Here is a 113,477-nt window from a genome sequence, read left to right as displayed (position 1 = left end):
CGGCGCAGGAACTGGAAAAGGTGTTCCGCAAGGGCGCGCTGGTGACGGCGCGCGAACGGGGCTTGCTGGCCGTGGCCGTGGCCGAAGCCAAGTGCCTGGCGCACAAGGCTGGGCTGGAAATCAGCAGCCAGATGTTCGAACTGACGGGCGCCCGTTCCACCTCGGCCCAGTATGGCTACGACCGTTTCTGGCGCAACGTGCGCGTGCATACCCTGCACGACCCCATCGACTACAAGCTGCGCGACCTGGGACGCTTTGCCTTGACCGGCACGGTGCCCGAACCAACCGCGTATTCATAATTCACCCACCAAGGAGCCACCATGACCATCGCCCGCCGCAGCATCCTCCTCAGCGCCCTGACCCTGGCCTTGACGGCCACCTTCGCCCACGCCAAGGACCCGAAGGACATCACCATCGGCACCAGCGCCGGGCCGTACGCGGACCAGATCAAGCTGGGCATCAAGCCCATCCTGGAAAAGCAGGGCTACAAGGTCAAGCTGGTGGAATTCAACGACTACATCCAGCCGAACTTCGCGCTGGCCGAGGGTTCGCTGGACGCCAACGTCTTCCAGCACATCGTCTACCTGAAGAAATTCGCGCTGGAGCACAAGCTGGCCCTGACGGACCTGATCACGATCCCCACGGCGCCGATTGCCATCTACAGCAAGAAGCACAAGACCCTGGACGACGTGAAGGAAGGCACGACGGTGGGCTTGCCGAACGATCCGACCAACCAGGCACGCGCGCTGGTGCTGCTCGACCAGCTGGGCTGGATCAAGCTGCGCGCCAGCTTCGACCCCGTGCGCGCGTCGGAAAAGGATATCGCCGTCAACACCAGGAAAATCAAGCTGCTGCCGCTGGAAGCGGCACAGCTGCCACGCTCGCTGGGCGACACCGACTACTCCTTCATCAACGGCAATTACGCGCTGGCGTCGGGGCTGAAACTGACGGACGCGCTGGTGGCCGAGAAAATCTCGCCCAACTACATCAACCTGGTAGCCGTGCGCACGGCGGACAAGGACAAGCAGTTCGCAAAAGACCTGGCGGCCGCCTACCGCTCGCGCGAATTCCTCGACATCACGAATAAACACTTTGCCGGCTATTCGAAACCCGACTACCAGCAAGCCTTGCAGACGGCGGCCAAGTAAGCCATGGCAAAGACGATACGCTTCAACGCCTTCCAGATGAATACCGTCGGCCACCAGTCGCCGGGCCTGTGGACGCATGCGCGCGACCGCAGCCACCGCTATACCGATCCGCAGCACTGGACGGAACTGGCGCGGCTGCTAGAAGCGGGTCTGTTCGACGCGGTGTTCCTGGCCGACGTGCTGGGCGTGTATGACGTGTACCGGGGCAGCCTCGATGCGGCCCTGGAACACGGCGTGCAGGTGCCGCTGAACGACCCGCTGGCCCTCGTGCCCATCATGGCGCAGGCGACCACGCACCTGGGTTTCGGCGTCACCTGCGCCCTCACCTATGAACATCCGTACACGTTCGCGCGGCGCATGTCCACCCTCGACCACCTGACTGGCGGGCGCATCGGCTGGAATATCGTCACCGGCTATCTCGATAGCGCGGCGCGCAACCTGGGCCTGGGCCAGCAACTGGGCCACGACGAGCGCTACGACCTGGCCGACGAATACCTCGACGTCGTCTACAAGCTGTGGGAAAAAAGCTGGGACGACGACGCCGTCGTCAACGACAAGACACGCGGCATCTATGCCGATCCGGCCAGAGTCCATCCAATCAACCATGCCGGGCGCCACTACCAGGTGCCCGGCATCCATTTGTGCGAGCCGTCGCCGCAGCGCACGCCCCTGCTGTACCAGGCGGGTACCTCGCCGCGCGGCACGCGCTTCGCGGCGCGCCATGCGGAAGCCACCTTTGTCAGTGGCCCCAGCAAGACGGTTGTGAAACGCTACGCCGACGACCTGCGCGCCGCCGTGCGGCAGGCCGGCCGCGATGGCGACGCGCTGCTGATCTACGCGCAGGCGCTGGTCATCACGGGCGCCACAGAGGAAGAAGCGCGCGCCAAGCATGCCGACTACCTGCGCCACGTGAATATCGAGGCGGCCCTCGTGCTGCTGTCCGGCTGGACGGGCGTCGATTTCAGCCGCTACCCGCTCGACGCCACCATCGACTACATCGATTCCCCGGCCGGCCGCTCGGCGCTGGCCTCGTTCAGCCAGGCCGACCCGAGTCGCACATGGACGGTACGCGAAGCGGCCGAATACATCGGCCTGGGCGGACGCGGCCCGGTGCTGGTGGGCGATGCGCGCCAGGTGGCCGACCAGCTGGAAAACTGGCTCGACGAGACGGGCATCGACGGCTTCAACCTCGCCTTCGCCGTGGCCCACGACAGCATGGCCGACGTGGTGGAACACATCGTGCCGGAACTGCAGCGGCGCGGCCGCTACCGCACCCAATACGAGGAAGGCAGCTTGCGCCACAAGGTCTTCGGCCAGGGCCCCCGCCTGCCCGCCGATCACGCGGGCCGGCAGGTCAGCATCGCACCGGACAGCGCCACCCTGGCCGCCGCATGAATGCCAGGCGGGGCAGTGACAAGCCCTGCCATTCATGTTAGCTTGCCGTGTTAATAATACATGGGCAAGTGCGTGCATTCCTTTTCGTCTCCAGACAAACCAGCTACCCTCCTCGCCTGCGGCGTCCTGGCCGCCAGCCTGCTGTGCGGTGGCCAGGCCGCCGCGCAAAACGACGAGCGGGCCGCGCCGGCCGACACCAGCCAGTCCGTCCACGTCAGCAGCATCCGCAACCCGGAACTCAAGTCCTACCGCGTGATGGCCGCCGGCCTCGATGCCTTTGACGATCACCATGCACTGGCGCCCAGGGCACGCGAAGTGCGCTTCCAGCTGATTCCCGCCCCCGGTGTCGCGGCCGATGCCCTGCGGGACGCAACCTTGCGCATCGTCGGCAACGAGACGGCGATCAGCGTGCCCCTGTCTGCCGATGGCAGCTTTGTGCTGCCCCGCAGCGCGCAAGCCGACAGCGACGACGCGGACCTGGTCACCAACCAGAAAAAAGACCGGTTCCGCTGGCAAGCCAGCGTCCGCAGCGACGACGTACCGCCCGGCATGCGCCGCCTGGGCGACCTGCGCCTGCAGTGCCAGGTCGGCATCGCCATTGCCAAGAAAGAGACGCCCTTCTTGCTACGCACCCTGGTCGCCACCAAGCTGCGCACCACCGACTGGTGCTCCGCCATTGAACTCAAGATGAGCACGTACAGCGATCCGGCCATCGCCAGCGCCACCCTGCTCGATGGCGAGCGCCGCGTCGCGCTGCAGGTGAAAAATGGCGGCACGTCCTTCCTGGCCCCCTTGGGCGACACCCGCTATGCGGACGATACCCTGATAGAACTGGTGTACCTTGATGCCGCCGGTACACCGCCCGCATCCTTGTGACCATTTGCGTCGCGCCCCGTTCCATGTCAGCATATGCCACCCTGGCACCACGGATAAGGATCGCAATGCCCCCCACTCTTACGCGCGCGCTGGCACTGGCGCTGCTGGCAGGCCATGGCTCCCTGGCATTGGCGCAAGCGCCAGTCACGCCGCCGACGCCTGGCTGCGATGTCTGCGCCACCTGGAATGCGGACCAGGCCCCCTTTCGCATCTTCGGCAATACCTATTATGTGGGCGTCAAAGGCCTCAGTTCCGTGCTGGTGACGTCGCCGCAGGGCCACGTGCTGATCGACGGCGGCTTGCCGGAATCGGCGCCCAAGATCAGCGCCAATATCGGCACGCTGGGTTTTCGCATCGAGGACGTCAAGCTGATCCTCAATTCGCACGGCCATATCGACCATGCGGGTGGCCTGGCCGAACTGCAGCAGCGCAGCAATGCGCTGGTGGCCGCCAGCCCGTCGGCGGCGCTGGACCTGGCGTCGGGCGAAGTGGGGCCGGACGACCCGCAATACCACGCGCTGCCCAAGTACCCGCCCGTCAAGGACATGCGCCTGGCGCGCGACGGCGGCCGGTTCAACGTCGGTCCCGTCAACCTGACGGCGCACGCCACGCCGGGCCACACGCCCGGAGGCTTGAGCTGGACGTGGCAATCGTGCGACGGCCCCCGCTGCCTGAACATGGTCTACGCGGACAGCCTCAACGCCGTCTCGCGTCCCGGTTTCAAGTTCAGCGCCAGCAGCGAATATCCGAACGCGGTGGCGGACTTGCGCCGCAGCTTCGAGACCCTGGAAAAACTGCCTTGCGACGTGCTGATCTCCGCCCACCCGGAGGCGTCGCAGCTGTGGGAGCGGCTGGAAGCGAGTGCCACGGCCGGCAGCGAGGCGTTCATCGACCCGCAGGCCTGCCGCGCCTACGTGGCGACGGCGCGCACCGTGCTCGAGGCGCGCCTGGAGCAGGAACGGTAGGCTTGTCAACCGTGCACGCTGGCGTGGCGCCGATCTGCTACGCTGGCGCCATTCATTTAAAGAAGGAACCGCCATGTTCAAACTCGCCAGCCTAATTCCCCTCGCCGCCATCGTCGCCATCACTGCCGGCTGCGCGCAAACGCCGGTGCGCAGCGACGCTGCCGCCGCTGCGCCAGGCGCCACCTCGCCCGCCAAGCCGGCACCGAAGCTGACGGGCACGCAGTGGAAGCTGATGGAATTGAAGGGCAAGCCAGTGGTGCGCAAGGCGCCCGAACAGCGCGAAGTGACCCTGCTGCTGGCTGAAGGCCGCGCCAGCGGCAACAGCGGCTGCAACCAGATGATGGGCGGCTACACCAGCGATGGCGTCAGCACCCTGAACTTTGGACAGATGGCCGGCACCATGATGATGTGCCAGCCGCAGGACATGGACCTGGAACGCCTGCTGCTGACCACCCTGGGCGAAGTCAATGGCTACCGCTACGCCGACCAGGAATTGCTGCTGCTGAAGGATGGCGTGCCCGTGGCGCGCTATGAAGCGCTGACGGTGAAGTAAAACCCGCACTCCCGCATGTGAAGAGTGCCCGAAAAACGTTCAGGGCAAGGCGCAGCGCCGCAGGCAGTACGCTAGTACGCCAAGGCGCTGCAACGCCGTCATGGACGTTTTCTCGGCCACTATTCAGTCGTTGCGCATCTGCGCCTGCGATACATTACTGTTCGCTGGCACGCTCTGCGTCAGCCACACATTCCCCCCGATAGTCGATCCCGCGCCGATGGTGATGCGCCCCAGCACGGTCGCGCCCGCGTATATCACCACGTCGTCCTCGACGATGGGGTGGCGCGGCGTGCCCTTGATCAGCGCGCCGGAAGCATCGGCGGGAAAACGCTTGGCGCCCAGGGTGACGGCCTGATACAGGCGCACGCGCTGGCCGATGATGGCCGTCTCGCCGATCACCACGCCCGTGCCGTGGTCGATGAAGAAGGAGGCGCCGATGTGCGCGCCCGGGTGGATGTCGATGCCCGTCAGGGTGTGCGCGATGTCGGCGATCAGGCGCGCCAGGAACGGTGCGCCGAGCGCGTGCAGGCGGTGCGCCAGGCGGTGGTACAGGATGGCGATGGTGCCCGGGTAGCACAGCATGATCTCGGCCACCGAGGTGGCGGCCGGGTCGCCCGCATACGCGGCCTGCACGTCCGACACCAGCAGGGCGCGGATATCGGGCAGGCTGGCGGCGAATGCGCGGGTGATGTCGCGCGCCTGCTGCGCCAAGGCCGCGTCGTCGCTGGCGGCATCCCCCTCATCGCCGGCCGGCACTGAGAACAGCAAGCCGCGCCGCACCTGTTCGCTGAGGCGGTTCAGGGTGGTGTTAAGGGTGTCGCCGACAAAATAATCGATGCTTTCGTCCGTCAGGTTGGGCCGCCCGTAATGCGTGGGGAACAGGGCCGCCGACAGGCCGTTGACGATGGTGGTGAGGGCTTCGCGCGACGGCAGTTCGCGCACCCTGCCGTTATGGCGGATCTTGTGCTTGTCTTCGCGCGAGCTGCGCAAGGCCTGGATCACGGGCCCCAGATTCCACTGGGCCGTGTCGTCGGCGGGCGCCGCGGGATAAATACTGTGCATGGCGTATCACTTCCAGAAAATGGCAAACAAGCCGGGTCGCCCAAGCATAGCGGTGGCGACAAGCGATGCAAACGAAGAATTTCAAGATTCCATATGCGAAAAACACATATGAATGACAAACAAGGCCGGCGCCAAACCCGATTGCGTCCACTAGCGTAAAATGACGGGCTAACAAAAACACTCTTCAACATGACTAAATTATTAACATGGATTTTGGCGGGCCTGGCGATGGTCGGACCGCTTGCAATTGACACCTATCTGCCGTCGTTCCCCGCCATCGTGCAAGATTTCAATGCCAGCCCCCTGCTGGTGCAGCAAACCCTGAGCTTTTTCCTGTTCACGTTCGCCTTCATGATGCTGTTTTACGGCACGCTGTCCGACTCGTTCGGCCGCCGTCCCGTGATTCTCGTCTCGCTGGTGCTGTATGTGATCGCCTCCGTGGGCGCCGCGCTGGCGCCGTCGCTGGGCTGGCTGCTGGCCTGGCGCGTGCTGCAGGGACTTTCGGCGGGCGCCGGTTCCGTGATCGGGCGCGCCATCGTGCAAGACCGCTATTCGGGCGCCGCCGCGCAAAAAATCCTCTCGCACATCATGATGGTGTTCGCGCTGGCGCCGGCCATCGCCCCCGTGCTGGGCGGCTGGCTGCAAGTGGGCCTGGGCTGGCGCTGGATCTTCTGGTTCCTGACGGCGTTTGGCGTGCTGATGTTCGTCGTCGTCTGGCGCGCGCTGCCGGAAAGCTTGCCGAAGGAGCAGCGCCACGCCTTCCACCTGGGCGATATCGCCGTCAATTACTGGAAAGTGCTGTGCCACCGCCAGTTCCTGCTGCTGTCGACAGCCATCGGCGCCGCCTTTGGCGGCTTCGCCTTGTACATCGGTTCGGCCGCCTACTTCATCATCAACATCCTGCACCTGCCGGAAACGGCATTTGCCTGGCTGTTCATTCCCCTGATCAGCGGCATGGTGTTCGGTTCGGCCCTGTCGGCGAAGATCGCCCACCGCTACAGCCAGCGCCAGATGATCTGGGCCGGCTTTATCCTGATGCTGGTGGCGGCTGCAGCCAACATCGGCTACAACTATGTCTTCGCCGCCGAAGTGCCGTGGGCCGTGCTGCCGCTGTTCTTCTACTCGTTCGCCCTGTCGATCGCCATGCCGCCGATGACCCTGATGGCCCTGAACCACTTCCCCAACAACAGCGGCCTGGCATCGTCGATGCAGTCGTTCATCCAGATGCTGCTGTTCGCGCTGGTCTCGGGCCTGGTGGCGCCGCTGCTGTTCGACAGCGCCTTGAATCTGGCGTATGGCGTGATGGCGGGATTGCTGGTGAGTTTGGTTTGCTGGGTGTTTGCGCAGGGTAAGGCAGAAACGTAGGTCGGATTAGCGCGCAAGCGCGTAATCCGACAACATTGTTGGCGGGTGACGTCGGATTACGCGCAAGCGCTAATCCGACCTACGGCCACGGTGCCGGCGTCACATCCTGGTATTGCGCCCCGCCCTGCTCCGGTTCCGCTTCATTCCGCTGCACAGGCTGGTTCAAGGAACCGGCCGGCGAACGCAGACTCAAGATTTCCTTGCGCGCCTCGACGAAGTCGGCGGAACTCAAGGGGTTGTGCTGGTCAGGCCAGTGGCTGACGGCCCACTCCTGCAAGGCTTCAAAGCGCCGCCACAGTTCGGCGACGAATTCGCGGCGCGTCTCTTCCAGCTGTTCCGGAGTCTTTTCAATTGCTTCGCTAATATTGACTTCCATGGCCGTTCCCTCGCTGACAAGTTATTTTGCCAGCCTACCCAGGGACCAGCCAGGCGTCTGTTCGCGAACGAACACAGGATTTATTCGGGCATCTTGCGAAAGCCCACGGCCAGGCGGTTCCAGGTATTGATGGAGCCGATGGCCAGGGTCACGTTGACCATTTCCGCCGGCGTCAATTGTTCCGCCAGCGCCGCATAGTCTGCGTCGGGAGCATGGTTCTGCGGCAGCAGGGTCAGCGCCTCCGTCCAGGCCAGAACGGCCCGCTCGCGCGGAGTGAAGAACGGCGTTTCGCGCCAGACGGACACGGCATACAGGCGACGTTCCGTTTCGCCGGCCTTGCGCGCGTCGCTCGTGTGCATGTCCACGCAATAGGCGCAGCCGTTGATTTGCGAGGCGCGCAGGCGGATCAGCTCGAGCAGCGAGTGTTCCACGCCCAGCTTGGCGATCGCCGCTTCCAGCGCGTACATGGCCTTGACGGCGTCCGGCGAAGCTTGTGTGAAGTCGAGTCGTTGCTGTGTCATGATGCATTCCTTGATAGAGTAAAGATGCACTATTGTAGAAGCGCAAGCAGTACGCGCGGCAGGCCAATCCCCCCGAAAAACAGCAGACCACCAGCAGACACACCATGGAATTACATATCCTGATCGACGGCACGCGCGACCTGGGCGGCCAGCTGTACCGCCAGCTCAGCGAAGCCATCCGCTCGGGCCGGCTGACGGACGGCCAGCAATTGCCGCCCTCACGCCTGCTGGCCAGCCAGCTGGGGCTGTCGCGCAAGACGGTCTCCGACGTGTATGACAAGCTCGGTTATGAAAAGCTGCTGGTCGGCAAAGTGGGCGTGGGCAGCTTCGTGCAGACGCCGCACGCCTCGCCGCAGCGCCGCCACGCCAGCACGCCGCTGGCCAGCGCGCAGCGCATCGCCCGCTGGGAAGCGACACCCACGCCCCTGCGCCGTGCCAGCCAGGAAGAGCCCGCGCGCTATGCCTTCATCGGCGGCCGCGCCACGCCCGCGCACTTCCCGCAGGATGAATGGCGCGCCTGCATGCTGCACGCGCTGCGCCAGGGTGGACAGGCGCGCGGCCGCTATGCGCCTGTCGCCGGCTTGCCATCCTTGCGCGCGGCGATTGCCGGCCATGCCGCCTTCAGCCGCGGTATCCATTGCACCGAGGAACAAGTGCTCGTCACCAGCGGCGCGCAGCAAGCCTTGCACCTGCTGGCGCTGACCTTGCTGGAGCCCGGTGACACGGTTGCCGTGGAAGAACCCGGCTACCCGGTGGCGCGCGCCGTGTTCGCCAGCCAGGGCGCCCGCGTGGTGGGCATCGAAGTGGACGAGGATGGCCTCATCGTCGGGCAGATTCCCGACGGTACGCGCTTGATCTATGTCACGCCCGCGCATCAATTTCCGCTGGGCATGCCGATGAGCATGGCGCGACGCCATGCCTTGCTGGAGCGGGCCCAGCAACTGGGTGCCATCATCATCGAGGACGACTACGACAGCGCCTTCCGCTACGAAGGCCGGCCCGAGGATTCCCTGCAAAGCATGGACCGCTATGGCGTCGTGGCCCATGTGGGCAGCTTTTCCAAGATCATGCTGCCGGAATTGCGGCTCGGCTATGCAGTGCTGCCGCAAGCCATCGTGGCCGCCGTGGAAACGGTGAAATACCTGAGCGATTGCCATACGGCCAGCCTGGGCCAGCATGCGCTGGCCAAGTTCATCGGCGACGGCCATTTGCTGCGCCACATACGCCGCTGCCACGACATTTATGCGGGCCGCCGCGAGCGGCTGCAGCACTGGTTCAACGGCCCGTTGGCGCCGTGGTTCCGCCTCGTGCCGGCCAGCGCCGGCTTCCACGTGGCGGCCCTGGCCCAGGCGCCGCTCGACATCGCCGAATTGCTGCGCCGCGCGCGCCTGGCGGACATCAGCCTGTATGCGCTATCGGGCTTTTACCATGGCGTGGCGCGTCACGAAGGCCTGTTCCTCGGCTATGGCGCCATCGACAAGCTCGATATCGATACGGCGCTGGCCCAGGTGCTGGCGATCCTGCAGGAAATAGCACCGCTGGCCGTCAACGGGGCTGCCAGCGATAATGTCCCGTGATGGGATAGCTGAACAAAATATTTTCCTCGCGCGCACCCTCGCCGATGTTGTGGATGATGAGCGGCACGCCGCTCCATGACTGCTTGTCGCTGACGATGCCGATGTGCGTGAGGTTGCGCGGCAGGCGCCAGGTGACGATGTCGCCCGCGCGGTAAGCGTTCGCTTCCTTGCTTGGCGACAGGCTGGTGCCGTGGCGGGCAAAGTACGTGCCCAGGTTCGGCACGCGGCGGTGGTCAATATTGCGGTCCGGCCCCTTCATTTGCCAGCGTCCCTGCTGCTGGTACACCTGCCACGCCTTGCGCATGTCTTCGTGCACCAGCACCTGCAAATCCTGCCCCAGCTGGCGGTAGGCGCGCACGACCACGTCCGTGCACACGCCCCGCTCTATCGGCACGTCGCCGCCCGGATAGGCGAGCCGTTCGTAGCGCGGGTCGTACTGCAGGGTCACGCCCACCTGCTTGCGGGCGGCGACGACGAGGGCTTGCGGGGTGGCAGGGATGGCCGACGCCAGCATGGGCGCCAGGGCAAGCATCAGGATGGGGAGCAGTTTGGTCGGCATCAACGTCAATGGTCGGATGAAAATGCCAACTTTACCGCAGCGGCAAGGAAAACGCCGTACGCTTAGACGCCGGCCAGCTGCGCCAGGTGGCCAGGAAAATCCACGGCCGGGCCGGCCGCATTGATGGTATCGAAATAATCATGCCAGCCCGTAGCGGCGATGCCGGCCAGCAAGGCGTTCAGTGCCGCCTCGTCCGGGAAGCGCCAGACGGCATAGAATTGCTGGGCAGCCGCATGCAGCTTGCCGCCATCGATGGCGCCCATGGCCAGCGCTTCGGCGCCCGTGCCGGACAAGACCGCCATGCCGGCGCCCACCGTATCGAAATACGCCTGGCGCGCGGCGCCATCGAGGGCCAGCCAGGCCGGTTTCGGACTGTACAGTTCTAACAGGTAATGCATGTTTTCTCCTTCAGTGATCCATCGTCAGGCCAGCGAGCGCTGGGCGCGCTTGCAGATGCGTTGCGTGGCGGCATTGGCACTTTCCAGCAGCCATTGCGCACACAGGCTGCGTACCCAGTCGGGCCGGCTCTTGGCCGCATCGTTGAGCCAATTGGCCACGGAATCCTGCACGTAGACGGCCGGGTCAGCGCGCAAGGCGTGCAACACGGGCAAGGCCAGCTGTGGCTGTTCTTTTAGCTGGGCGATATGCGCGCACCAGACGCCGCGCGGGCGCAGCGCTTCGCAGGCGAAACGGCGGACTCTTTCCGACGGGTCCGACGTCCACGGCGCCAGCAAGCGAATGGCGTCGTCAAGATGCGCCGCCAGATGGGGCCGCAGGGCCAGCCATGCCCATTCGCGCACGCCGAAGTGGCCATCGTCGGCCAGCGGCCGCATGGCGGCCAGCTGTTGCGGCAAGGTCCAGCCAGCCTGGGCGGCGATGGCAAAGCAGACCCAGCCTCGTACCGTGTCGGAAACATGCGCTAGCAATGGCGCCAAGTCAACTTGTGCGTCGAGCAGCAATTGCGCCGCCAGCGCCATGCGTTTGGTGATGCCGGCTGCGGCCTGCGCGCGCATCTGCTCCAGCCGGGCCGCGCCGATAGCGGGCACAGCCGCCGCCAGCAGCTGGGCGAAATCGATGGCCAGCCCTTCCGTCAGGGTGGTGCTGGCCACGCTTCCCCCGTTCAGCAGCGCCAGGCGCGCGGGAGCGATGTCGGCGACGCCACGACTCATGCGGCACCTCGGTCCGTCTTGCGCCAGGCTTTTTCCAGCAGCGCGCTCAACAACTGCATTTCTTCCGGCGTGAAATCGGCAAACAGGCTGGCGATCCATTGCGCGTGCTCATCGACCAGGGTGGCTGCGGCCATTTCTCCCTTGGCACTCAGGCGCACCAGCAGCTTGCGCCGGTCGACCTGGTCCGCGTGGCGCGCCAGGAACCCATCGCGTTCCAGGCCGTCGAGCAAGCCCGTGATGGTGCCGCGCGTCACGCCGGCCCGCTCGGCCAGTTCGTGCGGCGACAGTCCGCCGGGCACGTCGCGCAGCAGGGCCAGCAAGACAAACTTGCCTTCCGACAAACCATGCCGGCCCAGGCGCACGGCGCAATCGCCATCGATGGCGGAGGCCAGGCCCAGCACTTCAAAGCACAGGCGCAACTGACCGATGGAGCGCGTCATGTCGAGACCGCTGGCGCGCCGCTGCACGTCGCCCAGCAGGGCCGTATATTTCTGTTCGAGTTTTATCATATGGCGCAATATAATATGGCACCATATAAAATGTCAAATGGAAAACCTGCGATGGTTTTCCTGCCGGCTCAAAGGCGGGCTTTGTCCCGCGCCCAGGCGATGATAGCATTCGCATCGATGGCACCGGGCTGGCGCGCCACTTCCACGCCACGCATAAACAGGGCCAGGGTGGGAATGCTGCGGATATTGAAACGGCTGCCCAGGTCCGGCGACGCTTCCGTATTCACCTTGACGATGCGAAATGCGGGTTCCAGGGTCTTGGCGGCCTGCACATAGAATGGCGCCATGCTGCGGCAGGGACCGCACCACGGCGCCCAGAAGTCGACCAGCACGGGAATGTCGCTGCGTTCGATATGCTTGAGGAAACGGGCACTGGCCAGGTCCACGGGCTGGCCCGTAAATAAATCCTTCTGGCACTTGCCGCACGTGGGCTGCTCAATCAGGCGGGCTGCCGGCAGGCGGTTGACGGCGTCGCAATGGGGGCACACGATGTGCAGGGAGTCTGGCGGGGTCGAGGTCATGGCATTCCAGGAAAGCGTAGTGTCAAGTTGATGGACATTTTACGGTGTATCGTACAACGCCGCCGGCACGCTGGCGGCACTTATCCGCAGAGTCCACTATAGTGTGCTGGAACGGCGCGCACATTGCCGGGCCGGCCAAGGAAAACAATGCCTGATGTCGCAGAAAACATGGAATTGAAGAACACCAAGCTGGCTACCGCCCTGCGCTTGCAGCGCGCGGCCTGCCTGGCCCACCCCGTGCCGACCCTGCCCGAGCGCCAACGCGACCTGCAGACTCTGCAGCGCTTTATCCGCGAGCATAAAGATGCGCTATGCGAAGCGATCAGTGCCGATTATGGCAACCGCTCCCGGCACGAAACCTTGCTGGCTGAGATTTTTCCCACCATCGACGGCATAGCCCATGTATTAAAACACTTGAAAAAATGGATGCGGCCGCAGCGCCGCGGCGTGGACTGGCGCAGCTTTCCTGGCGCCCGCAACCGCGTGATGCCCCAGCCGCTGGGCGTGGTGGGCGTCATCGTGCCGTGGAATTTTCCCGTGAACCTGAGCCTGGTGCCCTTGACCTATATTTTCGCCGCCGGCAACCGCGCCATGGTCAAGATGAGCGAAAACTCGCGCCACCTGGCGCGGCTGCTGATCGACACCATGCCCGCCTACTTTCCGCCAGAAAAGCTGCAGTTTTTTGACGAGACGGGCGGCGTGGGTATGGAATTTTCACAATTGCCGTTCGACCACCTGCTGTTTACGGGTTCCGGCCAGACGGGCCGCGCCGTCATGGCGGCGGCCGCGCGCAATCTATGCCCCGTCACCCTGGAGCTGGGCGGCAAGGCGCCGGCCATCGTCTGCGCCGATTTCGACGTGCGCACGGCAGCCGAGCGCATCCTGTTCGTCAAGTACCTGAACGCGGGGCAAATCTGCACCAGCGTCGACCACGCCTGGCTGCCCGAAGCCAGCATCGCCGCCTTCGTCGCGCATGCGCGCGACATCGTGCCCACGCGCTACCCGCGGCTGGACACGCCCGACTACACCTCCATCATCGACGAGGCCGCCTTTGAGCGCCTGCTGCTGGCGCTCGACGAGGCGCGGGAACGGGGCGCGCAAGTGATTTCGCTGTTGCCGGGCCCAGCGTACGACCGGGTCACGCGCAAGATCGCGCCGCACATCGTGCTCGACGCGCCCGAAGATTGCCTGTTGCTGACGCGGGAAATCTTCGGTCCCATCCTGCCGCTGCGCGGCTATGCGAACCTTGACACCGTGATCGACAGCATCAACGCGGGTCCGCGCCCGTTGGCCATCTATCCGTTCAGCAAGCAGGCAGACACGGTGCAGCTGCTGATCGACCGCGTGATGTCGGGCGGCGTGTCCGTCAACGACGCCCTCTTCCACGTGGGCCAGCACGATCTGCCCTTCGGGGGCGTGGGAGAATCGGGCATGGGCCACTACCATGGCGTGGAAGGTTTCCACACCTTCAGCAAGCTGCGGCCCGTGTTTTACCAGGCCCGCTACAGTGTGCTGAAACTGCTGTGGCCACCGTATGGCAAGCTGGCCAGCCGCGTGCTGGCCTTCCTGACGCGTTGAGGCTTTACAGGAACAGCGAGGCGGCGATGGCCCACATGACGAGAGCGATGATGCCGTCGAGCACGCGCCAGGCCATGGGCTTGGCAAACACGGGCGCCAGGTAGCGGGCGCCAAAGCCCAGCAGGAAGAACCACAGGGCCGAAGCCATGATGGCGCCGCCGGCGAAGTAGAAGCGTCCCACGCCTTCATGCTGGCCGCCGATCGAGCCGAGCAGGATGACCGTATCGAGGAAGGCGTGCGGGTTCAGCAGGCTGAACGCCAGTGCCGCGCCGATCACGGCCCAGTAGCCTTCGGGCGACTTGGCGGCCGACACCGTCAGGGCCGTTGGGCGCCAGGCCGACTTGGCGGCACGCAAGCCATACGCGATCAGGAAGGTGGCGCCGCCGGCCTTGGCCCACAGCAGGAAATTGGGATTGTCGGCAATGAATGTGCCCATGCCGGCCACGCCGGCCGTGATCAGGATGGCGTCGCACACCAGGCAGACCAGAATGCAGGTGAGCACGTAATGGCGCTTCAAGCCCTGCTTGAGCAAGAAAGCGTTTTGCGTGCCGATGGCCACGATCAGGCTCGCTCCGAGCCCCATGCCTTTCAAGAAGATTGCGCTGTCCATATCGATTCCTTTATTGCTTTCCATCACGCGCACGGCCGCCCACGCTCTGCCGGCAACGGCAAAGTCATCAAAGGTAGGTGGAGGGTGTAGCGGTACCAGCAGGACCGCGCGGGAGAGTGGAGTTGTTACCCTATTTCAACAGTGTAAAGAAAAAGTAAATATAAGTATAATGAATGATTCTAACCATATATAAGAGAAACTTATGCGCGTCGTCGATTACCGTGGATTGGCCGCCCTCGACGCCGTGATCGGCCTGGGAAGCTTTGAAAAGGCCGCGCAGGCGCTGGCGATCAGCCAACCGGCCGTGTCGCAGCGCATCCGCACCCTGGAAAACCTCGAAGGCACCCTGCTGATCATCCGCAGCCACCCGCCCCTGCCCACGGAAGCGGGCCAACGCCTGATCGCCCATTACCGGCAAGTCAAGCTGCTCGAAGCGGCGCTCGACGCCCAGCCCGGCCCCACCACGCATTTGCCGGAACTGGCCATCGCCGTCAACGCCGACAGCGCCGCCACCTGGATCCCGGAAGCGCTGGGACCGCTGCTGTCGCCGCCGTCGTGCCTGCTCGATATCCGCCTCGACGATCAGGACCACACCCTGAGCCAGCTGCGCGAAGGGCGCGTGTTTGCCTGCGTCACCAGTGCCAACGACCTGGTGGCCGGCACCACGGCCACGCCGCTGGGCGGCATGCGCTACCTGTGCGTAGCCTCGCCCGCGTTCGCGCAGCAATGGTTTCCCCATGGTTTTACGGTGGAAGCCGTCAGCCAGGCGCCGGCCATCACGTTTGGCAGCAAGGATGCCCTGCACGAGCGCTACCTGCAGCACCGCCTCGGCTACACGGGCCGCTATCCGCACCATGTGCTCGGTTCGGCGCGCGACTTCGTGCGCTTCATCGAAGCGGGCTATGCTTATGGCATGGTGCCCTTGCTGCAGGCGGAAACGGCGCTGGCCGCCGGCAGGCTGGTCGACGTGGCGGCCGGTCAGGCGCTCGATGTGCCCCTGACCTGGCATGCCTGGGATATCCAGACGCCCCTCACGCGCACCCTGTCGGACGCCGTCATCGCCACGGCGCGCAAATGGCTGTTACAGGACTAATTGACGCATGCAACATTTATCTATGCCAGACAGCAACTTCTCCGTGTGCGCCCTGCCTTGCCTGGCCTACACTGCAAGCATCAGCCATCACCATCAGGAGCAAGCATGACGATCCTGCGCACCACCCTGCTCGGTTTGCTGGGGGCCATCCCGCTGGCTGTCGGCCTGGCCGCCTGCTCGCCCTTGATAGCCATCAATGCCTTGTCGTCCGGCAACGCCTCGCAAGTGACGCGCGGCCTGGCCTACGGCCCTCTGCCACGGCAAAAGCTCGATGTCTACGCCCCCAGGACCCGCACGGGGCCCGTGCCCGTGGTGGTGTTCTTTTACGGCGGCAACTGGACAACGGGCGAGCGCGCCGACTATGCCTTCGTTGGTCACGCGCTCGCGGCGCGCGGCTATCTGGCCGTGATCGCCGACTACCGGCTGTATCCGGACGTGCACTATCCCGAAATCTTGCAGGATGCGGCCCGCGCCGTGGCATGGGCCGCGATGGAGTCCAGCCGTCATGGCGGCGACCCGGCGCGGCTGTTCGTCATGGGCCATAGCGCCGGCGCCTACAATGCGGCGATGTTAGCGCTCGACGCCAGTCTGCTGGCGCGCCACGGCATGCGTCCGCACGACTTGCGGGGCTGGATCGGCCTGGCCGGCCCCTATGATTTCCTGCCAATAGAAAACACCATCACCCGCCCCGTTTTCTTTTACCCGGACACGCCCGCCGCTTCGCAGCCCATCCATCACGTGACTGCCGAAGCGCCGCCCGCCCTGCTGATCGCACCGGCGCCCGGCAAGGATAAGCTGGTCGATCCGCAACGCAACACGGGTGGCCTGGCCAGGGCCTTGCGGGCGCTTGCCAGGCCCGTGACGGAAACGTATTTCGACAAGGTCAGCCATACCACCCTGGTCGCCTCTCTGGCCAGCCCCTTGCGCATGCTGGCGCCCACGCTCGACGCCGTGAGCGCCTTTATCGACGCCAACAGCAAGACAGACCATGCGGCGGACAACACGGCAAACAACGGAGGCACGCCGCAAGACACCAGGCCAACGCCTCCGGCCACGCCGCAGCAGCCGGCAATGGCGCAGGGCACCGCCACGCAAGTAGCCGCGGCGCGCGTCCACGACAAAACGCCCGCCCCCTGAGGGACGGGCGCTCTGCCTGGCCACTGCGCGCAACGCTACGTGTCAACCAGCCGCACCTCAAGGCTCGGCCCCCGAATGCGGATTCAGTTGACTGCAGCGGCCCGCTTACTCTTTACGGCTGGCGCTGCTGCTGCTTTTGCTTTGAGCGGAGCCCGCTTGCGAGACGCTGCCGCTGGCCGAGCTTTCGCTGCCGGCCGACTGCTGGCTGCCCTGATGGCTGCCGCTTTGCAGGCTTTGGCCGTCACGGCTTTGCGCGCCGCGTTGCTGCTCGCGGTTGGCACCGTTCTGATGATAGGCCTGGAACGGTTCGGCGATGCGCTGCATGGCTTCCTGCTGTTTGCGCACGTTTTTCTCCGTTTCTTCCGACGCCGTGCGGGCCACTTCTTCGGCCAGGGCCTTGGCAGTACGGCTCGTTTCATTCACATGCCGCTCTGCCACGTTGGCCAGCTCGACTTGCGTATCGGCTGCCAGGCGCGCTACCTGTTGCTGGTATTTGCGCAGTTGCTCGGCGGCAGGTTGGCCCGAGGCGGCAGCCACCTGGAACACATCTTCAGCGCGCTCGACCGTCAGCAGGTTCTGGCTGGTGACCGTGGTTTCTTCCAGCAAGCCTTGGGCCAGCTGCATGTTCAGGTCACTGAAGTGCTGCACCGACTGGAACAGCGACTTCGACAGTCCATTAAAGAAAGCCAGCTGGGCTTCCAGGTGGTTTTTGGCGGCAGGGGTAACACTACGGGAATATGGATACATGGAGTTCCTCATTAAATAGCGGTTGGGTGGACACAAACAAATGGCGACACCACCGGCAGTCGAACGGTGAGGCAAACGGCCAGGCTACGCCACGAAACGCGAAAAAACATATCCGATTGGTGGGAAGATGCTTTGCAACGCGAGTCCCAAGGCTACGTGAGCACCGCTGGCGAGGGATGATCTGGATCAAAGGTGCGCTAGGCTGCGCAGAAAGTTTTGGCTGGACGGCTTGCCTTTGGCAAACGTCAGTGACGGGAAGGAAAATCTGTGCCAGGCAAGCTCAACAAGCGGCGCCCGCGCCCGGCACGACGGGCTTGTAGCCATGGCTGCGCAGCGACGCTTCCAGCCAGCGATTGCCATACCAGCCGCGCGCCAGCAGGTAACTGAGCTCCGAGACGGCCATCAGCAGCATCATCGGGCCGATGCGCAGTTCGGTGGCCAGATGGCTGCCAAACCACAGGCACGCATCCATCGCCAGCATGAGCAGCAGCAGCCACCAGCGGCGCTTGGCGACGGCCCAGAACGAGCCCAGGAACAGGGCCGGCCAGGAAAAACCCGCCTTGACGTAGGCATAGCGGCCGGCATCGTCGGCAAACAGGGTGGCGCTGTGCTTCATGCTGCTCTCTTCAGGAAATAACGGTGTCAGGGCTCGGGATGGTGGCAGACTGCTTCGACATTGTGACCGTCCGGCCCCAGCACGAAAGCGCCATAGTAATTCGGGTGATACAGGGCGCGGATGCCTGGCGCGCCGTTATCCTTGCCGCCCGCTTCCAGCGCGGCCTTGTAAAAGGCGTCCACCTGGGCACGGTTGTCCGCCGCGAAGGCGAGATGCATGCCGGCATGCGGCGTGCCGCCCACGCCGAACCAGAAATCGGGCTTGCCATCCTTGCCCAGGCCGACCCAACCCTGCTCTTCCATCACCACCGCGACGCCCAGGGGCGCCAGGGCGGCCGAAAAGAAGGCCTTGCTGGCCTGTGCATCGCTGACATTCAAACCGATGTGATCAAGAATCATGATGGCGCTCCCTGGCGATAGTGAAATGGAAGTACAGTATGCGCCAACATTGCCTTTTAAGCAACCACAACTGCGAATCCGGCTGCTCAGGAAACGCCATGCGCCAGCCTAGCGCAGGTTGCCCGTGTGGCCCAGCGAATAGCGGCCCGGCTGCGGCCATACGGTCAAGCCGTGCGGTTCCTGGCCAACTTTGACCTTGGCAACGTCGCCGCTGTTCGTATCGATACGGTAGACCACGTCGTCGAAACGGCCGGACAGCCACAGGTACTTGCCATCGGCGGACACATTGCCCATGTCGGGGCTGCCGCCGCCAGGTATCGGCCAGTTCGACACGACTTTTTCCGTGGCGAAATCGATCACGCTCACGCTGCCCTTGCCCTTGGGCTTGCCGTGGATGCGGTGCGTGCCACGGTTGGCCACGTACAATTTCTTGCCATCGCGGCTAGGGTACAAGCCATGCGCGCCCACGCCCGTCTGGATGAAGCCGATTTCCTTCAGGGTGGCGCCATCGACGATGTGCACGCCGTCGGCGTCCATGTCGGCGATATAGAATTTCTTGCCATCCGGCGAGATGCGTATGTCTTGCGGCATGCCCTTCTTGACGCTGCAGATTTCATTTGCCGGGCCGCCCACGGGGCCGGATTCGGCAAAGCGCTTGGCCGGCATCTGCAATTTCAGGTAGCCGTCGACCTTGCGGCCCACCAGGTCGATCTTGGCGATGGTGCCGTCGAACTCGCAGGTGAACATGGCGTAGCGGCCGTCATTGGAGAAATCGGCATGGTTGATGCCGCCGCACTGGGGCGTGTCGATCGAATACTGCACCGCCATGGTCTTCGGATCGCGGAAATCGAGGCGGTGGCGCGCTTCGGCCACGACGATGGCCGATTTGCCGTCCGGCGTGTAATACATATTGTAGGGATCATCGACGGGCACTTCCTTGCCCGGCTTGCCGCTCAAAGGGTCGATAGGCGTCAAACTGCCCTTGTCCGTGCGCTCGGCATTGTTCGCCACCCACAGGGTGCGCAAGTCCCACGACGGCACCACGTGCTGCGGGCCGCTGCCGACCTTGAACTTGTCGACCACTTTCAGGGTCTCCTGGTCGATCACGTAGACATCGTTCGAGCGCAGGTTGGGCACGTAGACACGGCGCAAATGATCCTTGACGACGGGGCTCATATTGCTGCTGGCGATGCTGCCGTACACGTTTTTCGGATCCACCAGCGGCGGCATGCCCGGCAGCGGCGAATAGGCGGCGGCCGGTGCGACGGCGGCTGGAGCCGCTGTGCTGGCGCCGGTGACCTGGCTGGCCACGGCCAGGCCGGCCAGTGCGGCAGCCAGGGCGGACAAGGTGACGATGGTGCGTCGTTGAGATTTTTTCATGTGATTTCGCGTCGTTTCGTTGCAAAAGCCGGAAGTTCAGCACTTCCAGCGGAAGTTATTTATTACGTTTCAGCAGCTGTTTGATGGCAGCCACCGAGGTATCCACCTGCAGCTTGACACCGATCTGGCCCAGTTCAGCCGTGGCGCGCGTCGCGTCACCGCGCACGCCGTCCGCCACGCCGGGCTTGGGTCCGTGGGCCATGGCGTCGCTGCGCACCAGCGACGGGTCCGTCGCCAGCATCAAGGCTGCGTCCGCCAAGCCTGCGTGCAGGCCGATCTCGGCGCTGCTGTGGCCGCGTTTCTGTAACTCGGCAATATAGGCCGATTGCGTGATGTCATAGTAGTCGAGCAAGGCGTAAGCGCGCGCATCCTTGCCGGCGGAAGCCTTGCCCCAGGCGCGGTTGAGTTTGTTGGCCACGTTTTGCTCATTTTTTTGATAGCCGCCATGGTCGCCGAGAAAGATGATGTCGCGGAAACCATGCTGGCGCAGGCTGGCGGCCGCCCCTTCCAGCACGGCTTCGAAGGCGGCAGGCGGAATCGAGATCGTGCCGGCAAAGCGCATGTGGCCGGCCGGCGGAGAAACCGCGCCTTCCGGCACGTAGCAGACGACGGGCGCGACGATGGTATTGCCCAGCTTTTGCGCAATCTGCCGCGCCAGCAGGCCGGCGCGCACATTGTGCTTGCCCAGCGCGATATACGGCCCGCTCTGCTCGACGCCGCCAATCGGCACCAGCACGGTCGTGGCGCCGTGGTCGATACGGCTGCGCAACTCCGTGCTGGTCAGCTCTTCCAGCATGACACTGCTGCTGGCAGGCGCAGCCGCCATGACGGGCGCCGTGAACAGCAGGCACGAAAATGTCAGGACGAACAGGGAAACGGGGGGCTTGCGTGAAATGCGGAGCGTGGATGGCGCGCAAGGCGCCGTTCGCTGAGGGAACTGCAGAGTCATAAGCCAACATCTTTCCAAGGTCAAAGGCGCCGTGCCCGGCCTTGCCAGGCAAGCTGGCTGCCACGCAGGAATTGTATTCCATCATGACGGGAACGGCACGTTAATTTGACGGGGCAGTTTGCAAGGAATTGACGAAGAGAAACTATCTATCAGGCTGTTGTCGCGTTAGCTCCGCCCTCCTCGGCATTGTGGCGAGTGTCGTTGCGCTTCTCGGCATAGGCCTTGAGCGAGCGCATCGTCCTGGGAAGCCCGTCCCGGACCTGTCTGGCAACGCCTGGGCCGAACAGAAAGGCAAGGGCTCCCGTGAACCACACGCGGTGAACGACTTGCGACCCGCCCTCTGCCGCAACAACCGTGTGCTCGAAGTGGATGCGGAACCAAGGGATGTAGCCCTCGACGGTGAACGAGCGGCCTGCCGAGCGCTCCGTGACCAGCATCGCAATACCCATCCCCTTGCTGGGAATTATCCTGCCCTGTGTTCCCACCGCGAACGGTCCATTGAGCCGGGCTTGCTTTGTATCGGGATCCCACAAGTGCCAGCGGTCGACCTCGCTCCAAATTTGATCGATGACCGTGGGCGGGACGGCAATGTGGATGCTTTCTTGAATTTGCGCCAATTTGGGGGATCTCCCTATCATTGTGTGAAAGTAACTGGGCCTGTTATCCGGCGCCGTGCAGTGTCTGAATATTGGCCCGCGGCATAGCATTCATCACGCAGTATCGCCATGCCATTGCGCCAATTCAAAAATACTCCGCCAGCAGGAACAAATGCCGCAGCCATTTCTTTGCCTCGACAAAAAAATATATCTGCTGGAATTGCAGGATACACTGTTTTTTTATCATGCAAATAGAATCAGATTGTGGTTATACTGGTCGCAGATAAAGCCGGTCCATGATGACAGCCTTGTTTTGCGCCAGGATCAAGGGATGCTCCGGATTCGACCGCAAGCTGCTGCTCGCCATGGCCATGGCCATGAGCATATGAAACTTTGAGAAATGATGAACACAGCACATTGGCGGGTTCAGGAATTACAGCATCATTCAGCGGATATCGCCTGGCTGAATGCCGAGGATGCCCGCCGCGCCTATGAGGTAGCAGGCCTTCACGACTCAAAGACCCATCTCGGCCTGAACGTTAACACCGTTGACTCGATCGAGCGGTTCGCATCCGGAAACGATGCGGCCATCGTAAGCAAATGGTTACGTGCCCGTGTGCCGGGAAACCAGCAGGTCGTGGTGGTGTTTGGAGAAGACGAATGTTTCTTGTGTAGCAGTGTGTTCCTGGTCGAGAATTGGCCGGATATTTTTATCCCTTCACGTGACGACGCGATGGTTTATTCGAACGACACGCCGCTTATCCTGTTTTACTGCCACGAGAATGCATTCGAAGTGGGGCAGCGAATTGTTTTTGATTAGAGACCGAGTTCGGCCAAAAGCGGACCTACCTGTCCAAACTACAATTCTGATGAACATAGACGAACTTACTCGACGCCGCGTTGAAACCGCTCTTCTGGACTGTGATGGTTCGTGTAGAGATATCAACTTCGCCGAATGCATTTCGACATCTGGAGCCATTGACGTCCTAAGGGTTCTAGCATCATCTTGGACTTTGGTTCAGGCGATGACGAGTGAGGGCGATGATATTGCAAAAGCCGAGTTGCAAAGCAATCTTCGACAGGCATCTGGCTCGCTATCCACTGTTTGGAATGGCGGCAGCAACCCTGAGCATATCCAAGCGTACTTCCGCTGGGATGAACCAGACAGAGTATTCTGTGAGATCACGTTTTTCCCCCAGGACTTTGACGGCGAAACCTTCAAACTCATAGATTTCCTGTCGATGTTAAGCAAGTTGGCCTTGGCTGCGCGTAGTGCTGAGTATTATGTGCGCTACGAAGATGCATCTTGGCGTCACGGGCAGCATGAAAAGGATAGCGTGATTCTTTCTGATAGAGTGCTGTCGCTTTCACCGACCTGACGGGTGTCGGCCACAAGCGGACTGATATTTTTTTGAAAATTGCTTATGCAACGCCATTTCTACGCGACAGCAAAGGACCTTCTTCCAGTTTTCGAACTTGTTGAGGCGAAGATTCCGCTTGGCTATACGCGAACTGGGCTATTTGACGAGGATACTTACGCGACGTTTGACAGCGGGGCTGAACTTCCGACACTAACAAAAGCCTTAGTTGTTACTAGTGCGGTAGCGGGGCCAGGATACCTTGTCACTGATCGGGCGTCTCTTATCCAGAGTAGGGGCATCCAACAAAATGATGGGCGAAAAAAATTCGCCATCGACCAGTTGATGAATCCTGATAGTATTGTTTTCCAGCACGGCGGCTTTTATTCTGACCAGATTTTGTTATCTGGTCGTATCTCGACGGCATCAGACACTCCGGTGGCCACGAGGCTACAACGTGCGTTCTCTACTGCGTTGACCAAGAAATTTGTCCGCGTTAAAGCTTATTGGGTTGGACCAGATGCTTTGGCAATATTAGAACGAGGTGCACGCTTAACGATTGGCGCTGCCTCGCCAAGCGAATTCGATTTGGCGCTTGACGGCTAATTGCTCTAGGCCCGGTACCGGCCAGAAGCAGTCATAGAAATTTATTCCCAGGAGTACCGAGCCCGATCATGTACGAACAAATATTCAGAAATCTTCCCGGGAATCCTGATTGGCAAGGTTCGTTCTATGAAAGGCTGACTGAATACGGTGATTGGAATATTGTCGAGTTCTGGAAACTGCACTGGGATTTGGTGGAAGCCGCACGTTCTGAAGCACATCATGGGGCTGTCAGCAGAGAACTAGCGCTGGCTGTTGCAACTCTCTACGCAAAAGTCTCTAGTTTGATTTTGGCACATTACAACGTTAATGACGTGTTCCTGATTAGTAATTTGTCACCAGATCAGCTTTTAGCTTTTACGGAGAGGTTCGAGCATGCAATGCTTGGTGTTTTTTCTGGTGAGGTGATTGCAGAGTCCTCATATGAGCTACCTAGTCCGCTTATTGCGGTAAGTTAGCTCAGGGCAAGCCGCTTTCGGCCAGAAGCGGACAGTCGGCAATTGACCAATTAAGCTTTACTCAGAAAGTCAGCATGTCTCACCGTGATCCTTTTGATGTTATTTCATCCACCGTTGATCTGGATGATCCGGTAGAGCACGGTGATGCTCAACGCTTTATGGTTAACGCCCTGGCTCGGGTGATCGAATGTCTACCCGTTACCGCGCAGTCTTCTGTTTTGGCTGCTAAACGATATCTTGAGGGCGCGGCAACGGATAGCGAGGCCTTAGCTGTCCGGGTGAGGCTTTGGGAGACCATCCGAGGACGCGATATGTCGGATGACCCTGAGGTGTTGCGTATCAGAACCACGATTTGTGCGCTGCACGGCATGGACGCTGAAGCACCTTACGACAAGTTGGAATACTTTCTGTTTTTTTGGGAGCGCAGCGGCTTAAGCATGGTCGAGCTAGCTGGAGCTATGTTCGACACATACGGCGTTGTTTATCACGACGCTTAATCGGCTGCGGTGGCATATGTCGAATGCGTCAGATCTATGTCTGCTTCGGGGCGTAACCTGCTAACGACGGCAACCGGCCAGAAGCAGTCGTTCGACAAAGCGTTCGGGGGCAGAACGGTCGAGCTTTTTTGAATACTGGAGAATTTCAATGGCTGTATGGCAATTCAAGTTCACCTTGATTCCCGCAAGAAGGATTGTCGAAGTACATGGCAAAGTGCCTGATTTCCTGCTTCAGTTTGCTGCTGTTGTGCCAGACGCAAGTTTCGATGATGAAATGGTTTGGCCAAATTATTGGGAAGGCGTAGACAAATCTGCCATACAGGCCCTCGCGAAGAGTGTATTGCCCGTAGCTGATTCTTGGAGCGCTGAGGCGACTATGTATGGCAATTCTAAAACAGACGACATACAGGTTTGGGACGATTCCGTTGACGTTCGTCTGGATTGTTCAAATCTGAACATCAGGCTGCTCGAAAGCATCGTTGCTATTGCTGATGACTGTGGGTACTGCATAGTACTGTGCGAAGGGGGACGAGTTATCGCTCCCATAGTGGAACAAGTGACAGAAGCCCTGAAAGCATCGTCTGCATCCAGATTCGTCAAGGATCCAAACGCATTTCTCGCTTCCAGCGATCGAATTTTCCAAGCTAGCATTGGTTAGGAAAGGTCGGCTGTGGGACGGAAGCTGTCTCACATGAACGGCGGCAACCGGCCAAAAGCGGACCTAGCCAAATACGTGAACAACGCCAGGAATATTAAAGGAATGATCGCGCATGAAGATCGAAGACCTAGCTGAGACCTACGTGCTCTCCTTCTACCTGGAGCAGCGCCATTCCTATTTTCTGACGAAGTTGATTGGCTATGACGGGACACGATTTGAGTTGCTGGCGACAAATTCCGATGGCTCGCCAATTGGATTTGAAGTTGGCGAACTTCGTTTTGCCGGGAACATCACAACTCGTGAGAATGTTCCAAGTCTTGGTGAGCTTGAAGGTGCGGCGACAACTGAAGATGGTGCAATCCTTGAAGGTGACTTCGGCGACATCAGAATTCGCGCAAACAACATTACCATCAAGAAGGAATCCTAGTTCTCGATGGTCCGCTTTGGGGCGAAAGCGGACTCACGTGTGCGAAAGGCAGGCACCCTGACTTGCGAAACAGGGCAGTGCCCTCCTTCCCTGTCAGCCCGGGAAACCTTACTTACCGTCGTCACAGATACCGAACATCAACGCCCCCCCCGAATAGAACAATGACATCACCAAAACCCCGGCGTACCGGGGCAATTCAATGACTAAACTTAAGCGCGGGCACTGCGGCCAGGCAGCGCCAGGCGCCGGCTGGCTGAGGCTGAAGCCGCGGCCGGCAAGCCACCCGCCACTGTCAGCGCTTTGCCCTGGGCGTCGCCACGCAGGCGGAACACGGCCACCACGTCGACCAGTTCCACGGCACGATCCTGCAGCGAGGAAGCCGCGGCGGCCGCCTCTTCCACGAGGGCCGCGTTTTGCTGGGTGACCTGGTCCATTTGCGAAATGGCCTGATTCACCTGCTCGATGCCGGCGCTCTGCTCGTGGCTGGCGTTGGCGATGTCGCCCATGATGTCCGTCACGCGGCGGATGCTGGCGACGATTTCTTCCATCGTCGCGCCCGCCTGGTCGACCAGCGCGCTGCCCGTGTTGACCTTATCGACGGAATCTTCGATCAAGCCCTTGATTTCCTTGGCGGCAGCCGCCGAGCGCTGCGCCAGGTTGCGCACTTCCGTGGCCACCACGGCAAAGCCCCGGCCCTGCTCGCCTGCGCGCGCCGCTTCCACGGCCGCATTCAGCGCCAGAATGTTGGTTTGGAAGGCAATGCCGTCGATCACGCCGATAATGTCGGCGATCTTCTTCGCCGATTCGTTGATCGAACCCATCGTACCCACCACTTGCGCCACCACGGCGCCGCCCTTGCGGGCCACGTCCGAGGCGGACACGGCCAGCGAGTTCGCCTGGCGCGCATTGTCCGTATTCTGGCGCACGGCCGAGGTCAGCTCTTCCAGGCTGGATGCCGTTTCTTCCAGGGAAGACGCCTGCTGTTCGGTGCGCACCGACAAGTCCGCGTTGCCGGCGGAAATCTGCGCGGCCGCCACGCTGACCGTATCGGCCGAGGCGCGCACAGTGGCGATCACGCCGACGATGCGCTCGAGGAATTTATTGAAGGCGGTGGCCGTGCGGCCCACTTCATCCATGCGCTCGACGGGCATGGCGGCGGACAGGTCCAGCGAAGCGCTGACGCGCTCCAGCGTGTGTTCGATATTGCCCAGGCCGCCGCTGATGGTGCGGTAGATATGCCAGGCCAGCGCGCCCGTCAGCAACACGGCCACGCCCAGCACGGCCAGCATGGTGTTGAACGCCGTGTCGTAGGCGGCCAGGCTTTCCGCTTTCACGTCATCGACCAGCTTGTTGTTGTAGGCGATATGGTCATCCATGCTTTTCTTCGCGGCGGCGGCCGTGATGGCCAGCGGCGTGCCGGCCAGCAAGGTGGCGCGTACGCCATCCATGTCGCCCGCGTAGGCGGCGGCAAAGAATGGCGCCAGCGCGCGGCGGTAGGCTTCCATCGCGGCCTGGTCGGCGTCGAGCATCTTGCTGTCCGTCGCGTCATACAGGCGCTCGGCACGGTAGGTGGCGATGACCTTGTCGAAATTCGTGTTGGCATCGGCCACGGCCTTGTCCAGCGCCGTCTTGTCGGCCAGGTTCGAGAATACGGACAGGCGGTAGCCGGCCAGGCGCGAGTCGGCCAGGAAACCCTTGGCCGCATTCAAGCCCTGGATGCTGGGAATGATGCGGTTTTGCACGGTATCAAAACGCTCCTGGGCGCGCTGCAGCTGGATGGCGCCGCCGGCGCCCAGCAATAGCAGGGCCAGCAAGGCGATGGTCAGGGTCAGAATTAATTGCTTGGTGATATTCATGGTGTGTCACAGTAAAAAGGTAGCCTGGCAAGGCCAGGCAGGATAAGTAGCTGCCGATCAGGTGGCCGGGGATCGGTTGCTAGGCCGCCAGCGGGGAAGCCTCGGGCGCGCGGCGCAGCAAGTCGCCATGCTGGCGGCAAAATGCCAGGCCCGCCTTGTGGCCCACGTCGAACAGCAACTGCATGTTCGAACTGGACCAGTCCAGCGTATCGGGCCAGTGCTGCTCCGGGATGCCGCCCATCAAGTCGAGCTTGAGCAGGCGCCGCTTGGGCTGGCCCGTGCGCGCATCCGTGTTGTGTTCGAGTTCGAACAGGCGCAGCTCGCTCTTGGAAATTTTCACCAGCGGCGTGATGATGGAGCGCACCCAGGCGTCGTACAGGTTGCGCGGCTTGCGCAGCAGTCGCTCGTCGCCGAGGATGTCGAGGATGACCAGCGTATCGGCGTCATGGTGCTCGCCCTTGCCTTCGATAAACGGGTCGAAATTGAGCGTATCGAGCGCCGCGCCTTCAATGTAGTCGTCGCCGGCGATGGTCGTGGGCGCATACAGGAACGGGAACGACAACGCGGCGCGCACGTGGATAGCTTCGATCTCGTGCTTGCCCCAGATTTGCATGCGGTGCTCGCTGAGGTTGTAGGCATTGATGTAGAAATCGGGGCGCATGCGGGCCACGCCCGAGAAATCCACGGCTTTTTCCAGGAAGGGCAAGTGCGCGCACAGGCCCAGGCTTTTCGCCGACAGGTCCGATGGCGACAGCGACGACACCATCAGCTTGCCCCAGTCCGACCAGGCCGTGGGCACGCCCGCAAACGTTTGCTGGAAGGCCTGAAAAAAAGGATTGTTGGCCGGCGGCTGGAAGGCGTCGCGGAAAGTGCTCGCATGCATGCCCGGCTTCTGGAACACCTTGTAGTTGATCGGGATCATCTTGTAGATGCTGTCGGCCACGCCCGTGTCGGCCCAGCTTTGCAAGGCCTGGCGCGGCGTGGCCTCGTGCGGCGTCGTGTAAAGCAAACCCATCAACACGCCGGCGCCCGAGGCGGAAATAACGTCGAACTCGATGCCCTCGTCAAGGAAAGCAGCCAGGGCGCCGGCGATCAAGGTGGAATTTGGTGCGCCGCCACCCAGCAGCAAACCCGTTTTGCGGGCCGGTTTCGCTGTCGTGGCTGGCGCCGGATCCTGCGGCGTCGTAGTGACTGTCTTCATGCACACTCCCTGAACGGAACGGGGTTACCATCCCTTAATTGTTGGTTACTACACGCTTATGGCGCCTAATCCTGCACATGTTCCCGCAAGCGACCAGCCGATGCAATGTTGCAGAAACAGATATGAAATTAACATAAATAAATTCCTTATGGCAATTTCCATAACGAATGACGGGTATTCAGGAAGGCCATAAGTTGATGCCGTGCGGCATGGCGTGATGCGGCGCAGCAAATATAAATCCAGCGGCGTTAGGAATAATCGTTTTGGGGTAGGAATATTCCCCAAGCAGCCGCCAGCGCGGCGGCCAGGGCCATCAAAGGGATGATGCAGGGTCGGGAGGGGGCGGAGAAAAATGCAGGTGGGTACACAAATGGTCAACAAAGACGCGGATTTTAGGTGACAGGTGACGGCTCGACGGCCACAGCACCCAGAACTTGCTCGAGTACAGCAGGCAATCGGCCAGCACGGCTTGCAGTTCGCCGCGCGCGATGGCGTCGCGCACGATAAAGTCAGGCAGGTAAGCCAGGCCCACGCCCTGCGTGGCGGCGCCGATCAAGGCCTCGATATTGTTGCAGGTCAAGGCAGTCGGCAAGCGCAACTCGCCGCCGCTGTCGCCGTCGGCCCGCTGCAGCGCCCATTCCTGCAGTTTCCCTGTGGTGGGGAATTTATAGCGCACGCAAGCGTGCCCTTCCAGCGCGCGCGGCGTGGCCGGCACGCCATGGCGGGCGAAATACGCGGGCGAGCCCACGATGGCGAAGGCAAACGGCCCCAGCTCGCGCGCCATCAGCCGCGAATCCGTCAAGGTGCCGCTGCGCACGGCCACGTCGACGCCTTCGGCTACCACGTCGACCAGGCGGTCGTTGAAATCGAGGTCGAGCTCGATCTCCGGGTACCGCCGCGTAAACTCGGCCAGCAGGGGCAGGATGATGCGGTAGCCGATCACGGGCAGGCTGACGCGCAGCTTGCCGCGCGGCGCCTCGGCCAGGTGCGACAGTTCCGCCTCGGCATCACCGAGGTCGGCCAGGATGCGCTGGCAGCGTTCGTAAAACAGCGCCCCCTCGTTGCTCAGGCTGATGCGCCGCGTGCTGCGGTTGAGCAGGCGCACACCCAGCTTTTCTTCCAGCCGCGCCACGCTCTTGCCCACGGCCGAGGCCGACACGCCGAGCAGCCGCCCGGCCGCCACATAACTGCGCGTTTCCGCCGCGCGCACGAAGGCGGCAATGCCATTCAGATTATCCATGCCATCTCGCCATCTCGATTAGGGAATATTTGTCCGTTATGAGTGGATTTTCAGCCACTTTTTCATTGATTACGCCCATATTATCATCGGATTCCCTCTTTCTGGAATCATTCCCATGGATACGAATCTTCCCGCGCAAACCCCGGACCAAGCGACTGCACGGCGCACGCTGGTGCTGGCCGCCGTCTGCCTGGCCGCGCTATGCATGCCGCTCAGTTTTACGGGACCGGCCATCGCCATCCCCGCCATCGCCGCCGAGCTGCACGGCTCGCCGCTGGCGCTGGCGTGGATCACGAATGCCTTCATGCTCAGCTTTGGCGGCTGCCTGATGGTGGCCGGCGCGCTGGCCGACCGCTATGGCCGCAAGCGCGTGTTCTTGCTGGGCATGGGCGTGTTTTCCGCCGCCGCGCTGGCGCTGGCGGCGGCGCCGTCCATTGCCCTGCTCGACGTGCTGCGCGCCGTGCAGGGCCTGGGCTGCGCCATGGCCCTGTCGGGCGGACTGGCGGCCCTGGCGCAGGAATTCGACGGCCCCGCCCGCGCGCGCGCCTTCAGCCTGATCGGCACGGCTTTCGGCGCGGGCCTGGCCTTCGGCCCCTTTCTGGCAGGCACCTTGATCACCCACACGGGCTGGCGCACCATTTTTGTCGCCACTGCCGCGGCCGGCCTGGCCGCCCTGCTGGCCGCCGCGCGCGCCATGCGCGAATCGCGCGATCCGCAGGCGCAGGGCGTCGATTGGCCCGGCGCCCTGACGTTTACCGGCGCATTGTCACTGTTTACGTATGGCTTGCTGCAGGCGCCCGACAGCGGCTGGGGCAGTGATGCCAGCCTGGGGCTGCTCGGTGGCGCGGCCGTGCTGCTGGGCGCATTCATCCGCGTGGAGCGGCGCGCGGCGCGGCCCATGCTGGACTTGACCCTGTTCCGCCTGCCTGCTTTTGCTGGCGTACAACTGCTGGCGGCAGCGCCCGCGTTTTCCTTTGTCGTACTGCTGGTACTGCTGCCGGCCCGCTTCATCGGCATCGAAGGCTACAGCGCGCTGGAAGCGGGACGCATGATGATCGCCCTGTCGGCACCCATGCTGGTGCTGCCGGTCCTGGCCGGCATGGCGGCGCAACGCCTCGCCGCCGCCCACATCTGCGCCAGCGGCCTGCTGCTGGCGGCGGGCGGCTTGCTGTGGCTCTCCACCTGCGCGCCGGGCCAGTCGCCCGCCACATTGCTGGGGCCGCTACTGCTGATCGGCTGCGGCATCAGCCTGCCCTGGGGCTTGATGGATGGTCTGGCCATCAGCGTCGTGCCCGTCGAGCGGGCCGGCATGGCGGCCGGCATCTTCAATACGACGCGCGTGGCGGGCGAAGGCCTGGCGCTGGCCATCGTCAGCGCGCTGCTGGGTACGCTCACCGTCGCGGCGCTGGGCGGCGCCGGCATTGCCGGCATCGGCGCGGAGCAGGCGGCGCATGCCGGCCCCTTCCTGGCGCTGGGCGAGCTGCGCCATGCGAGCACCCTGCTGCCACACGCTCCCGCCGCCGAGCTGGCGCAAGTGTATGGCACGGCCTTCCACCACTTGCTGTATGTGCTGGCCAGCATCACCACGGCATCGGCCCTGCTGATCCTCGCCTTTTTGCGCCATCCGGCCACAGCGGCCACGGACACGGCCGCCCTGCCCACCTGCAAGGCGCCAAACTAAGTCGCCCGGCTTTCCCGCGGCAACCATCCCCTGTCCCGCCATACCCGGCGGCGCCCACGCGCCGCCGCCCGCCTTTGATGTTTCTCTGCAACACCTCAAAAGTTTTCAAGAACAAAACGAGTTTACTTATCAAAGCGCTTTGAACTATACTCAAAGCGCTTTGAAACATAGTTAAAGCGCTTTGGTTGTGCAAATTGATGCGCGCCGATCCCACACCTATAAAAACACTGGAGACACAATGAACAAATTTTTCTTGAAAGCGTTGCCAGCGGCAGTGCTGATGGCCTTGAGTGCGTCGGCCCAGGCCGCCCTGCCGATCGACTTCGGCGGCTATATCCGCTCGGGCTTCGGCACCAGCAGCGAAGGCGGCAAGGAAGCGTGTTTCGGCCTGGCCGGCGCCTCGTCCAAGTATCGTCTGGGCAATGAGTGCGAAACCTACGGCGAACTGAAATTCGGCGGCGAAGCCTTCAAGGCAGCCAACGGCACCACCTTCCGCATCAATACCCTGGTGGCGTTTTCCGTCAATCAGAACCAGGATTGGGAGCAATCGGACCCATCGTGGCGCGAAATGAACGTGGTCGCCGACAAGATCGGCACGGGCGCCTTCGCCGAAGCGCGCGCCTGGGTCGGCAAGCGCTACTACGACCGCCAGGACGTGCACATCACCGATTACTACTTCTGGAATAACAGCGGCCCTGGCGCCGGCCTGGAAAACATCGACCTGGGCGCCGCCAAGCTGGCCTACGCCGTCGTGCGCACGGCCGATGACGGCGACAGCAAGCGCATGGGCCTGTCCCACGACCTGCGCTTCTCCGGCATCAAGGTCAATCCCGATGGCGAACTGACCTTGGGCCTGCAATTCAACCAGAAACGCAATGCGCAAGGCGCGGCCCCCATCGCCAGCGGCCACCTGCTGACCATCATGCATACGCAAGGCAATCTGCTGGGCGGCTTCAACAAGGTGGCATTGCAGTACGGTAAGGGCAGCGCCGCCAACACGGGCGGCTTCAGCCTGGGCGCCGGCAAGGATGACAAGGTCGTGCGTCTGACGGAACAGATCATGATCCAGCCCAAAGGCGCCTGGTCGGGCATGGGCACCTTCGTCTATGAAGACAAGGAAACGGCAGGCGTGAGCAGCAAGTGGACATCGATCGGCGCGCGCCCCGTCTACCACTTCACGGACAACTACAGCCTGGCCGTGGAACTGGGCCACGACATCGTCAAGCCGGAAGGCGGCGAAAGCCGCAACCTGACCAAGCTGACGTTCGCGCCGCAACTGTCGGCCGGCAACAGCTTCTGGTCGCGTCCCGTGCTGCGCGCCTTCTACACCTATGCCAAATGGAACAAGGCAGCCCAGTCGGCCGCCGCCGCGGAATCGGCGCTGTCGTCGACGGGCGTGTTCGGTGGCAAGACCAACGGCAGCTCCGTCGGTTTCCAAGTGGAATCCTGGTGGTAATCGCAGGCCGCTAGAACGTTGGCAAGCGTCCCCGGACGCTTGCCGGTGGCAGCAACACCGCCCGCTTATCCAGGGGCAAGTAATATCCGGATCCACCATTTCGCCGCTGCACGCGATGGCCGGCAGCTTCAATGTAGTGATTCAGCAGTATCCTCTTTTAGCGCGGGCGCCCCTGGGTTTGCCCGCGTATTTTTTTGGGCGCTGCCGCCGCTTGTCATACCCCTGATCATTCCGGCATTTATCAGATAAACTACCCGTCATCGCACCGCATCGCTCCCGACCCACCCTGGATAGACCCCAACTGCAGCATCCATGAACCTCAAAAATCTCGCCAAAACGCTAGGAATATCCGAAACCACCGTCAGCCGCGCCTTGAATGGCTATCCGGAAGTGAGCGAACGCACGCGCGAGCGGGTGCTGGCCGCCGCGCAGGCGGCCGGCTACCGTCCCAATCCCATGGCGCGCAGCCTGGCCGTGGGACGCACGAATATCGTCGGCATCATCTACCCGCTGATGCCGAACGATCTGGCCGACCCCATGTTCATCGAAATCGTGGGCGGCATGTCGGAAGCGCTGGAAGCCCAGCAGATGGACATGATGATCGCGCCCGCCTCGGCCGGCAACGAATTCCACACCTATGAACGCATGGTCAAGGGCCGCCGCATCGATGGCCTGATCGTCGGACGCACGAAACCGTTCGACGAGCGCATCGCCTACCTGGCGCAGCAGGGCATGCCGTTCGTCGCCCATGGCCGCACCCAGCTGAACCAGCCGCACGCGTGGTTCGACTACGACAACGAGGCGGGCATGCGCCTGGCCGTCGAGCGCCTGGCGCAGCTGGGCCATCAGCGCATCGGCCTGATCAGCGCCACGCCGGACCTGAACTTCGTGCGCCAGCGCGTCGAGAGTTTCCAGCACGCCATGCAAGCGGGCGGCCTGGCCGTCGACCCGGACAACCTGGTCGACAATGCGCACGACCGCCGCGCCGGCTACCAGGCCATGCAGCGCCTGCTGGCCCGCTCGCCCCGCCCCACGGCCGTCATCGTCGACAATCACATGTCGGGCGTGGGCGCCGTGCGCGCCCTGCTCGACGCGGGCATCGCCATCGGCAGCGAAATGTCGCTGATCGTCTGGGGCGTGATGGAGGATTCCCTGGCCGGCCACAACGTCACCACCGTCGTCCAGCCCGACCCGCGCGGCGCTGGCGCGAAGATGATCCACATGCTGCTGGCCCTGATGGATGGCACGCCCGTCACCGACCTGCAGGAACTGTGGCCGTGCGAACTGCTGCCGGGCGAGTCGGCAGGGCCCGTAATACACGCATGATTTACCCCTAGAGCAAACTACTGGGGTCGGTCACTGCATTGGAATGCATCCCATTGGGACGCATTCCCCCTCAGGGTCCGACCCCAGCCTCCGCTTGGGGTTTCGTAGAACTCCCTCTTCCGCTCTGCTTTGCCTTCCTGAATCACCCTCATAAAAAAATCGTATGTCTGGCGCGTGTATCGCTTTACTTTTCAAAGCGCTTTGAACTATACTCATTTCATACCCAAAGCGCTTTGAATTTTAAAATAAGACGTTCGCCTACCAACCAGCAGCGCCGCCCTGATAGCCAAGGCTACAGGCAACTTTTAAGAAATCATTCATGCCGACCATCCAGAACAATCTCGCCCACCTGCCCGCCGACTGGTGGCGCAGCGCCGTCATCTACCAGGTTTATCCACGCAGCTTCCTCGACAGCAATGGCGACGGCATCGGCGACTTGCCTGGCATCACCTCCAAGCTCGATTACATCGCCGCCCTGGGCGCCGACATCGTGTGGATCTCGCCCTTCTTCACGTCGCCGATGAAGGATTTCGGCTACGACGTAGCCGACTTCTGCGACGTCGATCCCATGTTTGGCACTCTGGCCGATTTCGACCGCCTGGTGGCGCGCGCCCATGAACTGGGCTTGAAAGTGATGATCGACCAGGTGCTGTCGCACTCGTCCGACAACCACCCGTGGTTCGTGGAGAGCCGCTCCAGCCGCGACAATGCCAAGGCCGACTGGTATGTGTGGGCCGACCAGAAGCCGGACGGCACGGCGCCGAACAACTGGCTGTCCGTGTTCGGCGGTTCCGCCTGGCAATGGGAGCCGCGCCGCGGCCAGTATTACCTGCACGATTTCCTCGCCAGCCAGCCCGACCTGAATTTCCACAATCCAGCCGTGCAGCAGGCCCAGCTGGACAACCTGCGTTTCTGGCTCGAGCGCGGCGTCGATGGCTTCCGTTTCGACTCCTGCAACTTCCCGTATCACGACCAGCTGCTGCGCGACAATCCGCCCGCCGTGCAGCGCGATGCGAGCAGCGTGTCGGCCATCAACCCGTACGGCATGCAGGCGCACGTGTACGACAAGACGCAGCCGGAAAACATCGCCTATTTGCAGCGCGTGCGCGCCATACTTGACGAATATCAAGCCATTTCCATCGGCGAAGTGGGCGACGACAATGCGCTGGCCACCATGGCTGCCTACACGGGCGCCGACAAGCTGCACATGGCCTACAGTTTCAACTTGCTGACGGCGGAATTTTCGGCCGCGCACATCCGCACCCAGGTGGAAGAATTCGAGGCGCAAGTGGCCGACGGCTGGGCTTCCTGGTCCGTGGGCAACCACGACAGCGTGCGCGTCATGACGCGCTGGGGTGGCGAAAACCCGTCGCCATCGCTGGCCAAGGTGGTGCTGGCCGTGCAGGCCGCGCTGAAAGGCACGCCTTGCCTGTACCAGGGCGACGAGCTGGCCCTGACGGAAGCGGACATTCCTTTCGAGGCGCTGCAAGACCCGTACGGCATCCCGTTCTGGCCCCAGTTCAAGGGCCGCGATGGCTGCCGCACGCCGATGCCGTGGGTGGCCGAGGCGCCGCATGGCGGCTTCAGCACGGCAAAACCTTGGCTGCCCGTGCCGCCCGAGCATCTGGCGCGCGCGGTGGATGTCGAAGAAAACGATTCCGCTTCACCCTTGCAGTTTGCGCAGAACATCCTCGCCTGGCGCCGCACCCTGCCGCAATTGCTGCGCGGCGACATCGTCTTCTTCGATGCGCCGGAACCCGTGCTGGCCCTGCGCCGCGACTTGCCTGGTCAACCGTCCGTCCTGGCCGCCTTCAACCTGGGCACGCAAGCGGTCACCTTCGCCTGGCCGGACGCGGCGCCAGCGGCCGACCTGGCCGGTCACGGCTTGCCAGGTAGCAAAGATGGCCAACAGCTCAGCCTGCCCCCGCATGGCGGCTGGTTCGGCACCCTGGCGTAAATCGCAGGCTTTGGCGGCCATGCCGCCAATTACAATAACGAGCCCCGCGCATCAGCGGGGCCAAATAACAGCGTATCAGTGCCTGGCAAAATCGTAGCGAGCGGATGAGAGTTGTGGCAGAGAAGCGCAGCTGTGCGAAGGCACAGTGAGCATCGCCAGCCGCAAATCTCGACGCGCAGTAGATTTGGCCAGGCACATTCAGTGAGATTGAGGACGACAGACATGGCTGGACTGAAGTTAACAGGCCTGAAGAAGGCATATGGCGACGTGCAAACCCTGCACGGCATCGACCTGGAGATCGCCGATGGCGAATTCATGGTGTTCGTGGGCCCGTCGGGTTGTGGCAAATCCACCTTGCTGCGCAGTATTTGCGGCCTGGAAGAGATCAGCGGCGGCGATTTATTCATCGGCAAGACCCGCATGAACGACGTGCCGCCCGCCAAGCGCGGCATCGCCATGGTGTTCCAGAGCTACGCCTTGTACCCGCACATGAGCGTGGCGCAGAACATGGCGTTTGGCCTGAAGCTGGCCGGCATGAGCAAGGTGCAGATCGCCGACGCCGTGCAACGCGCCGCGCAGATCCTGCGCATCGAACCTTTGCTGGAACGCAAACCGAAGGACTTGTCGGGCGGCCAGCGCCAGCGCGTGGCCATCGGCCGCGCCATCGTGCGCAAGCCCGACGTCTTCCTGTTCGACGAACCGCTGTCCAACCTCGACGCTTCGCTGCGCGTGCAGATGCGCATCGAACTGGCGAACTTGCACCGCGAATTGCGCTCAACCATGATTTACGTCACGCATGACCAGGTCGAAGCGATGACCCTGGCCGACCGCATCGTCGTGCTCAACGCGGGCCGCATCGAACAGGTGGGCGCGCCGCTGGAGCTGTACCACCATCCCGCCAACCTGTTCGTGGCCGGCTTCCTCGGTTCGCCCCGCATGAACTTCCTCAAAGGCAAGATCCACAGCTATGCCGATGGCGTGGCCACCATCGCCACCAACGCGGGCGGCATGCTGCAGGCCGTCCTGACGCAGCCGCTGGCCAGCGGCACCCCCGTCACCGTCGGCGCGCGTCCCGAACACGTGCAAGCGTGCGCGCCCGGCGCCACTGCCGCCATCACGGCCACCGTGCAGGCGGTGGAAAAACTGGGCGACATCAGCTATCTGTATGTGCAGGTACCTGGCGGCGACGAGCCGCTGGTGGTGCGCGCCGATGCGGAAACGGACTGGGCCATTGGCCAATCCGTGGCGCTGCAAGTGGCGCCCGCCCGCGTCCACGTGTTCGACGAGCATGGCCAGACCCGTACCTGATTCCGAATTTAAAGGGCCAGGCGCTACAGGCGCCGCCTGGCCTGGTTGTATCGTCTCAGCCTTGATACTTAACATAAAAAAAGACACTGGAGATTGACATGTCCTTCACACACGCGAAACGCAGCTTCATCAAAACCACCCTGATCGCCGCCGCCCTGGCCGGCATCGGCAACCTGGCCGCCGTCAGCATGGCGAACGCGGCCGAAGCAGGCACTCTCTTGATCTGGATCAATGGCGACAAGGGCTACAAGGGCCTGGCAAAGGTCGGCGAGGAATTCACCAAGAAGACGGGCGTCAAGGTCGTCGTCGAGCATCCGGAAGATGCACCGAACAAATTCCAGCAAGCGGCGGCCGCCGGCAAGGGTCCGGACATCTGGATCTGGCCGCATGACCGCATCGGCACCTGGATCGACGCCGGCTTGCTGCAACCATTGACGCCAAGCAAGGAAGCCCGCGCCGCCATCCTGCCGCTGGCCTGGAACGCCTTCACGGTGGGCGGCAAGACCTGGGGCTACCCGATCTCCATCGAAGCCGTCGCCCTCGTCTACAACAAGGACCTGGTGCCGACGCCACCAAAAACCTTCGAAGAAATCGCCGCGCTGGACAAGAAATTGTCCGCGCAGGGCAAGAAAGCCATCCTGTGGGATTACACGAACACCTATTTCACGTGGCCTTTGCTGGGCGCGGGCGGCGGCTTCCCGTTTGAAGTCAAGGCCGACGGCCGCTACGATGCAGCCAAGACGGGCGTGAACAATGCCGGTTCGCAGGCTGGCGTGAATGCGCTGATGACCCTGATCAACAGCGGCGCCATGCCGAAGGGCGCGGGCTACGCGGAAATGGAAGCCGGTTTCAATCAGGGCAAGATCGCCATGATGATCAACGGCCCATGGTCGTGGGACAATGCGCGCAAATCGAAGATCAACTTTGGCGTGGCAACGATCCCTACCGTGGCAGGCAAGACGGCCACCCCGTTCGTGGGCGTGCTGGGCGCGATGATTTCCAAGGCTAGCCCGAACAAGGACCTGGCCACGGAATTCCTGGAAAACCAGATGCTGCAGATCAATGGCCTGAAAACCATCAACGCCGACGTCCCGCTGGGCACGCCAGCGAACAAGGTGCTGTTCGCGGAATTGAAAGCCAATCCGAACATCCAGGCGACGATGGAAAGCGCGCAAGCGGGCCGTCCGATGCCGAACAACCCGGAAATGGGCCGCTTCTGGTCGTCGATGCAATCGGCGCTGGAAAACATCACGCAAGGCCGCCAGACGACCAAGGATGGCCTGGATGCGGCGGCGAAGCGGATTACGACCGCCAATTAAGCAGGTCAAGGCGTAGGTCGGATTAGGCCCGAAGGGCCGTAATCCGACACCAGCAGCCAACAATGTTGTCGGATTACGCGGCATAGCCGCTAATCCGACCTACGCCATCTCGTATCACTCCATCTTCACAGGTATCCATCGTGCGCAAGTTTATCGGCCCTACGGTATTGACCATCAGCATGGCGCTGGGTCTGTATCTGCTCTTCATGTTGTACATTTCCGGCCAGACCATGCTGGCCGCCGTTTTCCTCGGCTTGCTGACCCTGACGACGTTTGTCTTCACGTCGCCGCGCGCCTATGCCTACCGCTATCTGTTTCCCGGCATTACGGCGGTCATCGTCTTCGTGCTGCTGCCGATGGTGTACACGGTGTCGATCGGCTTTACCAATTTCAGTTCGCGCAACCTGCTCACGTATGAGCGGGCCACGCAATACCTGCTCGACGAGACGCAGCGCGTGGAAAGCGCCGGCTATGCCATGACCGTGCATGCCGACAACAAGGAATACCGCCTGCGCCTGGAAAGCCCGGACACGGGCGAAGTGCTCTTGACGCAGCCGCTGGCCCTCAAGCGCGCCGTCCCCCTGAACGTGGAAGTGGCGCCGCTGGATCCCGTGCAGGCGCCCGTGCTGGCCCCGCCGCTGCCCATCAAGGACATCATCGCCCTGCAAAAGGACTTGAAGCTGCTCACCCTGGTCATGCCGAACAAGATCGAGCTGCGCATGGTGGGCTTGCGCGAATTCGGCCCTGTCGCGCATGTCTACAAACAACTGCCCGACAAGACCCTGAAGAAAATCGCCACGGGCGAGCTCGTGACACCGAACTTCAAGACGGGCTTTTATGAAATGCCGGACGGTACCAAGCTGGAACCGGGCTTCAAGGTCAATGTCGGCTTCGCCAACTTCGTCAAAATCTTCTCCGATGAAGCGTTCCGCGGCCCCTTCCTGCGCATTTTCGTGTGGACCATCGTTTTCGCCCTGATCAGCGTGGCCACGACGACGGGCCTGGGCATGGTGCTGGCCGTACTGCTGAACTGGGATGCGCTGCGCTTCCGCGGCCTGTACCGCACCCTGCTGTTCCTGCCGTACGCCGTGCCGGGTTTTATCTCCATCCTGGTCTTCAAGGGCTTGTTCAACAATAACTTCGGCGAAATCAACCTCGTGCTCGACGCCCTGTTCGGTATCAAGCCCGCCTGGTTCTCGGACACCACGCTGGCCAAGGCCATGATTTTGATCGTCAACACCTGGCTCGGCTACCCCTACATGATGGTGGTGTGCATGGGCTTGATCAAGGCGATCCCGTCGGACCTGTACGAAGCGTCGGCCCTGGCCGGCGCGGGACCGCTGACGAATTTCTTCAAGATCACGCTGCCGTTGATCATCAAACCGCTGACGCCGCTGATGGTGGCCAGCCTGGGTTTTAACTTCAATAATTTCGTGCTGATCAGCTTGCTGACGGGCGGGCGCCCCGATTTCCTCGACACGACGTTACCGGCCGGCACGACGGACTTGCTCGTGTCCTACACCTATCGCATCGCGTTCGAGGATTCCGGCCAGAACTTTGGCCTGGCCGCCGCCATCTCGACCCTGATCTTCTTCCTCGTGGCCGCGATTTCGCTGGTCAACATGCGCCTGACGCGCATGAACAAAGCATAAAGGACAGCATATGGCTATCGTTGTCGACCGTTCCAACCGCTGGCGCATCCTGGCGGCCCACGTCGCCGTGATCGCGCTGATCGCGCTGGTGATGTTCCCCTTCCTGATGATCTTGTCGATCTCTTTGCGCCCTGGCAATTTCGCCTCGGGCAGCCTGATACCGCCCGAGATCAGCTTCGAGCACTGGCGCCTGGCGCTGGGCATGTCTTACCAGGCGCCCAACGGCACCCTGGTCGAGCCTGATTTCCCCGTGCTGCTGTGGCTGTGGAATTCCATCAAGGTGGCCAGCATGAGCGCCACCGTCACCGTGCTGCTGTCGACCACCTGCGCGTATGCGTTCGCGCGCATGCAGTTCCGCTTCAAGTCGCAAACCCTGTCCGCGCTGATGCTGCTGCAGATGTTCCCCGCCGTGCTGGCCCTGGTGGCCATCTACGCCATTTTCGATGTGCTGGGCAGCTACGTGCCGTGGCTGGGCATCGACCACCACGGCAGCCTGGTGCTGGCCTACACGGGCGGCATCGCCCTGCATATCTGGACCATCAAGGGCTACTATCAAACCATCCCCATCGAGATCGAGGAAGCGGCCAAGGTCGACGGCGCCACGCAATGGCAGGCATTCATCTACGTGCTGCTGCCGATGACGGTGCCGATCCTGATGGTGGTATTCCTGCTGTCGTTCATCGGCGCCATCATCGAATACCCGATCGCCTCCGTGTTGCTGCATGAACAGAACAACCTGACCCTGGCCGTCGGCTCGAAACTGTTCCTGTACGAGCAAAAATACCTGTGGGGCGACTTCGCCGCGGCAGCCATTTTGTCCGGCCTGCCCATCACGGCCGTATTCCTGCTGGCGCAAAAATGGATGATCTCCGGCCTGACGGCTGGCGGCGTGAAGGGCTGACCATGCGCCGCGCCCTGACTACGCTGGCCGCCCTGTTACTCAGCGCTTCGGCGCAGGCAGGGAGCTTTGCGGACAACCCCATCGTCTACTTCGCCGTGACGGACCGCTTCGCCAACGGCAATCCTGGAAACGACCACAGTTATGGCCGCGCCGCCGACCCGCAAGGCGGCGATGTGGGCAGCTTTCACGGCGGCGACATCGCCGGCATTACGCAGCAGCTCAAAGCCGGCTACTTCCGCGACCTGGGCGTCAACGCCCTGTGGATCACGGCGCCGTACGAACAGATCCACGGCTGGGTGGTGGGCGGCAAGCAGCAGTTCCAGCACTACGCCTACCACGGCTACTGGGCGCTCGACTTCACGACCATGGATGCCAACATGGGCACGCGCGAGGAACTGCGCGAGATGATAGACACGGCCCATGCGCAAGGCATCCGCGTGCTGTTCGACGTGGTGCTGAACCATCCCGGCTACGCGGACTTGCGCACCCTGTCCGAATACAAGGTGCCGGTCCTGTGGCCCGGCCATGAGCAGGCCGTGCTGCGCGACTATCACAGCTTCATCGACTATAACAACTTCGAATTCAAGCAGTGGTGGGGCCCGGACTGGGTGCGCGCCGGCTTGCCCGGCTACGCCGACGGCGGCAAGGATGATTTCACCATGCAGCTGGCCTACCTGCCCGACTTCCGCACGGAGAGCGGCAAGGGCGTGGGCTTGCCGCCGATTTTGCAGCGCAAGGCCGACACGCGCGCCGTGGCCCTGCCCGATGCGACTGTCCGCACTTACCTTGTCAACTGGCTGGCCGACTGGGTGCGCGAATTCGGCGTCGACGGCTTCAGGGCCGACACCGTCAAGCACGTGGAGCCGACCAGCTGGCTGGCCCTGCGCGCGGCAGCCACCGATGCCCTCAAGGATTGGAAAACCCGCCATCCGCAGCAAAAGATCGATGACGCGCCGTTCTGGATGACGGGCGAAGCGTGGGGCCACGGCCCCGAGCGCAGCAGCTGGCATGACGCCGGTTTCGATTCGATGATCAATTTCGACTTTCAAAGCCGCGCTGGCGGCGACTGGAAAAGCATCGATGGCGTCTACCGCCAGTACGCGGGCTTGCTGGGCAAGGGCCCGGGCCCCCGCTACGACATCCTGTCGTATATCTCGTCGCACGACACCAGCCTGTTCCCGCGCGACCGGCTGAAACATGGCTTGTCCGCCCTGCTGCTGGCGCCGGGCGGCGTGCAGCTGTTCTATGGCGATGAAAGCGCGCGCCAGCCTGGCGCGGCGCCCGTCGGCGACGAACAGCAGGCCACGCGGTCAAGCATGAACTGGTCTGCGCTGGATGCGCCCACCCTGGCGCATGCGCGCAAGCTGGGCCAGTTCCGGCTGCGCCACCCTGCCCTGGCGCGCGGCGAACACCGCTTCATCGACGACAAGCCGTACGCATTCGCCCGCGTGACGGATGGCGACGCCGTCATCGCCGTACCCGAGGCGCAAGGCCCGCTCGAACTGAAAGTGCACGGCGTGTTCGCCGACGGCACCAGTCTGCGCGACGCTTACACGAATCAAACCTATATCGTAAAAAACGGCACCGTCGCGGTGAACGCGGGCGGCACCGTCCTGCTGGAGAAAGCTGCACCATGAGTACCTATGACATTTTAGTGGTCGGCGGCGCCGGCATCGACACGATCGTGCGCGTCCCCGACCTGCAATTGCCCGTCGCCGATTCGCTGCACGTGCCGCCCATCCGCGACTACGTGGCGCACACGGGCAACGGCGTGGCACTGGGCTGCCACGCGCTGGGCTTGCGCTGCAAGTTCATCGACTTCATCGGCGACGATGCGCAGGGCGCGGCCATCCTGCAGCGCTACAAGGAAGCCCGGCTCGATTTTTCACACCTTGTCGAACCCTCGGGCACGCGGCGCAGCGTCAACCTGGTCGACCCGCAAGGGTGCCGGCTGTCGCTGTACGACGGACGCCATCCGGAAGACGTGCGCATGCCGGCCGCTTTTTATCTTCCCTACCTGGGCCCGGCGCGCCATGCGCACTTTTCCATCATGGGCTGGGTGGCCGAGCTGTTTGACGATGCGCAAGTGTGCGGCACCACGGTGTCGACGGATTTGCACGACTGGGATGGCGTCAACCCGCACCACAAGGTCTTTGCGCTGCGCGCCGACCTGGTCTTCCTCAGCACGGCCGCGCTGGGCGAGCGTACGGAGTCCGTCATGCGCGCCATTATCTCGGAAGGCCGCGCACAGGCCGTCATCGCCATGGCCGGAGCGGACGGCGCCTACCTGCTGGAACGGGGCGGCGAGACCGTGCGTCACACGCCGACGGCAGGCTTGAAACTGCCCGTGGTAGACACGAACGGCGCCGGCGACTCGTTCGTGGCGGCCTTCCTGCATGCCTGGCTGGGCGGCGCGGGCCTGGACGACGCCATGCGCCGCGGCGCCATCGGCGGCGCATTTGCCTGCGCGCAGAACGGCACGCATGAACGGTTCATCGGGCTGGCAGAGCTGCATGACTTATATCAAGACAGCACTAGCTTATGAATTAATATTCTATCAAGCGTAGCAACCAGTTAACGGACGCATGGCACAATGGCTGCGGATTTCACCACCGCATACCATAGCAACCGGAGACCACATGAGAATCGAAACCCTGGCCGTGCACGCCGGCTACACCCCCGACCCGACCACCAAGGCCGCCGCCGTCCCCATTTACCAGACGGTGGCCTACGCCTTCGACAATGCCCAGCATGGCGCCGACCTGTTCGACCTCAAGGTCGCCGGCAATATCTACACGCGCATCATGAACCCCACGCAGGACGTGCTGGAAAAACGGGTCGCGGCGCTGGAAGGCGGCGTGGCCGCGCTGGCCGTGGCGTCGGGCATGGCGGCGATCACCTATGCGATCCAGACCATCGCCGAAGCGGGCGACAATTTCATCTCCGCCAGCCAGCTGTATGGCGGCACCTACAACCTGTTTGCCCACACCCTGCCGCAGATCGGCATCGAAGTGCGCTTCGCCGACGCGCGCCAGCCCGAGACGTTTGCCGCTCTGATCGACGCGCGCACCAAGGCCATCTTCTGCGAATCGATCGGCAACCCGCTGGGCAATGTCACCGATGTAGCGAAACTGGCCGAGATCGCGCATGCGCACGGCATCCCGCTGATCGTCGATAACACGGTGCCGAGTCCCTATCTGTTCCGTCCCATCGAGCATGGCGCCGATATCGTCGTGCACTCGCTGACCAAATACCTGGGCGGCCACGGCACCACCGTGGGCGGCGCCATCGTCGACAGCGGCAAGTTCCCGTGGGCCGAGCACAAAGAACGCTTCAAGCGCCTGAACGAACCGGACGTGTCGTATCACGGCGTCGTCTACACGGAAGCCTTCGGCCCGGCCGCCTTCATCGGCCGCGCCAGGGTCGTCCCTCTGCGCAATATGGGCGCGGCCATCTCGCCACTCTCCGCCTTCCAGCTGATCCAGGGCATCGAGACGCTGGCCCTGCGCATGGACCGCATCTGCGACAACACGCTGGCTCTGGCCAGGCACCTGAAACAGCATCCGAAAGTCGCATGGGTCAATTACGCGGGCCTGGAAGACCACCCGGACCACGCGCTGGTGAAGAAATACATGAATGGCCGCGCCTCGGGCATTTTATCGTTCGGCCTGAAACTGGCGGCTGGTGAGGATCCACGCGCGGCCGGCGCCCGCGTGCTCGACGCCCTGCAACTGTTCACGCGCCTGGTCAACATCGGCGACGCCAAGTCGCTGGCCACGCACCCTGCCTCCACCACGCACCGCCAGCTCAATCCCGAAGAACTGGCGAAGGCAGGCGTGTCGGAAGACATGCTGCGCCTGTCCGTCGGCATCGAGCATATCGACGACTTGCGCGAAGACCTGGAGCAAGCCTTGAACGCGGCGTAAGCCTCTTTTCCACGCCGCCCGGAGGGGACTTCATGCCATAATCGGCGGCATGTCTTCCCCTCCTACTCCCCCTGAACAGCCGGCATCCGGCCATTTCCGCGCCGAATACGCGCGGCGCATGAATGCCGTGCTTGACCATATCGACCGCCACCTCGACACGCCGCTGGACCTGGCCCAGCTGGCCGACGTCGCGCATTTTTCACGTTTCCACTTTCACCGCGTATTCGCCGCCTGGATGGGCGAGACGCTGGGCGACTATGCGCGCCGCCGGCGCCTGGAAACGGCCGCCCTGCGGCTGGCCTGCCGTCCCGACGAAACGATACTGGACATCGCGCTGGCGACGGGCTTCGGTTCCGGCGAAGCGTTTGCGCGCGCCTTCAAGCTGAAATTCGGCTGCACGCCAACGGCCTGGCGCGCCGGCATCGCCGCAAAAAACGCTGCCATGCTCGCAGCCATGCGCCTGCGCCGGCAAGCTAGCAATCCGGATCAGGCCATGCGCAATCCTGGTCAGGAAAACGGGCCGAACTTCCAGCACCATGGGCACTCCAATCCACTTCACAGAGAGAGTCCCATGCAAGTCACCATCCTCGACCTGCCGCCCGCCACGGTGGCGTGCCAGCGCCATATCGGCCCCTACGGTCCCGCCATCGGCGCCTTCTGGCGCGACACCGTCGCGCCATGGATGCAGTCGCACGGCCTGGGCGACGCGACGTGCTACGGCATCGGCCATGACGATCCCAGCATCACGCCGCCAGACAAATGCCGCTACGACGCCTGCGTCACCGTGCCCGATGCGTTCCAGTCGGGCGGCCGGGCCAGCATCACCACCCTGCCGGGCGGGCGCTATGCGGTGGCGCAATTCAAGGGACCATCCAGCGCCATTGCCGAAACATGGACGCGCATGACGCGCGAATGGCTGCCGGCCAGCGGCCTGCAGTGGGATGAGCGCCCGTGCTTCGAGCGCTTTTCCGCGGCCACGGCGCTGGACCCGGCCACCGGCGAATTCTCCTGCGACATCTGCATCCCCGTGCGGCCCCTGTAGCTTCCTCTTTCGCGTGTATCAGCCCGCGATACCATAACGCGATGCCGGCTTGCCGCGCATCGCGCCTGCGAACAGGGCCAGACGGGCAGAGTCAAACTGCTCCCACAAGGCCTGGTCTTCGACGGAAGGCAAGGTCACCAGTTCGCCCTGATCCAGGCCCGCCAGCGCCGCATCGACACAGTCTTCCGCGCGCATGATGGTGGCCTGGTCCAGCTGCGCCAACGGCACGCCGCTCAATTCCCAGATTTCCGTCGCCGTCGATGCGGGCAGCACCAGCTGCACCGTAATGCCCGTGCCGGCCAGCTCCTGCTGCAAGCCGCGCGTGAAATTCATCACATAGCCCTTGGTGGCGCTGTAGATCGTGCTGACGGGCAAGATGTGGAAGGACAGCACGGAGCCGATATTGATGATGGTGCCGCTGTTGCGCAGCTTGAACTGCGGCAGCACGGCGTAGCTCAACTCCGCCACGGCCGTCACGTTGACCTTGTCCATGGTGGCGATGCCCGCTTTCGGCGTATCGACGACGGGCGCCAGGGTCGAGGCGCCCGCATTATTGACCAGCATGGTAATGGCCGGATTGCTGGCCAGTTCATCGGCCACGCGCTGCAGGTCGGCCGGTGCGGACAGGTCCGCCGCCATGGCGCGCACGGACACGCCATACTTTTCCGCCAGCGACTTGGCCAGCACGCCCAGGCGTTCGACCCGGCGCGCCACCAGGATCAAATCGAAGCCACGGCTGGCCAGGCGGTCCGCATACACGGCGCCCAGGCCCGACGATGCGCCGGTGACGAGGGCCGTGCCTTGGGTGGTAACTGCATTCATGATCATTCCTTCTTCAGTATAGGGGGTGGACTGGCGCCATCAAACATGACAGCCATCATGCTTCAACACATTAAATATGACGGTCATCATGTTTAATGTGTTGAAGCATGACGAACATCATGTATGATGTCAACCATTATTTTTGAACCGCAATCAGGAGCCTGCCATGCGTTATCCCGCCGAAGAAACCGCTGAAAAGCACCAGCGCATCCTGACGCAAGCGGCGCGGCTGTTCCGTGAAAAGGGCTACGACGGCGTCAGCGTGGGACAGATCATGCAGGCGACGGGACTCACGCATGGCCCCTTTTACAACCACTTCGCTTCGAAGGAAGCGCTGATGGCGGAAAGCACGCTGCACGGCTCGGAACACTCGCGCGTGGCGCTCGATGCGGCAACGGCAAGCCCGGAAGCCATGCGCCAGTATGTGCGCGATTACGTGAGCGCGGCCCACCGAGACGCGCCGGGCGATGGCTGTTTGCTGGCCGCCCTGGCCGGCGACGCGCGCAAGCAGCCGGCCGTGCGCCCCGCCTTCACCGTCCACCTGAAAACCATCATCGGCAAGCTGGCCACGCATTTTCCGTGGCAGAAAAAGCGCAACCGACAACAGGAAGCCATCGTCATGCTGTCAGCCATGGTGGGCGCCGTGGCGCTGGCGCGCGCCGTCGACGATGCCGCGTTTTCCGATGAGATCCTGGCGGCAGTCAGCGCAACACTTGCGCCACCTGCCTGACCCTGTCGGCCACCGTGCCGGACACATCGACAAAGGCGATCCCCCGCCGCGCCAGCTCGTCCTGGTACCACGCATGCTGGCGCGCGCGAAAATCCTCGTCGCGGCGCGTGCCATCCTGGATGAAGGGGAAGTCTGGGGCGCACAGCAGCACCAGATCGTAACGGTGTTCTGCCAGCTGCGCCAATTCCTGTTCGGCCCTGCCAAACATCTCGACACAGTAAAAATACGTCGTCATGGGCGAGGTATCGCAAAACAGCCAGCGCCGCGCAGCCAATAGCGCCTGCGCTTCGCGGCGCAGCTGTTCCCGGCCGATCTTCAGCAGATCGTCATAGTTCAATATGCCATCCTGGATTTCCCACAACTCGCGGCCATATTCGGCTACCCAGGCCGTCTCGAAATGCGCCGCCAGTGCTTGCGCCAAGGTCGTCTTGCCGCTCGATTCGCCACCGAGCACGCACACGCGCGTGACAAAATCGGCACGCACAATCGGCGACAGGAAGGCGCTGTGCGCATGCGGGTCTTGCCTGGCCCGCGTGCCGGACACGGGCACCACAGTTCTCGCCTGGTCCACGCTCACATGCGCCACCGGCCCGCTTGCATAATGCCGTTCCAGCACCCGCGCAAAACCGGGGCCATAGTCCTCGCTGGTGAAGACGGCATCGACGGGCAGCGCCAGCACCGTCCAGCACAGCCAGCCCATGAAGTGGCGATGCAGCTCGCCATCGTCGTCGTTGTGCGGCAGCGTACGCGCCGGCACGCCGCGCGCCGCGCACAGGGCGGCCAGGCGCGCGTCGTCCAGCACGACGATGCGCGCCTGCGGGAATTGCGCGCGCAGCCACCGTTCCCGGCGCGCCGGCTCGTAACCGGGAAATTCGGGCTTGGTGTAGCTGACCACCAGCAGTTCTTCGCTGGCCTCTTGCGCACGATGGAGCAACAGTTCGTGGCCCTGGTGCAGCGGGCAGAATTTACCGACCACGAGGCCGCGTTTATAAAGGTTCATGCCACTGCTTCCTGCAAATCCGAAGTGTATTGAATGATCTTGTCTTCCGCCAGCAAGGTCTCGACCGCGATGGCGCCGAAAAAAGGCGCGAGCAAGGAGCGCGCCCGGTCAGCCTGCGGCATGGCGTTCGGCGCCAGGCGCAGCGCGATGGCGCCGTCGCCATGCTGGTGCACGCCGAACAGGGCGATGGCCAGCGGTTTCAGGGCATGCGTAATGTCGATATTGTTGATCCATTCGCCATTGATCGTCCTGTAGCGCAGGGGACTGCGGCCGGCCAGGCCCACCAGCACGGGACCGTGCGGGCCATGCGCCAGCGAAGCGTAATCACCGGTGCGGTAGCGAACCAGCGGCAGGCAAAAATTGAAGCCGCCCGTCACGGTAATTTCGCCGCGTGCGCCATCCGGCACGGGCTGGCCCGCGCTATCGAGGATTTCCACGTACAGCCGGTGCTGCAGCAGCACGTGGCCACCCGCCTGTTCATCGTAGACGGCCACGGGCCCCACTTCATTGAGCGAATAGATATCGAGCACGGGGCAGCCAAACGCCGCTTCGAGGCGCGCGCGCATGCCGGGCAACAGCATCATCGACACGGACAGCAGCGCGGCCGGCTTGTGCGCCATGGGCAAGGTCAGGAGCTCGGCAAACGAGATGGGGTCGCCCGCAATCAGCTCGGGCGCCATGGCGTCCAGGTAGCGCGCGCGGTCGCCCGGGTCGCGCCAGTCGTCCTCGTGCAGGTTGATCTTCGCCAGGCCCGATTCGTTCATCGTCGGCGTGACGGAGACATAGGTGAAGCAGCGGCGCTGATGCCCCAGCAGCATCACGCCCACCTGGCCCGCGCCATGGCGCAGGGTGACGCCGAAGCGGTACAGCGCGCGTTTGTGGAAGGCCAGGTAGCGCCCCGCCACCAGCGGGTGCGAGGCGATCAGCAGCGGGTGGCCAGTCGTGCCTGTCGTCTGGAAGTTGATCATGCGCGCCAGGTCCGCGTCGTCGGGCACGAAGGCGGCGATGTCGTAGGCCAGTTCGGCGCGGCTGATGGGCGCCACGTCCGCAAGACGCGCGGGCGGCGAACCGCAGGCGCGGTAATGCGGCACGGTGGCGTAGGTCGTCCTGAGAAAATCCGCCAGCCAGGGCAGCGGCGCGTCTTTGCTCCAGCCGATCTCCGCCTGCATGACTTCCTGCTCGTAGGCGCGCAGCGCTTCGACCTCCCCGGCCAGCAGCTTGTTGCCGCTGCGGTTGCGGTACCGGGGTGCCGCGGGATGGCTGCGCAGTTTTTCCAGCATGCGCGCGCCCGCCTGCGTCAGGGTGGGACAGTAGTCGCAGTCCGATTCCCAGGCGCCGCCCGGCAAATTGACGTCCACGCTCATTCGCGCGACCACTTGTCGGCCGATTCCTCGGCCGCCTTCTTTGCCAGCGCTTCGCGGATTTCGCGCGCGCGCTGCTCGGCCAGCCGGCTCGCTTCGAGCAGGCGGCGGCGCTCCGTGCCGCTGATGGCGGACAAGCGGTCCGTGGCCTGCGCCACGCTTTCGTCGCGAGGCCGAAAGCCCAGGCGCGCCAGCACGATGCGCGCCAGTTCCTCGCGCCGCTCGGGGTCTTGCGTGAACTGGTGGGCCGGCGTGGCAGCGGCCAGTTCGCGCGCCGCCTCGCCCAGCACCTGCAACAAATCGTGCTGCGGCAACTGCTGGCCGATGAACCAGTCGTCGGCCAGCAGCCAGCACAGGATCATGGCCAGCGCCAGCCGGTTGCGGTCCGCCTTCACCTGCGCGCCGATAAAACCCTGCAAGGATGCCGCCGGCGCACGCGCGCCATGCAGCAGCAAAATATCGTTGACCAGCGCGGCCACCGCCACGGCTTGCGCATTGGCGACGCCGGCGATGCGCGGCTCGGCGAGGAATTCGACGGGGGTGTCGGCCAGGCGGTGGGTCAGGGTTTCGAGGTGGGGACCGTGAGTATGCATGTCATTGTTGTATGTAGTGGCGCCGGCTGAACGCGCGCGCAAAGTCCAGCAAGTCCTCGTAGCGCTCGACGGCGTGGATATCCCAGCCCTGCTCGCGGCGCGCGCGCTTCAGATCGTCATAGGTCTGCTGCAGCCACTTATGGGCCGCCGCGCCATCCCAGTCGCGCTCCAGGTTCAGGGCCATGGTGCCGCCCGCGCCGCCCTGCGCCAGCGCTTTCGCCGAGATATCCCAGCCGCTGTTGCCCAGTTCATCCTTGTCGAACATGGTGGTGATGCCGTCGTCGGAAATCATCAGGATGTGCGCGGACCGTTCGCGCCTGGCCGCATAGGTCTGGCGCAGGCGGTGGATGGGGAAACAGGTGCCACCGCCAAAAAATTCCGTCAGCACACCCAGGATCATGTCTTCATCGCGCACGAAGCCTGGCGTTTGCATCACCTCGTTCTTGCCGCTCCACAGGGTCACCTGCACCTTCGCGCCGGCGCGCAGGGCGGACAAGGCGATCACGGCGCCAGCCAGTGTCAGGAACGAGGTATGCGCCTGCGGGTTCGGCATGGAGCCGGAACTGTCCACGTACATGTCCAGGTCGACGGGCACGGCATCGGTGGCGCGCGCCGGTTCGCGGCCGTACACGCGGCGCACGGTGGTCACGCCCGGCACGGGGCGCGGCGATTGCATCACCGATTGCAGCCAGTCGATGTCTTCCAGCGGGTCGCCGATTTCCCATGCTTCCAGCCCTTCCATCTGCGGTTCCTGCGACTCGGGCGCGGGGCGGCTGGGGAACGCCACCAGGTGCGGCAATGCCCGTTCGCGGTAATAGCGGATGGCGATTTCATGGTCGCTCAGGTTCACGCCCGACGCCTTTAAGATATCGCCCAGCTCGAACGGTTCGCGCAGTTGCCCGCCGCCCTGCCTGGCGGGCGCCTCGGTCACAGGTTCCTCGCCATCAAGGCCGGAAATGCGCTTGTCGTGCACCGGGTGGATGGCGCCGTCCGCCTCGTCGTCCTCGATCTGCTGCGCGCCATAGGTCTGGCAGCCACGGGCCGCGTCGCGCGTGTCGAGCAGATAGCGGCTCGGGCTCAAGGCATCCATGTCTTCCACCAGGTAAGGCAGCAGCAAGGTGGCGAAGCGGCCCGCCGCCAGCATCCAGTCGTTCGCGTAAACACGGATCAGGCGCGCGCCCAGCCAGGCATCCGTGTCCAGGCGTTCGTCTGCACTACCGCCTCCGAGTTCGCCCTTTTGCAGCTGCCACAGATTTTCATAGATGCGCATGTACAGGGTCCATACGCCGCCGCTACCCTTGGCATCGGCTTGCGCAGAGCGCCCATGCTCCAGCTTGCGGTAGATATCGGCCATGCGCAGATTCGCCTGGCGCTGCAAACGGTCGTTGATGAACAGGTCCGTGTACAGGTTGGCCACCATGGGCGCATGCTGCTCCAGGGTCGGCAAGGCGCGGCGCATGCGCGCCAGCAGGCGGAACTGGTCGCTGGCACTGCCCGGCGCGAGAATGTGGTGGCCGATTTCATGGGCAAGCACTTCCAGCGCATAGTCGTCCAGGCCCAGCTCCGTCACCAGCGGCAAGTCCACCACCACGCTCTGGTCCAGCAAGCGGATCATGGCGAAGCTGCCGGACAAGCCCTGCCTGCTGGCCTCGACGCGGCTGGCGCACAGGTTCGGGTCGCGCAGGCGCGTAAATTTGCTCCACGCGGCCAGGGCCTCGGGCCAGGCGGCGCGCCAGCGGTCGATCAAGTCGACATCGTTCTTCATGCGAGCGGCAGCAAACGGATCGCATGCGTCCACGGTGACGTGACGGCCAGCGTATGCGCATTCGCGGCGATGGCGATGTCGCCGGCCGGCAGGTCGAGCGCGATGCTGCGCGCGCCGATATGCACGGTCGCCCCCTCGAGGCGCACGGACGCCGGCATGGCACTTGGCGCCTGCTCGAACTCCTGCGCCGTCGCGCTGTGCAGCACGGCGCCATAGGCGTCGGCCACCAGCAGGTAGTGGCGCTCGGCGCTGCGCACGACAAAACCGTCCTTTGTCGCGCGCACTTGCGGCGGGGTGCCGAAGTCGCCACCGAGGCCGCTGAAGCTGCCGAACGCCCTGCCCTCGGCATTGCCGCGCCAGGGATTCGCCAGCAACTGCGCATGCACCTGCGGCCATTGCGCGCCCGGCTCGCCAAAGGCGGCCAGCGCCAGCGCTTGTGGCAAGGTGTCGGCGGCGGCCAGCGCACCCAGGCGGAAATGTGCGACGCCGGCGCGCCAGGCCAGCACCTGGCCCACGGCACGCAGCTGCGCGACGCTGCCGACTTGCGGCGCCACGGCAGCCATTCCGGCCTGCCATTGCGCGGGCCGCGCTCCCGCAACGGCGCCAATGTGGATGGCGGCGTTGCTGAGCATGCCCAATACATCCACGTGCGCGGTGGCCAGCAACGGCGCAAATGAGGGCGCCAGTTCGCGCCAGACGGTATTCAGGAACGGATTTTTCGCGGCAGGCCCGGCCAGACCATGGCCCACCAGTTCCAGCGCCATGTCATAGGCGGCAAAGGTAGCGCCGCCCACGCGCTCGGGCGCGGCGGCGGCCAAGGCCACCACCAGCGGATCGACGCCGTCGTGCAGGAAGGCGCCAAAGGCGGCCATGTCGAGCGCGGGAAAGCGCCGGCGCGCCTCCACAGCGCGCGCATTGAACTGGGCGCGGCCGCTGGCAAGTATCGAGGAAAAGGCAGGAGAAATCATCGCAGCCTGTCAATCGCTGTGCGAAAAGTGCAGCAGATAGCGTTCATCCCCTGACTCGAAGGCGATCTCGTCCCAGTGAATCGCGTACCAGACACCAGGTGGCGGCGTCATCGTCACGGCGTGCACGGTGAATCCGGTCAACGACATGTCCAGCGCTTCGAGGAAGGCGTTGACGAGGCAGGCGCGAAAACGGCCGGGCGGCGCCGTGCGCATGTGATCCGACGAGAAGAACCAGCGCTGGCATAGCTGCTCCAGCTGCGCGCGCCCGCACGGCACCGCCGCGATCTGCCACAAGGCCGCCGGCAAGTCGCGCGCGGGTTCGATGACGGTCAAGGCATAATCTTCGATGCGCAAGCCCAGCGCCGTGGCCAGGTCTGGCGCATCGGGCAGGCGTTGCAGCTCGTAAGTTGCGCACAGGTCGCTGGCCTCGCTGTTCAACATGGCCAGCGCATCGAGAAACCCGCGGCAGTGATCGATATTCAGAGCGTAATTCATTGCGAACGCAGCCAAGTGCGGTAGTTCGTATAGCGCTGGTGCAGGTACTTGAGCTTCAGCAGGTCGTCGTACAGGGGACCGTACAATTTTCTGCCCTTCGTGCGTTCGCCGATCAGCTTTTCGATGCGGTTCAGGCGCGCCAGGGTCTCGCGCTCGCTGACGCCATCGAGGCCCAGGTCGAATTCGGCCGACAGCACGCCGACAGGATCATCGCGGTCCAGATCCAGGCGGTTGAATTCATCGTTCGACAAATCGAACAGGCGGCGCAGCCAGCCCAGCCTGTCGCTGCGGTAGGCGGCGTTTTCCGGCAGCGCGAAAAATGGCGCATCCGGGTCCGGCTGCAGCTTGTTATGCAGGACGAACGGCAGCACCTGGCGCAAGTCTTCCAGCGCCACCTCGCCATTGCCGCGGAAATAAGCCATGGCCTTGGCGTAGATCATCAGCGCCATCAGGGTGCGCACGGAAATGCCGTTCAAGGTCTGGCAGCCCAGGTCTTTCAGGCGGTCGCGCCCATTGTCGGCCGCCTGCGCGGCGCCCCGGTCGGCGCCGGCCAGGCGGGCCGTATCCTTGGTCATGTATTCAAACTGGCCGCCGGCCGTCTCGAACAGCTCGAACTGGCTGGCAAAGAATTCCAGGCGGCGGCGTACGGCGTCGGGTATGGCCACCTGGCGGATGGATGCGCCGATCTGATCCACCTCCCCTTCCGTGAAGATGATATCGGGCGGCACCAGCTCTTCGGGCCGCACGTTTTCTTCCACGCGCAGCAGCAGTTCGTTCAGGAAGCGCGGGTTGAAAGCGAGCGCCTGCACCGTCACGTCGACCCGGTCGCGCAGCGCTTCGATCACCTGGTACGTGCCGCCGCCCTGGTCGTCGTTGGCCGTCAGATACCAGGCCGCTTCCGGGCATTCGTAAATATGGTTCAGCACTTCCGCGTAATTGTCTCCCATGACGGTGAGCAGCGCGCTTTGCGTGCGCGTGGGGATGCGGTTGTATTCATCGACGATCTTCACGCGCATGCCCAGCCAGGCGCGCCAGGCGATGCGGATATCGTCCATGCTTTGCGCGTTCACCAGGTCCGCCGGCAGCGGATTGCCCAGCAAATCGGCCACCGTCATCTGCGGGTGGCCATGCTGCATGGCGCGCTTGACTTCCTTGACGGTGGAGCCGGCCAGCACGCCCATCAGCAGGGCGCTGGCCGTCTTGCCCCGCCCCGGCCCGCCGACGAACAGGCATTTGCGGCGCGTGGCAAATGTCAGCAGAGGCAGCAAAATGAAGCTGGAATAGCTTTGCGCCGACGGCAGATTCAGCGTGCGGCGGCTGTCGCCCACGGAATACGTCTGCGACGGGCCATCGTTGTATTCGATGTCGTAATGGGGGCTGATGATGGCGTGATTGACGATCCAGAAATACGCCTGGCGCAGCTTTTCATCGAACGGCCGCGCTTGCGCCTCGCCTTCCGCTCCCAGCGCGATGGGGCCCTGGTACAGGTCCGCCACGTCGAACTGCCGCGCGGCGGGCGCGGACTTGGGTTTGGTGGGGGCCTGGGACAGGCGCTGGAACAGGTTAAAAGACGGCATGGCAATATTCTTCCATTAAGGAAATGAAATTATTGCACAAGCCACCTGCAAGCACCGGTTCGGATGACAAGCAACTCAGCCCGCCATCGGCGTGGCCAAAAACACCGGCTGCTGCTCGGCCAGCGCCGTCAAAGCGGCCACGGCCGGATAATCGCTGTCTGCCATCACGTCGGGCACCATCTGCTGAGCAAAACTCCAGGCCACCGCAATGGTGATGCCGGCAATACTCAAGCAGTCTGGCGCCTCTTCGCGCAATGACGCCTCCAGCTGCGCCCAGGCCCCATGCAACTGCAGCTGGACGCGGTCCAGCCAGGGCTGGTGCTGTTTTTCCTGCGGGCGCAAGCGCCGTTCATAGACGATCTGCACGGCTTTGTCGCAGGCGGCCAAAGCATAGCTGGTTTGGCACAGCGCGCGCAGGCGAGCCGGACCCGGCTCCGGCCTGATGCGGGGAGCATGCGCGGCCAGTTCCTCCAGATACGCCAGGATCAGGGTCGAGTCCATCAGCACCTGGCCGTCGTCCGTGACCAGGGTCGGCACTTTGACGGCCGGGTTGATGCTCCGTACCTGGTCGACATCGGAAAACACCGACAAGGGCCGGTGTTCGTGCTCCAGGCCCAGCACTTTCATACCGATGGCAACGCGCCTGACGTAGGGCGAATCGAACATGCCGATCAATATCATGGCCTTCTCCTCTCCATCTGATGAATAAACGCGATGACTTGCGCCGCGACGGGCAAGGGCGCGTCTTCCATCAGGAAGTGCCCGGCCTCGTCAAACAGATGCAAGGTGGCGCCGGGAATATCGCGCTGCAGGCGATGGCCGTAAGCCACCGGCTGCCACTCGTCCTGCTGGCCCCATAACACCTGTACCGGCACTGTCAACTGCGGCAGTCTTTCGGCAAAGTCCATCGTATAGCAGGCGTTATAGTGCGCCACCTGGTGCTGGTAGAACGAGGGCTGGCCCACCACGCCGCACAGCGGCTCCAGGTAGCACCGCAGAAGCTCGCCCTGCATCCTGTCCTTGTGAAAAACGGCCATGCCCAGCTGGCGCGCCATCGTGCCGCGATGCTCGCTGGCCGGCGTCAAGGCACGCCGGGCGAAATCATCGCGCAGATGCTTCCAGGTGGGCGACGGCCAGGAATCGTAGCTGGGCGCGTCGGCGATGCTCAAGCTGCGCAGGCGCGACGCGTGGTCGAACGCCAGGCGCAGCGCAATGGCGCCGCCGATATCGTGGCCGAACAAATGGGTGGTCGGCAATTGCCAGTGGTCGAGCAAGGCCGCCAGCAAGGTCACCTGCGCCGCTACCGAGGTATCGGCCTCGACGGGCCGCTCCGACCGTCCAAAGCCCAGCAAGTCATACAGGTGCACCTGGCAACCGGCATCGACGAACAGCGGTACCAGTTCGCGCCAGATCATGCTGTGCGCCGGCGTGCCATGCACGAGCACCAGCGGCGTGCCTGCGCCATGGATGCCGGTGGCGATACGGTGGCCGTGAATCAGGGCGTGGCCATTCAACAGCGGTTCTTGACTCGTCATCAGATGTCCTTTTGTTTGCGGAACCTGCAGACTAAGGCTTGACTGGACATGACGCCAGTGACATTCTTTTGCTCCTCAATACAACTTTTGTCATAACCCATGAATTTTCGCCTATCCGTCGATGCCCTGCGTGTGTTCAGGGCAGTGGTACAAACCGGCAGCATGAGCCAGGCCGCCAGCCTGCTCCATCTGAGCCAGTCGGCTGTCAGCTGGAAAATCAAGCGATTGGAGCAGCAGCTCGATTGCCAGCTGCTGGCGCGTAGCGGCGGGCTGTTTGGCACGACCGACCAGGGAGCCGTGCTGCTGCGGCATGCCGTCAACATACTCGATGCCCACGATGACGCCGTCGCCCATTTTTCGCCATCGGCGATGCATGGCCGGCTGCGCGTCGGCGTGACGGAGCAGATTTCATTGACGGACGTGTGCGCGGTACTGTCGCAGTTCTCGCATCACCACCCCAAGGTGGACGTGCAACTGGTGGTGGAGCAAAGCCAGGTATTGCGCGAACGCTTTGCCGACGGCGTGTTCGATGTGATTTTGCATCAGGATTTTGCCGGCATGGCGGCGCCGGCCGACACGCTGTTATGGACAGAAACACTGCATTGGTGCGCTGCCACGGCAGAGCAGACTTTGCCGGGCGAGAGCGTCAAGCTGATTACCTATGGGCCGCACTGCTTTTACCGCCGGCTGGCCGAGGAAAAGCTGGGCCAGGCCGGCATGGCCTGGAGCGTGGGCCTGGAATGCCCGTCGGTGGCGGGCGTGCTGACCGCGATTGCCGCCGGCCTGGGCATGGCGGTGGTCAATGAACGCAACCTGGGCCAGGGCGTGCACCGGCATGCGGCACTGGAACGGCTAGCGCCGCTGCCCCGTGTCGCCAGCCTGCTGCGGGCCAATGACAACCTGCCCGACCCCGTGCGTGACGGTTTTTGCCAGCTGCTGCTGGCAGCATTGCAGAACAGGAGGCATGATGGATCCCGTCGCTAGCGATGAGGCCAGAGCAGGTCAACCTTCTCCTCGTCGCTCAGCCACCAGCGCTTTCCGTCCTTGTCCTTGTGCACACCGAATATTTTCTGGTAGTTGTAGGTCTTGCAGTGCAGCTTCAGCCAGGCGTGGTAGTAGTCATCAAGAAAAGCGCTGAATATCTGCTGGAAGCGTGGTTCGCTGGCGTCTTTTTCGGGCAGCTCGAAGCTGCCTAACCTGGCAACGATGTGCGCGATGTTCTCCCTGCTGACGCCGTCGAGTTTCACGGGATCGGGCAAGGCGATCCTGAACGCCAGCACTTCCGCGCCCTCCTCTTCCCACCACTCGCGCAAATTGAAGCGGAAAATATCTTTTCCGCTTAGTGCCTGCAATTGATCCGCGAGTCTGTCGTATTCGGCGTTGTCGTCGTCGCCATGTATGTCACAGAACTGCGTATAAGCCAGTATCAATGCCAAAATCGTGGCATACCTTTCTTCCGCCACAGCCAGTGGGGGCTCCAGCGCTTGCACTGATTTCATGCTCATCCTTGTTTGATGACGGGTGCCGGCGCCTCGGCGCGCCAGCGCCACCAGCCCAGCGCCACGCAAGCCAGCAGCAAGGCCAGCAAGCCCGCCACTTCATGGCGGATTTCATACAGCGAGGCGCCCATCTGGTTGAGCGCGACAAAGCCCTGGATGCCGGCCGTCGATGGCAGCAGCCAGCGCAGCCATTGCAGCACGACGGGCATGGACGACACGGGCCAGGTCAGGCCCGCGAGGAACAGCACCGGCATCGAGGTGGCGATCATCAGCTGCGTACCCCGTTCGCGCGTGCGGAACAGCATGCCCAGCAGCATGCCGAAGGCCGCTTCCGCCAGGGAAAACAACACCAGCAGCAAGAGCATGCCGCCAAAGTTGCCGCCACGGGGGTAATCCTGGAACCAGAAGACAAAGCCGAAGAAATAGCAGCAGTTCAAGAAGGCCACGCAGGCGAACGCCAGCAGCATGCCCATATACCCACCCGCCGTGCGCGTGCCGGCTACGGGGAAACTCTTGCGCTGGTACCAGGTGCCGAACAGCATGGTCATGCCGATCAGCAAGGTCTGCTGCACAATGAGCGTAGCCACTCCCGGCACGACATACGCGCCATAGCCTTCCTTGACGTTAAACAGGGGCACGGCGTCGAAGGCGATGGGCGAGCGCTGCTGGTTGGCCTGGATGGTGGACGGCGTGCCCGCGCCCAGACGCTTGAGCTCAATACCGGCCGACACCGTGCCCACCACTTCGGCCAGCCCGTTCAGGGCCACCTTGTTCAACATCAGATACAAGCCATTGCCCGCCACTTGCGCGTGGGCGGCGCGGCCGGCCAGCACGTCCGTCTGCAAGCCGTCGGGGATGATCAAGACGCCCATGACCTGATCGCGCCACAGCAAATCTTGCGCGACGAGCAAGTCCGGCGTGACGGCGATCACTTGCAGCGACGGATGGGCCATGGCAAAGCGCGTCAGCTGGCGCGACATAGCGCTGCGGTCCTGGTCGACGACCGCCACCGGCACGCGCTGGACGATTTCCGTCGAGTACGGCAGCGGATAGAAGAAGGAATAGATGATGCCGCCGATGAACAGCAAGGTCAGCGCGCCCTTGTCCGTCAGCATGGCGCGCCAGGTGGCGAGAAAGGCTAGCCACATCATGTGCGTCCCCAGGCGGCAGGCGCATTCGCGCGGCGCGCCAGCAGGAATACGCCCACGGCGCCGCAGCCGGCGGCAAAGCCGGCCAGTATCAGCATTTCCTGCACGCCATAGCGCCACGGTGCGCCGGCCAGCCAGTATTTCGTTTGCAGCTGCAGATAATGCGTGAGCGGCAAGGCTTCCGCCCAGGCGCGCGCTGGCGCCGGCATGGCCATCAGGGGAAAGGCCTGACCCGCAAACGCAAAGGCCGGCGCCGTGATGAAGGCGGCACCGGACAGCGCCAGGCGCAGCGACAGGGTGGCGGCGATCAGCAAGGTGGCCAGGCCGCAGTAGGCCAGCACCAGCAGCAGCATGCTCAGCAGCAAGGCCGGCAAGCTGCCCGCCACGGCCCAGCCCCGCGCCAGGCTGAAGAACAGCAAGTACAGCAGCGCCAGCGCGCAGTAGGCGACGAGGGGAAACAGCAACTTGGCGCCGATGGCGCGCAGCCAGCTGCCATCGGCCGAGGCCAGCCATTGCGGCACCGTGCCGTCGCGCAACTCGCGGCCGATACTGGTGACGACGGCAACGACGATGAAAATCTGCAGCATGGCCGGCATCAGGGCCAGGGTCAAAAATGCTTCATAGCTGGTGTTTTCGTTGTATAAACTGTTCAAGGTCGTGCGTATCGGTTCGAACTGGGCCGCCGCCTGCACGCCCGACATGCCTTTCTTTATCCGCGCCGTCATCTCGATGCCGGCCGACAAGGTCGTGCTGACCGTGCGCACGTCGCGCAGCAAGGCGCCCGCGTGCGAGGAAAACTGCGCGTTGTACAGCCATTGCACGGTGGCTTGCCGGCCGCCCAGCAGTTTCTGCTCGAAATCGTTCGGGATCAGCAGATAGCCGAACGCCGTGCGCTCGCGCAGCCGGTGCAGGGCTTCGTCGCTGGACGCCACTTTCGCCGCCACGGCAATGCCGGGCGAAGCGTCGAGCCAGCGCGTGAGCTGGCGCGACAGGGTGGAATTGTCGTTATCGATGACGACGATGGGCAAGTCGCGCGCGATGCCGGCGGAAAACACCAGCCACAACATGCCGCACAGCACCACCGGAATCCAGCTGAGCATGCCGATATCCCAGAAGTCGCCGCGCAAGCGCCGCCACTCGCGTGCCAGCGCTGAAACCGGCTCTTTATCCGCTTCGTTCATCGCTTATCAGAGCGGTGGGAACACGACCGACATGCCCGGGCGCAAGCCCTCGACCTTGATGGCGGGACGCAAACGGATTTCAAACGTGCGCAAATCCGTGCCGCCCGGACGGGCCGCGCGCCACGTGGCGAAGTCCGGCAACACGGCCACGGAGCTGACCTTGAAACTCAGTTGCTGTTTCAGCGCGGGCACATTGGCCGTATGCGTGCTGCCCATGGAAAACGCTGCCATTTCATCTTCGCGCACTTGCAGCACGGCCCAGGCGTCGTCGAGGTTCACCAGGGTGATTACGGGAAAGCCCTGCGGCGCCAGTTCGCCCGGCTGTATCTGGATCTTGCTGACCTGGCCCGCCACGGGCGCGGCGATCTTCGTCTCGGCCAGGGCGATCTGCGCTTCCGTCAGCACGGCGCCCACCTGGCGCGCCTGGGCGGCGGCGGCCGTCTTGTCTTCGGGACGGGCCCCCTTTTGCGCCATGTTATATTGCGCGCGGGCCGCTTGCGCCAGCTGGTCGGCCGCGCGCCATTGGGCTTGCGCCTCGTCGCGTTTCTGCTGGGCGATCACGCCTTGCTCGAACATATTGTTGACGCGGGTGTAAGTGGTTTTGGCGATGGTGGCCCCCGTTTGCGCCCGCTCCCAGTTCGCCTTGGCGGCGGCGATTTCTTCCGGTCGCGCCCCCGCTTCCGCTTTTTTCGCCACGGCGTCGGCCGCTTGCGTGGCGGCCGTCGCTTGCGCGATCTTCGCATCCACTTCCGGACTCGTCAGCTGGAACAGCAGCTCGCCTTTCGGAACCGTCTGGCCCAGCTTGACGTACAGCTCGCCCACCCTGCCCGGCACTTTCGACGAGACATTGACTTCCTGCGCATCCATCTGTCCCTGCAAAGGCAGGCGCTGCGGCTGGAATGCCTGGTACAAGCCCCAGCCCACGAAGGCCAGGACGATCACTGCGGCGACTATGGCCAAGGGTTTTTTGGAGGTACTCATTATTATTTGTCCACAGGTAATTGGATATCGGCCGCTGCCGCCAGGCTGCCCAGGCGTTGCGTCTCGCCTGTCGCTTCCAGCAATTGCGCCAGCCCCATCACGTAGTTATAGGCCGTCTGCGCGCGCTGGGTCTCGACCTTGGCCAGGTTCAGGCGCGCATCGACCACTTCTAGCGACGTCACTTGCCCTTGCTGGAAAGCCACCGTTTGCAAGCGGATATTTTCACGCGCCAGCTCCACCGACGAGGCCGTGGACAAGTACTGGATGCGGGCGTTTTCCAGCGCGCGCCAGTTCTTTTCGATCAGGGTGGGAATGTCGCGCTCGGCCTGGCGCGCCACCACTTCCACCCGCTCCTGGTCGAGCTTGGCGGCGGCAATCATCTTGCCCGTATTGATGCGGTGCACGAGCGGCACGGACACGACCAGGCCGATGGCCCAGTTCGAACGCACGAGTTTTTCATTGCCGCGATTCAAATTGTAATTACCGATGGCGAAGACGGTGGGCGCGTATTCCTTGCCGTGCAGCTTCAAGGCTTGCTCGGCCTGCACGCGCTTGCTGTCGATCTTTTTCCAGTTCGCATTCTCGCGCATGCCCGTGCTGATGAACGATTGCAAAGTACCCACCGGCAAGCTGTTGACGAACAGCGGCGTGCTGGGAAGCACTTGCGTGTTGACGGCAAGCAAGCGGTCGAGCGCCACCTGGGCGATTTCCTCGTCGCTGCGCGCCTGCGCTTCCTCGCTGCGGGCGCTGTCCAGGGCCACGTCGGCGCGCAGGCGTTCCGCGCGCGAAATCAGGCCACCCTTTTCCAGCTTGGCCGCGTCGCGCTGGTGCTGCGTCACGCCGGCCGTCACTTCGGCCCGCACGGCCACCACCCGCTTGGCCAGCAGCAGCTGGAAATAGCGCTGCGCCACCAGGGTGGCCAGCTGCTCTTCCGCTTCCGTGCGCTCCGCTTGCGCGGCCAGGGTCAGGCTGGAAGCGAGGCCCTTGACGGCATCCAGGCGCCCACCCGTGTAGATGGGCCACATGCCCAGCAAGCCGAAGGAGGTCAGGTCCGTCACCACTTCGCGGTTAAGGGAATTGGGAATATGCGGCGTGGGCAAGCCGGGAATCGGCGGCAGCACGGATTCGATGCCGCCCACCACGCCGGACAAGCCGCTCGTATCGATATTCAAGTCCGTCGACAAACGGCCGCGAAACGCCGTCAAGTCCACGGAAGGGCCATCGATATTCGACAAGGCTTCCGCCTTCAGTGTTTTCGCGCGCACGTCGAGCGCGGCGCCCTGCACGGCGCCCGAAGCCTTGGCCGCTTGCTGCAGCGCTTCGTTGAATGTCAGCGGTTCCGCCAGCGCGGGCAGGGTCGCGCCCAGCGCGCCTGCCAGCAATAATGATATGTGTCCTTGCAATCTGCCCATGTAGCGTCCAGTCAATGAATGAGGGGAAAGCACGGGGTTGCCATGTTTATACTTTCACAATAGCAATTATATCTACGGATGTCTATTCCAGCCTGCACTATTGGTTACCGGAGCCGACACATAAAAACGGGCGCCTCTTGCGGGGCGCCCGTTGAGCTCAAGCAGCTACCCGGCGAATTACTTCTTCGCCTTCTTGCTACCCTTCTCCTTTTCCTTTTCAAATACGGCAAAGAACTCGGACGCCATGTTGCGGATGGCGCGGCCGATGTTGGCGTAGTCGTATTCGTTCAGGTTGGCCAGCGACACGCGGCCGGACGGATGCGTGGTGCCGAAGCCGCGGCCCGGCAACAGGATGACGCCCGTTTCCTCGGCCAGGCGGAACAGGGCTTCGTTCGGTTTGAGCTTTTTCAGCAGCCACTGCGAAAACTCCACGCCATGCATCTGCGCGGCCAGCGACTCCATGTCCAGCAGGTGGTAGTAGCGCACGGAATTGGCGTCGTGCACCATCGGCAAGCCCAGCTCGCGGTACAGCGCTTCCTTGCGGCGCAGCACGATGCGTTTCATCGACTGTTTGTACTTTTGCTCTTCATCCATCAGCGAGAACAGGGAGAACAAGGTCATCTGCGCCTGCACGGGCGTGGACAGGCCGGCCGTGTGGTTCAGCGCCACCGTGCGGCTGTCGGCCACCAGGCGGTCGATGAATTTCAGCTCGCGCGGCTCCGTCGTGATGGAGTGATAGCGGGCATCGAGCTGCTTCTTGATGGTTTCCGGCAACTTGGCAATCTTGGCGTCGAGCACATTGTTTTCATGCGTGGCCACCACGCCCATGCGCCAGCCCGTCGCGCCGAAGTATTTCGAGAACGAATACACGAGGATGGTGTTGAACGGGCAAATGGCGAACAGCGAGACGAAATTATCGGCAAAGGTGCCGTACACGTCATCGGTCAAAATGATCAGGTCCGGGCGCTTCTTGATGATCTTGGCGATGTATTCCAGGGTCTCGTCATCGATCTTGACGGATGGCGGATTGCTCGGATTGACGAGGAAGAAAGCCTTCACCTTCGGATCCAGCAGCTTGTCCAGCTCCTTCTTGGTGAATTGCCAGTTGTTCGATTGCGGCGCATCGATATGCACGGTGTTCAGCTTGTAATCGTTCAGCTGGGGAATTTCGATGTACGGCGTGAAGATCGGCATGCCCAGGGCGATCGTGTCGCCTTCCTGGATGATGTGGTTCGATTTCAGGCTGGCAAACAGATACGTCATGGCCGCCGTGCCGCCTTCGACGGCGTACATGTCGAAGTTGCCGACGAAAGGATGGTCGCCGATCATTTCGCGGTGGATATACTGGCCGACGATTTTCTCGGACAGGCGCAGCATGCGGTCCGGCACGGGATAATTGCAGCCGAGGATGGCTTCGCACATCTCGTAGATGAAGTCGCCCGCGCTCAAGCCCAGCTGGTCGCGCACATACGACACGGCTGCCTCGATGAAGTGCACGCCCGGCGTCTCAGCATGCTGGCGCACGAAGATTTCAAAGCGCGCCTCGATGCCGTCGCGCGTGGGGAAACCACCCACGTCGTCCATGTACACATAGGAACGCTCCGCTTCCGTCATGGCGAATTGGCCGAACTGGAAGAAGCCATGGCGTGGCGTAGTCGCCAGGAAATTCGGGTTGCCGCGGCCCGCATTGAGCATCAGGCGGTTGCTTTGCTTGGCCGTCTGGATCAACGCATCCTTCAATTCAAATGGGCTCAACAGGGCAAGTTTGCTTGGGTTACTGAAATCCATTTTTGCTACTCCTTATAGACTGACAATGTTCAGGGTTCTTGCACATACAGGCAGACTCAGACGAAGGCCACAATCAGCGGCCCCAGCAGGGTCAAGAAAACGTTGGCCAAGGCATACGTGATGGCAAACGGTACGGTGGGAATCGAGTTTTGCGCCGCATTCAGCACTTCGCCGAACGCGGGATTGGCGCTGCGCGAGCCGGACAAGGCGCCCGCGAATACGGCCACGTTGTCATAACGCAAGATGTAGCGGCCGATCAGCATGGTCAAGATCATCGGCAGGATGGTCACCACCACCCCCACGCCAAACAGGGTCAGGCCGTGTTCGCGCACGGTTTGCACGGCTTGCAGGCCGGACGTGAGGCCGACGACGGCAACGAAGCCGGCCAGGCCCAGGTCTTTCAGGATTTGCACGGCGCCGCTGGGCATGTAGCCAAACGTCTGGCGCTTGGCGCGGAACCACCCGAATACCAGGCCCGACAGCAGCACGCCGCCACCGCTGCCCAGGGTCAGCGGAATCGAACCGATGCGCGCCACCAGCAAGCCCACCAGCAGGCCGACGACGAGGCCGGCGCCCATGTAGACGAAGTCCGTCTTGGCGCTCGGCACGATCATGTAACCCACTTCGGCCGCCACGCGCTTGACGTCCTGCTCGGCACCATAGATGGTCACCACGTCGCCCGTCTGCACGACGGTTTCCGCCTGCATGGGGAGGATCTTGCCCATGCGGCTCAGCTGCACGACAAAGATGCCGTGGCGCACGCCCGGCGCCGTGGCGCTGCGGATCTCGCCCACGGTCTTGTTGTGGTAAGCCTTGTTGGTCAGCACCATGTCGCGGCGCTGCATCACCAGTTCCATGCCTTCGACGGCCAGCAATTCCTTGCCCAGCTGGGAAGAGACGCTGAGCATGGCTTCGCGGCGGCCCACCAGCAGCACGATATCGTCGGCCGCCAGCACCAGATCCGGGCTGACGTCGATGATCTGGCCATTGCGTTTCACGCGCTCGATGGTGATGGCCGTGTTCGGATTGGCGCTTTCGATGTCCGCCACGGAGCGGCCGGCACCGGGGCCCACGTCGTAGATGCGGCCGATCAAGTCAGGCGCGGCCGGCGTCTGGCCCGGCCCCAGCACTTGCACACCCGCTTGCAGCGCCGTTTCCGCCTTGATCGCATCTTCGCGGATGGTGCGGCCCATGAGCTTTGGCAAGATGTTGACGCAGACAATGATGGCGCCAAACGAGCCGAAAACATAGGTCACGGCATAGCCGACGGCCACGTTGCCCTGCAAGCGGGCCACCTCGTCGGCCGCCAGGCCCAGCTTGGTGATCGCGTCGCCGGCCGTGCCGATGATGGCCGACTGCGTCAAGCCGCCCGCCGCCACGCCCGCTGCCAGGCCCTTGTCCAGGCCAAACACCTTGGCCAGGATGACCACCGTCAGCAGCGCCGTCACGGCCAGCACGACAGCCAGGATGATTTCACGCACGGACTGGCGCCCCAGCGAATTGAAAAATTGCGGGCCGCTTTCATAGCCGACCGCGTAGATGAACAGGGCAAACAGCACCGATTTCACGCCGGGATCGATGGCGACGCCCACCTGGCTGACGAGTACCGCCACCAGCAGTGAACCGGCTACCCCGCCCAGCTGGAACGAGCCGAACTTGATCTTGCCGATGTAGTAACCCGCTGCCAGGGAGAGAAACAAGGCAATTTCGGGCGACTTCTTGAATAACTCATGCAACCATTCCATGCGGACCGCCTTTCGTGTTGAAGGAATTCTTTACTGCGTGTGCCCTTGCCGGCTGCTCATGCGTGGACGGAGCCGGCCAAGGCCACGATGAGCGGCCCCAGCAGGGGCAGCACCACGTTCGAGATGGCATACGTAATCGTGTAGCCCAGCAAGGGCGTGGAATTGCCGGCCGCGTTCTGCACGGCGGACAAAGCCGGCGTACTGCACTGCTGGCCGGCGATGGCGCCCAGCAGCACGGGCGCTTCCAGCTTGAGGAAAAAGTGCCCCACCAGCAGCGACAGCGAGGCGGGGATGACGGCGATCAATACGCCCATCAGCGGCAACGACAGCCCGTACTGGCGGATCAGATCGATCGCCTGCGGCCCCGACGCCAGGCCCACGCAGGCGATGAAGGTGGCCAGGCCGATATCCTTCATCATGTCGAGCGCGCTGGGCGGGATGCCCTGCATGCCCGGCTTGCGCGCCTGGTACCAGCCGAACACGAGGCCCGTCAGCAAGGCGCCGCCGCCCGTGCCCAGCGAAAACGGAATGCCGCCCAGCTTGGCGGAAAAGCCGCCGATATACACGCCCAGCACGATGCCGATGCTGGCGTAGACAATATTGCTGCGGTCGCCCGTGGGCACGCGCTTGCCGATGGCGGCCAGCGCCGTGTTCAGCTCGCGTCCTTCCGTCGTGCCGTACAGGCGCAGCACGTCGTCGCGCTGCAAGGAAAGATCAGGCAGCGGCGGCATGCTGTGTTCGCCACGAACGACGGCCGCCACGTGAACGCCGGAAGGCAAGGCCAGCTGGCGCAAGGGCTGGCCCACCAGCGATGCTTGCTGCAGCACCACTTCGACGGCGGAGACAGCCATGTTCAAGCCCGTCGTGTCGGCAAATTCCTCGCCCAGGATGGCTTCGGCCGCCACCAGCGCGGGACGGTGGCCGATCACCAGCACTTCGTCGTTGTTGCGCAAGCGCAGTTCCGGTTCCAAAGGCAATACCTTGCCGTGCCGGCGCACGCGCGTGATGCTGGCGCGGCCCGCAAAAATATGCTGCAAGGCATCTATACGGCGTCCCGCGCCACGGCTGATGCGGTAGGCGCGGCCCACCATTTCCGGCGTCGCCTGCACGCCGTCGCCATCGGTCTGCGCGCCGCCCATCTTTTCCCACAATTTATCGGCTTCCTCGCGCAGATTGACGCGCAACAACAGCGGAAATATCTGGCTGGTGGCGATGACGATGGCGATCAGGCCGAAGATATACGTGATGGAATACGCGGTGACGACGTTGGCCTGCAGCTCGGCGATGCGGGCCGCCGGCAGCGCCAGTTTCGAGATGGCGTCCGTGGCCGTGCCGACGACGGCCGATTCCGTGGCCGCGCCCGCCATCATGCCGGCCGCCGTACCCTGGTCCAGACCCAGGAAACGCGTGGCCAGCAGCACCAGCGCCAGCACCACCACCACTTCGATCAGGCACAGCAGCCCTAATCGCAAGCCCTTGGCATTCAGGTTGGCAAAGAACTGGGGACCGCCCGCATAGCCGAGGGCAAAGATGAACAGCATGAAGAAGACATTCTTGACGCTGGCGTCCAGGGTGATGCCCAGCTGGCCGATCAGCAGCGCGGCGATCAGGGTGCCGCACACGCCGCCCAGCTGGATCGGGCCGAAGCGTATCTGCCCTACCGCGTAGCCTAGCCCCAGCGCCAGGAACAGGGCCAGTTCCGGCACCTGGTGCAATATGGACGTGATCGAATCGAGCATGGACAAACCTTCGAAAAGATAACGGATGGTTACAAGAGAACAGAGCGTTCGGCGGCTGACGGCAGCTGGCTGTTGAACGGGCGCACGGATCCTGCACGGCACTTGCGATAAACGCTTGCGCCGGAGAAATGTTGTTACGAGGAATTATGTTCGGTGAAAATTTTACAAGTGTCAACAGGTGTTCTGTTGAACTTGCTTTGCTTTTCATCAAACATCCTGCGCACGATTGAAGCACTTGTTTGACATCGATCAACAAAACTATTAGTAATGTCTCGGACGATACCAAAGTGCCTTGCGCGCCAGCGGTGTCTCTTCCGGCAAGTCGGGATTGGCCAGCTCCAGCACGTGGCGCCGGGACAGATTCAGGCCCTGCGCGAGGCGGCCAAAATGGCGCTGGAACAGCTGCGCGAAACTGCCGTCGGCAAGCATGGTTTCCAGTCCCGTTTCAATGTGGCGCGCCAGTTCCGGCCGGTGCTTGCCGACAAAAAAGTACAGCGCGGCCGGGTAGCGGATGACCAGGTGAGTGTCCAGCGCCAGCGGCAATTGCGCGTGGCTGGCCAGCTCGCTTTGCGCCTCGATCACGGAACGGGGAAAGTAATCGATGCGCCCTGCCGCCAGTTGCTGGAACAGGCCCTCATAGGTGCTCGACGTATCGAGGCGCAAGCCATTCGCCTGCAGGATGGCGGAGTCGGGCCAGTCGCGCATCTGCCCGGCAGACAGTCGCGCCAGGGCGGCAATGCTGCGCACATCGCGCAGCAGTTGCGGCTGGCGCGCCTGGATCAATGCCACTCTCCAGCCGATGAGGCCGCGGTCGATGGGGATGCGCACTGGCAACAATTGCGTTTCGCGCGCGCGGCTCGTCATCGCCCAGACGACATCGACGCTGCCCGATGCCATGGCGATTTCCTGCATCGCGCGCGTCTGCACCATGCGCAGTGCGGAGCGGCGCAAGGCATAGGCCTGGCCCGAACGGGCCAGCGCCTGTTGCAGCAAGGCCGTCACATAGCCTTGCTGCGGATCATCGAGCGCCTGATGGCGCGGATACACGAGCGGCAGCGGCGGCACCGCGCCGATGGCCGCGCCCAACGGCCACAGGGCGGCAAGCTTGAGCAGGGGGCGGCGCCGCATGGCCCCTCCTTTCCAGCGCATTCATAGCGTTCTTATCAGAATGACAGTATCGCGCAGCAGAGCACGCTTGTCGACTGGAATACGGCAACTGTGTACAAAACAACAGCAGTTTCAGACTGCAGCAGAGAGGCTGGAGTTAATCCAGATCAACAAAACCGCAAATAGGAAATAAATCTTGCGTGCTGCTCTGGACGGCATGCGCGCCCCTCGCCTACGCTGTTTTTTTATTTGAAAAACAAGAGGAACACATGCAGACAGCGCGCTTGAATATTATCGGGATGGATCACGAAGGCTGCGCCGACAGGCTGACGGGCGCGCTCGAAGCCGTCACGGGCGTGAGCACCGTGTGCGTCTCGCTGGCGCGGCACGGCGCCACGGTGCAGTTCGACGAACGTCTGGCCACGCAGGAACGCCTGCTGGCCGCCGTCAACGACGCCGGCTTCATGGGCGAAGCGACGGATGAAGAACAGCTGGCATCGTGCAGCGGCGCTTGCGGCCACTGCCGCCACTGAGCGCCTGCCCCCTCTTCCCTTCGCCGCTCAGCCTTCCCGCGCGCCCCGGTCGCGCAGATGCGCCAGCACGCGGCGCGGTCCCAGCGCCTGCAGGTCGAACGGCGGCAACTCGATGGCGTCGAGCGTATTCTTGAACAGCAAGCCCAGTTCCGTATCGCCTTCCAGGCTCAAACGACGGCTGAAGAACAGGGTGTCCGGATCTTCGTGGCGCCGCGCCAGCAGCATCAAATCATGCACGCTGGCCGCGATGCACAGGTCCGGCACGTCGACATAGCGCTCGGCCACAAACACCGTGCCCTGCCACTCGAAATCGAAGGCGATGCCCGCGTCCAGCAGCCGCAAGCGCAAGCTGCGCCCTTCCAGGCTGCGCCGCACGTCGTCGGGCAATTGCGGCGCCAGCAGGCGGTTCAAGCCTTGCACGAACAGCCAGGAGGCGGGATACGGGGGCAGCTTGGACAGCAATTCGGCCAGCGGTTCCGGCAAGCGGTACGACACGCCGGGCTTGCTCATGGGAGGCTTGGCCGGGATCGGCAATCTTTCCAGTTGATCTTGCATGGTGCTTCCTTTCGATGCGTTCAATGTGGGGCGTGCTGTTCCATGCCGGGCTGGCCGTGCCAGTAGCCGTCGCAGGCGCCGGCCGGCTGGCAGGCCGCCAGCTGGGCCTGGGCGCCGATGCCGCTGACCTGGCCACGGCGGGCGCGGTCAAAGATGGCGATGACTTGTTCCGTATGCATGGCTTGCGGGCTGATGCGCGCCACCACCACGCCCATGTCGCGCATGGCGTCGAGTTCTCGCACTAGGTTGTAGACCAGCGCCGACTGCGTCTGCGTGCCATTCAGTACCAGGAATGGCACTTCGTCGCGCGTGCGCAGCAGCAGGCCGTCCGGCTCTTCCAGGCAGCTGTAGCCGCAATCGTCCTTCGGCAGGTTGCGGTTGCGCGCCGTGAAGCAGCGCGCGGAAAACGCCAGCGGCATGCGGCCGTAGGCGAAGACTTCCGTCTCCAGCCCTTCCGGCTTCTGGCGCTGCATCTCGGCCAGCGCCGTCTGCCCCATTTCCAGCGGCATCACCCAGCGCCGTGCACCCAGGCGCGCCAGCAATTGCAGGCTGGGGCCATTGAACAGGTTCAAATGGGGACCGGCGACGAAGGACGTACCCTTTTCCATGCAGTGCACGGCGCCCATGTCGTTGGCCTCGACGCCATAGCGGCCATTGCCCGTGATGCGGCGCAGGGTCGCCAGTTCGGCGCCCGCCTCGATCAGCGCCTGCGTCGACAGCACCACTTCCTTGCCGGCGGCGGCCAGCATGTCGGCGATATCGAGCCAGTCGGCCAGGCGCACCTCATGCCGGCGCGAGCAGACGGTTTCGCCCAAGTACACGATATCGACGGCGGTGCCGGCGATCTGCTGGTAAAACTCGAAGACGGTGGCACGCGGCCAGTAGTACAGCAAGGGGCCCAGTGAAAGCTTCAGCATGTTCATCCTCTATTTCCAAGATCTGTGGTAAGCACCTAATGTGTGCTGCTGGCCTTCGGCCAGCTTGTCCATGGCCGCCATCCAGCCCGGCTTGACGGCGTAGCGCGCATTGCCTTCGCGGCAGGCGTCGATCGCCTCGCGCCACACGCGCGTCACCTGCGCCACGTAGGCGGGGCTGCGCTGGCGCCCTTCGATCTTCACGGCCCGCACGCCCATGGCGATCAGTTGCGGCAGCAGCGCCAGGGTATTCAGGCTGGCCGGCTCCTCGATGGCGTAATACTCTTCGTCATTGACTTCGAAACGGCCCTTGCACAGGGTGGGATAGCTGGCGTTTTCGCCGGGCGCATAGCGGTCGATCAGCACGCCGTTCAGGCGCGATTCGAGGCCGTTCGGCGTTTCCAGCCAACGCACGGATTTCGCCGGCGAGCACACGCCATGGGTATTCGGCGCCTCGCCCGTCGCATACGACGACAGCGCGCAACGCCCTTCGACCATCACGCACAGGGAGCCGAAACCGAAGACCTCGATCTCGACTTCCGTCTTGGCGATCAGTTGCTCCACCTGCGCCATCGACAGCACGCGCGGCAGCACGGCGCGGGCGATGCCGAAGTGCTCATGGTAAAAATTGATGGCTTCGTAGTTGGTGGCCGAGCCCTGCACGGACAGGTGCAGGCGCAGCTGCGGGTGGTGCTCACTTGCGTAGGCCATCAGGCCCGGATCGGCCACGATCATGGCGTCGATGCCGGCCTGCGCGGCGCGGTCGATGGCACTGCGCCACACGGCCCAGTTGTGCGGCTGCGGATAGGTATTCAGCGCCAGCAGCACCTTGCGCCCATATTGGTGGGCGTAGCGCACGCCCTCGGCGATGGCCTTCTCGTCGAAATTGAGGCCGGCGAAATTGCGCGCATTGGTGGCGTCGCGAAAGCCCAGGTAAACGGTGTCGGCGCCATTGTCGACGGCTGCTTTCAAGGCGGGCAGGCTGCCGGCGGGGCAGACCAGTTCCAGCGGTCCGGCCACGCGGGTGGCGGTGGTTGATTCAAGCATCATGATATTCACAGTCCTGTATCGGCTCAGGGTGCAGACTATAGCCCCGCCCATGCTGGCCAGTCCTTGACGCAGGTGAAGGAATGCATGCATGGCTGGCGCGCGTTCAACTTGCTTGACCTGGCTGTAAAATGCCCCACTTTTCTCCCTCTTCGATTGCCCGCCATGCCCCGCAAACCGCTGCTGATCTTCCTGCTCACCCTGTTCCTCACCGTGCTGCAAGTACAGTGGGCCGCGCCCGCCGACGGCTATGTCGAAGAAAAGCTCTCCATCCTGTCGCCCGAGATACTGGGCGCGTATCCGGGCGTGCTGCTGCTGTTCCTGCAAGCCGTCTTCGCGCGCCGCGCCATGCCGGTGCCGCGCCAGATCGCCATCAGCACGGGCCTGCTGGCCGTCTACTGGCTGCTGGCGAACTACGTCACCTTCGATATCCGCATCGCCAGCTGGAGCACCTTCTCGCCGCTGGAAATCTGGGCGCACGTGCTGCCCGCCTCCACTATCAGCATCGCCGTCTGCGCCGCCGCGTACTTTGGCCTGAGCTGCTTCATCCTGCGCCAGGGCCGCGCGAAAAAGTAAACGGGGGCGCTTTTTTCACCTGCATCAAGGATTCGTCACGCAACAGCACGCGCCCTTTGACGTCACTATATTTAGTGATTAATCTCCATAAAAACACCGCATGTTGTGTTTATTGGAGGTTTCATGACGACAAATGCAGTTTCCCCCACACGCGGCCAGGTCGATGTCGCCGCGTCCATCAATGAATACCTGGAGCGGCGCGACTGGCGTGTCAACGCCAACGCCAACCAGGGCTACTCGCTGGGCGGCCTGATACTCAACGTGTCGGGCAAGGTCATCGCCAACTACTGGCTGGACCAGGTATATCCGCCGGAAGTGGGCGCGGCGCACCGCGAAGCGGCGCTGCACATCCACGACCTCGACATGCTGGCCGGCTATTGCGCCGGCTGGTCGCTGCGCACCCTGCTGCACGAAGGCTTGAATGGCGTGCCGGGCAAGATCGAATCCGGTCCGCCCAAGCACATGTCGAGCGCCATCGGCCAGATCGTCAATTTTCTCGGCACCCTGCAAAACGAGTGGGCCGGCGCGCAGGCGTTCAGCTCCTTCGACACCTACATGGCACCCTACATCCGCAAGGACAGCCTGCGCTACGAAGACGTGCGCCAGTACATGCAGGAGCTGATCTTCAACCTCAACGTGCCATCGCGCTGGGGCACGCAGACGCCGTTTACCAACCTCACCTTCGACTGGGTCTGCCCGGACGACCTGCGCGAGCAGATTCCCGTCATCGCCGGCCAGGAGATGGACTTCAGCTATGGCGAGCTGCAGGTGGAGATGGACATGATCAACCGCGCCTACATCGAGATCATGATGGCGGGCGATGCCAAGGGCAGAGTCTTCACCTTCCCCATCCCCACCTATAACATCACCGAGGATTTCGACTGGCATAGCGAAAACGCGGAACGCCTGTTCGAGATGACGGCCCGCTACGGCCTGCCCTACTTCCAGAACTTCATCAATTCGGAACTCAAGCCGAACATGATCCGCTCCATGTGCTGCCGCTTGCAGCTGGACTTGCGCGAACTGCTGAAACGGGGCAACGGCCTGTTCGGTTCCGCCGAGCAGACGGGTTCCCTGGGCGTGGTGACGATCAACTGCGCGCGCCTGGGCCACCGATGGCGCGGCGACGAGCCAGCCCTGATGGCGGACCTGGACCGCCTGCTGGAACTGGGCAAGACGAGCCTGGAAATCAAGCGCCGCACCATCGAGGAACTGATGCAGCAAGGCCTGTTCCCGTACACGAAGCGCTACCTTGGCACCCTGCGCAACCACTTCTCCACCCTGGGCGTGAACGGCATCAACGAAATGATCCGCAATTTCAGCGGCGACGCCTACGACATCACGGCGCCAGCAGGCCATGCGCTGGCCGTGCGCCTGCTCGACCACGTGCGCGCCCGCATGGTGCAATTCCAGGAAGAGACGGGCCATATGTACAACCTGGAAGCGACGCCGGCCGAAGGCACGACCTACCGCTTCGCCCGCGAAGACCGCAAGCGCTTCCCCGCCATCCTGCAGGCGGGCACGGTCGACAACCCGTACTACACGAATTCGTCGCAGCTGCCCGTCGGCCATACGGACGACCCGTTCGAGGCGCTGGAATTGCAGGACGCGCTGCAGCGCAAGTACACGGGCGGCACGGTACTGCACCTGTACATGACGGAAGCGCTGTCGGACGCGAATGCCTGCCGCGAGCTGGTGAAACGCGCCCTGAGCCGCTTCTCGCTGCCCTACATCACGGTCACGCCCACGTTTTCCATCTGCCCGCGCCACGGCTACCTGGCCGGCAAACATGAATTCTGTCCCACCTGCGACGCGGAACTGATCGCGCGCAAGCAGTCCGATCTCGCTCACCCACTCAAGGAAACGCCATGAACGCACGTCCCGACTTCACTCCCGCCATCACTCTGCTCGACACCGAACGCCAGCGCTGCGAAATCTGGACCCGCGTGATGGGCTATCACCGCCCCGTCGCCTCGTTCAACATCGGCAAGCAGGGCGAATTCCACGAGCGCCAGTACTTTACGGAAGCGAGCGCCCGGGTTGGCCTGTCCGCCTGCCATGGCGGCTGATTTGAAAGTGGGCGGCCTGACGCCCTTTTCCGCCACCGACTACCCTGGCAAGCTGGCGGCCGTGGTGTTCGTGCAGGGCTGCCCCTGGCGTTGCGGCTATTGCCACAATCCTCACCTGCAGGCGCGCACGCCGGAAGGCGCCATGCCCTGGCACGACGTGTTGACCTGGCTGCGCCGGCGCGCAGGCCTGGTCGACGCCGTCGTCTTCAGCGGCGGCGAAGCGTGCATGGACCCGGCGCTGGGGCGGGCCATGCAAGACGTCAGGGAACTGGGGTTCGGCATCGGCCTGCACACGGCCTGCATCTATCCGCAGCGCCTGCAGGAAGTGCTGCCCCTGGTCGACTGGGTCGGCTTCGACATCAAAGCGCCGTTTGCCGACTATCGTCATGTGACCCGCGTGGCCGGCAGCGGCGACCCGGCGCGCGCCTGCCTGGACGCCATCCTCGCCAGCGGCGTCGCCTACGAATGCCGCACCACCACCCACCCGGACCTGCTGCCGGACGAACAGTTGCTGTCCCTGGCCACCACCCTGGCCGCGAAAGGCGTCGACAACTACGTGCTGCAGCAATTCCGCGCCGAAGGCTGCGCGGACGCGGTGCTGTCCGGCCGCCCTCTGCACGGCTATCCGGCGGCGCATACTTTGGCGCAAATCGGCGCCATGTTTCCGCGATTTACATTCCGTAATCATGGCGGTTGATCCTGCCGCCACATAATTGCTGAAAGCTCTACAAAATTCCCCGTTCTGCAACGCTGAAATGTCTTGCGTGCTGTAATGTATCAACTGTGCCGCGCGCCATGCGCAGCCCATCAGATTCTTCACTCCGCATTACAGATAAGCGTCATCCATGAACGATTTCACCGCAGTCAGCCCAGGCACTCCTTCCACCCACGCCGACATCCTGTACGGCCCGCCGCGACCGGATCTGCTGCGCGGGGAAGTACTGGCCGACCTGCTGGAAGCGACGGCACGCCGCTATCCGCAACAGATCGCCCTGATCGACGGCGAACGCCGCATCACGTATGCGGAGCTCGACGCGCAGGCGGGACGGGCCGCGTCGCGCCTGGTGGCGGCCGGCGTCAAGCCCGGCGACATCGTGGGCCTGTGGCTGCCGCGCGGCGCCCATCTGCTGCTGATGCAGGCGGCCATCGCCAAGGCGGGTGCCGCCTGGCTGCCCGTCGATGAAGACACGCCCGTCGAGCGCCTGCAAGTGTGCCTCGATGACGCCAGCGGTGCCGGCATCGTCAGCTGCGCGCAATTCGCGCCACGCCTGTTGGACGCCGGCGTCAAGCGTCCCGTGTGGACGGCGGAAAGCCTGCTGGCCCCCGCCGCGCCGGGCGAAGTGCTGCCCGCGCGCGGCGCCGTGCTGCCCGAACACCCGGCCTATGTGATCTACACCTCCGGCTCCACGGGCAAACCGAAGGGCATCCTGATCAATCAACGCAGCATCTGCCACTTCCTGCGCAGCGAAAACGCCGTGCTGGAAGTGGCGCAAAGCGACACCGTCTACCAGGGATTTTCCGTCGCCTTCGACATGTCGTTCGAGGAAATCTGGATCGCCTACCTGGTGGGCGCCACCCTGTGGCTGGGTCCCAAGGAGATCTCGGGCGACCCGGAAGCCTTGCCGCGCGCGCTGGCCGAGAACAAGGTCACCGTGCTGCACGCCGTGCCGACCCTGCTGGCCCTGTTCGCCGAGGAAGTCCCCAGTTTGCGCCTGATCAACCTGGGCGGCGAGATGTGCCCGGAGTCCCTGGTCGAGCGCTGGTCGCGCCCGGGCCGCGCCATGTTCAACACCTATGGCCCCACGGAGGCGACCGTCTCGTGCAGCCTGGCGCGGTTGCGGCCCGGAGAACCCGTCACCATCGGCACGCCGCTGCCCAACTACGGCTTGCTGGTGTTGCAGGTGGCCGAGCCGGGAGAAAACCGTTCCCTGGCCCTGCTGCCGCGCGGCGAGACAGGGGAGCTGTGCATCATCGGCCCCGGCCTGGCCGAGGGCTACCTGGGCCGGCCCGATCTGACGGTGGAAAAATTCCTGCCCAACCCGTGGGCGGCCAGCGAGGATGACGCGCGCCTGTACCGCACGGGCGACCTGGCCCGCATCGATGCGGACGGCCAGGTGCTGTGCCTGGGCCGCGCCGACGACCAGGTGAAAATTCGCGGCTTCCGCGTGGAGTTGGGCGAGATCGAAGCCGTGCTGGCGCAGCAGGCGGGCGTGGGCACGGTAGCCGTGTTGCTGCGCAAGGATGACGGCATCGACCAGCTGGTGGCCTACATCGTCGGCAGCGAGGAGGCGCCCGAGGACGCCCTGGCGGCAAAGACCCTGCGCGCCGCCCTGAACCTGCATTTGCCACCCTACATGGTGCCGGGCCGTTTTGAACTGCTGCCGCTGATGCCGCGCCTGACATCGGGAAAAATCGACAGGAAGGCCTTGAAAGCCATGCCCCTGTCCGCCCCGCCGGCAGGCGAGGCAGGCGAATCGGACGTGCCGGAAACGCCGGCCGAAGCGGCCCTGTTCGCGGCCCTGGCCAAGCTGTTCCCGGGCCAGGCGATTTTGCGCCAGCTGGACTTCTTCAGCGACCTCGGCGGCCACTCCTTCCTGGCCGCGCGCCTGGCCTCCGCCCTGCGAACGGATCCGGCCTACGCCCACATGACGGTGCGCGACATTTACCAGAACCGGCAGATCGGCAAGATCGCCGCCGTCTTGAGCGAGGCGCCCGCGCTGGCCACGCCGGAGGCGGAGTGGACGCCGCCGTCCACCATGAAGCGCTGGCTGTGCGGCGCCGCGCAGGCGGCAGCCGTGCCTGGCCTCGTCACCCTGCGCATGGCGCAGTGGATGGCGCCCTTCTTCACCTACCACTTCTTCACGGGCGACACGGGCGATACCGTGCCGCGCGCCATCGCCGCCTCGATCGGCGTGTTCCTGCTGGCGACCCTGGCCGAATTTGCCATTGCAATTGCCGGCAAGTGGCTGATCGCCGGGCGTTTGAAACCGGGCAGCTATCCGCTGTGGGGCGTCACGTATTACCGCTGGTGGCTGGCCGACCGCCTGGTCGAATCGGCGCCCGCCTACCTGCTCAGCGGCTCGTCCCTGAATAGCTGGTGGCTGCGCGCGCTCGGCGCGAAGGTGGGCAAGGAAGTGGTCATCGGCTCGATGACCCTGCGCGCGCCCGACCTGCTGGTCATCGGCGACAACGTCAGCGTGGGCAATGCCGTCAACTTTGAAAACGCCAGGGTCGAGCGGGGCCGTCTGCTGCTGGGCCGCATCAGCATCGGCGACGACGCCTGCATCAGCTCTTACGCGATCATGGAAGGCAATACCACAGTGGGCGCGTTCGGCCACCTGGAGGGCCAGTCGGCGCTGGCCGATGGCGCGGCGGTACCCGCCGGTCGCGTCTGGACGGGCTCGCCCGCGCGCGACATTGGCGCGTTTGACGTTGCCAGCCAGCCGCCGCGCCCCGCCGTCTCGCGCCTGCGCCTGACGGGCGAAACCGTGTTCTTCTGCTTCGGCATGGTCTTGATCGCGGTGCTGTTCTTCATGCCCGTCTTCCCCAGCTTCGTGCTGATCGACTGGTTCGACGAGCGCGAAATGATGCCGTGGTTGCAGGGCCGCGACGTGACGACCCAGCTGGCCCGCTACTTCCTGCTGGCCTTCCCCGCCAGCGCCGTGCTGATCGTGCTCACGGCCCTGCTGTCGGCCGCCATCCGCTGGGGTGCGCTGCCCCGCTTGAAGCCGGGCAGCTCGCCCGTGCACAGCAATATCTATTGCGCCAAGTGGCTGGTCAGCCATATCCAGGAATCGAGCCTGAACGTCCTGCACGGCATCTACGCCACCGTGTACGCGCCATACTGGTACCGCCTGCTGGGCGCCAAGGTGGGCAAGGGCGCCGAGATTTCCACGGCGCTGGGCGTGGTGCCCGACATGCTGACCCTGGGCGACGACACCTTCATCGCCGACGCAGTCATGCTGGGCGACGAGCAGATCGACGGCGGCTGGATGACCATGCGCCCCACCGTCATCTCGCACCGCAGCTTTGTCGGCAATGGCAGCTACATCCCGGACGGCACCACGCTGCCCGAACACGTGCTGATCGGCGTGCACACGCATGCGCCGCGCAATGAGCAGATGCACAGCGGCGACACGTGGCTGGGCTCCCCGCCCATGCATTTGCCCGCGCGCGAGCAGGTCAGCGGCTTTGCCGAGCACCTGACCTTCAAGCCGTCCTTGCTGCGCCGCCTGGGCCGCAGCCTGATCGAAGCGTTCCGCATCGTCGCGCCGCACGCGGTGGTGATCGCCGTCGGCTACACCCTGGTGCTGGACGTGATGCCGATCGCGGGCGCGGGACGCTGGGGCGAAGTGGTGAGCGACCTGGCGATTGCCGGCCTGGCCTACGGCATCGGCAATTTTCTGGTGGTCGTGCTGTTCAAGTGGCTGCTGCTGGGACGCTACCGCAAGCACGCGGCGCCCATGTGGACGCCATTCGTGTGGATTTCGGAAGGCGTGACCAACCTGTACGAAGGCATCGCCGTACCCAACTTCATGCGCTACCTGCGCGGCACGCCGTGGCTGCCGCTGGCCTTCCGCCTGTTCGGCTGCAAGATCGGCCGCGGCGTCTACATGGATACGACCGACATCACGGAATTCGACTGCGTGCACATCGGCGATTACAGCGAATTGAACGCGCTGACCTGCCCGCAAACGCATTTGTTCGAAGACCGCGTGATGAAGATCGACCATGTGGAGATCGGCCAGCGCGTCTACATGGGCCCGCGCAGCTCCGTGCTGTACAGCGCCAAGGTCGGCGACAACGCGCGCCTGGGCCCCTTGACCCTGGTGATGAAGGGGGAACACATCCCCGCCGGCAGCAACTGGGCCGGTTGCCCGGCGGCGCCGCTGCGCAGCTGATGGATGATAAGGTGCTCTTCTCAAGAGACGGCGTGCTGGTGATCGGCATCGCCGCCGTGCTGCCGCGCGCCGGAGCCCGGTGGCGCATCCGCGCCGCCGTGCGCGAGGCGGCGGCCCGCTGGCTGGATGTCAGTATCGGGGCGATTTCGGTGGCATCAACGCCGGGCACCCCTCCCCGCTTGCTGCTGGCTGGAAGCACGGCCAGCCTGTCGTTCAGCCATGACGAGGGAATCTCGCTGGCCGCCATCGGCCTGCATGGCCCTGTCGGCATCGACGTGATGCGGGTGCAGGAGATTCCCGACTGGTTTGAGCTGGCGCGCGACTATCTGGGGCCGCAGGTGGCTGCTGAACTGAGCGCCTGCTCCGCCGATCAGCGCCCGTTGACCCTGGCGCAGGCGTGGACGACGCGCGAGGCGGCGCTCAAGCGTGCGGGCTTGCCACTGACGGAGTGGAACGGGGTAGCACCGGCTTGCCGCTTGCACGACTTTGCGTTGCCGGCGCCGCATGTGGCGACCCTGGCATATTAGTCTTCCTTCCCTTTGCCAGCTCCGCCGATCTGGACGAAAATCAGTTTTACGATAATACTGACGAGCAATCCCAGCACCCCGATCAATTCCAGCATGGTCTTTCCTTTGCAGTGACAGCAGACCAGCCCACTGTAACGCGAACACCGGGGCCAGGCTAATATCAAATCAGGCAGTCTCCGATCTCGAAAAGGTATACGATTGATTTCCATCAGACAGTTCCGCTATTTTGTCGAAGTCGTCGATGCGGGCAGCTACTCGCGCGCGGCGGAAAAATTATATATCGCGCAGTCGGCCCTGAGCCGGCAAATCAAGGAGCTGGAAGGTGAAGTACAGGCTCTGCTGCTCACGCGCGACGCGCGCCATATCGAACTGACGCCCGCGGGACAGGTCTTTTATGAGCGGGCCAAGCGCATCCTCGAAGACATCGACGAAACCGTGCGCCAGACGCGCCACGTGGGACAAGGGGCGCAAGGCATCATCCGCCTGCTGCATTCGAGCTCCGTCACCCTCACGCCCGCCATCGGCGCGGTGCTGAACCGCCTGCTGGCGCAGTTCCCCGGCGTTTCGCTCGATGTATCAAAAGGGTCGTCGGAAAACCAGGCCGCCGACATCGAGGAAGGCCGCGCCGACCTGGGCCTGGTGCGCCTGCCCACCCTGCGCAAGCATGCCAACATCGTCGTGCGCGAGCTGTTTACAGAAAAGCTGGTGGTGGCCGTGTCAGCGACGTCGCCCCTGGCCGCGCTGGAGCGCACGACCATCGCGGCATTGCGCGACGAAGCCTTCGTCTCGATCCCGCACAAGGACCGCGGAGGCCTGAGCTACCTGGTGGCGGGCCTGTGCCTGGCGCAGGGCTTTTTCCCCAAGGCGGCGCGCGCCCTGTCGCGCAAGACATCGCAGTTGAACCTGATCGAAGCCAATATGGGCATCGCCATCGTCCCTGACAGCATGCGCCTGGTGGCGCCGCCCGGCGTGCGTTTTATTGCGCTGCCGGACGAAGAGTCGCATTCCGTCGTCGGCCTGATCTCGCCGCGCGCGGCGAGCGGCATGGTGGCCGCGTTTACGGAGGCGTTCGTGCGCGAGATGAATGCGCTGGCAGCGGCGGATTAACCCTCCGCATACAGCGCCGCATCCACGTCGCGCACGGCCGCCATCAGCAAGGCCAGTTTCATGACATCGAGCTTGCCATCCGTGCGCACGCGCGAGCACAGGTCGATGCCGTAGGGGCGCACCTGGCGCAGCGCATCGGCTACGTTGGTGTCGTCCAGCCCGCCTGCCAGGAAAACGGGACGGGGACTGGCGCGCACGAAGCGCGCGCTGACGGACCAGTCATGCGTGCGGCCCGTGCCGCCCAGTTCCGGGACCTGCGCGCCGGGGCGGCCCGAATCGAGCAAAAAAGCATGCACATGGGGCGCATAGGCGGGTATCAGCGCCAGCGCCTGTGGCCCTTCCACGTGGATCACCTGCACGCGCCGCACGTGCGGCAGCAAGCGCGCCAGCTGCGCCACTTCGCCGGGGTCGATATGGCTGACGATCTGCACGGTGGACGGCTGCGTGGCGCGCACGTGTTCGGCGATGGCTTGTGCCGTCGTCTCGGAAGTCAGCAGGAACGTGGCCACGGGCGGCGGCGTCCAGGCGGCGATCTGCGCGATGCGCGCGTCGGGAATCGGGCCGGGGCCGGATGGCATGGCCGCCACCAGGCCCAGCGCGTCGGCGCCGGCGGCAATGGCCAGTTGCGCTTCGTCGATGGAAGCGATGCAGCAGATCTTGATGCGGGTTCTCATGGCCTTGCGTGTTCAGTCCGGATGATCAACATTACAACACAGGGCGGCGCGCACGCCAAGGCACGCGGTCAAGGCCGCGCACGATTGTGTGCCGGAATGGGGCGCGCCCACCTCGTCTCGACGGAAGGCCACGCCATGCCGCCGCAACACCACCACCAGCGCAGCAGCGGGCAGGGGCCGATACGCTGGCGCCTGATCGTCAGCCCGCGCTGATTGACATGCGCCAGGCGGCGGACGATACTTGCTTTATCCGGAATCGCCATTGGAACGTCACTGGAACACCAGCATGCGTATCGTCGACTTTGAAGTCCGCAAGGAGTGCCCGCCGCAGTTGTGCGATTGCGAACGCGAGCGCCTGCTCGACGATGCGCAGGCGGACCTTGCCATCCTGCGCCTGAACCTGACGGAAGAAAAGCGCCTGCTGGCGCACATCGAGGGCATCGCCACCCATGCACAGTTGCAGAAGCTGCAACTGCTGCTGAAAAGCAACCTGGGCGTGGAATTGCAGATTGCACCGGGCAGCGGCGAAGTGCGCACCGTGCGCGGCTTCCAGATCCGCCTGCTGGAGCAGCCCGGCCTGTGCCGCAAGACGCGCGCCGCCATTCCGGCCGCCGTGCGCCGCTGCCTGGCCGCACATCCCGAGATCGCGTTTGCGATCTTGAATGAAAACGATTTGCTGGGTGGGGTGTGAGCCGAGTGCGAATGTCGGATTACGCTCCGCTAATCCGACCTATGCCGTCACGCTGGCGCGGATGGGAATGACCTTGCCCTTCGCTTCACGCGCCCTTAACTGTCCGCAGCCGCCCTCCACGTCCTGCCCGGCCGAATCGCGCAATTTGGTCAGCACGCCGCGCGCGTGCAGGGTGGCGGCAATGGCGCGCGCCCTTTCCCAGCTGGGGCGCTGGAACGGCAAGTCGTCGATGGTGTTATACGGGATCATGTTCAGCACGGCGTACTTGCCCTGCAAGAGCGCGACGATGCCATCCATCTCGTCCTCGCCATCGTTGACCCCTTCCATCAGTGTCCACTGGTACTGCACCGGGTAGCCGGTCAGGCGCGCATACGACTCGCCGAAGTCCACCAGTTCCTGCGGCGACAGCCTGGGCGCGCGCGGCAGCAACTGTTCGCGCAGCTCCGGCTTGGTGGTGTGCAGCGACAGGGCCAGCGCCGGCTTGACGCGCCCTTGCGGCAGGCGCTCGAAGGCGCGCGGGTCGCCCACGGTGGAAAACACGAGGTTCTTGTGGCCGATATTGCCCTCGGTGCCCAGCAGCTCGATCGCTTCCATTACATTGTTCAGGTTATGCGCCGGCTCGCCCATGCCCATGAAGACGACTTTTTTCACGGGGCGCAGGGTGCGCGCCAGCACCACCTGCGCGACAATTTCTCCGCTGCTCACTTGCCGGATCAAGCCATCGCGGCCCGTCATGCAGAACTGGCAGCCGACGGCGCAACCGACCTGGCTGGACACGCACAAGCCATCGCGCGGCAGCAGCACGCTTTCCACCGTCTGGCCATCGTGCAGTCCCACCAGCAGGCGCGCCGAACCGTCAGCGCCCGGGTGGGTGCTGAGCAATTTCAGCATGCCCTGCAGCTCGAGATCGAGCGCAGGCAAGGCCTCGCGCACGGGCAGCGGCAAAAAATCCTCGGCGCGGCGCCGGCCCTGGTCGTGCGGCTGGCCCTGTATCCAGTCGCGCAGCACGCGCTGTTCATGCAGGGGCTTGGCACCCAGGGCGCGCAGGCGCTGGCGGAGATGGTCGATTTGCATGGCGTCTGAAATAAAAAACGGCGCGCCGGCAGGAATGCGAGGCGCGCCGCGGATGGCAAGGAGGAGCTTAGACTTTTTTCACGAACTCGGTTTTCAGGCTCATGGAACCGAAGCCGTCGATCTTGCAGTCGATATCGTGGTCGCTGTCGACCAGGCGAATGTTCTTGACCTTGGTGCCCATCTTGACGACACCGCCGCCGCCCTTCAGTTTCAAGTCCTTGATGACGCTGACCGTGTCGCCGTCCTGCAGGATATTGCCGGCCGCATCGCGGTACACGCGAGCGCCCTCTTCCGCCGCTTCGCCAGCCGTGGCCGACCATTCATGCGCGCATTCAGGGCAGATCAACTGGCTGCCATCTTCGTACGTGAATTCGGACTTGCATTGCGGGCATGGTGGTAATGTGCTCATTTTATTCTCTGTCTGGTGAACAGCGCGTGCTGTAAAAGCCGACAGTATAGTGCCTACGCCCCGCATCAGCGCGCTTTTTTCGCCATCATTGTCAAGGACGGCGAATAATCTCGATGGTGCTGTGGACAATTTCCTCGTGGATGCCGATGCGCGCGCGCAGCTCGGCGCCTGTCAGCGCGGGATCGCGGCTGACGACGGACAAGGCGCACGAATACAGCTGCTTTCCGACCCGCCACACGTGCAGGTCGACGATGCGTGGCGTGTCGCCGGCGCTTTCCACTTCCACCGCCTCGCGGATTTCATCCACCACCGGATGGTCCATTTCGCGGTCAAGCAAGACCTTGCCCGTCTCCTGCATCAGTTTTTTCGCCCACAGCGCCACCAGCACGGCGCCCGCGATGCCCATCACGGGATCGAGCCAGCGCCAGCCGTAAGCCCACGCGCCGCCCAGCGCAAGGATGGCCAGCACGGACGTGGCGGCATCGGCCAGCACGTGGATGTAGGCGGCCTTCATGTTCAGGTCTTCGCCATGGTGGTGGCCGTGATGGTCATGCTCGTCGTGGCCGTGACCATGGTGATGGTCATGGTCATGGTGCCCGCCGAGGATCAGCGCGCACACGAGGTTGACCACCAGGCCGAAGGCCGCCACGGCCATCGCCTGCGGATAGTGGATGGGCTGCGGCGAGAACAGGCGTTCGACGGAAGCGGCCACCATCAGCACGGCCACGCCCAGCAGCAGGATGGCGCTGGTGTAACCGGCCAGCACCTCGATCTTCCACGTGCCGAAGGCAAAGCGCGGGTCGCGCGCATAGCGGCGCGCGGCCGCATACGCAAACGCGGCCAGGCCGATGGCCAGCGCGTGCGAACTCATATGCCAGCCATCGGCCAGCAAGGCCATGGAGTTGTACCACCAGCCGGCGAGGATTTCCAGCGCCATGGTGGCCAGGGTGATCCACATGACGATGCGCGCACGGCGTTCGGCCCTGCCATTGCTGCTGTCAAAAACGTGTTCGTGCTGCCAGGCGGAGAGGTCTTCGCCGAGGGATTGCGCTTTCATGGCATTTTCCTTATTTGAGGTAGGTGCGCAGGATGCCCGCGATGTCGTCGGCGCCCCTGGCCCGTTCGTCGCCGGAGATATCGGGACTGGCCACATGCTCGCGCAAGTGCTCTTCGATCACTTCGGCCATCAGGCCGTTCACGGCGCCGCGCACGGCGGCGATCAGCTGCAGCACTTCGCCGCAGTCGCGCCCCTCTTCCAGGCCCCGCTCCAGGCCCTCCACCTGGCCGCGGATGCGCTTGACGCGATTAAGCAACTTGGTCTTGTTGTGCGCCGTGTGTCCCATGATTTCACCTCAATAAATACTATAGGGGGGTATACTATCAGAAACCGCTACGGCCACGGCCAGGCGCAAAAAAGCCGCGCATCGCGCGAACGATGGCGGCTCCGTCAACAAGGCGTCTCCGCGTCAGGGCGCGGGGGCGATCTTCTGCAGCTTGCTGGCCAGCGAGGCATCGGATAATTCGCCCAGGTGCGTATCGACCAGTCGCCCCTGCGCATCATAAAACAGGGTGGTGGGCAGGGCCGAGGAGCCGGCCGCCTTGCCCAGCGCCGCCTCGCTGTCGAGCACCACATTGCGCAGGGTTACACCGCTCCTGTCCAGGAAAGCGCTGGCCGCCGCCGCATCCTCGCGCTGGTTCGCATACACGAAGACGATATCGGCGCGCGCCTGCTGCGCGGCAGCCAGCACGGGCATCTCGCGCCGGCATGGCGGACACCAGCTGGCCCACAGATTGACCACCATGGGCTTGCCGCCGGCCAGCGCCGCCAGGGTCACCGGCGCGCCACCGATAGCCCGCAGCGCCACGGCAGGCAAGGCCGCCGGCTTGTCGTAGGCCAGCGAGAGCCCTGCACTCAGCACGCCCCAGGCCAGCGCGCCGGACGCGACGCTGATGGCCAGCGGACGGCGCATGGTCGCCATGGCGGGACGCCGGCAGCGCCACGCAGCGATGGCCAGGGCAGCCGCGATGCCGGCCGGCGCCATGAAACCGCCATCGCGGATATTGATGATGGACCAGGGCGCCGCCGAGGGGGAGCTGAAATACTGCTCATGCCAGCGCAAGACGAATGCCAGCCGCGCCGCCAGCAGGCCGGCAATCAGCATGTCGGAAACGAGGGGGCCGGCATCCGGCAGCTGGCGATAGCGCCGCAGCCAGCCCGCCGCGCCGTAGGCGATGCACACGGAGGCGAACAGCAGGACGAGGCCCGTGGGCAGGGCCAGGGGGCCGATTTGCAGGGACAGCATGGGCGCTTTCAGGAACGTCGAGGGACGGCCATTGTGGCCCATGCGGATTAAGCGGGCGTTAAGAAGCGGCCAGCGCTTCCTTGCGCACGAAATGCATGGCTTGCGGCTGGTCGACCAGCACGCACTGCTTGCCCGTGCGCTTGCAGTGGTCATGCACGCGCCAGTAGGCGTCGTGGCTGACGCAGCCCGTCTGGCAAATCACCAGGTCGGCCGCCACCAGGCCCGCTTCCAGCGCCGCCGCATCGTCGGCGCCATCGTCGCCGCCCGCGTGATGCAGGAAGCGCCCGCCGGCCTGCTCGATGGCCTGCTGCGCCACATTGGCGCCGGCGGCCTGCAGGCCCGCATTCTGCTCCAGATAGCTCCCCACATACAGCACGGCTTTTTCGCGCACGTCGGCCTGCAAGGCAGGCGCGGGCAGCCACTGCAGGCGCAGCAACTCGCGCATCAGGTCCTGCACCCGCTCGCTGAGCCACTCGACCTTGCGCGCCAGCCGTGCCCGCGTGGGCAGGCCCGGTGCCGCGGCCGCCAGGTCCGCCAGTTCGTCGCGCGCCAGCGCCAGCTTCGTATCGCGGATCACCACCTGCGCCCGCGCGCGCATCAATTCCGATTCCAGCTGCGCGATGCGTGCTGCCTGCGCGGCCAGCTGCGCACTGCAGCGGGCCTGTGCCCGCCCATACTCGCCCATCAGCACGCGATGCTCATGCGCGATCAAATCCTCATTGCCGTACATACTGCCCATCATGCCCTCCCTCACCATGCATGGCGCCATGGCGCCGGCCCATCGCCACCCCATTGAGCCGCATTATAAATGAGAATCATTATTATTTGTCTATGCGCGTGCGCGCAGTAGGGGTATCGGGTGGCCGCCAGCGTCACGCAGCTGGTGGACAAGACAGCAGGCGCTGCCATACGTCGTCCTGCACCTGCCGCACCTGCCGCAGGCCGTCAGGGCCACGATAGATTCCCAGCGTGTTCGGCCACGCCATATCGATGAACAACAAGCGTGCCGGATCGATCAGCAGGGACTGCCCTACATAATGACCCTTGATCTCGCCCTTGTTGACGGTCAGCAGGCGCGCGCCGCCCGCAAGCGTCCGCTCGTCCAGCGCCACGCCGCTGCGCTCGGCCACATCGCGCAGCCAGCGCTCGCGCCAGCGCGCCTGCTCCTCGAACTGCCCCGTTGGAGGCCGGTCCAGCTTGACGACGGCCGCCACGGGACCGTCAATGCCCGCCTGCAGCGAAAAACCCATGCGTTGCTGCAGTTCGACCGTGTACGCCTCGCCCTTGACGTCGATCTGGTAGCGCCCCGTCCCGTCCTGCACCAGCAGGTCAGCCTGATGGTAGGAAGGTTTGACGCAATTGGCGTACTGATAGACAAGCACGTCAAGAAACGGGAGTGCGGCCGGCGCGGATGCCGCCATGGCGGGCGACAGGGTGGCACACAGGGCCGCGGCGGCCGCGCATTGCATCGCGCATTTCATCATACTCATGCTTGCTCCGGTTCATGTGGAAGACGATGGCAGCCGACAAATACCCAGGGCGCGCCATCTTGTCGCTCATAGTAGCTATTTTGTATATTTCTTTCTGGCACACGATTCAATTGAATCACGCTTGTTCGATCACTCTTTCTAAGGTGCAATCTTGCAAACAAATCATTGAGCTACCGTACCGTCACCATACCATTTGTATCCGGATGCGCTCCAGATGCGCATGCCCGGCCTGGAACAAGGAACAAGAATGCAAACGCTGGACGAACAGGATTTTCTGGCCAGGCGCAGGGAACCGCGGCTGTCATATGCCATCTATCTTGAAAGCAAGGAAAGCCAGGACGAGGGCTACGACATGGTGGAAGCCGGCTTGCAACAGCCGGAAGAAGTGCTGCGAAATATTCCACCAGAAAACTTCATGACGGCTACGCGCCAGCGGGCCTGGGATGGGATCGACCAGCTCGCCCTCGCCTACAGCGCCGGCCACCCGCTCGACGAGTTGCGCGCGTCATATCCCACGATACACGGCTACTGGCTGGCGTTTGCCCGGTATGACATGATATTTGACGCTCAGGCCAGTGAAGCCGAACAGGGATTTCCCCACTTCGCCCTGCCCGGCGACGCGTATGAACAAGTCAACCGCATGGTCTGCCTTGGCATTCTGCTCGGCTGGGGCAGTTTGCTGCCCAAGCTGGCGCCGGTCATCGATTTCAACAACCATGAAAAGGATGGCTTGCTGGAACGGCTGCTGGCCTGCTTCGTCGCCGGCAGGGATAGCGACTGGCCCGCATGCACGCGCCACCTGCCCTACATCAACACACTCAAGATATTCGCGGCAGAAAAAGATGCGCGTCCCGCGCTGATGCAGGATTACCTGCGGCAATGGTATGACGCCAGCCGCCGCGAGCCCTATTACGACAGCCACCGGCGCGATACGTCGTTCTGGGGCTACTAGTCGTGGGAAGCGGCCGCCATCACCAGCGTGCTCGGCATCGACGACAGCAGCTATCGCGACGCGCCCTTCTATCCGGCCGACCTGGCGGCATTCTGCCGGATACAAGGGATCGGCCCCTGCGCATGAAAGCCGTCGCCGCCATTGCCGCCGTCACCGTGGTTGCAGGACTCTACTTCGCCCTGCCCGCGCTGTCGCGTGCCGCCGAGCGCAAGGCGCGCCTGACTGGGGAACTGGCGCGGCAAAAACGCTTTTTGAAAGATATGTACAGGCTGCAGGACGAGACCGCCGGGGAATCTGCCGACGGGGCATATCAACTGCGCTACCTGATTGACGAGTACGAAAAAACCATCACCTATCTGGAAACGTTTTCCGCATGCAGCGGCACCCTGGCGGCGTGCGACCAGCAAGCCGCTGCAGCGGCCCGCGCGCCATGACGGCTGTTCAGGCCGGCAGTTGCGCGCCGGCATGCAAGCGGCGCCAGAACGGCGCAGCGGGCCAGCGTTGCTCCCAGCCGTAATACTGCTGGCGCTGCGCCAGGTACTGCGCATGGCGCTGCGCTACCGTGTGCGCCACCGCGCCCAGGGTGGCGTGGCCGGCGATGGCGCCAGCGGCCGCCATGCCGTTGGCCAGCGCCTTGACGATGCCTTGCGAGGTGACGGGATCGTAAGCCGAAGCGGCGTCGCCGATGGCCAGCCAGCCGTCGCCATGCAATTGGTCGAGGCAGTAGGACGGCGCGGGAAAACTCTGCACGCCGCCTGCCAGCGGCACCGCGCCGCGGGCCAGCGCGGCCGTATTGGACGCGGCCGCCAGCCATGCCAGCCAGTGTCCGGCAAGCTGCAGGCGCCGCGCCTTGACGGTGGCCGCATCGCTGTAGAACGCCAGCAGCAAGGTGGCGTCGGGCAGGTGGGCGCCATACCACCAGCCATGTTCGACGGCTTCCAGGTGCGTCAGGCCGGAACGGGGACCATCGGGCGCCGTGAAGCGCATGGCCAGGCAGACCAGCGGCAGCGTTTCCACCTTGCGGCTGCCGCGCTGGCGCGCGAAGACGGCGCGCGTGCCGCTGGCGTCGACCACCAGGTCGGCATGGATGCTGGCCGGGTGCGGGTGCGCCGGATCGCCCAGCATCAATTCCAGGGCAAAGCCGCCGCCTTGCGCCGGGGCCGACGCGGCCAGGCTGGCGCGCAGCAGCACTTCCGCCCCGCGCAGGCGCGCCTGGCGCGCCAGGAAGCCATTGAAGCGGGACCGCTCCAGGTGCCAGCCGTGGCCCAGCGGATGCAGCAGCGCGTCGTTGTAGCCGCGCTTGGCGCTGCCCCACCAGGAACAGCTGCCATGGCAAGGCGCATGCGCTTCGGCGAAAAATTCCTGCGCAATGCCCAGCGCCTGAAACAGGCGGTTGGCCTCGGGCGGAATGCTCTCGCCGATGCGAAATTGAGCGTAGTCGCCCGCCTCGATCACGAGCACGTCGTGCACGCCATGCTGCGCCAGCGCCAGCGCGCAGGCGCAGCCGGCCGGGCCGCCGCCAATGATGGCGACCCGGTAGCGCTGCCGCAATGGCCGCGCCGCGCCGGGAGTGTCTGCAAACGCCGCCATCAGGGCTTCGGTTTCGGCTGCGGCTTCGGCCGGTACACCTTGTCGATGGCCGTGTTGCGCCAATACTCGACCAGGTTGCTTTCATCGCTGTCGAACAGGCTCTCGACTTCCAGGTAGTAATCCTTGCAGATGGCCTTCTCGCCCGCCTTGCGCGCAATCGCCGTGCTTTGCACGACCACGCCGATGCGGTGCCAGTTCAGCAGGAACTGCGCGCGGTCCTGGTAACGGCCCACATGCATGGCGGGCCGGTCGATTTCCGCATTCTCCGGGGTGGTCGACGGCACCCCATCGGCCCGCGTACCCTTGCCGCGCACGGAATAGCGCGGCGTCGCCAATTCGCCGCCGTTGGCGACGACGTCGTCGTACGTGTACACGGCCACGGGCCGCTGCGCCGGCCAGGAGGAGTACAGCAAGGTATTGTAGCCATTGCCCTTGATCGCCGTGGCCGCATCGATCGCCTGCTGGTTATTGCGCACCGTGCCGCCGGGATTCGGATCCGGCAGATGCGTGGCGCACGAGTTGTAATCGGTATGCCACGGCAAGGCCATGAACTTCGACACGTCGCCGGGCTGCACCTCGCCGCCGCGCAGCGGCATATAGCCGGCGCCGAGGAAAGGCCGGTCCCTGACGGCGGCCGGGTAATCAAGATGCTGTGCATTGATGCGGAACGGGCCGCCGCCATCATGGCGCCGCCACGCCTGCCGGTACAGGCCGGGGTCGCGCACGATAAAACCCATCTCGATGCCGGGGCTGTAGCGGCCGCCCAGGCAGTTGAACAGGACGGTACGATCGAGCGCTTCGCCCGCGCCCAGCAGGAAATCGCCGCTGTCGGCCACGTACTGGCCATGCGCCCATTGATCCATGAAAAAATACTGGGCACGGGTCAGGGTCAGCAGGCTGCTGCCCGCATCGCCCAGCGACAGCGGCATTTGCGGCTTCAGCGACGGCGCGCCCGTCTGGTCGGGATGGCGGATGAAATTCATGATCGGGTAGGTCAGGCCTGCCGCCGTCATCTTGCCCAGCAAGTCGTGCTCCTTGATCGCCCTGGGCGGCAAGCTGGTCGTCCAGCGCTGCAGCGAGGCCGCGCGCAGGATGGGCTGGACATCGGTGCTGAAGTTGCTCCGGTAGCTCGTCTGGTAGCTGCCATCCGCATACACGGCGGGCCGCAGCGCCATTTTTTCCAGCCAGGTGCAATACAGGTCGTCCCACAGCGACACGACGTTCGCCGTTTGCGGCGCATACGACGGGTCGCTCGATATCACCCAGGCGCTGCCCTCGACGCTGCGCGCCGTGCCGTCGGCGAAGAGCAGCATGGCCGTGACGGGACCATCGGCCACGTCATCGAACCAGTTGTCGTTGTTGACATTGTCGTGCAGGACGGCGGCGGCCGAGTAATTGCCTTGCGCGTCGAAGCCGCATGCCTTGCCATAGCCGCCCAGCACCAGCAATCTGCCATTCTTTTCCGTCGTGATGGCGCCCAGCGACGCGATAATGGCGCCAGGGCCCTGCGCCGGCGCGCCAGGCTGGCCACCGCGCGGGAACGACACGGGGTAGTCGGGCAGGCTGCGCACGGCGCCGCTGGCCGCCTCCGCGCACGACGGCGGCGTGGCGGCGTCGAATTGCTGCACCGACTGGCGCGTGGCTTGCACGCTGCGCGGTCCGGGGTCGATGACCAGCAGCTTCAGCCGCAGCGGGTCGGCCGGCGTGCCGAAATGCGGCGAGCCCGGCTCGCCAAAGTGCGGATTGCGCAGGGCTGGCGCGCGCTGGTTTTCAAACGGCGCCACGCCGTCCCCGCCCTCCCAGCTATTGGCTTTCTTGTTGGCCAGGTGCACGGTCCAGACGATGTCCTTGACGATCTTGCCGTCGACCATGCTGCCGATGGCCACTTCGGCCGCCGCGCCCCGCCGGCCCAGCGGATAGGATTCCGCGCCGTCCTCCGCGTCGAACGCATACTGGTAAATGCGGAAGCGGGCCGCCTGACGCTTGAGCTTTCCGCTCGCGTCGCGCAATTCGGTGCTGGCGATTGCCGTGTCTTCCGTGCCGGGCCGGATCGGCAAGCCGCCCGTGCCATCCAGGCCATCGAGCGGCATGCCGGCCGGGCTTTCCGGGCCCAGATAGTATTCTTCGCTGTTGCCGACGCGGGCGATGCCGATGGCCGGGTGAATTCTCAAACCTGTGTATGCCATGCTGAACTCCTGATCATCAAGGGTGTCTGTGCCGGTTGGCCAACGCATCACGGCTGCATGCCGTCCCTGACCCACTGGTCGAAGATATCGATGCCTTCCTGCGGCATCGGGCCGTCGGGCGGCATCGGGTGCGGCGCGGACTTGACATACTCGCCTTCCCGCCCTCCCGGCGCGCGCAAGCGGTGCCCGGCCTCCACCAGCCATTTTTCCTTGCGGCTGTCATAGTCGTAACCGTGGATGGCCACCTGAATCTGCCACGCAAACGCCTTCACGCTTGCATAGTCGTTCAGATACAGCCGCTGCACGCCCGTCGAATCGGGATTCGACAGCTTGACCTTGTTCATGTCGGCCACATAGCGGGAAAACAGGCCCTGCACATCGCGCTTGAAGCTGGTTAGTTCGCTCATGGCTTGCTCTCCTCATACGTGGGTTCGGCAGGTTTGCGCCGGTCGACAAGCTGGATCACGGGCGTGGAAAAATCGCCTTGCCGTATCAGGCCGCGGCCCTTGTCATTCGTGGTGATGGCCGCCGTGATGCGCCAGGCCTGCCTGCGCTTTTTGGGAACCAGGCTGTCGACGATGCCGGTGATATCCGTTTCGATGACATACTTGTCATGCTGTTGATGGCCGGACAAGGCCCAGTGGCTGGTGCTGGTCACCAGGTAGCGGTCGCGGAACGACTTGTCGCCGATGCGCGCGGCCACGTTGGCCGGATACAGGTAGATATCGGCCTGAAAACTGTAGTCTTCGTCCGCATGGGCGCGGTCCAGCACCATGTTGGCCCGCTTGTCGCTGGCGACCCGCCGCGCCGGGATCTTGTAGGCCCCCGTGACGGTCAGGTCTGGCCTGGCAACCGCGCCATCGGCCGCATCGTCGCTGAGCAAGGCGGCGAACAGGCTTTTCTGGTTGTCGCCGAATACAAACCCCGCCTGCTGGTGCCGGTCGATCAGGGCCTGGATATCCTTCTTGCGGGCAAACTCGCCGCCATAGCGCGGCTGGAAGCCATAGCCCTGCCGGATCGTGTCGAAGTACAGGTCCGCCTGGCCCATGTTGGCCGTGTAGTCGCCCGAATCACCGCGCTGGGCATCGCCGCTGCCTGCGCTCCAGCCGACGGGCCGGGACAGGCTGGCGTCCTGCTCGCTGCGCATGAACGCCGTGCGCCCGCTGCCGCGTATGCCGGCATCGCCATGCTCGTCGAGCCACTTCTCGAAACTGTAGTCGAGGAAGTTATGGAAGGCATAAAACAGCGGATCGAGGCCGGCCGTGACGTTGTCGCCCATGTTGCCGCCCATATAGGTGGCGTGCATGTGATTATGGATTTTTGTTTCCAGGTTGCCGCCGCCCAGGCTGCCGTATTCGTCGCCGCCGAAATCGGCCCAATCCATGTAGTAGATCTGGTAGGCCAGCAAGTTGGGCGAAGCCGTGGCCAGCGAGCTGTCGAGCCCCTCCTTCTTGCGCGTGGCGTCGTACAGCGGCGAATCGACGTCCTCGAAGGCTTTCGGGTAGCGCACGCCGGAAGGCTTGCGGGTGAAGTTCCAGTACGGCAGCGCGACATTGCGCGTGCTGGGTCCCCGCTCGCCGTTCGGGTCGGCTGCCTGCAAGGCTTGCTCATAGAAATACAGTTGCGCCCGGTGCCATTGCAGGAAGGTGTTTTTCTGGTGTTCGCACTCGCCGGGGAATTCCTCGTGGGCATTGTCCTCGGTCGCCACCTTGTCGAGAAAATAGGCAATGTCGCAGCTGTTGCGCGTGGGATCGCCCAGCAACTGCTTCAGCCTGTCGCCTGGCAAGGCCGCCTGGCGGTCATTGAAGACGTCGACGGAAGTGCAGTTATGCACCCATGCCTGCCACAGGAAGCCGCGCCGGTCGTACACGTTTTCCTGGCTCTTGCGTTTCATTTCGCTCACCGCATGCTTGAAGGCGTCAAGCTCGGCCGGGGTCAGTTCATCGATATTCTTGCGGTAGCGCACGACGCGCGCGCCACCCGGCTCCGCCTGGGCCAGCAGTTCCGGGCGGCAAGATACGGCTGCCTGCGCTTGCGCCCCGGTGCAGACGCCCGCGCACAGCAGGCCGGCCAGGATGGGAAGGAGTGAAGTTTTCATGCGTAACATGGGCAGTTGCTCCAGAAGCAGGTTGGGAGGGGCGGAAGCGCGCCGGGCGCGCTCCCGCCAGGAACGGTCAGTGTCCGTGCCCATGTCCGCCCATCTCGCCGCCACCCTTGCCATCCGGCAGTACCACCTTGACGTTCTGCATCATGCCCTGGTCTTCATGCTCGAGGATGTGGCAATGCAGCACGTACTCGCCGATGTAGCGCTGGTAACGCGTGGCGATCTCGATCTTGTGGTTGGGGATCACCAGCAAGGTGTCTTTCCACGTGCCGAGCAGATCCTTGTATTGCGCATCGACCGCGCCGCCGTCGGTGCGGGTGATTCCGATGATCTGGAAGGGGTTGACGTGGATATGGAAGGGGTGGCTGCCATTCTTCGACGCCAGCTCCCAGATCTGCTCGGTGCCCAGCACCAGCGTGTGGTCGACGCGGTGCGGATCATAGACATACTTCAGCTCGGGTACCGGCGAGTCTTCCGGCTTGCCTTCCACCATGAAGCGGGTCTTGCCATCCAACTTGGCAATATTGAAGGTCGCGTACTCCTTCTTCTTGCCGCGCATCGCGTCCTTTGCTTCTGCGCTGAAACCCGCATGCGGGACGAACTTGGCAAGCTTGAGACCATTCTCCAGATCGCCAAGGATGGTGCCCTTGACGCTGTCGGGCAACTGCGCAACGGGCAGGCGCTTGACGGCATTGCGCAACTCGGCCAGCAGGAAATCGCGTGGCGACTCGCCCGCCTTGGCACGCGCGGCAGCCTTGGCGCTGGTCTTGGCCGTGATCACGCTGATCAGGCGCGTGTTGTTCACGTCATGCATCGTCGTCATGTTATTGAGGTTCGTTTCCGCATACACGCAATACGCGCCGGCCTTCGGCAGCGAAAACAGGATGTCGCTGCGGTATCCCGGCTGCAGGTAATTGAGGGTCTTGGGGATGATCCTGTCGTGCGTCAGGCCGTCGCTGGCCACTTCGAATTGCGTGACGTCCTCGCCATCGCACAATTCCATCACGTCCTTGTCCTGGTTGGCCACGCCGAGCGCCTGCAACAGCTTTTGCGGATCATTGGCACGCCGGATGCGCAGCACCACGGAAGCCTGGAAGCCCGTATCGATCAGGCGCCAGCGGTACAGGCGCTGCGTGTCCATCTTCATCACCGGCTGCACCTTGCCGTTGACGGAGGTATAGCGGCCCGACATCAGCCAGGCATCGGGATCCTTGACCTGCTTGAAATCCTCGAGCATGCCCACCGCCTCCTTGTCGCACGGCTTCAGCGGCGTCAGGCTGTTGCTGGGGCAGTCATAGGGAATTTGCTGCAGCAGCATTACTTCGCCGGCGCTGCCGCTGCCATCGTCGGGCTGGAATTGCTTCAGCACGACGTCGAGGTCGCCATTTGCCTTGTCGGTCGGATAGCGGTCGCCTTCGACCACCAGCGCGCCGGCCATGCCGCTGGCGACCTGCATCGCCGTCGCGCCATGCTGGTGCGGGTGATACCAGAACGTGCCGGCCGGATGGTCGATGGGAATATTGTATTCGTACTCGAAATCCACCTCCGGCTTGATCGATATCAGCACATTGTCGCTATTACCCGAAGGCGAGACCCACAGGCCATGCGAGTGCAGATTGGTGTCGTTGAAGCAGCCAGGCGGACGCGGCGCATTGATATCGTCCGTCGCGCACTGCTCGGCCGGCAGCGCTGGCAACTGGTTGTACAGCCTGAAGCGCACGGTTTGCCCCGGCGCCATCACGACGGTGGGCGCCATGAAGGTGGCCGCATTCTCGTCGCGTCCATCGAGCGCCAGGCCGCTCGTCTGCTGGTAGGAGCGCAGGCGCACCTTGTCATGCTTGGCCGTGGTCGGGTTATAGATGCTGCCGTTGGCGTAGCGGATGTACAGGTCGTACGCTTTCTCGTACTCGTCGCGCTTGCTCGCCGCGCGGTTGGCGGGCCTGGCGCGCGCCTTCAGTTTCGGCGGCTCCTGCAGCAGGCGCAGCTCGAGTTTGGGCACGGACTTCAGGTTCAGGTCGAGATTCATATTCACCGTGGTTTCCGCGGCGAAGGCGGCGCCGCAGGCGAACGGCATGGCGGCCAGGCACAGCGACAGGCAGCTGCGGGGAAGGCGATTGGACATGACAACTCCTTGATTGGACTCGGCAATGGAAGCATGGCTGGGCATGCGTATTTTTTATTAGTAACATTGCTATTATCCATAATGACAAAGAGTCAATACTCACACTAAGTCACTTGTTGTTTTTATTGCTGAGGGGGGACGGGGGTAGGAATGAGGGTACTGATGGGGGCTGATGCAGAGGGGGCGCTTGCCGCCAGAGCCTGAGGTGAGGGGACGGCGTTGGCCGCTGCGCGGCCAACGTGCCGCGCGGAGCGCGGTGGTTGGGCGATTCGGAGAGGGCTGGGCCGGCATGGCCCAGCCCTTCGAATCCCACCGTTCCGTCCAGACAAATAAAAAAGCCTCCCGCAGGGGAGGCTTTTTTATTTGATTCTGGCGGAGACGGTGGGATTCGAACCCACGATACAGGTATAAGCCGTATGCATCCTTAGCAGGGATGTGCCTTCGGCCACTCGGCCACGTCTCCTAGCTGATTACTCAACTATGTCTCTGTAGCTAACTGCGCTGCAGCGACGAACGTCATAATATCGATTGCCCCCCCTTTGGTCAAGGGCGTGGGGCAATATTTTTGGATATTTAGGCTTTTTCCAGCTCGAACGCTTTATGCAGCGCGCGCACGGCCAGTTCCATGTACTTTTCATCGATCAGCACGGAGATCTTGATCTCGGAAGTGGAGATCATCATGATGTTGATGCCCTCTTCCGACAAGGTGCGGAACATTTGCGATGCGACGCCCACATGGCTGCGCATGCCCACGCCGACGACGGACAGTTTCGACACTTTCGCGTCGCCCGTGATGCTGGCCGCGCCCAGCGATTCGCGGTTCGCTTCCAGCACGGCCAGCGCGCGCGCGTATTCGCCGCGCGAGACGGTGAAGGTGAAGTCCGTTTTACCGTCGACCGACTGATTCTGTATGATCATGTCGACTTCGATGTTCGCGTCCGCCACCGGTCCCAGGATGTGGTACGCCACGCCTGGGCGGTCGGGCACGCCGAGCACGGTGATTTTGGCTTCATCGCGGTTGAAGGCGATGCCGGAGATGACTGCTTGTTCCATGTTTGTATCTTCCTCAAACGAAATCAGGGTGCCTGAATTGGCTTCTATTTCCAGCGGCAACATCGGGTCGGTCAGCGACGACAGCACGCGCGTGGGAACGCGGTAGTTGCCGGCAAATTCCACCGAACGCGTTTGCAGCACCTTGGAACCCAGCGAAGCCAGTTCCAGCATTTCTTCAAAGGTGATGGTCTTCAGGCGGCGCGCCTCGGAGACCACGCGCGGGTCGGTCGTGTAGACGCCGTCGACGTCCGTGAAGATCAGGCATTCGGCCGCCTTCATGGCGGCGGCGATCGCCACGGCCGAAGTGTCGGAACCGCCGCGGCCCAGGGTCGCGATGTTGTCGTGTTCGTCGACGCCCTGGAAACCGGTAATGATGACAATCTTGCCCGCATCGAGGTCGCGTTTGACTTTTTCGTCATCGATCGACTGGATGCGTGCCTTGGTAAAGGCGGAATCGGTCTTGATCGCGACTTGCCAGCCAGCATAGGATACGGCTTGTTTGCCGATCGCCAGCAGTGCCATCGACAATAGGCCGACGGACACTTGTTCGCCTGTCGAGGCGATCATGTCAAGTTCACGGGGATCGGGTTGATCCATGATTTCCTTGGCCAGTCCAATCAGGCGGTTGGTTTCGCCCGACATGGCGGATGGCACCACCACGATTTGATGCCCAGCGTCGTGCCACTTGGCAACGCGCTTGGCGACATTCTTGATACGGTCAGTCGAGCCCATCGACGTACCGCCATATTTGTGGACGATTAAAGCCATAAGAGTGAAGTTTCCGCTCAAGAAGAATAAAAAAGGAGGGCTTTACTCTACATGCCGCAATGCAAAATAACAAGCTAAAAAGCGCATTAGCTCATACCGATTGCGCATATGGAAATAACCAATCCATGCAGTCCAGCTGGCTTGAACAGCCGCTTGGCGGCTACCCCGGGAGTGGCCGTGGCGGCTGTCCTTACGCTCAGCAGGAGAGCCAGCGCAAGGCGACGCGGGGACGATCCAGCAGGCTCAGGCAATGGCAGTCGAGGCCAATACCAGCCGCGTACAGCAATTGTTGCGCCGCACAGACAAGGGGCAGGCGTTCGCGCTCCCAGGCGGGCACGTCAAACGCCTGGTAATGGTATTTCAAGCTCTTCGTGGGACGGTTCAAGGCCAGTTTCAGGCGCTCGCCGCCCTGGCGGAAATCGATGGTCAAGGTCTGTGCTTGCAGCCAAGCAATATCGATGCCCTGGCCACCCTCTTCCACCGCATCGAAATGCAGCACGCCGCCATACGCGGGAAAGGCCAGGCTGGCCTCGCCTTTCCATGCAAACTCCTGGCTGGCTTTTTCCAGGCCGGGAATGCCCGCATCGTCACGCTCGCGCATGCCGGCCAGGTCATTGAGCTTCGGCGTCAGGTACAGACGGTCGCGGTGGCGCCGCACGTGGCATTCAGGATGCGTGACCAGCAATTGCGCATCGGGCCGCGCCTCCAGCAGCTGCGCCAGCATTTCCGCCAGCCACGCCGTCGACGGCATGCGCAGGCCGCGCGTGCCGAACCAGTGGCGCAGCAGGTTGTAGCAGCGGTCCGCGCTCAGCGCGCGCAATTTCGCCAGTTCGATGCAATCGCCATCGAGGCACGCTGCCAAATCCTGGATCGCCAGTTCCGTCAACAGGCGCTGCGCCGATTGCGCGTGCTGGGCGCTGCGCGCAAAACGCTCCTGGAAGCCGGGAAAGGCCTGCGCCAGCACAGGCATCACCTGGTGCCGCAAGGCATTGCGGGCAAAGCGGGGGTCGTCGTTCGACTCGTCGTGGATGTGCGCGATCGCATGTTTCGCCACATAGGCCTCGAGCTGCCTGCGCGACACGGGCAACAGCGGGCGCGCCATCACCAGGTCCGGGTTGCCCAGCAGCTCGGGCGCGCTGTTGGCGCCATCCATGCCGGACAGGCCCGCCGTGCCGGAGCCGCGCAGCAATTGCAGCAGCACCGTTTCCGCCTGGTCATCCTGGTGGTGGGCCGTCAGCAGCAGGCGCACGCCATGCGTGGCGCACAGTTCGCCCAATGCCGCATAACGGCGCTTGCGGGCCGCCTCTTCCGTGCCCGTCTTCGCATTCTTTTCCAAGGTGACCTTGCGCGCTTCGAAAGCGATGCCCATGCCGGCGCACAATTGCTCGCAATGGGCCAGCCAGGCATCCGCATTCGGGCTCAGGCCGTGGTGCACGTGGAACGCGTGCAGGGCCACGCCATGCTCTTGCGCCCAGGCATGCGCCAGGTGCAGCAGGGCCGAGGAATCGAGGCCGCCGCTCAGGGCGATGCCGACCGTCTCGCCGGCTTGCGGTCCGCAGGTTTCCAGCGCGCTGGCAAAGATATCGGCGACGGTGGCGGTTTGTTGCTTTTTCAATGTGGACTCCGGGAATGCAAAGAGGGACAGGCGGCTAAACGGATGGTGTCGTTTAGCGGACTGTCCCTGGTGTTTTACTATCTTGTCGGCTTACGTCTTGTCGGCTTACGCTGCGCTAAGCCGACCTACGCCGACCGGCGATGACTTACTCGCTCGGCGTGGTTTCCTTGAACTTGCCGTAGCTCAGCAGTTTTTCATGGCGCGCGGCCAGCAAGTCCTTGGTTTTCATGCCGTGGAACTGGCGCAGGGTGTCGGCCAGTGCGCGTTTCAGCAAGGTGGCCATCTGTTTCGGATCGCGGTGGGCGCCGCCCAGCGGTTCGTTGATGATCTTGTCGATCAGGCCCATGGCTTTCAGGCGGTGCGCCGTCAGGCCCAGCGCTTCGGCCGCGTCGGAGGCGCGCTCGGCGCTCTTCCACAGGATCGAGGCGCAGCCTTCCGGCGAAATCACGGCATACGTCGAGTATTGCAGCATCAGCACGGCATCGCCCACGGCGATCGCCAGCGCGCCGCCGGAACCGCCTTCACCGATGATGGTGGCGATCAGCGGCACTTTGAGTTCGGCCATCACGTACAGGTTGTGGCCGATGGCTTCCGACTGGCCGCGCTCTTCCGCATCGATGCCGGGGAAGGCGCCCGGCGTGTCAACGAAAGTGAAGATGGGCAAGTTGAATTTTTCAGCCACTTTCATCAGGCGCATGGCCTTGCGGTAGCCTTCCGGTTTCGGCATGCCGAAATTGCGCATGGCGCGCTCTTTCGTGTCACGGCCCTTCTGGTGGCCGATGACCATGCACGGCTGGCCGTTGAAGCGGGCCAGGCCGCCGACGACGGACAGATCGTCCGCGTAGCTGCGGTCGCCATGCAATTCGTGGAAATCAGTAAAGATTTCATTCACGTAATCCATGGTGTAGGGGCGCTGCGGGTGGCGCGCGATCTGCGCCACTTGCCAAGGCGTCAGCTTGGCGTAGATATCCTTGGTCAGCTGCTGGCTCTTCTTGGCCAGGCGGTCGATCTCTTCCGAGATGTCGACGGCCGAATCGTCTTGCACGAAGCGCAACTCTTCGATCTTGGAATCGAGTTCCGCGATCGGCTGTTCAAAATTGAGGAAAGTCGTTTTAGTCATTGTACCTCCAGGTTTTACCGGCCACGGCGCCAGGGCGCGCGGCGTCATCTATGTTTATTTTACCGTACCGGCTGGTGCGCCGGGGGCTGCATCGGGTGCGGCAGGGGCGGCTGCAGGGTCGAGACTGCGCCACAAATACCACGTCGCCACGGTGCGCCACGGTTCCCAATTGGCGGAAACCTCGCGCGCATCGCTGCGGGAAACTGGTTCGCCGGAGAAATAATTGACGCTGATGCCCTGGATCAAACCGGGGTCGTCGAGCGGCAAGACATTCGGCCGGAGCAGATTAAATATCAGAAACATCTCGGCTGTCCAGCGGCCGATGCCGCGGATCTGCACCAGTTCGGCGATGACGGCTTCGTCATCCATCTGGTCCCACTGGCTCGCGTGCACGCGTTTGGCCTTGAAATGGTCAGCCAGGTCGAGGATGTATTCGGTCTTGCGTTTGGACAAGCCACAGGCGGACAGCTGCTCGGCGCCCGCCTTCAACACTTGCGAGGGCGTGCATTTCGGGCAAGCCAGCAACAGCTTTTTCCAGGCGGCATCCGCCGCCTTGGGCGTGATCTGCTGCCCCACCAGCGAACGGGCCAGGGTGGTAAACGGGTCGCTATGGCCGACCAGGTGCAGGTCGCCAAATTGCGGGATAAGCTTTTTCATGATGCGGTCGCGCTTCATCAGCTCGATCTTCGCCTCTTCCCAGTAGTGCGGCACCTGGATCACTTGCGCCAATTCCGTCACCTTGGGCGCTTCCCCGTTTTCCCTGGACATTGGCATCATGCGCGGCGCCAGTTGGTCGAGCCGTCAGGCTTGTCTTCAAGAATGATGCCCGCCGCCAGCAGCTCGGCACGGATCTTGTCGGACTGGGCAAAGTCGCGCGCCTTCTTCGCCGCGCTGCGCGCCGCGATGGCCGCTTCGATGCCGGCCGCCTCGTCCTGTCCACCGGCGGCAGCGCCGACGGTCGCTTGCAGGAATTGCTGCGGCGTGCGTTCGAGCAAGCCGAATACGCCTGCCAGGCCCTTCAGTTGACGCGCCAGGGCTGGGGTTTTGTGCTTGTTGACTTCCGTTGCCAGGTCGAACAGGGCCGCCACGGCCAGCGGCGTGTTGAAGTCGTCGTCCATGGCTTCGCGCACGCGCACGGCATGCGCTTCGCTCCAGTCGATGGCGCCCTCTTCCACCGCCACGTCGGCCAGCGCCGTGTACAAGCGGGTCAGGGACAGGCGCGCGTCATCGAGGTGCACGTCCGAGTAATTCAGGGGGCTGCGGTAGTGCGCGCGCAGGATGAAGAAGCGGATCACCTCGGCATCGAACTTTTGCAGCACTTCGCGGATGGTGAAGAAGTTGCCGAGCGACTTGGACATTTTTTCATTGTCCAGGCGCACGAAACCGTTATGTATCCAGTAATTCACGCTGGTATGGCCGAATGCGCCTTCGGATTGGGCGATCTCGTTTTCGTGGTGCGGGAATTGCAAATCCGCGCCGCCGCCATGGATATCGAACTGTTCACCGAGCAAGGCGCAAGACATGGCCGAGCACTCGATATGCCAGCCCGGACGGCCCTTGCCCCACTTCGAATCCCATTTCACTTCTTCCGGCTCGGATTCCTTCGACGACTTCCACAGCACGAAGTCGAGCGGATCGCGCTTGCCCGTGTTCACGTCGACGCGCTCGCCCGCGCGCAGATCGTCGAGCGACTTGCCCGACAGCTTGCCGTAGTGGGGGAAGTTGCGCACGGCATAGTTCACGTCACCATCCGCGCCCTGGTAGGCCAGATCCTTGGCTTCCAGCTGTTCGATCAGGCGCAGCATCTGCGGCACGTATTCAGTGGCGCGCGGCGTGTGGTCGGGCGTCAGGATGCCCAGCGCGGCCGTGTCTTCATCCATGTACTGGGTGAAACGCGTCGTCAGCTGGGAAATCGTCTCGCCGTTTTCCACGGCGCGGCGGATGATCTTGTCGTCGATGTCCGTAATGTTGCGCACATAGGTGACATCGAAACCGGACGCCTTCAGCCACCGGTAGATGACATCGAACGCCATCATCATGCGCGCATGGCCGATATGGCAATAATCGTAGATGGTCATGCCGCAAACGTACATGCGTACCTTGCCTGCTTCCATCGGGACGAATACCTGCTTTTCGCGAGCCAGGGTGTTGTAAATCTTTAAATTGCTCATCGTGCTTTGCAAGTGGAGCGGCCGCCAGCCTGGCAAAACGACAGACAGGCGCGGACACCAGGGGTGCCGCGCCACTGAACTGCCGTGTGCGCCGAGACTGTACGACCCGCTATATTGTTGTTCTTGTTTGTTAGAATTAGGGCGTTAGCGGTCAAGTATAACATTGATAAAAACCATACTGGCCCGATATGAATCAGGTTTTTACGATGTTCAACCGAAACTCACTTCTTTTGGCAACAACGCAAGTTTAAAGAAAAATAACGATCAAGGACGCCTTCATGCAAGAAATTAAATCGAAACGCCTGTCTTTCCTGGCCCGCTTTTGCACCCTGTTTGCCGGCCTGACCCTGGGCAGCGCCGTCGTGGCAGCCGCTCCGGCGACCGCCCTCGACCCGACGCCCCACGTGGCCCTGAAAACCAGCATGGGCGAGATCGTGCTGGAACTGGACCAGGAAAAAGCGCCGAAAAGCGTGGCCAACTTCCTGCAGTACGTCAACAGCGGTTATTACAAGGGCACCGTGTTTCACCGCGTCATCGACGGCTTCATGATACAGGGCGGCGGCTTCGACAAGAACATGAAACAGAAAGCCACCAAGGCGCCGATCAAGAATGAAGCGCAAAACGGCTTGCAAAACGTCACCTACAGCATCGCCATGGCGCGCACGGGCGACCCGCATTCGGCCACCGCGCAATTCTTCATCAACGTCAACGACAATGGCGCGCTTGACTACCCTGGCCGCGACGGCTTCGGCTACACGGTGTTCGGCAAAGTCGTCAGCGGCATGGACGTGGTCGACAAGATCAAGGCCGTGCCGGTAGCCGACAAGGGCCCGCACCAGAACGTGCCGGTCACCCCCGTGGTGATCGAATCGGCGACTTTACTCAAGTCCGCGCCCGCAAAACTGTAAAATAGCGTTTTTGCGGCGCCGGCCTGGTTGGCGCCACTGAATCAATTATTCATCCAATTTATTAAGGATTATCATGACCTCCGTCATCATCACCACCAATCTGGGCAAGATCACCGCTGAACTGGACGCCGAGAAAGCGCCGAAAACGGTTGCCAACTTTCTGGCCTACATGAAAGCCGGTCACTACGACAACACGATTTTCCACCGCGTCATCGACGGCTTCATGATCCAGGGCGGCGGTTTCGAGCCAGGCATGAAACAGAAGCCTGCCGACACCACCGTGGAAAACGAAGCCAAGAACGGCCTGAAAAACGATACCTACACGCTGGCCATGGCCCGCACGTCGGATCCGCATTCGGCATCGGCCCAGTTCTTCATCAACATCAAGAACAACAGCTTCCTCGACTATCCAGGCCAGGACGGCTGGGGCTACGCCGTATTCGGTAAAGTCACCGAAGGCAAGGAAGTCGTCGACGCCATCCGCGCCGTAAAAACCTCGCGCGCCGGCATGTTCGCCGATGTGCCAGTGACGGACGTGATCATCGAAAAGGTCGAAGCCGCTTAATCAGGCTCTGGCATCATGAATAACAGGCATTGCAGCGTTTTCGCCTCTCCATGCACTTCACTTTTTGGGAGCGTTGAACGATGACAATGCCTGCCGCACTCTTTATTTCCGACCTGCATCTGCAGAGCTCGCACCCGCGCACCAGCGCGGCGTTTCTTTCTTTCCTGGAACATCATGCGCAATATGCGCAAGCGCTGTATCTATTAGGCGACCTGTTCGAATACTGGGCCGGCGACGATGACCTGGAAGACCCGTTCAACGCGCGCATGACGGCCGCCATCCGCGCCGTCAGCGATGCGGGCGTGCACGTCTATTGGATCGCCGGCAACCGCGACTTTCTCGTCGGCTCCGGCTTTGCCGCCGCCGCCGGCGCCACCCTGCTCAGCGAACCGCACGTGGCCACGATTGCCGGCCAGCGCATCGTCTTGCTGCATGGCGACGCCGAATGCACGAAAGACGTCAGCTACATGGAGTTTCGCGCCATGGTACGCCAGCCCGCCTGGCAAAAACAGTTCCTCTCCATGCCGCTGACGCAGCGCAAGGCCATCATCGACGGATTGCGTCAGAGCAGCCGCCAGCATAATGGCGAAAAATCCATGGACATCATGGATGTCACGCCCGATGCTGTCGCGCAAGTATTTGCCGAACACGCGAGCACCGTCATGATCCACGGCCACACGCACCGCCCTGCCCTGCACCAGGTCGACAATACCTTGCGCTATGTCTTGCCCGACTGGGAATGCGACGTGACGCCGCCGCAACAGCCGCGCGGCGGCTGGATCGCCATCGATGCGCGCGGCAACATCACGCGCCACGACTTGAACGGCGACATCATCGACTAGGCTTGCACCGACTGCCGCACGGGCGTTTGTCCGATAGCCGCGCCCGACTGGCCCTGCTGTAATGGCGCCATGCACACTGTTTACATCGGCACGGCCGGCTGGAGCCTATCCAGCGCCGCCGCCAGCCACTTCCCCCTCGATGGCAGCCATCTGCAGCGCTATGCCCAGGTCTTGCCCTGCGTGGAAATCAACAGCTCGTTCTACCGCCCGCACCAGAGCGCCACTTACGCGCGCTGGGCCGACAGCGTGCCCGCCCATTTCCGCTTCAGCGTGAAATTACCACGCAGCATCACGCACGAGCGGCGCTTGTGCGACTGTGCAGCCGAACTGGAACGCTTTGCGGGAGAAGTCATGCAACTGGGGAATAAACTGGGCTGCGTGCTGGTGCAGCTGCCGCCCAGCCTGCGTTTCGAGGCGGACGTGGCCGCCGCATTTTTCCTTGCCCTGCGCCAGCGCTTCGACGGCATGCTCGCGTGCGAAGCGCGCCATCCCAGCTGGTTCGAGGCAGGCGCAACCGAGCTGTTAACGATGCAGCGCATCACGCGCGTGCGCGCCGATCCGCCTGCGGGACAGCCGGGGCCGCACGTACCGACGACCAGCGTGGCCTACCTGCGCCTGCACGGCAGCCCGAAAATATATTATTCCGACTACCGGGCCGACTACCTCACGGCGCTGGCCGCTGAATTGCACACACCAGCGCATGCGGACAGCTGGTGCATCTTCGACAACACGGCGGCCGGGGCCGCCCTGTTCAATGCGCTGGATTTGCAGGCGCGGCTGAGGGGGGGCGCCAGCCGTGCAATTGCTTCCCTAGGGTAAGGGTGCCTGGATCACGGCCTGCGCGGTAAAGCCATACAGCACGCCATTGCCAATGGCGAAAGTGCTCAGTACAGGAGAACCCCAGCCTAGTTGCGTCGTAGAAATTACCCCTGCACTGTCGATTCTGCGTATGCCGTCTTGACCACCCGTGTACAGATTGTCGTTGGCATCTATTGCCAATGGAAAATAGTCACTAGCCATCAGACTTCCGGTTCCCGGCGGACCATCTTTTCCATCGCTCCGCAAGGAAGTGCCGGCAAAATGGCTGACATCCCCATTCTGGGCCACCTTGAAGATCACATGATGCTGGACATCTTCAAAGTAGAGCGCTCCGCGGCGGTCGATGGTCAGGCTGGCGGCTGAAATATAGTCGCGCGTGCCTGTCTTTCCATTTAGTGCCTTCATGGCATTATCGTATGACATAAACAGGGCAAACTCGCCGCCCGGAGGGCGCCGGTAGATACCATTGCCTACATTGTGCACCCAATAAATATTGTTTTGCTGGTCTATCGCCAGCGCGAAGCGCGTGCCATGCGAAGTTGGTAAATAATCAATACTGGATACCTCGCCCTGCTTGTTAATCTTGCGTAACACGAGCCGAGGCTGCCCATGGAACTGGTCAGCAAAATACAGGTTGCCTTCCTTGTCGAACGCCATGGCCACCGGCCCCTCCAAGGTCGCGGTGCCACGCCCGCCATCGACCCCGCCGTCTTTTCCCGCAATACCCGCAAAGATACTGACCTGGCCATCGGGCGTCACGCGACGGATGACCTTGTTGACATCATCGGCCAGGTAGACATTCCCCGCTCCATCGGCCACGACGGCTCTCGCGTAGCCCAACGTCAGGCGCGCCGCAGCGCCAACGCCATCGACGAGGCCGATATGTCCCGGCAAGGCTGTCAGAGTCGACAGCTTTCCATCCTGATCCAACCTGCGCAGCATATGCCGGCCCAGGTCATACACGACCATGGCACCGGAAGGCTCCAGCACCATTTCAGTGAGCTGCTTGAAGCCTGGTGCCTGACCGTTCGCATCAGGCATGCCAGCACCGAGCACGGTGCTCACCCTGCCATCTACCTGCACTTTCCGAATGCTGCCGCCATCGGCCAGCAGTAACTCGCCATCGCGGTTGAACTGCATGCCGCGAATGCGGGAAAAGCTGGCAGCGCCACCGATACCGTCGGCAGAAGAATTCTGCGAGCGGTTCCCCGCCACCTTGACCGCTATGCCATTCTGGATGCGGAATAAATAACCTCCAGTCACATCGCTAAAATACACGTTTCCAGCAGGATCAATCGCCAATCGGCCCACGCTTTGATAGTTGCTATTGACTTCAGGCATGGGAGCAAATGCCCACGCCAAAGTGCTGACCACGCCGTTCTCCGTGACGCGGCGTATGGTATTTTTGTGTGCATCGACCAGCAGTACATCACCGTTCACATCGATGGCCATGCTGCCAGGCAAGCCAAAACGGGCTTGCTCCTTCTGTCCATCTACATACGCAGAGGCCGGCTCAAGATCATCAACCTCACAACTGCTGCGCCGCTGGCCGGCAACCGTACTAACCATGCCTGCTGGCGTGATCTTGCGCAAGACGGCGTGACAGTAGTCACTCACATAGAGATTCGCCTGGCGATCAATTGCCAATCGAGAACCTGCGATAAAGGAAAACGTGGCGCTCGACACCGGGCCATCATCTACGCCACGCTTGCCCATCACGCCTGCATACACGCTCAAGGTGCCATCGGCACCCAGTTTATGGATCACTTGATTGCCCGCATCGGCGATATAGTAGTTCCCAGTAGCATCGCTGACCATACCTGCCAGCAGCTGGATTTTCTCCTGCATCCCGGCCAGCACGACGGGCAGACAACGCACGGCGAGCGTACTGACGTCAGCATTGCCCATCGTCGCAGAGCCTTGCGCAATGCTGCAGCCTAGCCCCTCGGAGGCGCTGTCGACCTTACCTTCATAACTGGCGCCCGCCGCCACTTTGCCGGCAAAACTGAACGCACCGTTGGCCGTGACGGTTACTTTATCCGCGCCGTTTGCCAGCACGACGCTGGCGCCTGGCAGCAAGCCGCTGACCGTGCCTCCCAGCAGGTATCGTGGCGTTTCGACAGGTGCTACGGGCGTGGCCGTGCCGCCGCCGGAACCGCCGCCACAGGCGCTCAGTCCGGCCAGCAGGGCGATGCCACAGCTGGCGCGTCTGAACAGGTTTTGCAACTCGTCATATCGATTGATCATTGCTGCTTTCATGGTCAGTGGCGACGATATTCGCCAGAAGCTATCAAATAATTTTCTCAAACACGCAACATTATAGTTTCCACATGATTAGAAATCATCGAACTGTTGACATTTATATTTTCACTGCTATAGTTAACTACAACACCAACTCAATACATCACGGAGCTTCGATGCCTACAGCACTTTTTATGCGCCGCACCGCACCGCCCTTGTGGGAGCGCATCCCATGAGCGCGGAATGGAACGACAATAGCCCCATCTACCGCCAGCTCAAGGCCAGGGTGGTGGGCATGATGCTCGATGGCGTGCTGCAGTCCGGCGACGCCTTGCCCTCGGTGCGCCAGGTGGCGGCCGACTATCAATTGAATCCCATCACGGTTTCGCGCGCCTACCAGGAACTGGTCGACGATGCCCTGGTGGAAAAACGCAGAGGACTCGGTATGTATGTCTTGGAAGGCGCCCGCGACAAATTGCTGGCCAGTGAACGCGAGCGCTTCCTGCGCGAGGAATGGCCAGCCTTGCTGGAACACATCACCCGCCTGGGCCTGGACCTCGATCAACTGCTGCAAGCGAGCCGCGATGCCGGCGCACACGGAGAGAACGCATGAATGCATTGAACAAGGACAGCGTCATCAGCGCGCGCGGCCTGCGCAAGCAGTATGGCAAGCAGGTGGCCATCGATGGCATCAGCTTCGATATCGCGCCGGGGCGCATCGTCGGCTTGATCGGCCCTAACGGTTCCGGCAAGACCACCACCCTGAAAGCCATCCTGGGCCTGACGGGCTTCGATGGCGACTTGTCGGTGCTGGGGCGCGATCCCCGCGTGCAGCGCGATGCGCTGATGGAAGACGTGTGCTTCATCGCCGACGTGGCCATCCTGCCAAGCTGGCTGCGCGTCGCCGACGCCATCGATTTCGTTGCTGGCGTGCATCCACGTTTCGACCGCAGCAAGGCCGAACGCTACCTGGCCCACACCAAGCTGTCGCCGAAGATGAAGGTCAAGGCCATGTCGAAGGGCATGGTGGTGCAGCTGCACCTGGCGCTCGTGATGGCCATCGATGCCAAACTGCTGGTGCTCGACGAGCCGACCCTGGGCCTGGACATCCTGTACCGCAAGCAGTTTTACCAGAACTTGCTGGAAGACTATTTCGATGAAAACAAGACCATCGTCATCACCACGCACCAGATCGAGGAAGTGGAACACATCCTCAGCGACCTGATGTTCATTCGTGACGGCAAGATCGTACTGGCGTCCAGCATGGAAGAAGTGGGCGAGCGCTACATCGAGGTGATGGTGGGCCCGCAGCACGTCAATCCAGCGCGTGCTCTGCAGCCGATCAGCGAACGCAGCGTGTTCGGCAAGTCGGTGATGCTGTTCGACGGCGTCGCCCGCACCCAGCTGGCCGCACTCGGCGAAATACGCACGCCCAGCCTGGCTGACCTGTTTGTCGCGACCATGAAAGGATCGTACCAATGAGTATTTCCCCTGTAAACAAGATGCAATGGCTGATCCGGCGCGAGTTGTGGGAACACAAGGGCATGCTGCTGTGGACGCCTGCCCTGATCGGTGTCGTCATGACGGTGCTGGGCGCCCTGATGGCAGCCGCGACCGTCGCAAAGACCAAAATGCACACGGCGCTCATCGTCAATGGCGAGGAAATTTCCTGGAGCACCGTTTTCAATACGCGCACCTTCGGCCCGCGCCGCACGGAAATCATCGACGCCGTCGCCAATAACTATACGTATGCGGCCGCGCCGCTGTTCCTGGCACTGGGCTTCCTCGTGTTCTTCTATTGCCTGAGCGCCCTGCATGACGACCGCCGCGACCGCAGCGTGCTGTTCTGGAAATCGCTGCCCGTCTCGGATGCGCAGACGGTGCTGTCGAAAGCGGCCATCGCCCTGCTGGTCGCGCCGCTGATCGTGGCCGCTGCCGCCAGCCTGACGTCGCTGGCCCTGATCCTGATCCTCAGCGGCGTGCTGGCGGCCAACGGCATCCACGTGTTTGCCGAACTGCTCGGCTCTTCCGGCCTCTACCTGGGACCGCTGCGCGTGTTCGGCTTGCTGCCAGTGTATTGCCTGTGGGCCTTGCCGACGGTGGGCTGGCTGCTGATGGTATCGAGTTGGGCCAAGTCGAAAGTCTTCCTGTGGGCCGTCGGCGTGCCGCTGCTGCTGCTCATCCTGACAGTCTGGGCCGGCAAGCTGACGCAGACGGAAAGCGATGTCAGCTGGATACAGATGAATGTCATCGGACGCGCCCTGCTGGGCACTCTTCCCGGCAGCTGGTATCTGTTCGAACCCGAACTGCTGCCACGCATGCACGCCCTGGCAGAGGGAGGATCGCACATGACGCGCATCGATGTGTTCAGCAATTCCTGGTCCAGCCTGGCCTTGCCAGCCGTCTGGCTGGGCGCAGCGGCAGGCGCGGCCCTGATTTACGCCGCCATCCGCCTGCGAAGCTGGCGCGAGGAAGGCTGACAGCGCACCATCGCATCCCCGTAAAAAACGCCCCGCCCGCCGGGGCGTTTTCATTTCCTCCTGTTACGCCGCCGAAAACAATCACTATCGTACTGCTAGTAATCAGTAATAAATTCCCTCACCAAATAAAGACTATTCATTCGATAGTATTAATTAGATATAAAAATTACAAATAATTATTCCTATCGTATTTTATTACCAATCAAATTTGATAATCACCGGACAAAAAAGCAACAACTAGCAGATCGATAGCGAGACGATTTTTGAGATGAAAGGCGCAGAAATGCTGGCGCATGGCAGCAGATTCATCCGGAAAGCCCTGTTTCGTGACAATACGTGATTATTCACTTGCGCAAAGCTTGACAGAATAGAGTCATGGAAAATGATCAAAATGAAATTGAAAGTTTCAAAATTGAAATTACCATCAGAGTGAGGGCAGGCGCGGACATCCTGTAAATATGCCATCCTGCCAGTGTATATCGTAAAGCAAGCCAGTTACGGGCGAAGCAAAATACGAGAAATAAGCGCCATGCAAAACAAATGCAAAATTAGTATTTTTAATATCAAGGATCAAGCGCTCTTTTACGTCAGCGATTTTTTTCCAATTATGTTTTACTTGCCACTATCAACATCGGCAACATCAGAGTTCGACCACGGCCCAAGCCACGCCGGAGTAACCAAGGAAACGAAATACATTACTGATTTTTTAATATCTTAAAAAAATTGAACGAATATCCAACCTCTTCCGGAGACTTTAAAATGGCCACCATCCAAAATCCAGCACAAGTTCCCGTCAATGCCGAAGGCCTTGGCGCCAAGGTCGCGACGCCCGCAAAAAAAGTCGCCAACCCGAAAAACGGCGACCGCAAGCAGTATGACGAAGATGAACTGGTGCAAGGGGCCGATGCCAGCCAAAGCATGCCGCCTGAAAATGTCGTCGAAGTCACGGGAAGCGCCGATACGGGCAATGCCGGCGCCCTGGGCGCGGCCGCCGCTGTAGCGGCAGCCGCCGCGGCAGCCGGTGGCGGTGGCAGCGGCGCCGCAGCAGGCCAGGCCGGC

The 113,477-nt window shown here is 63.1% G+C and carries 109 protein-coding genes, 1 tRNA gene and 1 pseudogene (2 of these 111 running past the window's edge); 51 read left to right on the top strand and 60 right to left on the bottom strand.

Going from position 1 to position 113,477, the window contains the following annotated elements; all coding sequences use genetic code 11:
- From U0004_RS11725 to U0004_RS11700, 6 genes are all read left to right on the top strand, one after another.
- On the top strand, window positions 1-299 hold the end of the coding sequence (locus U0004_RS11725) for an acyl-CoA dehydrogenase family protein (RefSeq protein ID WP_070259115.1). It extends 916 nt beyond the left edge of the window; only the last 299 of its 1,215 coding nucleotides appear in the window; its start codon lies beyond the left edge, outside the window; it ends in the stop codon at window positions 297-299.
- A gap of 21 nt (window positions 300-320) precedes the next feature.
- A complete protein-coding gene (locus U0004_RS11720; RefSeq protein ID WP_070259117.1) occupies window positions 321-1,148 on the top strand; it encodes a MetQ/NlpA family ABC transporter substrate-binding protein in 828 nt (275 codons plus the stop codon).
- Window positions 1,149-1,151: 3 nt separating this feature from the next.
- Entirely contained in the window at window positions 1,152-2,543 is a 1,392-nt protein-coding gene (locus U0004_RS11715; protein ID WP_070259119.1) for an LLM class flavin-dependent oxidoreductase, read from the top strand.
- Window positions 2,544-2,615: 72 nt separating this feature from the next.
- Complete coding sequence (locus U0004_RS11710) at window positions 2,616-3,419, top strand: hypothetical protein (RefSeq protein ID WP_147284978.1); 804 nt, start codon at window positions 2,616-2,618, stop codon at window positions 3,417-3,419.
- A gap of 65 nt (window positions 3,420-3,484) precedes the next feature.
- The gene (gene bla / locus U0004_RS11705; RefSeq protein ID WP_070259123.1) at window positions 3,485-4,384 is read left to right on the top strand and encodes a subclass B3 metallo-beta-lactamase; all 900 of its coding nucleotides are present in this window, start codon (window positions 3,485-3,487) and stop codon (window positions 4,382-4,384) included.
- A gap of 73 nt (window positions 4,385-4,457) precedes the next feature.
- The gene (locus U0004_RS11700) at window positions 4,458-4,937 is read left to right on the top strand and encodes an META domain-containing protein (protein ID WP_070259125.1); all 480 of its coding nucleotides are present in this window, start codon (window positions 4,458-4,460) and stop codon (window positions 4,935-4,937) included.
- Window positions 4,938-5,060: 123 nt separating this feature from the next.
- Here U0004_RS11700 and epsC read toward each other — a convergent pair whose 3' ends face one another.
- A complete protein-coding gene (epsC, locus tag U0004_RS11695) occupies window positions 5,061-5,999 on the bottom strand; it encodes a serine O-acetyltransferase EpsC (RefSeq protein ID WP_052140419.1) in 939 nt (312 codons plus the stop codon).
- A 189-nt stretch (window positions 6,000-6,188) separates the two neighbouring features.
- On the opposite strand from epsC, the gene U0004_RS11690 reads away from it, so the two are divergent.
- Window positions 6,189-7,364 (top strand): multidrug effflux MFS transporter, encoded by a 1,176-nt coding sequence (locus U0004_RS11690; protein ID WP_070259127.1) that lies wholly within the window; start codon window positions 6,189-6,191, stop codon window positions 7,362-7,364.
- A 79-nt stretch (window positions 7,365-7,443) separates the two neighbouring features.
- Here U0004_RS11690 and U0004_RS11685 read toward each other — a convergent pair whose 3' ends face one another.
- Together U0004_RS11685 and U0004_RS11680 are read right to left on the bottom strand one after the other, a co-directional pair.
- Window positions 7,444-7,740 (bottom strand): hypothetical protein, encoded by a 297-nt coding sequence (locus U0004_RS11685; RefSeq protein ID WP_070259129.1) that lies wholly within the window; start codon window positions 7,738-7,740, stop codon window positions 7,444-7,446.
- An 80-nt stretch (window positions 7,741-7,820) separates the two neighbouring features.
- The gene (locus tag U0004_RS11680) at window positions 7,821-8,261 is read right to left on the bottom strand and encodes a carboxymuconolactone decarboxylase family protein (RefSeq protein WP_070259131.1); all 441 of its coding nucleotides are present in this window, start codon (window positions 8,259-8,261) and stop codon (window positions 7,821-7,823) included.
- 104 nt (window positions 8,262-8,365) lie between these two features.
- On the opposite strand from U0004_RS11680, the gene pdxR reads away from it, so the two are divergent.
- The gene (gene pdxR, locus U0004_RS11675; protein ID WP_052140421.1) at window positions 8,366-9,838 is read left to right on the top strand and encodes a MocR-like pyridoxine biosynthesis transcription factor PdxR; all 1,473 of its coding nucleotides are present in this window, start codon (window positions 8,366-8,368) and stop codon (window positions 9,836-9,838) included.
- Here pdxR and U0004_RS11670 read toward each other — a convergent pair.
- The 5 genes from U0004_RS11670 to trxC all read right to left on the bottom strand — a co-directional run bounded on the left by U0004_RS11670 (window position 9,807) and on the right by trxC (window position 12,596).
- Complete coding sequence (locus U0004_RS11670) at window positions 9,807-10,397, bottom strand: DUF1287 domain-containing protein (protein ID WP_070259133.1); 591 nt, start codon at window positions 10,395-10,397, stop codon at window positions 9,807-9,809. The two genes, pdxR and U0004_RS11670, sit on opposite strands and share 32 nt — an antisense overlap.
- Before the next feature lie 62 nt (window positions 10,398-10,459).
- Window positions 10,460-10,795, bottom strand: coding sequence for a DUF6616 family protein (locus tag U0004_RS11665; RefSeq protein ID WP_070259136.1), 336 nt, complete (start codon window positions 10,793-10,795; stop codon window positions 10,460-10,462).
- Window positions 10,796-10,819: 24 nt separating this feature from the next.
- Window positions 10,820-11,566, bottom strand: a complete 747-nt coding sequence (locus U0004_RS11660; RefSeq protein ID WP_070259138.1) for a DNA alkylation repair protein — start codon at window positions 11,564-11,566, stop codon at window positions 10,820-10,822.
- Window positions 11,563-12,072 carry a MarR family winged helix-turn-helix transcriptional regulator gene (locus tag U0004_RS11655; protein ID WP_217495268.1) on the bottom strand — a complete coding sequence of 170 codons (510 nt, stop codon included), beginning with the start codon at window positions 12,070-12,072 and terminating at the stop codon, window positions 11,563-11,565. Before U0004_RS11655 ends, U0004_RS11660 begins: the two co-directional genes overlap by 4 nt.
- Window positions 12,073-12,143: 71 nt before the next feature.
- A complete protein-coding gene (gene trxC, locus U0004_RS11650) occupies window positions 12,144-12,596 on the bottom strand; it encodes a thioredoxin TrxC (RefSeq protein ID WP_070259142.1) in 453 nt (150 codons plus the stop codon).
- A gap of 147 nt (window positions 12,597-12,743) precedes the next feature.
- Here trxC and U0004_RS11645 point away from each other — a divergent pair, with 147 nt between their 5' ends.
- The gene (locus tag U0004_RS11645) at window positions 12,744-14,174 is read left to right on the top strand and encodes a coniferyl aldehyde dehydrogenase (protein ID WP_070259144.1); all 1,431 of its coding nucleotides are present in this window, start codon (window positions 12,744-12,746) and stop codon (window positions 14,172-14,174) included.
- A gap of 4 nt (window positions 14,175-14,178) precedes the next feature.
- Here U0004_RS11645 and U0004_RS11640 read toward each other — a convergent pair whose 3' ends face one another.
- Window positions 14,179-14,784, bottom strand: a complete 606-nt coding sequence (locus tag U0004_RS11640) for a LysE/ArgO family amino acid transporter (RefSeq protein WP_034785705.1) — start codon at window positions 14,782-14,784, stop codon at window positions 14,179-14,181.
- 202 nt (window positions 14,785-14,986) lie between these two features.
- Between U0004_RS11640 and U0004_RS11635 the strand changes: the two genes are divergently transcribed.
- Both U0004_RS11635 and U0004_RS11630 read left to right on the top strand, forming a co-directional pair.
- Entirely contained in the window at window positions 14,987-15,877 is an 891-nt protein-coding gene (locus tag U0004_RS11635) for a LysR family transcriptional regulator ArgP (RefSeq protein WP_034785706.1), read from the top strand.
- Between the two features lie 105 nt (window positions 15,878-15,982).
- On the top strand, window positions 15,983-17,014 hold the full coding sequence (locus U0004_RS11630; protein ID WP_070259146.1) for an alpha/beta hydrolase: 1,032 nt from the start codon (window positions 15,983-15,985) through the stop codon (window positions 17,012-17,014).
- 105 nt (window positions 17,015-17,119) lie between these two features.
- On the opposite strand, the gene U0004_RS11625 is transcribed toward U0004_RS11630, so the two are convergent.
- From U0004_RS11625 to U0004_RS11600, 6 genes are all read right to left on the bottom strand, one after another.
- On the bottom strand, window positions 17,120-17,761 hold the full coding sequence (locus U0004_RS11625; RefSeq protein ID WP_070259148.1) for a phasin family protein: 642 nt from the start codon (window positions 17,759-17,761) through the stop codon (window positions 17,120-17,122).
- 280 nt (window positions 17,762-18,041) lie between these two features.
- On the bottom strand, window positions 18,042-18,377 hold the full coding sequence (locus U0004_RS11620; protein ID WP_052140423.1) for a hypothetical protein: 336 nt from the start codon (window positions 18,375-18,377) through the stop codon (window positions 18,042-18,044).
- A gap of 26 nt (window positions 18,378-18,403) precedes the next feature.
- A complete protein-coding gene (locus U0004_RS11615; protein WP_170846428.1) occupies window positions 18,404-18,775 on the bottom strand; it encodes a VOC family protein in 372 nt (123 codons plus the stop codon).
- A 108-nt stretch (window positions 18,776-18,883) separates the two neighbouring features.
- Window positions 18,884-20,155, bottom strand: coding sequence for a YVTN family beta-propeller repeat protein (locus U0004_RS11610; RefSeq protein ID WP_070259150.1), 1,272 nt, complete (start codon window positions 20,153-20,155; stop codon window positions 18,884-18,886).
- Between the two features lie 55 nt (window positions 20,156-20,210).
- Window positions 20,211-20,981 (bottom strand): creatininase family protein, encoded by a 771-nt coding sequence (locus U0004_RS11605; protein WP_081345832.1) that lies wholly within the window; start codon window positions 20,979-20,981, stop codon window positions 20,211-20,213.
- A gap of 272 nt (window positions 20,982-21,253) precedes the next feature.
- Complete coding sequence (locus U0004_RS11600) at window positions 21,254-21,721, bottom strand: SRPBCC family protein (protein ID WP_231958575.1); 468 nt, start codon at window positions 21,719-21,721, stop codon at window positions 21,254-21,256.
- A gap of 382 nt (window positions 21,722-22,103) precedes the next feature.
- Here U0004_RS11600 and U0004_RS11595 point away from each other — a divergent pair, with 382 nt between their 5' ends.
- The 7 genes from U0004_RS11595 to U0004_RS11565 all read left to right on the top strand — a co-directional run bounded on the left by U0004_RS11595 (window position 22,104) and on the right by U0004_RS11565 (window position 25,701).
- A complete protein-coding gene (locus U0004_RS11595) occupies window positions 22,104-22,520 on the top strand; it encodes a hypothetical protein (protein WP_139144253.1) in 417 nt (138 codons plus the stop codon).
- 49 nt (window positions 22,521-22,569) lie between these two features.
- Window positions 22,570-23,079: a hypothetical protein gene (locus U0004_RS11590; protein WP_139144254.1), complete on the top strand. Its 510-nt coding sequence runs from the start codon at window positions 22,570-22,572 to the stop codon at window positions 23,077-23,079.
- Between the two features lie 45 nt (window positions 23,080-23,124).
- On the top strand, window positions 23,125-23,664 hold the full coding sequence (locus U0004_RS11585) for a hypothetical protein (RefSeq protein WP_070259158.1): 540 nt from the start codon (window positions 23,125-23,127) through the stop codon (window positions 23,662-23,664).
- Window positions 23,665-23,732: 68 nt separating this feature from the next.
- Window positions 23,733-24,119 (top strand): Imm41 family immunity protein, encoded by a 387-nt coding sequence (locus U0004_RS11580; RefSeq protein ID WP_071653730.1) that lies wholly within the window; start codon window positions 23,733-23,735, stop codon window positions 24,117-24,119.
- A 74-nt stretch (window positions 24,120-24,193) separates the two neighbouring features.
- Entirely contained in the window at window positions 24,194-24,616 is a 423-nt protein-coding gene (locus U0004_RS11575) for a hypothetical protein (protein WP_070259160.1), read from the top strand.
- A gap of 148 nt (window positions 24,617-24,764) precedes the next feature.
- Entirely contained in the window at window positions 24,765-25,274 is a 510-nt protein-coding gene (locus U0004_RS11570) for a hypothetical protein (protein ID WP_070259162.1), read from the top strand.
- 112 nt (window positions 25,275-25,386) lie between these two features.
- The gene (locus U0004_RS11565) at window positions 25,387-25,701 is read left to right on the top strand and encodes a hypothetical protein (RefSeq protein WP_070259164.1); all 315 of its coding nucleotides are present in this window, start codon (window positions 25,387-25,389) and stop codon (window positions 25,699-25,701) included.
- 209 nt (window positions 25,702-25,910) lie between these two features.
- Here the strand turns inward: U0004_RS11565 and U0004_RS11560 are convergent, their stop codons facing one another.
- From U0004_RS11560 to U0004_RS11550, 3 genes are all read right to left on the bottom strand, one after another.
- Window positions 25,911-27,557, bottom strand: coding sequence for a methyl-accepting chemotaxis protein (locus tag U0004_RS11560; protein WP_070259165.1), 1,647 nt, complete (start codon window positions 27,555-27,557; stop codon window positions 25,911-25,913).
- 79 nt (window positions 27,558-27,636) lie between these two features.
- A complete protein-coding gene (locus U0004_RS11555; protein WP_070259166.1) occupies window positions 27,637-28,758 on the bottom strand; it encodes a patatin-like phospholipase family protein in 1,122 nt (373 codons plus the stop codon).
- A 313-nt stretch (window positions 28,759-29,071) separates the two neighbouring features.
- On the bottom strand, window positions 29,072-29,998 hold the full coding sequence (locus tag U0004_RS11550) for a LysR family transcriptional regulator (protein ID WP_052140180.1): 927 nt from the start codon (window positions 29,996-29,998) through the stop codon (window positions 29,072-29,074).
- Between the two features lie 115 nt (window positions 29,999-30,113).
- Between U0004_RS11550 and U0004_RS11545 the strand changes: the two genes are divergently transcribed.
- The 12 genes from U0004_RS11545 (at window position 30,114) to U0004_RS11490 (ending at window position 46,566) form a co-directional block, all read left to right on the top strand.
- Complete coding sequence (locus tag U0004_RS11545; RefSeq protein WP_115057455.1) at window positions 30,114-31,679, top strand: MFS transporter; 1,566 nt, start codon at window positions 30,114-30,116, stop codon at window positions 31,677-31,679.
- A gap of 238 nt (window positions 31,680-31,917) precedes the next feature.
- Window positions 31,918-33,135 carry a maltoporin gene (locus U0004_RS11540; RefSeq protein WP_034783044.1) on the top strand — a complete coding sequence of 406 codons (1,218 nt, stop codon included), beginning with the start codon at window positions 31,918-31,920 and terminating at the stop codon, window positions 33,133-33,135.
- Window positions 33,136-33,447: 312 nt separating this feature from the next.
- Window positions 33,448-34,461 carry a substrate-binding domain-containing protein gene (locus U0004_RS11535; RefSeq protein ID WP_070259168.1) on the top strand — a complete coding sequence of 338 codons (1,014 nt, stop codon included), beginning with the start codon at window positions 33,448-33,450 and terminating at the stop codon, window positions 34,459-34,461.
- Window positions 34,462-34,780: 319 nt separating this feature from the next.
- On the top strand, window positions 34,781-36,418 hold the full coding sequence (locus U0004_RS11530; RefSeq protein ID WP_070259169.1) for an alpha-amylase family glycosyl hydrolase: 1,638 nt from the start codon (window positions 34,781-34,783) through the stop codon (window positions 36,416-36,418).
- Between the two features lie 222 nt (window positions 36,419-36,640).
- Window positions 36,641-37,726, top strand: a complete 1,086-nt coding sequence (locus U0004_RS11525) for an ABC transporter ATP-binding protein (RefSeq protein WP_070259173.1) — start codon at window positions 36,641-36,643, stop codon at window positions 37,724-37,726.
- A 98-nt stretch (window positions 37,727-37,824) separates the two neighbouring features.
- Window positions 37,825-39,045 carry a maltose/maltodextrin ABC transporter substrate-binding protein MalE gene (gene malE / locus U0004_RS11520; RefSeq protein WP_070259175.1) on the top strand — a complete coding sequence of 407 codons (1,221 nt, stop codon included), beginning with the start codon at window positions 37,825-37,827 and terminating at the stop codon, window positions 39,043-39,045.
- Window positions 39,046-39,185: 140 nt separating this feature from the next.
- Window positions 39,186-40,697: a maltose ABC transporter permease MalF gene (malF, locus tag U0004_RS11515; protein ID WP_071653731.1), complete on the top strand. Its 1,512-nt coding sequence runs from the start codon at window positions 39,186-39,188 to the stop codon at window positions 40,695-40,697.
- A 10-nt stretch (window positions 40,698-40,707) separates the two neighbouring features.
- Entirely contained in the window at window positions 40,708-41,598 is an 891-nt protein-coding gene (gene malG, locus U0004_RS11510; protein WP_070259183.1) for a maltose ABC transporter permease MalG, read from the top strand.
- Complete coding sequence (locus U0004_RS11505; RefSeq protein WP_231958576.1) at window positions 41,556-43,235, top strand: alpha-amylase family glycosyl hydrolase; 1,680 nt, start codon at window positions 41,556-41,558, stop codon at window positions 43,233-43,235. The genes malG and U0004_RS11505 overlap by 43 nt, the downstream gene beginning before the upstream one ends.
- Window positions 43,232-44,143, top strand: coding sequence for a carbohydrate kinase family protein (locus U0004_RS11500; protein WP_070259187.1), 912 nt, complete (start codon window positions 43,232-43,234; stop codon window positions 44,141-44,143). Before U0004_RS11505 ends, U0004_RS11500 begins: the two co-directional genes overlap by 4 nt.
- 94 nt (window positions 44,144-44,237) lie before the next feature.
- Entirely contained in the window at window positions 44,238-45,524 is a 1,287-nt protein-coding gene (locus U0004_RS11495; protein ID WP_070259189.1) for an O-acetylhomoserine aminocarboxypropyltransferase/cysteine synthase family protein, read from the top strand.
- Window positions 45,525-45,573: 49 nt separating this feature from the next.
- Window positions 45,574-46,566: an AraC family transcriptional regulator gene (locus U0004_RS11490; protein WP_070259191.1), complete on the top strand. Its 993-nt coding sequence runs from the start codon at window positions 45,574-45,576 to the stop codon at window positions 46,564-46,566.
- An 18-nt stretch (window positions 46,567-46,584) separates the two neighbouring features.
- Here the strand turns inward: U0004_RS11490 and U0004_RS11485 are convergent, their stop codons facing one another.
- Window positions 46,585-47,388, bottom strand: coding sequence for an SDR family NAD(P)-dependent oxidoreductase (locus U0004_RS11485; RefSeq protein WP_070259294.1), 804 nt, complete (start codon window positions 47,386-47,388; stop codon window positions 46,585-46,587).
- 166 nt (window positions 47,389-47,554) lie between these two features.
- Between U0004_RS11485 and U0004_RS11480 the strand changes: the two genes are divergently transcribed.
- Window positions 47,555-48,118, top strand: a complete 564-nt coding sequence (locus U0004_RS11480) for a TetR/AcrR family transcriptional regulator (RefSeq protein ID WP_070259193.1) — start codon at window positions 47,555-47,557, stop codon at window positions 48,116-48,118.
- Here the strand turns inward: U0004_RS11480 and U0004_RS11475 are convergent.
- The 9 genes from U0004_RS11475 to U0004_RS11435 all read right to left on the bottom strand — a co-directional run bounded on the left by U0004_RS11475 (window position 48,090) and on the right by U0004_RS11435 (window position 57,412).
- Entirely contained in the window at window positions 48,090-49,118 is a 1,029-nt protein-coding gene (locus U0004_RS11475; protein WP_070259195.1) for an AAA family ATPase, read from the bottom strand. The genes U0004_RS11480 and U0004_RS11475 overlap by 29 nt on opposite strands.
- Window positions 49,115-50,476, bottom strand: coding sequence for a phenylacetate--CoA ligase family protein (locus tag U0004_RS11470; RefSeq protein WP_231958577.1), 1,362 nt, complete (start codon window positions 50,474-50,476; stop codon window positions 49,115-49,117). The genes U0004_RS11475 and U0004_RS11470 overlap by 4 nt, the downstream gene beginning before the upstream one ends.
- Before the next feature lie 2 nt (window positions 50,477-50,478).
- Window positions 50,479-51,072, bottom strand: a complete 594-nt coding sequence (locus U0004_RS11465; RefSeq protein ID WP_070259199.1) for a hypothetical protein — start codon at window positions 51,070-51,072, stop codon at window positions 50,479-50,481.
- A gap of 1 nt (window position 51,073) precedes the next feature.
- Complete coding sequence (locus U0004_RS11460; protein ID WP_070259201.1) at window positions 51,074-52,837, bottom strand: vWA domain-containing protein; 1,764 nt, start codon at window positions 52,835-52,837, stop codon at window positions 51,074-51,076.
- A complete protein-coding gene (locus U0004_RS11455) occupies window positions 52,834-53,805 on the bottom strand; it encodes a hypothetical protein (RefSeq protein ID WP_070259203.1) in 972 nt (323 codons plus the stop codon). The genes U0004_RS11460 and U0004_RS11455 overlap by 4 nt, the downstream gene beginning before the upstream one ends.
- 9 nt (window positions 53,806-53,814) lie before the next feature.
- Window positions 53,815-54,300 (bottom strand): hypothetical protein, encoded by a 486-nt coding sequence (locus U0004_RS11450; protein ID WP_070259205.1) that lies wholly within the window; start codon window positions 54,298-54,300, stop codon window positions 53,815-53,817.
- Complete coding sequence (locus tag U0004_RS11445; protein WP_070259207.1) at window positions 54,297-55,877, bottom strand: AAA family ATPase; 1,581 nt, start codon at window positions 55,875-55,877, stop codon at window positions 54,297-54,299. The genes U0004_RS11450 and U0004_RS11445 overlap by 4 nt, the downstream gene beginning before the upstream one ends.
- A 75-nt stretch (window positions 55,878-55,952) precedes the next feature.
- Window positions 55,953-56,558: a glutathione S-transferase gene (locus U0004_RS11440; RefSeq protein WP_070259209.1), complete on the bottom strand. Its 606-nt coding sequence runs from the start codon at window positions 56,556-56,558 to the stop codon at window positions 55,953-55,955.
- Window positions 56,555-57,412, bottom strand: coding sequence for an alpha/beta fold hydrolase (locus U0004_RS11435; protein ID WP_070259210.1), 858 nt, complete (start codon window positions 57,410-57,412; stop codon window positions 56,555-56,557). The genes U0004_RS11440 and U0004_RS11435 overlap by 4 nt, the downstream gene beginning before the upstream one ends.
- 99 nt (window positions 57,413-57,511) lie before the next feature.
- Between U0004_RS11435 and U0004_RS11430 the strand changes: the two genes are divergently transcribed.
- Complete coding sequence (locus tag U0004_RS11430) at window positions 57,512-58,396, top strand: LysR family transcriptional regulator (protein ID WP_071653732.1); 885 nt, start codon at window positions 57,512-57,514, stop codon at window positions 58,394-58,396.
- Here the strand turns inward: U0004_RS11430 and U0004_RS11425 are convergent.
- The 9 genes from U0004_RS11425 to U0004_RS11385 all read right to left on the bottom strand — a co-directional run bounded on the left by U0004_RS11425 (window position 58,393) and on the right by U0004_RS11385 (window position 70,033).
- Window positions 58,393-58,911: a hypothetical protein gene (locus tag U0004_RS11425; RefSeq protein WP_139144255.1), complete on the bottom strand. Its 519-nt coding sequence runs from the start codon at window positions 58,909-58,911 to the stop codon at window positions 58,393-58,395. The two genes, U0004_RS11430 and U0004_RS11425, sit on opposite strands and share 4 nt — an antisense overlap.
- 2 nt (window positions 58,912-58,913) lie before the next feature.
- Entirely contained in the window at window positions 58,914-60,062 is a 1,149-nt protein-coding gene (locus U0004_RS11420) for an ABC transporter permease (protein WP_070259212.1), read from the bottom strand.
- Complete coding sequence (locus U0004_RS11415; RefSeq protein ID WP_070259213.1) at window positions 60,059-61,240, bottom strand: ABC transporter permease; 1,182 nt, start codon at window positions 61,238-61,240, stop codon at window positions 60,059-60,061. The genes U0004_RS11420 and U0004_RS11415 overlap by 4 nt, the downstream gene beginning before the upstream one ends.
- Before the next feature lie 6 nt (window positions 61,241-61,246).
- Window positions 61,247-62,221, bottom strand: coding sequence for an HlyD family secretion protein (locus tag U0004_RS11410; RefSeq protein WP_070259214.1), 975 nt, complete (start codon window positions 62,219-62,221; stop codon window positions 61,247-61,249).
- Window positions 62,222-62,223: 2 nt separating this feature from the next.
- Window positions 62,224-63,633, bottom strand: coding sequence for a TolC family protein (locus U0004_RS11405; RefSeq protein ID WP_070259215.1), 1,410 nt, complete (start codon window positions 63,631-63,633; stop codon window positions 62,224-62,226).
- Window positions 63,634-63,810: 177 nt separating this feature from the next.
- Window positions 63,811-65,421 carry a bifunctional aspartate transaminase/aspartate 4-decarboxylase gene (locus U0004_RS11400; RefSeq protein ID WP_052140176.1) on the bottom strand — a complete coding sequence of 537 codons (1,611 nt, stop codon included), beginning with the start codon at window positions 65,419-65,421 and terminating at the stop codon, window positions 63,811-63,813.
- Between the two features lie 56 nt (window positions 65,422-65,477).
- Window positions 65,478-67,166, bottom strand: a complete 1,689-nt coding sequence (aspT, locus tag U0004_RS11395) for an aspartate-alanine antiporter (RefSeq protein WP_034783003.1) — start codon at window positions 67,164-67,166, stop codon at window positions 65,478-65,480.
- A gap of 56 nt (window positions 67,167-67,222) precedes the next feature.
- Entirely contained in the window at window positions 67,223-68,905 is a 1,683-nt protein-coding gene (gene aspT / locus U0004_RS11390; protein ID WP_070259217.1) for an aspartate-alanine antiporter, read from the bottom strand.
- A 261-nt stretch (window positions 68,906-69,166) separates the two neighbouring features.
- Window positions 69,167-70,033, bottom strand: a complete 867-nt coding sequence (locus U0004_RS11385) for a substrate-binding periplasmic protein (RefSeq protein ID WP_081345835.1) — start codon at window positions 70,031-70,033, stop codon at window positions 69,167-69,169.
- 248 nt (window positions 70,034-70,281) lie between these two features.
- Between U0004_RS11385 and U0004_RS11380 the strand changes: the two genes are divergently transcribed.
- On the top strand, window positions 70,282-70,545 hold the full coding sequence (locus U0004_RS11380) for a heavy-metal-associated domain-containing protein (RefSeq protein WP_070259219.1): 264 nt from the start codon (window positions 70,282-70,284) through the stop codon (window positions 70,543-70,545).
- Between the two features lie 27 nt (window positions 70,546-70,572).
- Here U0004_RS11380 and ubiT read toward each other — a convergent pair whose 3' ends face one another.
- The 3 genes from ubiT to ubiU are packed head-to-tail and all read right to left on the bottom strand — an operon-like array spanning window position 70,573 to window position 73,064.
- Window positions 70,573-71,100 (bottom strand): ubiquinone anaerobic biosynthesis accessory factor UbiT, encoded by a 528-nt coding sequence (ubiT, locus tag U0004_RS11375; RefSeq protein WP_081345836.1) that lies wholly within the window; start codon window positions 71,098-71,100, stop codon window positions 70,573-70,575.
- 20 nt (window positions 71,101-71,120) lie between these two features.
- On the bottom strand, window positions 71,121-72,017 hold the full coding sequence (gene ubiV, locus U0004_RS11370) for a ubiquinone anaerobic biosynthesis protein UbiV (RefSeq protein ID WP_070259303.1): 897 nt from the start codon (window positions 72,015-72,017) through the stop codon (window positions 71,121-71,123).
- Window positions 72,018-72,026: 9 nt separating this feature from the next.
- Window positions 72,027-73,064, bottom strand: coding sequence for a ubiquinone anaerobic biosynthesis protein UbiU (gene ubiU / locus U0004_RS11365; protein WP_412101868.1), 1,038 nt, complete (start codon window positions 73,062-73,064; stop codon window positions 72,027-72,029).
- 162 nt (window positions 73,065-73,226) lie between these two features.
- Here ubiU and U0004_RS11360 point away from each other — a divergent pair, with 162 nt between their 5' ends.
- From U0004_RS11360 to U0004_RS11330, 7 genes are all read left to right on the top strand, one after another.
- Entirely contained in the window at window positions 73,227-73,637 is a 411-nt protein-coding gene (locus U0004_RS11360) for a hypothetical protein (RefSeq protein WP_070259221.1), read from the top strand.
- 123 nt (window positions 73,638-73,760) lie between these two features.
- Window positions 73,761-75,509 carry a ribonucleoside triphosphate reductase gene (locus U0004_RS11355; protein WP_070259222.1) on the top strand — a complete coding sequence of 583 codons (1,749 nt, stop codon included), beginning with the start codon at window positions 73,761-73,763 and terminating at the stop codon, window positions 75,507-75,509.
- Complete coding sequence (gene nrdD / locus U0004_RS11350; RefSeq protein WP_070259224.1) at window positions 75,506-75,706, top strand: anaerobic ribonucleoside-triphosphate reductase; 201 nt, start codon at window positions 75,506-75,508, stop codon at window positions 75,704-75,706. The genes U0004_RS11355 and nrdD overlap by 4 nt, the downstream gene beginning before the upstream one ends.
- Window positions 75,696-76,403, top strand: coding sequence for an anaerobic ribonucleoside-triphosphate reductase activating protein (locus U0004_RS11345; protein WP_070259226.1), 708 nt, complete (start codon window positions 75,696-75,698; stop codon window positions 76,401-76,403). Before nrdD ends, U0004_RS11345 begins: the two co-directional genes overlap by 11 nt.
- A gap of 148 nt (window positions 76,404-76,551) precedes the next feature.
- The gene (locus U0004_RS11340; RefSeq protein WP_070259228.1) at window positions 76,552-80,607 is read left to right on the top strand and encodes a Pls/PosA family non-ribosomal peptide synthetase; all 4,056 of its coding nucleotides are present in this window, start codon (window positions 76,552-76,554) and stop codon (window positions 80,605-80,607) included.
- Window positions 80,608-80,618: 11 nt separating this feature from the next.
- Window positions 80,619-81,134 carry a 4'-phosphopantetheinyl transferase family protein gene (locus U0004_RS11335; protein WP_167468648.1) on the top strand — a complete coding sequence of 172 codons (516 nt, stop codon included), beginning with the start codon at window positions 80,619-80,621 and terminating at the stop codon, window positions 81,132-81,134.
- 198 nt (window positions 81,135-81,332) lie between these two features.
- Window positions 81,333-82,241: a LysR family transcriptional regulator gene (locus U0004_RS11330; RefSeq protein ID WP_070259230.1), complete on the top strand. Its 909-nt coding sequence runs from the start codon at window positions 81,333-81,335 to the stop codon at window positions 82,239-82,241.
- Here the strand turns inward: U0004_RS11330 and U0004_RS11325 are convergent.
- Window positions 82,238-82,915 (bottom strand): phosphoribosylanthranilate isomerase, encoded by a 678-nt coding sequence (locus U0004_RS11325; protein WP_071653733.1) that lies wholly within the window; start codon window positions 82,913-82,915, stop codon window positions 82,238-82,240. The two genes, U0004_RS11330 and U0004_RS11325, sit on opposite strands and share 4 nt — an antisense overlap.
- A 286-nt stretch (window positions 82,916-83,201) precedes the next feature.
- On the opposite strand from U0004_RS11325, the gene U0004_RS11320 reads away from it, so the two are divergent.
- Window positions 83,202-83,606: a hypothetical protein gene (locus U0004_RS11320; protein WP_070259232.1), complete on the top strand. Its 405-nt coding sequence runs from the start codon at window positions 83,202-83,204 to the stop codon at window positions 83,604-83,606.
- A gap of 39 nt (window positions 83,607-83,645) precedes the next feature.
- Here the strand turns inward: U0004_RS11320 and U0004_RS11315 are convergent, their stop codons facing one another.
- From U0004_RS11315 to U0004_RS11285, 7 genes are all read right to left on the bottom strand, one after another.
- Window positions 83,646-84,680, bottom strand: a complete 1,035-nt coding sequence (locus U0004_RS11315; protein ID WP_070259234.1) for an RNA methyltransferase — start codon at window positions 84,678-84,680, stop codon at window positions 83,646-83,648.
- Between the two features lie 67 nt (window positions 84,681-84,747).
- On the bottom strand, window positions 84,748-85,089 hold the full coding sequence (locus tag U0004_RS11310; protein ID WP_034784061.1) for a zinc ribbon domain-containing protein YjdM: 342 nt from the start codon (window positions 85,087-85,089) through the stop codon (window positions 84,748-84,750).
- Between the two features lie 91 nt (window positions 85,090-85,180).
- Window positions 85,181-86,146 carry a CDF family Co(II)/Ni(II) efflux transporter DmeF gene (gene dmeF / locus U0004_RS11305; RefSeq protein WP_070259236.1) on the bottom strand — a complete coding sequence of 322 codons (966 nt, stop codon included), beginning with the start codon at window positions 86,144-86,146 and terminating at the stop codon, window positions 85,181-85,183.
- Window positions 86,147-86,156: 10 nt separating this feature from the next.
- A complete protein-coding gene (locus tag U0004_RS11300; RefSeq protein WP_034784058.1) occupies window positions 86,157-86,432 on the bottom strand; it encodes a metal/formaldehyde-sensitive transcriptional repressor in 276 nt (91 codons plus the stop codon).
- Between the two features lie 123 nt (window positions 86,433-86,555).
- Window positions 86,556-87,392, bottom strand: coding sequence for a TlpA disulfide reductase family protein (locus U0004_RS11295; RefSeq protein WP_070259309.1), 837 nt, complete (start codon window positions 87,390-87,392; stop codon window positions 86,556-86,558).
- 58 nt (window positions 87,393-87,450) lie between these two features.
- Entirely contained in the window at window positions 87,451-87,990 is a 540-nt protein-coding gene (locus U0004_RS11290) for a DUF2325 domain-containing protein (protein ID WP_231958578.1), read from the bottom strand.
- A 274-nt stretch (window positions 87,991-88,264) separates the two neighbouring features.
- Window positions 88,265-88,882 (bottom strand): hypothetical protein, encoded by a 618-nt coding sequence (locus U0004_RS11285; protein WP_139144256.1) that lies wholly within the window; start codon window positions 88,880-88,882, stop codon window positions 88,265-88,267.
- A gap of 214 nt (window positions 88,883-89,096) precedes the next feature.
- On the opposite strand from U0004_RS11285, the pseudogene U0004_RS11280 reads away from it, so the two are divergent.
- Both U0004_RS11280 and U0004_RS11275 read left to right on the top strand, forming a co-directional pair.
- A pseudogene (locus tag U0004_RS11280) lies at window positions 89,097-89,960 on the top strand (PoNe immunity protein domain-containing protein).
- Entirely contained in the window at window positions 89,957-90,268 is a 312-nt protein-coding gene (locus U0004_RS11275) for a hypothetical protein (protein WP_070259242.1), read from the top strand. Before U0004_RS11280 ends, U0004_RS11275 begins: the two are co-directional and overlap by 4 nt.
- Before the next feature lie 7 nt (window positions 90,269-90,275).
- Here the strand turns inward: U0004_RS11275 and U0004_RS11270 are convergent, their stop codons facing one another.
- From U0004_RS11270 to cysS, 11 genes are all read right to left on the bottom strand, one after another.
- The gene (locus tag U0004_RS11270; protein WP_070259244.1) at window positions 90,276-91,424 is read right to left on the bottom strand and encodes an FAD-dependent oxidoreductase; all 1,149 of its coding nucleotides are present in this window, start codon (window positions 91,422-91,424) and stop codon (window positions 90,276-90,278) included.
- Window positions 91,424-93,610, bottom strand: a complete 2,187-nt coding sequence (locus U0004_RS11265) for a LodA/GoxA family CTQ-dependent oxidase (protein WP_070259246.1) — start codon at window positions 93,608-93,610, stop codon at window positions 91,424-91,426. Before U0004_RS11265 ends, U0004_RS11270 begins: the two co-directional genes overlap by 1 nt.
- Before the next feature lie 47 nt (window positions 93,611-93,657).
- Window positions 93,658-94,017, bottom strand: a complete 360-nt coding sequence (locus U0004_RS11260; RefSeq protein WP_070259248.1) for a hypothetical protein — start codon at window positions 94,015-94,017, stop codon at window positions 93,658-93,660.
- A complete protein-coding gene (locus U0004_RS11255) occupies window positions 94,014-95,708 on the bottom strand; it encodes a tyrosinase family protein (RefSeq protein WP_070259250.1) in 1,695 nt (564 codons plus the stop codon). Before U0004_RS11255 ends, U0004_RS11260 begins: the two co-directional genes overlap by 4 nt.
- Window positions 95,709-95,784: 76 nt before the next feature.
- Window positions 95,785-97,836: a multicopper oxidase family protein gene (locus U0004_RS11250; protein WP_167468647.1), complete on the bottom strand. Its 2,052-nt coding sequence runs from the start codon at window positions 97,834-97,836 to the stop codon at window positions 95,785-95,787.
- 370 nt (window positions 97,837-98,206) lie between these two features.
- Window positions 98,207-98,299, bottom strand: a tRNA-Ser gene (locus U0004_RS11245).
- Between the two features lie 110 nt (window positions 98,300-98,409).
- Window positions 98,410-99,657, bottom strand: a complete 1,248-nt coding sequence (locus U0004_RS11240; protein ID WP_034784049.1) for an aspartate kinase — start codon at window positions 99,655-99,657, stop codon at window positions 98,410-98,412.
- Window positions 99,658-99,853: 196 nt separating this feature from the next.
- Window positions 99,854-101,272, bottom strand: coding sequence for a tRNA lysidine(34) synthetase TilS (gene tilS, locus U0004_RS11235; protein WP_070259252.1), 1,419 nt, complete (start codon window positions 101,270-101,272; stop codon window positions 99,854-99,856).
- A 145-nt stretch (window positions 101,273-101,417) separates the two neighbouring features.
- The gene (locus tag U0004_RS11230) at window positions 101,418-102,392 is read right to left on the bottom strand and encodes an acetyl-CoA carboxylase carboxyltransferase subunit alpha (protein WP_034756951.1); all 975 of its coding nucleotides are present in this window, start codon (window positions 102,390-102,392) and stop codon (window positions 101,418-101,420) included.
- 54 nt (window positions 102,393-102,446) lie between these two features.
- Entirely contained in the window at window positions 102,447-103,160 is a 714-nt protein-coding gene (locus tag U0004_RS11225) for a DNA-3-methyladenine glycosylase family protein (protein ID WP_115057454.1), read from the bottom strand.
- A gap of 5 nt (window positions 103,161-103,165) precedes the next feature.
- Window positions 103,166-104,563 carry a cysteine--tRNA ligase gene (gene cysS / locus U0004_RS11220; RefSeq protein WP_070259255.1) on the bottom strand — a complete coding sequence of 466 codons (1,398 nt, stop codon included), beginning with the start codon at window positions 104,561-104,563 and terminating at the stop codon, window positions 103,166-103,168.
- A gap of 278 nt (window positions 104,564-104,841) precedes the next feature.
- Here cysS and U0004_RS11215 point away from each other — a divergent pair, with 278 nt between their 5' ends.
- The 4 genes from U0004_RS11215 to U0004_RS11200 all read left to right on the top strand — a co-directional run bounded on the left by U0004_RS11215 (window position 104,842) and on the right by U0004_RS11200 (window position 107,697).
- Window positions 104,842-105,471: a peptidylprolyl isomerase gene (locus tag U0004_RS11215; protein WP_174718096.1), complete on the top strand. Its 630-nt coding sequence runs from the start codon at window positions 104,842-104,844 to the stop codon at window positions 105,469-105,471.
- A 73-nt stretch (window positions 105,472-105,544) separates the two neighbouring features.
- Window positions 105,545-106,036 (top strand): peptidylprolyl isomerase, encoded by a 492-nt coding sequence (locus U0004_RS11210; protein WP_034756945.1) that lies wholly within the window; start codon window positions 105,545-105,547, stop codon window positions 106,034-106,036.
- Window positions 106,037-106,122: 86 nt separating this feature from the next.
- Window positions 106,123-106,878: a UDP-2,3-diacylglucosamine diphosphatase gene (locus U0004_RS11205; protein WP_070259256.1), complete on the top strand. Its 756-nt coding sequence runs from the start codon at window positions 106,123-106,125 to the stop codon at window positions 106,876-106,878.
- Window positions 106,879-106,947: 69 nt separating this feature from the next.
- The gene (locus U0004_RS11200) at window positions 106,948-107,697 is read left to right on the top strand and encodes a DUF72 domain-containing protein (RefSeq protein ID WP_070259258.1); all 750 of its coding nucleotides are present in this window, start codon (window positions 106,948-106,950) and stop codon (window positions 107,695-107,697) included.
- On the opposite strand, the gene U0004_RS11195 is transcribed toward U0004_RS11200, so the two are convergent.
- Window positions 107,689-109,956, bottom strand: a complete 2,268-nt coding sequence (locus U0004_RS11195) for an NHL repeat-containing protein (RefSeq protein WP_139144258.1) — start codon at window positions 109,954-109,956, stop codon at window positions 107,689-107,691. The genes U0004_RS11200 and U0004_RS11195 overlap by 9 nt on opposite strands.
- A 214-nt stretch (window positions 109,957-110,170) precedes the next feature.
- On the opposite strand from U0004_RS11195, the gene U0004_RS11190 reads away from it, so the two are divergent.
- The 4 genes from U0004_RS11190 to U0004_RS11175 form a co-directional block, all read left to right on the top strand.
- Window positions 110,171-110,551, top strand: a complete 381-nt coding sequence (locus tag U0004_RS11190) for a GntR family transcriptional regulator (protein ID WP_034784016.1) — start codon at window positions 110,171-110,173, stop codon at window positions 110,549-110,551.
- Window positions 110,548-111,420 (top strand): ABC transporter ATP-binding protein, encoded by an 873-nt coding sequence (locus U0004_RS11185; protein WP_070259262.1) that lies wholly within the window; start codon window positions 110,548-110,550, stop codon window positions 111,418-111,420. Before U0004_RS11190 ends, U0004_RS11185 begins: the two co-directional genes overlap by 4 nt.
- Window positions 111,417-112,418: a hypothetical protein gene (locus U0004_RS11180; RefSeq protein ID WP_070259264.1), complete on the top strand. Its 1,002-nt coding sequence runs from the start codon at window positions 111,417-111,419 to the stop codon at window positions 112,416-112,418. Before U0004_RS11185 ends, U0004_RS11180 begins: the two co-directional genes overlap by 4 nt.
- Before the next feature lie 759 nt (window positions 112,419-113,177).
- On the top strand, window positions 113,178-113,477 hold the 5' portion of the coding sequence (locus U0004_RS11175) for a hypothetical protein (protein WP_167468646.1). Its footprint extends 6,765 nt past the window's final position; the window shows 300 of its 7,065 coding nt (coding positions 1-300); it begins with the start codon at window positions 113,178-113,180; its stop codon lies off the right edge, out of view.

It is taken from the genome of Janthinobacterium lividum, assembly GCF_034424625.1.
Classification (GTDB): Bacteria; Pseudomonadota; Gammaproteobacteria; order Burkholderiales; family Burkholderiaceae_D; genus Janthinobacterium; species Janthinobacterium lividum.
The sequence above is the reverse complement of the archived record's forward strand: the minus strand, read 5'-3'. Positions and strand labels throughout refer to the sequence as shown.

Bases quoted from the DNA above. Each gene is read 5' to 3' on its own strand.
- U0004_RS11720 (WP_070259117.1), top strand. From the start codon at position 321: ATGACCATCGCCCGCCGCAGCATCCTCCTCAGCGCCCTGACCCTGGCC.
- U0004_RS11715 (WP_070259119.1), top strand. From the start codon at position 1,152: ATGGCAAAGACGATACGCTTCAACGCCTTCCAGATGAATACCGTCGGC.
- bla (WP_070259123.1), top strand. From the start codon at position 3,485: ATGCCCCCCACTCTTACGCGCGCGCTGGCACTGGCGCTGCTGGCAGGC.
- U0004_RS11700 (WP_070259125.1), top strand. From the start codon at position 4,458: ATGTTCAAACTCGCCAGCCTAATTCCCCTCGCCGCCATCGTCGCCATC.
- epsC (WP_052140419.1), bottom strand. From the start codon at position 5,999: ATGCACAGTATTTATCCCGCGGCGCCCGCCGACGACACGGCCCAGTGG.
- U0004_RS11690 (WP_070259127.1), top strand. From the start codon at position 6,189: ATGACTAAATTATTAACATGGATTTTGGCGGGCCTGGCGATGGTCGGA.
- U0004_RS11685 (WP_070259129.1), bottom strand. From the start codon at position 7,740: ATGGAAGTCAATATTAGCGAAGCAATTGAAAAGACTCCGGAACAGCTG.
- U0004_RS11680 (WP_070259131.1), bottom strand. From the start codon at position 8,261: ATGACACAGCAACGACTCGACTTCACACAAGCTTCGCCGGACGCCGTC.
- pdxR (WP_052140421.1), top strand. From the start codon at position 8,366: ATGGAATTACATATCCTGATCGACGGCACGCGCGACCTGGGCGGCCAG.
- U0004_RS11670 (WP_070259133.1), bottom strand. From the start codon at position 10,397: ATGCCGACCAAACTGCTCCCCATCCTGATGCTTGCCCTGGCGCCCATG.
- U0004_RS11665 (WP_070259136.1), bottom strand. From the start codon at position 10,795: ATGCATTACCTGTTAGAACTGTACAGTCCGAAACCGGCCTGGCTGGCC.
- U0004_RS11660 (WP_070259138.1), bottom strand. From the start codon at position 11,566: ATGAGTCGTGGCGTCGCCGACATCGCTCCCGCGCGCCTGGCGCTGCTG.
- trxC (WP_070259142.1), bottom strand. From the start codon at position 12,596: ATGACCTCGACCCCGCCAGACTCCCTGCACATCGTGTGCCCCCATTGC.
- U0004_RS11645 (WP_070259144.1), top strand. From the start codon at position 12,744: ATGCCTGATGTCGCAGAAAACATGGAATTGAAGAACACCAAGCTGGCT.
- U0004_RS11640 (WP_034785705.1), bottom strand. From the start codon at position 14,784: ATGGACAGCGCAATCTTCTTGAAAGGCATGGGGCTCGGAGCGAGCCTG.
- U0004_RS11635 (WP_034785706.1), top strand. From the start codon at position 14,987: ATGCGCGTCGTCGATTACCGTGGATTGGCCGCCCTCGACGCCGTGATC.
- U0004_RS11630 (WP_070259146.1), top strand. From the start codon at position 15,983: ATGACGATCCTGCGCACCACCCTGCTCGGTTTGCTGGGGGCCATCCCG.
- U0004_RS11625 (WP_070259148.1), bottom strand. From the start codon at position 17,761: ATGTATCCATATTCCCGTAGTGTTACCCCTGCCGCCAAAAACCACCTG.
- U0004_RS11620 (WP_052140423.1), bottom strand. From the start codon at position 18,377: ATGAAGCACAGCGCCACCCTGTTTGCCGACGATGCCGGCCGCTATGCC.
- U0004_RS11615 (WP_170846428.1), bottom strand. From the start codon at position 18,775: ATGATTCTTGATCACATCGGTTTGAATGTCAGCGATGCACAGGCCAGC.
- U0004_RS11610 (WP_070259150.1), bottom strand. From the start codon at position 20,155: ATGAAAAAATCTCAACGACGCACCATCGTCACCTTGTCCGCCCTGGCT.
- U0004_RS11605 (WP_081345832.1), bottom strand. From the start codon at position 20,981: ATGGCGGCTGCGCCTGCCAGCAGCAGTGTCATGCTGGAAGAGCTGACC.
- U0004_RS11595 (WP_139144253.1), top strand. From the start codon at position 22,104: ATGAACACAGCACATTGGCGGGTTCAGGAATTACAGCATCATTCAGCG.
- U0004_RS11590 (WP_139144254.1), top strand. From the start codon at position 22,570: ATGAACATAGACGAACTTACTCGACGCCGCGTTGAAACCGCTCTTCTG.
- U0004_RS11585 (WP_070259158.1), top strand. From the start codon at position 23,125: ATGCAACGCCATTTCTACGCGACAGCAAAGGACCTTCTTCCAGTTTTC.
- U0004_RS11580 (WP_071653730.1), top strand. From the start codon at position 23,733: ATGTACGAACAAATATTCAGAAATCTTCCCGGGAATCCTGATTGGCAA.
- U0004_RS11575 (WP_070259160.1), top strand. From the start codon at position 24,194: ATGTCTCACCGTGATCCTTTTGATGTTATTTCATCCACCGTTGATCTG.
- U0004_RS11570 (WP_070259162.1), top strand. From the start codon at position 24,765: ATGGCTGTATGGCAATTCAAGTTCACCTTGATTCCCGCAAGAAGGATT.
- U0004_RS11565 (WP_070259164.1), top strand. From the start codon at position 25,387: ATGAAGATCGAAGACCTAGCTGAGACCTACGTGCTCTCCTTCTACCTG.
- U0004_RS11560 (WP_070259165.1), bottom strand. From the start codon at position 27,557: ATGAATATCACCAAGCAATTAATTCTGACCCTGACCATCGCCTTGCTG.
- U0004_RS11555 (WP_070259166.1), bottom strand. From the start codon at position 28,758: ATGAAGACAGTCACTACGACGCCGCAGGATCCGGCGCCAGCCACGACA.
- U0004_RS11550 (WP_052140180.1), bottom strand. From the start codon at position 29,998: ATGGATAATCTGAATGGCATTGCCGCCTTCGTGCGCGCGGCGGAAACG.
- U0004_RS11545 (WP_115057455.1), top strand. From the start codon at position 30,114: ATGGATACGAATCTTCCCGCGCAAACCCCGGACCAAGCGACTGCACGG.
- U0004_RS11540 (WP_034783044.1), top strand. From the start codon at position 31,918: ATGAACAAATTTTTCTTGAAAGCGTTGCCAGCGGCAGTGCTGATGGCC.
- U0004_RS11535 (WP_070259168.1), top strand. From the start codon at position 33,448: ATGAACCTCAAAAATCTCGCCAAAACGCTAGGAATATCCGAAACCACC.
- U0004_RS11530 (WP_070259169.1), top strand. From the start codon at position 34,781: ATGCCGACCATCCAGAACAATCTCGCCCACCTGCCCGCCGACTGGTGG.
- U0004_RS11525 (WP_070259173.1), top strand. From the start codon at position 36,641: ATGGCTGGACTGAAGTTAACAGGCCTGAAGAAGGCATATGGCGACGTG.
- malE (WP_070259175.1), top strand. From the start codon at position 37,825: ATGTCCTTCACACACGCGAAACGCAGCTTCATCAAAACCACCCTGATC.
- malG (WP_070259183.1), top strand. From the start codon at position 40,708: ATGGCTATCGTTGTCGACCGTTCCAACCGCTGGCGCATCCTGGCGGCC.
- U0004_RS11505 (WP_231958576.1), top strand. From the start codon at position 41,556: ATGGATGATCTCCGGCCTGACGGCTGGCGGCGTGAAGGGCTGACCATG.
- U0004_RS11500 (WP_070259187.1), top strand. From the start codon at position 43,232: ATGAGTACCTATGACATTTTAGTGGTCGGCGGCGCCGGCATCGACACG.
- U0004_RS11495 (WP_070259189.1), top strand. From the start codon at position 44,238: ATGAGAATCGAAACCCTGGCCGTGCACGCCGGCTACACCCCCGACCCG.
- U0004_RS11490 (WP_070259191.1), top strand. From the start codon at position 45,574: ATGTCTTCCCCTCCTACTCCCCCTGAACAGCCGGCATCCGGCCATTTC.
- U0004_RS11485 (WP_070259294.1), bottom strand. From the start codon at position 47,388: ATGAATGCAGTTACCACCCAAGGCACGGCCCTCGTCACCGGCGCATCG.
- U0004_RS11480 (WP_070259193.1), top strand. From the start codon at position 47,555: ATGCGTTATCCCGCCGAAGAAACCGCTGAAAAGCACCAGCGCATCCTG.
- U0004_RS11475 (WP_070259195.1), bottom strand. From the start codon at position 49,118: ATGAACCTTTATAAACGCGGCCTCGTGGTCGGTAAATTCTGCCCGCTG.
- U0004_RS11465 (WP_070259199.1), bottom strand. From the start codon at position 51,072: ATGCATACTCACGGTCCCCACCTCGAAACCCTGACCCACCGCCTGGCC.
- U0004_RS11460 (WP_070259201.1), bottom strand. From the start codon at position 52,837: ATGAAGAACGATGTCGACTTGATCGACCGCTGGCGCGCCGCCTGGCCC.
- U0004_RS11455 (WP_070259203.1), bottom strand. From the start codon at position 53,805: ATGATTTCTCCTGCCTTTTCCTCGATACTTGCCAGCGGCCGCGCCCAG.
- U0004_RS11450 (WP_070259205.1), bottom strand. From the start codon at position 54,300: ATGAATTACGCTCTGAATATCGATCACTGCCGCGGGTTTCTCGATGCG.
- U0004_RS11445 (WP_070259207.1), bottom strand. From the start codon at position 55,877: ATGCCGTCTTTTAACCTGTTCCAGCGCCTGTCCCAGGCCCCCACCAAA.
- U0004_RS11440 (WP_070259209.1), bottom strand. From the start codon at position 56,558: ATGATATTGATCGGCATGTTCGATTCGCCCTACGTCAGGCGCGTTGCC.
- U0004_RS11435 (WP_070259210.1), bottom strand. From the start codon at position 57,412: ATGACGAGTCAAGAACCGCTGTTGAATGGCCACGCCCTGATTCACGGC.
- U0004_RS11430 (WP_071653732.1), top strand. From the start codon at position 57,512: ATGAATTTTCGCCTATCCGTCGATGCCCTGCGTGTGTTCAGGGCAGTG.
- U0004_RS11425 (WP_139144255.1), bottom strand. From the start codon at position 58,911: ATGAAATCAGTGCAAGCGCTGGAGCCCCCACTGGCTGTGGCGGAAGAA.
- U0004_RS11420 (WP_070259212.1), bottom strand. From the start codon at position 60,062: ATGATGTGGCTAGCCTTTCTCGCCACCTGGCGCGCCATGCTGACGGAC.
- U0004_RS11415 (WP_070259213.1), bottom strand. From the start codon at position 61,240: ATGAACGAAGCGGATAAAGAGCCGGTTTCAGCGCTGGCACGCGAGTGG.
- U0004_RS11410 (WP_070259214.1), bottom strand. From the start codon at position 62,221: ATGAGTACCTCCAAAAAACCCTTGGCCATAGTCGCCGCAGTGATCGTC.
- U0004_RS11405 (WP_070259215.1), bottom strand. From the start codon at position 63,633: ATGGGCAGATTGCAAGGACACATATCATTATTGCTGGCAGGCGCGCTG.
- U0004_RS11400 (WP_052140176.1), bottom strand. From the start codon at position 65,421: ATGGATTTCAGTAACCCAAGCAAACTTGCCCTGTTGAGCCCATTTGAA.
- aspT (WP_034783003.1), bottom strand. From the start codon at position 67,166: ATGGAATGGTTGCATGAGTTATTCAAGAAGTCGCCCGAAATTGCCTTG.
- aspT (WP_070259217.1), bottom strand. From the start codon at position 68,905: ATGCTCGATTCGATCACGTCCATATTGCACCAGGTGCCGGAACTGGCC.
- U0004_RS11385 (WP_081345835.1), bottom strand. From the start codon at position 70,033: ATGCGGCGCCGCCCCCTGCTCAAGCTTGCCGCCCTGTGGCCGTTGGGC.
- U0004_RS11380 (WP_070259219.1), top strand. From the start codon at position 70,282: ATGCAGACAGCGCGCTTGAATATTATCGGGATGGATCACGAAGGCTGC.
- ubiT (WP_081345836.1), bottom strand. From the start codon at position 71,100: ATGCAAGATCAACTGGAAAGATTGCCGATCCCGGCCAAGCCTCCCATG.
- ubiV (WP_070259303.1), bottom strand. From the start codon at position 72,017: ATGCTGAAGCTTTCACTGGGCCCCTTGCTGTACTACTGGCCGCGTGCC.
- ubiU (WP_412101868.1), bottom strand. From the start codon at position 73,064: ATGATGCTTGAATCAACCACCGCCACCCGCGTGGCCGGACCGCTGGAA.
- U0004_RS11360 (WP_070259221.1), top strand. From the start codon at position 73,227: ATGCCCCGCAAACCGCTGCTGATCTTCCTGCTCACCCTGTTCCTCACC.
- U0004_RS11355 (WP_070259222.1), top strand. From the start codon at position 73,761: ATGACGACAAATGCAGTTTCCCCCACACGCGGCCAGGTCGATGTCGCC.
- nrdD (WP_070259224.1), top strand. From the start codon at position 75,506: ATGAACGCACGTCCCGACTTCACTCCCGCCATCACTCTGCTCGACACC.
- U0004_RS11345 (WP_070259226.1), top strand. From the start codon at position 75,696: ATGGCGGCTGATTTGAAAGTGGGCGGCCTGACGCCCTTTTCCGCCACC.
- U0004_RS11340 (WP_070259228.1), top strand. From the start codon at position 76,552: ATGAACGATTTCACCGCAGTCAGCCCAGGCACTCCTTCCACCCACGCC.
- U0004_RS11325 (WP_071653733.1), bottom strand. From the start codon at position 82,915: ATGAGAACCCGCATCAAGATCTGCTGCATCGCTTCCATCGACGAAGCG.
- U0004_RS11320 (WP_070259232.1), top strand. From the start codon at position 83,202: ATGCGTATCGTCGACTTTGAAGTCCGCAAGGAGTGCCCGCCGCAGTTG.
- U0004_RS11315 (WP_070259234.1), bottom strand. From the start codon at position 84,680: ATGCAAATCGACCATCTCCGCCAGCGCCTGCGCGCCCTGGGTGCCAAG.
- U0004_RS11310 (WP_034784061.1), bottom strand. From the start codon at position 85,089: ATGAGCACATTACCACCATGCCCGCAATGCAAGTCCGAATTCACGTAC.
- dmeF (WP_070259236.1), bottom strand. From the start codon at position 86,146: ATGAAAGCGCAATCCCTCGGCGAAGACCTCTCCGCCTGGCAGCACGAA.
- U0004_RS11300 (WP_034784058.1), bottom strand. From the start codon at position 86,432: ATGGGACACACGGCGCACAACAAGACCAAGTTGCTTAATCGCGTCAAG.
- U0004_RS11295 (WP_070259309.1), bottom strand. From the start codon at position 87,392: ATGCTGTCCCTGCAAATCGGCCCCCTGGCCCTGCCCACGGGCCTCGTC.
- U0004_RS11290 (WP_231958578.1), bottom strand. From the start codon at position 87,990: ATGCGCGCGCGGGCGCAGGTGGTGATCCGCGATACGAAGCTGGCGCTG.
- U0004_RS11285 (WP_139144256.1), bottom strand. From the start codon at position 88,882: ATGAGTATGATGAAATGCGCGATGCAATGCGCGGCCGCCGCGGCCCTG.
- U0004_RS11275 (WP_070259242.1), top strand. From the start codon at position 89,957: ATGAAAGCCGTCGCCGCCATTGCCGCCGTCACCGTGGTTGCAGGACTC.
- U0004_RS11270 (WP_070259244.1), bottom strand. From the start codon at position 91,424: ATGGCGGCGTTTGCAGACACTCCCGGCGCGGCGCGGCCATTGCGGCAG.
- U0004_RS11265 (WP_070259246.1), bottom strand. From the start codon at position 93,610: ATGGCATACACAGGTTTGAGAATTCACCCGGCCATCGGCATCGCCCGC.
- U0004_RS11260 (WP_070259248.1), bottom strand. From the start codon at position 94,017: ATGAGCGAACTAACCAGCTTCAAGCGCGATGTGCAGGGCCTGTTTTCC.
- U0004_RS11255 (WP_070259250.1), bottom strand. From the start codon at position 95,708: ATGAAAACTTCACTCCTTCCCATCCTGGCCGGCCTGCTGTGCGCGGGC.
- U0004_RS11250 (WP_167468647.1), bottom strand. From the start codon at position 97,836: ATGTCCAATCGCCTTCCCCGCAGCTGCCTGTCGCTGTGCCTGGCCGCC.
- U0004_RS11240 (WP_034784049.1), bottom strand. From the start codon at position 99,657: ATGGCTTTAATCGTCCACAAATATGGCGGTACGTCGATGGGCTCGACT.
- U0004_RS11230 (WP_034756951.1), bottom strand. From the start codon at position 102,392: ATGACTAAAACGACTTTCCTCAATTTTGAACAGCCGATCGCGGAACTC.
- U0004_RS11225 (WP_115057454.1), bottom strand. From the start codon at position 103,160: ATGTCCAGGGAAAACGGGGAAGCGCCCAAGGTGACGGAATTGGCGCAA.
- cysS (WP_070259255.1), bottom strand. From the start codon at position 104,563: ATGAGCAATTTAAAGATTTACAACACCCTGGCTCGCGAAAAGCAGGTA.
- U0004_RS11215 (WP_174718096.1), top strand. From the start codon at position 104,842: ATGCAAGAAATTAAATCGAAACGCCTGTCTTTCCTGGCCCGCTTTTGC.
- U0004_RS11210 (WP_034756945.1), top strand. From the start codon at position 105,545: ATGACCTCCGTCATCATCACCACCAATCTGGGCAAGATCACCGCTGAA.
- U0004_RS11205 (WP_070259256.1), top strand. From the start codon at position 106,123: ATGCCTGCCGCACTCTTTATTTCCGACCTGCATCTGCAGAGCTCGCAC.
- U0004_RS11200 (WP_070259258.1), top strand. From the start codon at position 106,948: ATGCACACTGTTTACATCGGCACGGCCGGCTGGAGCCTATCCAGCGCC.
- U0004_RS11195 (WP_139144258.1), bottom strand. From the start codon at position 109,956: ATGAAAGCAGCAATGATCAATCGATATGACGAGTTGCAAAACCTGTTC.
- U0004_RS11190 (WP_034784016.1), top strand. From the start codon at position 110,171: ATGAGCGCGGAATGGAACGACAATAGCCCCATCTACCGCCAGCTCAAG.
- U0004_RS11185 (WP_070259262.1), top strand. From the start codon at position 110,548: ATGAATGCATTGAACAAGGACAGCGTCATCAGCGCGCGCGGCCTGCGC.
- U0004_RS11180 (WP_070259264.1), top strand. From the start codon at position 111,417: ATGAGTATTTCCCCTGTAAACAAGATGCAATGGCTGATCCGGCGCGAG.